Annotated in this window: 102 protein-coding genes, 1 other RNA gene and 4 pseudogenes (1 of these 107 running past the window's edge); 42 read left to right on the top strand and 65 right to left on the bottom strand. The window is 50.7% G+C overall.

Annotated features, from left to right (window positions below; translation table 11 throughout):
- From nuoG to truC, 11 genes are all read right to left on the bottom strand, one after another.
- Positions 1-1,688, bottom strand: the 5' portion of a protein-coding gene (gene nuoG / locus ACTHSX_RS02780; protein ID WP_440376749.1) for an NADH-quinone oxidoreductase subunit NuoG. The gene continues 574 nt to the left of window position 1, outside the view; only the first 1,688 of its 2,262 coding nucleotides appear in the window; it begins with the start codon at positions 1,686-1,688; its stop codon lies off the left edge, out of view.
- 58 nt (positions 1,689-1,746) lie between these two features.
- Positions 1,747-3,042 (bottom strand): NADH-quinone oxidoreductase subunit NuoF, encoded by a 1,296-nt coding sequence (nuoF, locus tag ACTHSX_RS02775; protein WP_440376748.1) that lies wholly within the window; start codon positions 3,040-3,042, stop codon positions 1,747-1,749.
- A gap of 178 nt (positions 3,043-3,220) precedes the next feature.
- Positions 3,221-3,805 carry an excalibur calcium-binding domain-containing protein gene (locus ACTHSX_RS02770; RefSeq protein ID WP_254321324.1) on the bottom strand — a complete coding sequence of 195 codons (585 nt, stop codon included), beginning with the start codon at positions 3,803-3,805 and terminating at the stop codon, positions 3,221-3,223.
- Between the two features lie 94 nt (positions 3,806-3,899).
- Positions 3,900-4,373: an NADH-quinone oxidoreductase subunit NuoE gene (gene nuoE, locus ACTHSX_RS02765; RefSeq protein ID WP_004467713.1), complete on the bottom strand. Its 474-nt coding sequence runs from the start codon at positions 4,371-4,373 to the stop codon at positions 3,900-3,902.
- Positions 4,373-5,629: an NADH dehydrogenase (quinone) subunit D gene (nuoD, locus tag ACTHSX_RS02760; RefSeq protein WP_003686526.1), complete on the bottom strand. Its 1,257-nt coding sequence runs from the start codon at positions 5,627-5,629 to the stop codon at positions 4,373-4,375. The genes nuoE and nuoD overlap by 1 nt, the downstream gene beginning before the upstream one ends.
- Positions 5,619-6,212 (bottom strand): NADH-quinone oxidoreductase subunit C, encoded by a 594-nt coding sequence (locus ACTHSX_RS02755; protein WP_440376747.1) that lies wholly within the window; start codon positions 6,210-6,212, stop codon positions 5,619-5,621. The genes nuoD and ACTHSX_RS02755 overlap by 11 nt, the downstream gene beginning before the upstream one ends.
- A gap of 12 nt (positions 6,213-6,224) precedes the next feature.
- Complete coding sequence (locus ACTHSX_RS02750; RefSeq protein WP_002215610.1) at positions 6,225-6,707, bottom strand: NuoB/complex I 20 kDa subunit family protein; 483 nt, start codon at positions 6,705-6,707, stop codon at positions 6,225-6,227.
- Positions 6,698-7,054, bottom strand: a complete 357-nt coding sequence (locus ACTHSX_RS02745; protein WP_070606431.1) for an NADH-quinone oxidoreductase subunit A — start codon at positions 7,052-7,054, stop codon at positions 6,698-6,700. Before ACTHSX_RS02745 ends, ACTHSX_RS02750 begins: the two co-directional genes overlap by 10 nt.
- 334 nt (positions 7,055-7,388) lie before the next feature.
- The gene (locus tag ACTHSX_RS02740) at positions 7,389-8,846 is read right to left on the bottom strand and encodes an oligopeptide:H+ symporter (protein WP_440376746.1); all 1,458 of its coding nucleotides are present in this window, start codon (positions 8,844-8,846) and stop codon (positions 7,389-7,391) included.
- 449 nt (positions 8,847-9,295) lie between these two features.
- Positions 9,296-10,399 carry a peptide chain release factor 2 gene (prfB, locus tag ACTHSX_RS02735; RefSeq protein WP_440376745.1) on the bottom strand — a complete coding sequence of 368 codons (1,104 nt, stop codon included), beginning with the start codon at positions 10,397-10,399 and terminating at the stop codon, positions 9,296-9,298.
- Between the two features lie 96 nt (positions 10,400-10,495).
- Complete coding sequence (gene truC / locus ACTHSX_RS02730) at positions 10,496-11,212, bottom strand: tRNA pseudouridine(65) synthase TruC (protein ID WP_440376744.1); 717 nt, start codon at positions 11,210-11,212, stop codon at positions 10,496-10,498.
- A gap of 140 nt (positions 11,213-11,352) precedes the next feature.
- On the opposite strand from truC, the gene ACTHSX_RS02725 reads away from it, so the two are divergent.
- Positions 11,353-12,081 carry a TIGR00730 family Rossman fold protein gene (locus ACTHSX_RS02725; protein ID WP_070590039.1) on the top strand — a complete coding sequence of 243 codons (729 nt, stop codon included), beginning with the start codon at positions 11,353-11,355 and terminating at the stop codon, positions 12,079-12,081.
- Positions 12,082-12,191: 110 nt separating this feature from the next.
- On the opposite strand, the gene ACTHSX_RS02720 is transcribed toward ACTHSX_RS02725, so the two are convergent.
- The 3 genes from ACTHSX_RS02720 to ACTHSX_RS02710 all read right to left on the bottom strand — a co-directional run bounded on the left by ACTHSX_RS02720 (position 12,192) and on the right by ACTHSX_RS02710 (position 16,405).
- On the bottom strand, positions 12,192-14,048 hold the full coding sequence (locus ACTHSX_RS02720) for an ABC transporter ATP-binding protein (RefSeq protein ID WP_295847124.1): 1,857 nt from the start codon (positions 14,046-14,048) through the stop codon (positions 12,192-12,194).
- Positions 14,049-14,274: 226 nt separating this feature from the next.
- Positions 14,275-15,498, bottom strand: coding sequence for a serine/threonine transporter SstT (gene sstT, locus ACTHSX_RS02715; protein WP_222570666.1), 1,224 nt, complete (start codon positions 15,496-15,498; stop codon positions 14,275-14,277).
- A gap of 328 nt (positions 15,499-15,826) precedes the next feature.
- On the bottom strand, positions 15,827-16,405 hold the full coding sequence (locus ACTHSX_RS02710) for an NAD(P)H-dependent oxidoreductase (RefSeq protein ID WP_440376743.1): 579 nt from the start codon (positions 16,403-16,405) through the stop codon (positions 15,827-15,829).
- Positions 16,406-16,920: 515 nt separating this feature from the next.
- Here ACTHSX_RS02710 and ACTHSX_RS02705 point away from each other — a divergent pair.
- Positions 16,921-18,762, top strand: a complete 1,842-nt coding sequence (locus tag ACTHSX_RS02705) for an autotransporter assembly complex protein TamA (protein WP_440376742.1) — start codon at positions 16,921-16,923, stop codon at positions 18,760-18,762.
- An 80-nt stretch (positions 18,763-18,842) separates the two neighbouring features.
- On the top strand, positions 18,843-22,991 hold the full coding sequence (locus tag ACTHSX_RS02700; protein ID WP_440376741.1) for a translocation/assembly module TamB domain-containing protein: 4,149 nt from the start codon (positions 18,843-18,845) through the stop codon (positions 22,989-22,991).
- 425 nt (positions 22,992-23,416) lie between these two features.
- Here ACTHSX_RS02700 and ACTHSX_RS02695 read toward each other — a convergent pair whose 3' ends face one another.
- The 9 genes and pseudogenes from ACTHSX_RS02695 to gltX form a co-directional block, all read right to left on the bottom strand.
- Positions 23,417-23,995: a sigma-70 family RNA polymerase sigma factor gene (locus ACTHSX_RS02695; protein ID WP_440376740.1), complete on the bottom strand. Its 579-nt coding sequence runs from the start codon at positions 23,993-23,995 to the stop codon at positions 23,417-23,419.
- Between the two features lie 142 nt (positions 23,996-24,137).
- Positions 24,138-24,824, bottom strand: coding sequence for an HvfC family RiPP maturation protein (locus ACTHSX_RS02690; protein WP_440376739.1), 687 nt, complete (start codon positions 24,822-24,824; stop codon positions 24,138-24,140).
- A complete protein-coding gene (locus tag ACTHSX_RS02685; RefSeq protein WP_440376738.1) occupies positions 24,814-25,656 on the bottom strand; it encodes an HvfB family MNIO-type RiPP peptide maturase in 843 nt (280 codons plus the stop codon). The genes ACTHSX_RS02690 and ACTHSX_RS02685 overlap by 11 nt, the downstream gene beginning before the upstream one ends.
- 86 nt (positions 25,657-25,742) lie before the next feature.
- Positions 25,743-26,021, bottom strand: coding sequence for a hypothetical protein (locus ACTHSX_RS02680; protein ID WP_311458465.1), 279 nt, complete (start codon positions 26,019-26,021; stop codon positions 25,743-25,745).
- Positions 26,022-26,104: 83 nt separating this feature from the next.
- Positions 26,105-26,554: an HvfX family Cu-binding RiPP maturation protein gene (locus ACTHSX_RS02675; RefSeq protein ID WP_070590022.1), complete on the bottom strand. Its 450-nt coding sequence runs from the start codon at positions 26,552-26,554 to the stop codon at positions 26,105-26,107.
- Positions 26,555-26,778: 224 nt separating this feature from the next.
- Positions 26,779-29,088, bottom strand: a pseudogene (gene recQ, locus ACTHSX_RS02670) (DNA helicase RecQ).
- Positions 29,089-29,304: 216 nt separating this feature from the next.
- The gene (locus ACTHSX_RS02665) at positions 29,305-29,640 is read right to left on the bottom strand and encodes a zinc ribbon domain-containing protein YjdM (protein WP_107868354.1); all 336 of its coding nucleotides are present in this window, start codon (positions 29,638-29,640) and stop codon (positions 29,305-29,307) included.
- Positions 29,641-29,699: 59 nt separating this feature from the next.
- The gene (locus tag ACTHSX_RS02660; RefSeq protein WP_296184962.1) at positions 29,700-30,038 is read right to left on the bottom strand and encodes a hypothetical protein; all 339 of its coding nucleotides are present in this window, start codon (positions 30,036-30,038) and stop codon (positions 29,700-29,702) included.
- A gap of 289 nt (positions 30,039-30,327) precedes the next feature.
- On the bottom strand, positions 30,328-31,722 hold the full coding sequence (gene gltX, locus ACTHSX_RS02655; protein ID WP_440370512.1) for a glutamate--tRNA ligase: 1,395 nt from the start codon (positions 31,720-31,722) through the stop codon (positions 30,328-30,330).
- Positions 31,723-31,881: 159 nt separating this feature from the next.
- Between gltX and ACTHSX_RS02650 the strand changes: the two genes are divergently transcribed.
- On the top strand, positions 31,882-32,976 hold the full coding sequence (locus ACTHSX_RS02650; RefSeq protein WP_296186147.1) for an ABC transporter substrate-binding protein: 1,095 nt from the start codon (positions 31,882-31,884) through the stop codon (positions 32,974-32,976).
- Positions 32,977-33,083: 107 nt separating this feature from the next.
- Positions 33,084-33,341 (top strand): hypothetical protein, encoded by a 258-nt coding sequence (locus ACTHSX_RS02645; RefSeq protein WP_049349229.1) that lies wholly within the window; start codon positions 33,084-33,086, stop codon positions 33,339-33,341.
- Positions 33,342-33,411: 70 nt separating this feature from the next.
- Here ACTHSX_RS02645 and ACTHSX_RS02640 read toward each other — a convergent pair whose 3' ends face one another.
- Together ACTHSX_RS02640 and arsC are read right to left on the bottom strand one after the other, a co-directional pair.
- A complete protein-coding gene (locus ACTHSX_RS02640) occupies positions 33,412-34,068 on the bottom strand; it encodes a YdcF family protein (protein WP_296186144.1) in 657 nt (218 codons plus the stop codon).
- 25 nt (positions 34,069-34,093) lie between these two features.
- Positions 34,094-34,453, bottom strand: coding sequence for an arsenate reductase (glutaredoxin) (arsC, locus tag ACTHSX_RS02635; RefSeq protein WP_070584450.1), 360 nt, complete (start codon positions 34,451-34,453; stop codon positions 34,094-34,096).
- Positions 34,454-34,622: 169 nt separating this feature from the next.
- Between arsC and ACTHSX_RS02630 the strand changes: the two genes are divergently transcribed.
- A complete protein-coding gene (locus ACTHSX_RS02630) occupies positions 34,623-35,105 on the top strand; it encodes a TlpA disulfide reductase family protein (RefSeq protein ID WP_063076503.1) in 483 nt (160 codons plus the stop codon).
- A gap of 75 nt (positions 35,106-35,180) precedes the next feature.
- On the opposite strand, the gene ACTHSX_RS02625 is transcribed toward ACTHSX_RS02630, so the two are convergent.
- The 4 genes and pseudogenes from ACTHSX_RS02625 to ACTHSX_RS02610 form a co-directional block, all read right to left on the bottom strand.
- Positions 35,181-38,201, bottom strand: coding sequence for a type I restriction endonuclease subunit R (locus tag ACTHSX_RS02625; protein WP_440376737.1), 3,021 nt, complete (start codon positions 38,199-38,201; stop codon positions 35,181-35,183).
- Positions 38,202-38,295: 94 nt separating this feature from the next.
- Positions 38,296-39,582 (bottom strand): restriction endonuclease subunit S, encoded by a 1,287-nt coding sequence (locus ACTHSX_RS02620; RefSeq protein ID WP_440376736.1) that lies wholly within the window; start codon positions 39,580-39,582, stop codon positions 38,296-38,298.
- Positions 39,583-39,716: 134 nt separating this feature from the next.
- Positions 39,717-39,935: pseudogene (locus tag ACTHSX_RS02615) on the bottom strand (hydroxyacid dehydrogenase); the annotation flags it as partial.
- Complete coding sequence (locus tag ACTHSX_RS02610; protein WP_440376735.1) at positions 39,928-42,309, bottom strand: type I restriction-modification system subunit M; 2,382 nt, start codon at positions 42,307-42,309, stop codon at positions 39,928-39,930. The pseudogene ACTHSX_RS02615 and the gene ACTHSX_RS02610, both read right to left, overlap by 8 nt.
- 339 nt (positions 42,310-42,648) lie before the next feature.
- Between ACTHSX_RS02610 and ftsE the strand changes: the two genes are divergently transcribed.
- From ftsE to ACTHSX_RS02585, 5 genes are all read left to right on the top strand, one after another.
- Positions 42,649-43,299, top strand: a complete 651-nt coding sequence (ftsE, locus tag ACTHSX_RS02605; RefSeq protein ID WP_003681151.1) for a cell division ATP-binding protein FtsE — start codon at positions 42,649-42,651, stop codon at positions 43,297-43,299.
- Positions 43,296-44,213 carry a permease-like cell division protein FtsX gene (gene ftsX / locus ACTHSX_RS02600; protein WP_440376734.1) on the top strand — a complete coding sequence of 306 codons (918 nt, stop codon included), beginning with the start codon at positions 43,296-43,298 and terminating at the stop codon, positions 44,211-44,213. The genes ftsE and ftsX overlap by 4 nt, the downstream gene beginning before the upstream one ends.
- A gap of 196 nt (positions 44,214-44,409) precedes the next feature.
- On the top strand, positions 44,410-45,663 hold the full coding sequence (gene murA / locus ACTHSX_RS02595) for a UDP-N-acetylglucosamine 1-carboxyvinyltransferase (protein ID WP_036492379.1): 1,254 nt from the start codon (positions 44,410-44,412) through the stop codon (positions 45,661-45,663).
- A 127-nt stretch (positions 45,664-45,790) separates the two neighbouring features.
- Positions 45,791-47,848 carry a methionine--tRNA ligase gene (metG, locus tag ACTHSX_RS02590; RefSeq protein ID WP_440376733.1) on the top strand — a complete coding sequence of 686 codons (2,058 nt, stop codon included), beginning with the start codon at positions 45,791-45,793 and terminating at the stop codon, positions 47,846-47,848.
- A 23-nt stretch (positions 47,849-47,871) separates the two neighbouring features.
- Entirely contained in the window at positions 47,872-48,066 is a 195-nt protein-coding gene (locus tag ACTHSX_RS02585) for a hypothetical protein (RefSeq protein ID WP_063076351.1), read from the top strand.
- A gap of 108 nt (positions 48,067-48,174) precedes the next feature.
- On the opposite strand, the gene rsgA is transcribed toward ACTHSX_RS02585, so the two are convergent.
- Complete coding sequence (gene rsgA, locus ACTHSX_RS02580; RefSeq protein WP_440376732.1) at positions 48,175-49,041, bottom strand: ribosome small subunit-dependent GTPase A; 867 nt, start codon at positions 49,039-49,041, stop codon at positions 48,175-48,177.
- Positions 49,042-49,192: 151 nt separating this feature from the next.
- Between rsgA and ACTHSX_RS02575 the strand changes: the two genes are divergently transcribed.
- The 5 genes from ACTHSX_RS02575 to ACTHSX_RS02555 all read left to right on the top strand — a co-directional run bounded on the left by ACTHSX_RS02575 (position 49,193) and on the right by ACTHSX_RS02555 (position 54,038).
- Positions 49,193-49,810 carry a tellurite resistance TerB family protein gene (locus ACTHSX_RS02575; protein ID WP_440376731.1) on the top strand — a complete coding sequence of 206 codons (618 nt, stop codon included), beginning with the start codon at positions 49,193-49,195 and terminating at the stop codon, positions 49,808-49,810.
- A 99-nt stretch (positions 49,811-49,909) separates the two neighbouring features.
- Positions 49,910-50,830, top strand: a complete 921-nt coding sequence (locus tag ACTHSX_RS02570) for a patatin-like phospholipase family protein (RefSeq protein WP_440376730.1) — start codon at positions 49,910-49,912, stop codon at positions 50,828-50,830.
- A 108-nt stretch (positions 50,831-50,938) separates the two neighbouring features.
- Positions 50,939-52,795: a ribonuclease catalytic domain-containing protein gene (locus tag ACTHSX_RS02565; protein ID WP_440376729.1), complete on the top strand. Its 1,857-nt coding sequence runs from the start codon at positions 50,939-50,941 to the stop codon at positions 52,793-52,795.
- Positions 52,796-52,930: 135 nt separating this feature from the next.
- Positions 52,931-53,158 carry an exodeoxyribonuclease VII small subunit gene (locus ACTHSX_RS02560; protein ID WP_003681131.1) on the top strand — a complete coding sequence of 76 codons (228 nt, stop codon included), beginning with the start codon at positions 52,931-52,933 and terminating at the stop codon, positions 53,156-53,158.
- Positions 53,142-54,038 carry a polyprenyl synthetase family protein gene (locus tag ACTHSX_RS02555; protein WP_049349206.1) on the top strand — a complete coding sequence of 299 codons (897 nt, stop codon included), beginning with the start codon at positions 53,142-53,144 and terminating at the stop codon, positions 54,036-54,038. The genes ACTHSX_RS02560 and ACTHSX_RS02555 overlap by 17 nt, the downstream gene beginning before the upstream one ends.
- A 157-nt stretch (positions 54,039-54,195) precedes the next feature.
- On the opposite strand, the gene ftsY is transcribed toward ACTHSX_RS02555, so the two are convergent.
- On the bottom strand, positions 54,196-55,728 hold the full coding sequence (gene ftsY / locus ACTHSX_RS02550) for a signal recognition particle-docking protein FtsY (protein WP_440376728.1): 1,533 nt from the start codon (positions 55,726-55,728) through the stop codon (positions 54,196-54,198).
- Between the two features lie 145 nt (positions 55,729-55,873).
- Here ftsY and msrAB point away from each other — a divergent pair, with 145 nt between their 5' ends.
- Entirely contained in the window at positions 55,874-57,442 is a 1,569-nt protein-coding gene (msrAB, locus tag ACTHSX_RS02545) for a bifunctional peptide-methionine (S)-S-oxide reductase MsrA/peptide-methionine (R)-S-oxide reductase MsrB (RefSeq protein ID WP_440376727.1), read from the top strand.
- A gap of 130 nt (positions 57,443-57,572) precedes the next feature.
- On the opposite strand, the gene purB is transcribed toward msrAB, so the two are convergent.
- The gene (gene purB / locus ACTHSX_RS02540; RefSeq protein WP_440376726.1) at positions 57,573-58,943 is read right to left on the bottom strand and encodes an adenylosuccinate lyase; all 1,371 of its coding nucleotides are present in this window, start codon (positions 58,941-58,943) and stop codon (positions 57,573-57,575) included.
- Between the two features lie 210 nt (positions 58,944-59,153).
- On the opposite strand from purB, the gene ACTHSX_RS02535 reads away from it, so the two are divergent.
- Complete coding sequence (locus ACTHSX_RS02535) at positions 59,154-59,594, top strand: surface-adhesin E family protein (RefSeq protein WP_285070879.1); 441 nt, start codon at positions 59,154-59,156, stop codon at positions 59,592-59,594.
- A gap of 384 nt (positions 59,595-59,978) precedes the next feature.
- On the opposite strand, the gene ACTHSX_RS02530 is transcribed toward ACTHSX_RS02535, so the two are convergent.
- Complete coding sequence (locus ACTHSX_RS02530; protein ID WP_440376921.1) at positions 59,979-60,548, bottom strand: L-threonylcarbamoyladenylate synthase; 570 nt, start codon at positions 60,546-60,548, stop codon at positions 59,979-59,981.
- Between the two features lie 72 nt (positions 60,549-60,620).
- Positions 60,621-61,892, bottom strand: a complete 1,272-nt coding sequence (gene purD, locus ACTHSX_RS02525) for a phosphoribosylamine--glycine ligase (RefSeq protein WP_440376725.1) — start codon at positions 61,890-61,892, stop codon at positions 60,621-60,623.
- A 140-nt stretch (positions 61,893-62,032) separates the two neighbouring features.
- Here purD and ACTHSX_RS02520 point away from each other — a divergent pair, with 140 nt between their 5' ends.
- On the top strand, positions 62,033-62,344 hold the full coding sequence (locus ACTHSX_RS02520; protein ID WP_440376724.1) for a DUF4298 domain-containing protein: 312 nt from the start codon (positions 62,033-62,035) through the stop codon (positions 62,342-62,344).
- Between the two features lie 54 nt (positions 62,345-62,398).
- Here ACTHSX_RS02520 and ACTHSX_RS02515 read toward each other — a convergent pair whose 3' ends face one another.
- The 5 genes from ACTHSX_RS02515 to ACTHSX_RS02495 form a co-directional block, all read right to left on the bottom strand.
- Positions 62,399-63,010, bottom strand: a complete 612-nt coding sequence (locus ACTHSX_RS02515) for an IMPACT family protein (RefSeq protein WP_440376723.1) — start codon at positions 63,008-63,010, stop codon at positions 62,399-62,401.
- Between the two features lie 61 nt (positions 63,011-63,071).
- The gene (locus ACTHSX_RS02510; RefSeq protein WP_440376722.1) at positions 63,072-64,004 is read right to left on the bottom strand and encodes an electron transfer flavoprotein subunit alpha/FixB family protein; all 933 of its coding nucleotides are present in this window, start codon (positions 64,002-64,004) and stop codon (positions 63,072-63,074) included.
- A 10-nt stretch (positions 64,005-64,014) separates the two neighbouring features.
- Entirely contained in the window at positions 64,015-64,764 is a 750-nt protein-coding gene (locus ACTHSX_RS02505; protein ID WP_063076338.1) for an electron transfer flavoprotein subunit beta/FixA family protein, read from the bottom strand.
- A 183-nt stretch (positions 64,765-64,947) separates the two neighbouring features.
- The gene (gene waaC, locus ACTHSX_RS02500; RefSeq protein WP_440376721.1) at positions 64,948-65,916 is read right to left on the bottom strand and encodes a lipopolysaccharide heptosyltransferase I; all 969 of its coding nucleotides are present in this window, start codon (positions 65,914-65,916) and stop codon (positions 64,948-64,950) included.
- A 46-nt stretch (positions 65,917-65,962) separates the two neighbouring features.
- The gene (locus ACTHSX_RS02495; protein ID WP_440376720.1) at positions 65,963-66,598 is read right to left on the bottom strand and encodes a nicotinamidase; all 636 of its coding nucleotides are present in this window, start codon (positions 66,596-66,598) and stop codon (positions 65,963-65,965) included.
- Positions 66,599-66,768: 170 nt separating this feature from the next.
- On the opposite strand from ACTHSX_RS02495, the gene tsaA reads away from it, so the two are divergent.
- On the top strand, positions 66,769-67,443 hold the full coding sequence (tsaA, locus tag ACTHSX_RS02490; RefSeq protein ID WP_440376719.1) for a tRNA (N6-threonylcarbamoyladenosine(37)-N6)-methyltransferase TrmO: 675 nt from the start codon (positions 66,769-66,771) through the stop codon (positions 67,441-67,443).
- 95 nt (positions 67,444-67,538) lie between these two features.
- Here tsaA and gap read toward each other — a convergent pair whose 3' ends face one another.
- Positions 67,539-68,543 carry a type I glyceraldehyde-3-phosphate dehydrogenase gene (gene gap, locus ACTHSX_RS02485; protein ID WP_440376718.1) on the bottom strand — a complete coding sequence of 335 codons (1,005 nt, stop codon included), beginning with the start codon at positions 68,541-68,543 and terminating at the stop codon, positions 67,539-67,541.
- A 651-nt stretch (positions 68,544-69,194) separates the two neighbouring features.
- Between gap and lpxC the strand changes: the two genes are divergently transcribed.
- The gene (lpxC, locus tag ACTHSX_RS02480; RefSeq protein WP_440376717.1) at positions 69,195-70,109 is read left to right on the top strand and encodes a UDP-3-O-acyl-N-acetylglucosamine deacetylase; all 915 of its coding nucleotides are present in this window, start codon (positions 69,195-69,197) and stop codon (positions 70,107-70,109) included.
- A gap of 236 nt (positions 70,110-70,345) precedes the next feature.
- On the opposite strand, the gene ggt is transcribed toward lpxC, so the two are convergent.
- Entirely contained in the window at positions 70,346-72,115 is a 1,770-nt protein-coding gene (gene ggt, locus ACTHSX_RS02475; protein ID WP_440376716.1) for a gamma-glutamyltransferase, read from the bottom strand.
- A gap of 482 nt (positions 72,116-72,597) precedes the next feature.
- On the opposite strand from ggt, the gene gnd reads away from it, so the two are divergent.
- Positions 72,598-74,046, top strand: coding sequence for a decarboxylating NADP(+)-dependent phosphogluconate dehydrogenase (gene gnd, locus ACTHSX_RS02470; RefSeq protein WP_440376715.1), 1,449 nt, complete (start codon positions 72,598-72,600; stop codon positions 74,044-74,046).
- Positions 74,047-74,241: 195 nt separating this feature from the next.
- Here gnd and ACTHSX_RS02465 read toward each other — a convergent pair whose 3' ends face one another.
- A complete protein-coding gene (locus ACTHSX_RS02465; RefSeq protein WP_440376714.1) occupies positions 74,242-75,192 on the bottom strand; it encodes a D-2-hydroxyacid dehydrogenase in 951 nt (316 codons plus the stop codon).
- A gap of 128 nt (positions 75,193-75,320) precedes the next feature.
- On the opposite strand from ACTHSX_RS02465, the gene ACTHSX_RS02460 reads away from it, so the two are divergent.
- On the top strand, positions 75,321-75,539 hold the full coding sequence (locus ACTHSX_RS02460) for a DUF2061 domain-containing protein (protein WP_070826381.1): 219 nt from the start codon (positions 75,321-75,323) through the stop codon (positions 75,537-75,539).
- 164 nt (positions 75,540-75,703) lie between these two features.
- Complete coding sequence (gene dinG, locus ACTHSX_RS02455; RefSeq protein ID WP_440376713.1) at positions 75,704-77,854, top strand: ATP-dependent DNA helicase DinG; 2,151 nt, start codon at positions 75,704-75,706, stop codon at positions 77,852-77,854.
- A 69-nt stretch (positions 77,855-77,923) separates the two neighbouring features.
- Here the strand turns inward: dinG and ACTHSX_RS02450 are convergent, their stop codons facing one another.
- Positions 77,924-78,379 carry a GNAT family N-acetyltransferase gene (locus tag ACTHSX_RS02450; RefSeq protein ID WP_440376712.1) on the bottom strand — a complete coding sequence of 152 codons (456 nt, stop codon included), beginning with the start codon at positions 78,377-78,379 and terminating at the stop codon, positions 77,924-77,926.
- A 167-nt stretch (positions 78,380-78,546) separates the two neighbouring features.
- On the opposite strand from ACTHSX_RS02450, the gene ACTHSX_RS02445 reads away from it, so the two are divergent.
- Complete coding sequence (locus ACTHSX_RS02445) at positions 78,547-78,813, top strand: DUF3079 domain-containing protein (protein WP_003686685.1); 267 nt, start codon at positions 78,547-78,549, stop codon at positions 78,811-78,813.
- An 81-nt stretch (positions 78,814-78,894) separates the two neighbouring features.
- Here the strand turns inward: ACTHSX_RS02445 and ACTHSX_RS02440 are convergent, their stop codons facing one another.
- On the bottom strand, positions 78,895-79,377 hold the full coding sequence (locus ACTHSX_RS02440; protein WP_440376711.1) for a dihydrofolate reductase: 483 nt from the start codon (positions 79,375-79,377) through the stop codon (positions 78,895-78,897).
- 197 nt (positions 79,378-79,574) lie between these two features.
- Here ACTHSX_RS02440 and ACTHSX_RS02435 point away from each other — a divergent pair, with 197 nt between their 5' ends.
- Complete coding sequence (locus tag ACTHSX_RS02435; protein ID WP_440376920.1) at positions 79,575-80,372, top strand: factor H-binding protein; 798 nt, start codon at positions 79,575-79,577, stop codon at positions 80,370-80,372.
- A gap of 88 nt (positions 80,373-80,460) precedes the next feature.
- Here ACTHSX_RS02435 and asd read toward each other — a convergent pair whose 3' ends face one another.
- Entirely contained in the window at positions 80,461-81,576 is a 1,116-nt protein-coding gene (gene asd / locus ACTHSX_RS02430; protein ID WP_295847217.1) for an aspartate-semialdehyde dehydrogenase, read from the bottom strand.
- A gap of 242 nt (positions 81,577-81,818) precedes the next feature.
- Here asd and ACTHSX_RS02425 point away from each other — a divergent pair, with 242 nt between their 5' ends.
- Both ACTHSX_RS02425 and mltA read left to right on the top strand, forming a co-directional pair.
- Positions 81,819-82,391, top strand: coding sequence for an RDD family protein (locus ACTHSX_RS02425; RefSeq protein ID WP_440376710.1), 573 nt, complete (start codon positions 81,819-81,821; stop codon positions 82,389-82,391).
- An 89-nt stretch (positions 82,392-82,480) separates the two neighbouring features.
- Entirely contained in the window at positions 82,481-83,803 is a 1,323-nt protein-coding gene (gene mltA / locus ACTHSX_RS02420; protein ID WP_440376919.1) for a murein transglycosylase A, read from the top strand.
- Between the two features lie 107 nt (positions 83,804-83,910).
- Here mltA and rnpB read toward each other — a convergent pair.
- The 7 genes from rnpB to ACTHSX_RS02385 all read right to left on the bottom strand — a co-directional run bounded on the left by rnpB (position 83,911) and on the right by ACTHSX_RS02385 (position 88,034).
- Positions 83,911-84,272: RNase P RNA component class A (gene rnpB, locus ACTHSX_RS02415), an RNA gene on the bottom strand.
- A gap of 53 nt (positions 84,273-84,325) precedes the next feature.
- A complete protein-coding gene (locus ACTHSX_RS02410; protein ID WP_440376709.1) occupies positions 84,326-85,036 on the bottom strand; it encodes a hypothetical protein in 711 nt (236 codons plus the stop codon).
- A 54-nt stretch (positions 85,037-85,090) separates the two neighbouring features.
- Complete coding sequence (locus ACTHSX_RS02405) at positions 85,091-85,324, bottom strand: methionine-binding protein (RefSeq protein ID WP_440376708.1); 234 nt, start codon at positions 85,322-85,324, stop codon at positions 85,091-85,093.
- A 13-nt stretch (positions 85,325-85,337) separates the two neighbouring features.
- Positions 85,338-85,922: a Holliday junction branch migration protein RuvA gene (gene ruvA / locus ACTHSX_RS02400; RefSeq protein WP_440376707.1), complete on the bottom strand. Its 585-nt coding sequence runs from the start codon at positions 85,920-85,922 to the stop codon at positions 85,338-85,340.
- A gap of 98 nt (positions 85,923-86,020) precedes the next feature.
- The gene (locus tag ACTHSX_RS02395; RefSeq protein ID WP_440376706.1) at positions 86,021-86,740 is read right to left on the bottom strand and encodes a septal ring lytic transglycosylase RlpA family protein; all 720 of its coding nucleotides are present in this window, start codon (positions 86,738-86,740) and stop codon (positions 86,021-86,023) included.
- 48 nt (positions 86,741-86,788) lie between these two features.
- Positions 86,789-87,253: a tRNA (uridine(34)/cytosine(34)/5-carboxymethylaminomethyluridine(34)-2'-O)-methyltransferase TrmL gene (gene trmL / locus ACTHSX_RS02390; protein ID WP_440376705.1), complete on the bottom strand. Its 465-nt coding sequence runs from the start codon at positions 87,251-87,253 to the stop codon at positions 86,789-86,791.
- 64 nt (positions 87,254-87,317) lie between these two features.
- Positions 87,318-88,034 (bottom strand): ComF family protein, encoded by a 717-nt coding sequence (locus ACTHSX_RS02385; protein WP_440376704.1) that lies wholly within the window; start codon positions 88,032-88,034, stop codon positions 87,318-87,320.
- On the opposite strand from ACTHSX_RS02385, the gene bioH reads away from it, so the two are divergent.
- Together bioH and ACTHSX_RS02375 are read left to right on the top strand one after the other, a co-directional pair.
- A complete protein-coding gene (gene bioH, locus ACTHSX_RS02380) occupies positions 88,033-88,779 on the top strand; it encodes a pimeloyl-ACP methyl ester esterase BioH (protein WP_308882017.1) in 747 nt (248 codons plus the stop codon). The two genes, ACTHSX_RS02385 and bioH, sit on opposite strands and share 2 nt — an antisense overlap.
- A gap of 55 nt (positions 88,780-88,834) precedes the next feature.
- Positions 88,835-89,641 (top strand): methyltransferase, encoded by an 807-nt coding sequence (locus tag ACTHSX_RS02375; protein WP_440376703.1) that lies wholly within the window; start codon positions 88,835-88,837, stop codon positions 89,639-89,641.
- Positions 89,642-89,706: 65 nt separating this feature from the next.
- Here the strand turns inward: ACTHSX_RS02375 and ACTHSX_RS02370 are convergent, their stop codons facing one another.
- The 3 genes and pseudogenes from ACTHSX_RS02370 to ACTHSX_RS02360 all read right to left on the bottom strand — a co-directional run bounded on the left by ACTHSX_RS02370 (position 89,707) and on the right by ACTHSX_RS02360 (position 91,725).
- Positions 89,707-89,955, bottom strand: coding sequence for a BolA family protein (locus ACTHSX_RS02370; protein ID WP_003686612.1), 249 nt, complete (start codon positions 89,953-89,955; stop codon positions 89,707-89,709).
- Positions 89,956-90,080: 125 nt separating this feature from the next.
- A complete protein-coding gene (locus tag ACTHSX_RS02365; protein WP_440376918.1) occupies positions 90,081-90,410 on the bottom strand; it encodes an FKBP-type peptidyl-prolyl cis-trans isomerase in 330 nt (109 codons plus the stop codon).
- Positions 90,411-90,549: 139 nt separating this feature from the next.
- Positions 90,550-91,725 (bottom strand): annotated as a pseudogene (locus ACTHSX_RS02360) (cytochrome-c peroxidase).
- A 382-nt stretch (positions 91,726-92,107) separates the two neighbouring features.
- Between ACTHSX_RS02360 and efeU the strand changes: the two are divergent.
- From efeU to efeB, 3 genes are all read left to right on the top strand, one after another.
- Positions 92,108-92,932, top strand: a complete 825-nt coding sequence (gene efeU / locus ACTHSX_RS02355; RefSeq protein ID WP_049322979.1) for an iron uptake transporter permease EfeU — start codon at positions 92,108-92,110, stop codon at positions 92,930-92,932.
- A 12-nt stretch (positions 92,933-92,944) separates the two neighbouring features.
- Positions 92,945-94,111, top strand: a complete 1,167-nt coding sequence (efeO, locus tag ACTHSX_RS02350; RefSeq protein ID WP_049322978.1) for an iron uptake system protein EfeO — start codon at positions 92,945-92,947, stop codon at positions 94,109-94,111.
- Between the two features lie 135 nt (positions 94,112-94,246).
- Positions 94,247-95,512, top strand: a complete 1,266-nt coding sequence (gene efeB / locus ACTHSX_RS02345; RefSeq protein ID WP_063068633.1) for an iron uptake transporter deferrochelatase/peroxidase subunit — start codon at positions 94,247-94,249, stop codon at positions 95,510-95,512.
- Positions 95,513-95,590: 78 nt separating this feature from the next.
- On the opposite strand, the gene ACTHSX_RS02340 is transcribed toward efeB, so the two are convergent.
- The 3 genes from ACTHSX_RS02340 to ACTHSX_RS02330 all read right to left on the bottom strand — a co-directional run bounded on the left by ACTHSX_RS02340 (position 95,591) and on the right by ACTHSX_RS02330 (position 98,095).
- The gene (locus ACTHSX_RS02340; protein ID WP_440376702.1) at positions 95,591-96,058 is read right to left on the bottom strand and encodes a CinA family protein; all 468 of its coding nucleotides are present in this window, start codon (positions 96,056-96,058) and stop codon (positions 95,591-95,593) included.
- Between the two features lie 76 nt (positions 96,059-96,134).
- Positions 96,135-96,980: a mechanosensitive ion channel family protein gene (locus tag ACTHSX_RS02335; protein ID WP_188208997.1), complete on the bottom strand. Its 846-nt coding sequence runs from the start codon at positions 96,978-96,980 to the stop codon at positions 96,135-96,137.
- A gap of 113 nt (positions 96,981-97,093) precedes the next feature.
- Positions 97,094-98,095 carry a thiamine ABC transporter substrate-binding protein gene (locus ACTHSX_RS02330; RefSeq protein WP_440376701.1) on the bottom strand — a complete coding sequence of 334 codons (1,002 nt, stop codon included), beginning with the start codon at positions 98,093-98,095 and terminating at the stop codon, positions 97,094-97,096.
- 64 nt (positions 98,096-98,159) lie between these two features.
- Between ACTHSX_RS02330 and ACTHSX_RS02325 the strand changes: the two genes are divergently transcribed.
- The 4 genes from ACTHSX_RS02325 (at position 98,160) to glmS (ending at position 102,625) form a co-directional block, all read left to right on the top strand.
- Positions 98,160-98,807 carry a pyrimidine 5'-nucleotidase gene (locus ACTHSX_RS02325; RefSeq protein ID WP_440376700.1) on the top strand — a complete coding sequence of 216 codons (648 nt, stop codon included), beginning with the start codon at positions 98,160-98,162 and terminating at the stop codon, positions 98,805-98,807.
- Positions 98,808-98,868: 61 nt separating this feature from the next.
- Positions 98,869-99,153 carry a membrane lipoprotein lipid attachment site-containing protein gene (locus tag ACTHSX_RS02320; protein ID WP_003686634.1) on the top strand — a complete coding sequence of 95 codons (285 nt, stop codon included), beginning with the start codon at positions 98,869-98,871 and terminating at the stop codon, positions 99,151-99,153.
- 98 nt (positions 99,154-99,251) lie between these two features.
- Positions 99,252-100,625, top strand: a complete 1,374-nt coding sequence (glmU, locus tag ACTHSX_RS02315) for a bifunctional UDP-N-acetylglucosamine diphosphorylase/glucosamine-1-phosphate N-acetyltransferase GlmU (protein ID WP_440376699.1) — start codon at positions 99,252-99,254, stop codon at positions 100,623-100,625.
- A gap of 161 nt (positions 100,626-100,786) precedes the next feature.
- Positions 100,787-102,625, top strand: a complete 1,839-nt coding sequence (glmS, locus tag ACTHSX_RS02310) for a glutamine--fructose-6-phosphate transaminase (isomerizing) (RefSeq protein ID WP_440376698.1) — start codon at positions 100,787-100,789, stop codon at positions 102,623-102,625.
- A gap of 77 nt (positions 102,626-102,702) precedes the next feature.
- Here glmS and ACTHSX_RS02305 read toward each other — a convergent pair whose 3' ends face one another.
- From ACTHSX_RS02305 to ACTHSX_RS02295, 3 genes are all read right to left on the bottom strand, one after another.
- Positions 102,703-103,062, bottom strand: a complete 360-nt coding sequence (locus ACTHSX_RS02305; RefSeq protein WP_314590543.1) for a DUF2628 domain-containing protein — start codon at positions 103,060-103,062, stop codon at positions 102,703-102,705.
- A gap of 131 nt (positions 103,063-103,193) precedes the next feature.
- Positions 103,194-104,492 carry a M16 family metallopeptidase gene (locus ACTHSX_RS02300; protein ID WP_440376697.1) on the bottom strand — a complete coding sequence of 433 codons (1,299 nt, stop codon included), beginning with the start codon at positions 104,490-104,492 and terminating at the stop codon, positions 103,194-103,196.
- 58 nt (positions 104,493-104,550) lie between these two features.
- Positions 104,551-105,900 carry a M16 family metallopeptidase gene (locus ACTHSX_RS02295; RefSeq protein WP_440376696.1) on the bottom strand — a complete coding sequence of 450 codons (1,350 nt, stop codon included), beginning with the start codon at positions 105,898-105,900 and terminating at the stop codon, positions 104,551-104,553.
- Positions 105,901-106,093: 193 nt separating this feature from the next.
- On the opposite strand from ACTHSX_RS02295, the gene ACTHSX_RS02290 reads away from it, so the two are divergent.
- Positions 106,094-107,272, top strand: a complete 1,179-nt coding sequence (locus ACTHSX_RS02290) for a phosphoglycerate kinase (RefSeq protein WP_004519232.1) — start codon at positions 106,094-106,096, stop codon at positions 107,270-107,272.
- Positions 107,273-107,405: 133 nt separating this feature from the next.
- Here ACTHSX_RS02290 and yccS read toward each other — a convergent pair whose 3' ends face one another.
- From yccS to ACTHSX_RS02275, 3 genes are all read right to left on the bottom strand, one after another.
- Positions 107,406-109,571, bottom strand: a complete 2,166-nt coding sequence (yccS, locus tag ACTHSX_RS02285; protein ID WP_440376695.1) for a YccS family putative transporter — start codon at positions 109,569-109,571, stop codon at positions 107,406-107,408.
- A 165-nt stretch (positions 109,572-109,736) separates the two neighbouring features.
- On the bottom strand, positions 109,737-110,966 hold the full coding sequence (locus ACTHSX_RS02280; protein WP_039861910.1) for a PilT/PilU family type 4a pilus ATPase: 1,230 nt from the start codon (positions 110,964-110,966) through the stop codon (positions 109,737-109,739).
- Positions 110,967-111,052: 86 nt separating this feature from the next.
- Complete coding sequence (locus ACTHSX_RS02275; RefSeq protein WP_070606632.1) at positions 111,053-112,099, bottom strand: type IV pilus twitching motility protein PilT; 1,047 nt, start codon at positions 112,097-112,099, stop codon at positions 111,053-111,055.
- Between the two features lie 117 nt (positions 112,100-112,216).
- Between ACTHSX_RS02275 and ACTHSX_RS02270 the strand changes: the two genes are divergently transcribed.
- The 4 genes from ACTHSX_RS02270 to dksA all read left to right on the top strand — a co-directional run bounded on the left by ACTHSX_RS02270 (position 112,217) and on the right by dksA (position 114,997).
- Positions 112,217-112,912 carry a YggS family pyridoxal phosphate-dependent enzyme gene (locus tag ACTHSX_RS02270; protein WP_440376694.1) on the top strand — a complete coding sequence of 232 codons (696 nt, stop codon included), beginning with the start codon at positions 112,217-112,219 and terminating at the stop codon, positions 112,910-112,912.
- A gap of 76 nt (positions 112,913-112,988) precedes the next feature.
- A complete protein-coding gene (gene proC / locus ACTHSX_RS02265; RefSeq protein WP_440376693.1) occupies positions 112,989-113,786 on the top strand; it encodes a pyrroline-5-carboxylate reductase in 798 nt (265 codons plus the stop codon).
- A 2-nt stretch (positions 113,787-113,788) separates the two neighbouring features.
- A complete protein-coding gene (locus ACTHSX_RS02260) occupies positions 113,789-114,346 on the top strand; it encodes a YggT family protein (RefSeq protein ID WP_440376692.1) in 558 nt (185 codons plus the stop codon).
- Between the two features lie 234 nt (positions 114,347-114,580).
- Complete coding sequence (dksA, locus tag ACTHSX_RS02255) at positions 114,581-114,997, top strand: RNA polymerase-binding protein DksA (protein ID WP_049350731.1); 417 nt, start codon at positions 114,581-114,583, stop codon at positions 114,995-114,997.
- Positions 114,998-115,241: 244 nt separating this feature from the next.
- Here dksA and ACTHSX_RS02250 read toward each other — a convergent pair.
- A pseudogene (locus tag ACTHSX_RS02250) lies at positions 115,242-115,343 on the bottom strand (IS5/IS1182 family transposase); the annotation flags it as partial.

The raw sequence follows: 115,343 nt of genomic DNA, 5'->3' as shown, positions 1-115,343 counted from the left end.
ACGTCGCACACGTCCAGCAGCGTTTCGCTGACAAACGGCGTAAACGCCATCACGCTTTTCGCCTGTTTCAACGCGGCTACGGCTTTTGCACCGTCCGCCGTATCGATTTCAGGCTCGACATTGAGCAGCAAGACTGCCTGTTTCGGCGCGTTTGCCATTTCGGCAACGCTCTCGCCGGAGTTCACGCCCAATACGTCCGCACCAACGCTGTTGGCGGCTTGCGGCAAAATACCCAGCACTGCGCCGGTCGCATCTGCCAGCTCTTGCGCGGCGGCATAAATGGCGGCGTAATCAGGATGGTTTTGCACTTCCGCGCCCAAAATCACCGCTGCTTTTTCAGCGTTTTTCAGGCTGGCGGTAACTGCGTGTTCCGCATTGACAGACAGGTTTTTCAGACGGCCTGCCCACTCGTCGGGATGTGCGGCTTCTTGAGAGAGAAGCGGCATAAACAATTCTTCTTTACTGCTGGCCAATACGCTCAACGCCATACGGTCTTTGGCGGCGCGGCGCAGGCGGGCGGTCAGGAGCGGCTGTTCTTTGCGCAAGTTCGCGCCGACTACCAATACGGCATCGTTGTCAGCCAAAGATTCAATGCTTTGTCCCAACCATTGCGCACCTTTAAGGCCGTCTGAAAGACGTTTGTCTTGTTGGCGCAAACGGGTGGCAAAGTTTTTAACACCCAAGCCGTCGGCGAGTTTTTTGGCCAGATACAGCTCTTCAACCGTATTCATCGGATTGGCCCAAACGCCGACTTGGTTTTGGTTGCCGTCTTTGGCGATACATTCAATCGCGCTGCGGACATATTCCAGCGCGGTTTTCCAATCCACGTCCATCCACTCGCCGCCCTGTTTGATTTTCGGGTTTTTCAGACGGCTTTCATGATACAGGCCTTCGTAGGCGAAACGGTCGCGGTCGGACAACCAGCATTCGTTAATCGCTTCGTTTTCTAGTGGTAGCACGCGGCGGACGGTATGGTCTTTGGTTTGTACAATCAGGTTGCTGCCCAAAGCATCATGGGCGGAAACGGATTTGCGGCGATTCAATTCCCAAGTACGCGCGTTGAAGCGGAACGGTTTGCTGGTCAATGCGCCGACAGGACACAAATCGATAACGTTGCCCGACAATTCGGTTTCCACTGCTTTGCCGATAAAAGGCATGATTTCGGAGTGTTCGCCGCGGTTGGCCATGGCGATTTCTTGTACGCCGGCGATTTCTTCAGTGAAACGAACGCAACGGGTACAGTGGATACAACGGCTCATTTCCTCGGCGGAAACCAAAGGGCCCATGTCCTTGCCGACGACAGAACGTTTTTCTTCGGTATAACGGCTGGTGGTTTTACCATAGCCCATCGCCAAATCCTGCAACTGACATTCGCCGCCTTGGTCGCAAGTCGGACAGTCAAGCGGATGGTTGATGAGCAGGAACTCCATCACGCCTTCTTGCGCCTCCCGGGCTTTTGCCGAATGCGTACGCACAATCATGCCGTCTGTAACCGGCGTGGCACAGGCGGGCAGGGGTTTGGGGGCTTTTTCCACGTCTACCAAACACATACGGCAGTTGGCGGCGATGGAAAGTTTTTTGTGGTAACAGAAATGCGGGATATAAGTACCGAGCTTGTGCGCGGCTTCAATCACCGTCGCGCCCTGCTCCACAGATACCTGTTTGCCGTCGATTTCGATTTGTAACATGGTTCGTTCCTAGTTACGGGTATTTAATAAATAATTCTTTTAGAGGCCGTCTGAAAACTTAGCACCACTTATTCGGTTTCATCGGTTCGCCGTGTTCGATGTAATGCACAAACTCATCACGGAAATGCTTGGTAAAGCTGCGGACGGGGAAGACGGCGGCATCGGCAAGGGCGCAGATGGTGCGGCCTGCCATTTGGTTACCGATAGAATCCAGCAGATCCAAGTCTTCCATGCGGCCTTTGCCTTCTACGATGCGGTGGACGATGCGGTAAAGCCAGCCTGTACCTTCTCGGCAAGGCGTACATTGGCCGCAAGACTCGTCATAGTAGAAGTAGCTCAGACGCTCAAGGGCTTTCACCATGCACACGTCTTCGTCCATGACGATAATCGCGCCGGAACCCAACATCGAACCTGCTTTGGAAATCGAGTCATAGTCCATATTGGTCTGCATCATAATATCGGCAGGCAATACAGGCGCGGACGAACCGCCGGGAATAACGGCTTTGAGTTTTTTACCGCCGCGCATACCGCCCGCCATTTTCAAGACTTCGGCAAACGGCGTACCCAATGGCACTTCATAGTTGCCCGGACGCTCGACATGGCCGGAAATACAGAACAATTTGGTACCGCCTGCATTCGGAATACCTTTATCGGCAAATGCCTGTCCGCCGTCACGGATAATGAAGGGGACGGAGGAGAACGTTTCGGTATTGTTGATGGTGGTCGGTTTGCCGTACAGGCCGAACGAAGCAGGGAATGGTGGTTTAAAGCGCGGCTGACCTTTTTTGCCTTCCAACGATTCGAGCAATGCGGTTTCTTCGCCGCAAATATATGCACCGTAGCCGTGGTGGGCAAAGAGTTCAAATTCAAAATCCGAGCCTAAAATATTTTTACCCAAAAAGCCTGCGGCGCGCGCCTGCTCCAAAGCGGCTTCAAAGCGTTGGTAGCCTTCAAAAATTTCGCCGTGGATATAGTTGTAGCCGGCTTTCGCACCCATCGCGTAACCGGCAATAATCATGCCTTCAATCAGGGCATGAGGATTGAACATGATGATGTCTCGGTCTTTAAATGTACCCGGCTCGCCTTCGTCGGTGTTGCAAACCACATATTTTTCGCCCGGGAAGGAACGGGGCATAAAGCTCCATTTCAAACCGGTCGGGAAGCCCGCACCGCCACGACCACGCAAGCCAGAGGTTTTGACTTCGTCAATCACATCGGTTTGCGAGATGTTTTCGGACAGGATTTTACGCAGGGCGGTATAGCCGCCACGTTTGACGTATTCGTCCAATGTCCAGCAATCGGGATTGGCGGTATCCACTTGGTCAAAAATCACGCCTGATTGGTAAATAGCCATTTTTGGTGTGCCTGTTTGTTTTCGTATCGGTTGCAGCCGTTGTTTTCAGACGGCCTAATATATCTTTGTATATCGACTCTATGCCGTCTAAAATATGTTGATTCACTAAAGTTGATATTTCAGACGACCTTGTATTTCGTTTTCATGGTTATAGACCTAGTCTACTTTGCTGAAGTTATCACCATCCACCGCATTTATCTTCACATGGAATCCCATCACCATCACCATCCATTTTGGTATCAGAACAATTCTGTAAAAACCATTTGGCCTCTTCGCATGACACCATCTGAGAACAATATTGCCTGCCATCACAACGATATTTATTACTATTGCTTTTTTTAGCTTGTATCGTAGCTGGATCATTAAGCTCTACTGGTGCATTAGTTTGTTTAGGGACTAATTTTGCTGCAGCGAATTGATATATCTGATAACCAATTAACCCGAAAAGTACCAACCCTACCAATTTCGTCAATATGGAAGACGACGTATCTAAGGCAAAAAATGATTTTTTCTTTGCCCTCGAATGATGGTTATGATTCCGCTTAAAATCTCTTGCCTCACGATTTAAGTAACGAATCTGTTTAGCAACATTTTTTCCTTTTCCGTTAGAAGATACTTCAAAGCCAACTGCCTCATTAATTTCAGGACGAGGGCTTCTTTGGGAAAAGTCAGAAATATGGCAGAAAATTTCTTGTTTACTACCATCTATCCGTATAAAACCATAACCTTTTTCATCATCCCACTTAACAATTATCCCTTTCATTAACCGCTTCCCTTTTTATTGTTACTTTTAAATCACAATTTAAAATTTTGGAATAACTAGTAAGTTTGATTACAAACTAATGTGTTCAGACGATCTATTCTAATTCTGCTAATTTTTTCTCAATCGCCTCTTCAGTCATAAAGCTGCACATGCTGTGGTTGTTGACCAGCATGACCGGAGCGTCGCCGCATGCGCCCATGCATTCGCCTTCGACAAGGGTAAATTTGCCGTCGGGCGTGGTTTCGCCGTAGCCGATACCGAGTTTTTGTTTGAGGTATTCGCCGGTAGCCATACCGCCGCGCAGGGCGCAGGGTAGGTTGGTACAAACGGTCAGTTTGTATTTGCCGACAGGCTCAAGGTCGTACATATTGTAGAAAGTAGCGACTTCGTAGGCTTGTGCAGGCGAAATGCCGATATAGTCTGCGACAAAGGCGATGGTCTCAGGAGCAAGCCAGCCTTTTTCGGTTTGGGCAATACGCAATGCGCCCATAATGGCGGAGCGACGTTGGTCGGCAGGATATTTTGCCAACTCGATGTCGATTTGTTTTAAAGATTCTGCGGATAACATTATCGGTCAACCTCCCCGAATACGATGTCCTGCGTACCGATGATGGCAACGACGTCGGCCAGCATGTGGCCTTTTGCCATTTCGTCCATACCTTGCAGATGGGCGAAGCCGGGTGCGCGGATTTTCAGGCGGTAGGGTTTGTTTGCGCCGTCTGAAATGATGTAAACGCCGAACTCGCCTTTCGGATGTTCGACAGCGGTATAGGTCTCGCCCTCAGGAACGTGCATACCCTCGGTAAAGAGTTTGAAATGGTGAATCAGGTCTTCCATACCTGTTTTCATTTCGGTACGTTTGGGCGGAGCAAATTTGTGGTTGGTGGTAATGACCGGACCGGGATTGACACGCAACCACTCGGAGCATTGTTTGATGATGCGTACGGATTGACGCATTTCTTCCATACGGCAGAGGTAACGGTCGTAGCAGTCGCCGTTGACGCCAACGGGGATGTCAAAATCCATTTTGTCGTACACTTCGTAAGGCTGTGTCTTACGCACGTCCCATTCCACGCCCGAACCGCGCAGCATCACGCCGGTAAAGCCTTTTTGCATGGCGCGCTCAGGAGTGACAACGCCGATGCCGACGGTACGCTGTTTCCAAATACGATTGTCGGTCAGGAGGGTTTCGAGTGTGTCGATGTTTTTCGGGAAGCGTTCGCAGAAGGCATCGATAAAGTCGAGCATGGTGCCTTCGCGGGATTCGTTGAGCTGCTTCAATACTTTGGCGTTGCGGAATTTGCTGCTCTCGTATTTAGGCATGAAGTCGGGCAGGTCGCGGTAAACGCCGCCGGGACGGAAATAGGCTGCGTGCATACGCGCGCCGGACACAGCTTCGTACAAGTCCATCAGCTCTTCGCGGTCGCGGAAGGCGTAAAGGATGGCGGTCATCGCACCAATGTCGAAGGCGTGCGAACCGATGCCCATCAAGTGGTTGAGGATGCGCGTTACTTCGGCAAACATCACGCGGATGTATTGGGCGCGGATAGGCACATCAATACCGGCAAGTTTTTCTACTGCCAAACAATACGCCTGCTCGTTGACCATCATGGAAACGTAGTCCAAGCGGTCCATATAGGGCAGGGCTTGCAGATAGGTTTTGGTTTCCGCCAGTTTTTCGGTGCCTCGGTGCAAGAGGCCGATATGCGGGTCGGCACGGACGATTTGTTCGCCGTCCAACTCCAAAATCATACGCAATACGCCGTGCGCCGCAGGGTGTTGCGGGCCGAAGTTGATGGTGTAGTTTCTTAATTTATTGGCCACCGTAGTTCTCCTCACGGACGATACGCGGCGTGATCTCGCGCGGCTCAATGGTAACAGGTTGGTAAATCACGCGTTTTTGCTCTTCGTCGTAACGCATTTCCACATAGCCGGAAATCGGGAAGTCTTTGCGGAACGGATGTCCGACAAAGCCGTAATCGGTCAGGATGCGGCGCAAGTCCGGGTGGTTGTTGAACATGATGCCGTACAAATCGAAGGCTTCGCGTTCGTACCAATCCGCGCTGTTGTAAATATCGACTACAGATTCGACTACGGGGAAGTCGTCGTCTGAAACCCAGACGCGTACGCGGATGCGTTGATTGTTTTTAACGGAAAGCAGCTGACTGACGACGGCAAAGCGTTTGCCCTGCCATACTTCGTTTTTGTAAGTGCTGTAATCGACACCGCACAAATCGACCAAAAGCTCGAAATGCAGTTCTTCATGATCGCGCAGCGTGGCCATCACTGAAACATAATGTTCGGGCAGACACTCGACGGTAATCTCGCCCAGAGCTGAAATGACTTTGCTTGCCTGATCGCCAAGCACGCCGACGACGGTCTCGTATAAGTTTTGAATGCTTGCCATATCGTCCTCTCCTTACTCGTCACGCGCGATGGTGGAAGTGCGCTTGATTTTTTGTTGGAGCTGAATCAGGCCGTAAATCAGGGCTTCCGCAGTCGGCGGACAACCCGGCACATAAACGTCTACCGGCACGACGCGGTCGGCACCGCGCACAACGGAATAAGAGTAATGATAATAGCCGCCGCCGTTGGCACACGAGCCCATAGACAATACCCAGCGCGGCTCGGCGAGCTGGTCGTATACGCGGCGCAGCGCAGGCGCCATTTTGTTGGTCAACGTACCTGCCACAATCATCAGGTCGGCCTGACGTGGGGACGGACGGAAAATGATACCGAAACGGTCAAGGTCATAACGCGCCATACCCGCATGCATCATTTCCACGGCGCAGCAGGCCAAGCCGAAAGTAACCGGCCACAATGAACCGGTACGCATATAGTTCAACACCGTATCCGCGCTGGTGGTGATGAAACCTTTTTTCAAAACGCCTTCTATTCCCATTCCAGCGCACCTTTTTTCCATTCGTAAATAAAGCCTACCGTCAGAACGACGATAAACACCAGCATAGACCAGAAGCCGTACGCGCCCAAATCTTTGAACACGACTGCCCACGGCAACATGAACGCGACCTCCAAATCAAACAGGATGAAGAGGATGGCGACGAGGTAATAGCGTACGTCGAACTTCATCCTTGCGTTTTCAAAGGCTTCAAAACCGCATTCGTAAGCCGCGTCTTTTTCGGCATAGTGGTGTTTCGGGCCTAAAATTGTGCCGAGTAGAATAAACAGCACACCGGCCGCAAGGCCGACGAGGATGAATACGAGGACGGGAAAGTAACTGGCCAACATGGTCGTACCTAACTGGTTGACAGACAAATCTTAAAAATAGATTACCATTTTATCGAATTTCAAAAGCCATTTAAAGGTAAATATCAGCAAATCAGTAAAAAAACACTAATAAATTCAATAAAGTTATGAGAACAATTCTTATTCTTATTTAATATTTCACAATTTTAATTTCAATTTAATCATGTATCATTTAATTCGGATTTTCTACCTGTCCGATTTAATTCAAAAATCTGGAAAACCGCCCTTTTCCAAACCTCAATAAAAACATCAGGCCGTCTGAAAACTGATTCTTTTCAGACGGCCTGTGTACATCACATTATTTTAAATAGAAAAATTAATCGACACCTTTGAGCATGCGGTTCAATACCGGGGCAAGTACCAACAGGATACCGCAGGTTACTGCACCGATGGTGGCCAGCATCCAGTAGAAATCCAATGGCGACTGAGCATTGTAGTAGTCTTTAAACAACACTCCGCCCAAGGTAAAGCCGATAGACAATGCCAAAAAATTCAACGCAACCATTTGTGTTTTAAACATGCTCGGTGCGATTTTGGTGGAAAACGACAGCGAAATCGGCGACAGCATCAACTCGCCTATCGTAATCGCCAGCAACACCAGCATAAACACGATAATCGGCATCGGGGTTCCGGATGAAATATACGGAATGAAACACAAATAAGAGACGCCGGTTACCAACATGGCCAGCGCAAACTTCAACGGCGTTTTAGGTTGGCGTTTGCCCATTTTCGTCCACACCGCCGCCATCACGCCGGAGAAGAGAACCACCCACATGGCCTGTATCGAGTCTTTCCATGAAACAGGCACGGTAAAGCCGAAGAAAGTACGGTCGACCGTTTCGTCGAAATAAACCGTTGCAACGGTGTATACCTGAAACCAAACCGCCCAGAACATGCAAATGGTCAAAAACAGCGGAATATAGGCCATGATGTAACGTTTATTGGCTGCCTCAACCTGGCTGCTTCCCAGCAGGCGTGCAAAATAAGCGATGACGGTGATAATGACCACGCCCAAAAGCCAGCGTGAAAAGTTCTCAAGATTGAGCGCGCCGGAAGCAATCACGCTGCCCAACACCAAAACCAGCAACACACCGACAGCTATTGCAGTCTGTACCTTTTCAGGGCGCAACGGATTGGGCGCCGGCGTATGCGGCAGGTTTTTACGGCCGCGCGAATACCACAACAGGCCGAATGCCATGCCGACAGCCGCCGCGCCGAAACCGTAATGGAAACCCATCCTGTCTTGCAAAATACCGGTCAACAACGGGCCTAAGAAGCCGCCGATATTGATAGAAATATAGAAAATAGAGAAACCGGCATCGCGCAATTCGCGCAGGTCTTCCCGTTCATACAAAGAACCGACCATCGAACCGGCAGACGATTTCACGCCGCCGCTGCCCAGCGCGATAAACACCAAGCCCAGCAGCAATCCCATCAAACCCGGTACGATCGCCAATAAAATATGGCCGGTCATCACGACGATGCCGGCGATAAACAGGGTACGCTCCGCGCCCCAAATGCGGTCGGCCAACCACGCACCGAGAATGGTGGACAGGTAAACGCTGCCGCCGTACGCGCCGACAATGCCGCCGGCCAAGGCTTTATCCATACCCAAACCGCCTTGACTCGCGGTGTAATACAGATAAATCAGCAGGATGCCCTGCATACCGTAGAAGGAAAAACGCTCCCACAGCTCAATATGGAATAGGGTGGATAATTGCAAAGGATGGCCGAAGAAAGTTTTCTCGGCAGAAGACAGCTTTTGGCCGGACATTATGAGTTCTCCTAATATATTAGACAGGCTCAGGCTTCAGACGGCCTGTTATACCTACCAATCATTTTTATGGAAACCATATATTACCGTCAATCTTTGCATTTGCAAAACATTAAAAAGTATATTTTTACAAAAAGAGTAATATTCTCATTTAAAAAGAAATCAATAGCTACATAACAAGCATATCGCGGCCATATCCGTCATGCCTTACATATTCAAAAACCGTTAATTTTTAGATTTTCTATATTGTATTTTTCATGTAGCCGAAAACGGATATATTTACTGCGTTCAGCATTCCATTTAGGCTGATAAGACTTTAGCTTATTCAAATAGATAGAATCTTTTACCTGCTGGAAATATAAATCATCGCAGTGGATATAGTTACTGCCATATTCAACAATAAACAGGCCGTCTGAAATCTTTCAGACGGCCTGTTTATCTCTTACAGTTTACACACCTTGTTTCAGGCTGGCTTCGATGAAGCCGTCCAAATCGCCGTCCAATACGGCTTTGGTGTTGCCGACTTCGTAGCCTGTGCGCAAGTCTTTGATGCGTGAGGAGTCCAAAACGTATGAGCGGATTTGGCTGCCCCAACCCACATCGGACTTACCTTCTTCCAAAGCCTGTTTCTCTTCGTTGCGTTTGCGCATTTCCAATTCATACAGTTTGGATTTCAACATTTCCATCGCGGCAGCTTTGTTGGCGTGTTGCGAACGGTCGTTTTGACATTGAACCACGATACCGGTCGGCTCGTGGGTAATACGCACGGCGGAGTCGGTTTTGTTAATGTGCTGACCACCGGCACCGGATGCGCGGTAAGTGTCGATACGCAAATCGGCGGGGTTGATTTCGATTTCGATGGAATCATCGATTTCGGGATAAACGAACACGGAGGCAAACGAGGTGTGGCGTTTGTTGTTTGAGTCAAACGGCGAGTAGCGCACCAGGCGGTGAACGCCGGTTTCGGTGCGCAGCAGGCCATAGGCGTATTCACCTTCCACGCGGATGGTGGCGCGGTTGATACCGGCGATTTCGCCGTCGTCTTCTTCAAGGATTTCGATTTTGAAGCCTTTGCGCTCGGCGTAGCGGCTGTACATGCGGAACAACATGCCCGCCCAGTCTTCGGCTTCGGTACCGCCCGCGCCTGCGGTGATGTCGATAAAGCAGTTGTTCGGGTCGGCAGGCTGGTTGAACATTCGTTTGAATTCGAGGTCAGCCATTTGTTTTTCCAAACCGGCCACATCTTCCTGAACAGCGGCGAAACCTTCTTCGTCGTTTTCTTCGACGGCCATTTCAATCAGCATGCGGTTGTCTTCGATACCTGTGGCGATGTTGTCGAGGGTCACCACGATGCCTTCGAGGATTTTGCGCTCTTTGCCGATTTCTTGGGCGCGTTTGGGGTCATTCCAGAGTTCCGGGTCTTCGGAGAGGCCGATGACTTCTTCAAGGCGGTCTTTTTTGCCTTGGTAGTCCATATAGACGCGGATGTCTTCGCTGCGCTTCTCCAAGTCGTTTAGGGTGTTGTTAAGCTGGTTGATTACTTCGGCTTCCATGATTCTTGTGTTCTTTCAAAATTTTAGGGCGTATTGTAAGGGATTTGCCTGTTTTTTTCCATGACCGGGTCGCCTGAAAATGTGCGGTTCGGGTTTTCAGACGGCCTCGGTTTTGAATTTTTCCAACCAAAGCTGCCAGTCATTGTCTATCGGCGCGTTTACAGTCATCCGGCTGCCGTCTTCTATGCTTTGAAAACTGAGGCTTCGCGCGTGCAACATCAGGCGTTGCGTGCCGATATGTTCGGCAACGGCATGGTTTTGGCGCAAATCGCCGTAGTTGGTGTCGCCGACGATGGGGTGGAAAATGTGTTTCATATGACGGCGGAGTTGATGTTTGCGTCCGGTGTGCGGCTTGAGTTCGGCCCACGAATAACGCGAGGTCGGATAACGCAGGGCGGACTGGAACGGCAGCTCGGTTTGTGCCAGACAGCGGTAGGCGGTTTGCGCTTCCTGCAAAGTCGCTTCGGTCTGCGCTTCAGCAATTTTATCGGGCATATATTTGAGGGCGTAATCAATCAGGCCGTCTGAAGGCAGATGACCGCGAACGATGGCCCAATAAGTTTTTTCGATGGTTTTATTTTCAAACTGCTGCGTCAATAACCGTGTAGCTTCCGTATCGAGGGCAAACAGCAAGACGCCGGAAGTCGGGCGGTCCAGGCGGTGGACGGGATAGACGTGCTGCCCGATTTGGTCGCGCAGGGTCTGCACGGCAAAACGGGTTTCGTGTTTGTCTAACCAGCTTCGGTGCACCAGCATTCCGGCAGGTTTGTTGACGGCGATAGTGCGGCTGTCGCGGTGGATAATATCGAGCATGGCGGAGCAGTTGAATAAAAGCAGATATTGTAACGGGCTTTTGAAAATGTGGCAGGCACACTTGCCGCCGAAACCCAACTTTCAGACGGCCCACCCCTTTCGGGTTACAATACTGCACATAAAAACACGAAGGAAAAGCCATGAGCCTGCTCAAAAAATTGCCCAAACCCATGCTGCCCGACGAAACCCGCCGCGATATTCAGGCGCGCGAGTCGTATCATGTATTGAAGATTATTTCCGAATTTGTCGAAGCCGGCGAAGAATTGCGCGCCATTCAGCCAGCCGTCAGCATTTACGGCAGCGCGCGTACGCCTGAAGATCATCCCGACTACGAGTTCACATTACGCTTGGCACGCAAACTGTCGGATGCCGGATTTTCCGTCATCTCCGGCGGCGGGCCGGGCATTATGGAAGCGGCCAACAAAGGCGCGTTTGCAGGCGCAAGTCCGGCGGTGGGACTGAATATCGTGTTGCCGCACGAGCAAAAAGCCAATCCGTATCAAGATTTGTCGATTAAATTCCAACACTTCTTCCCGCGCAAAGTCATGTTCGTCAAACATGCCGTGGCGTATGTCGTCATGCCCGGCGGTTTCGGCACATTGGACGAATTGTTTGAAAGCCTGACTTTGGTGCAAACCGGCAAAACGCCTGACCGCCCGATTATCTTAGTGGGCAAAGCATTTTGGGCAGGACTGCTGGACTGGATACGCGAGCAGTTGTTGGGCAGAAACCTGATTTTGGAAGAGGATTTGAACCTGATCCGCGTCATCGACGACGAAGACGAGATTATCGAAGAAATCTTCGCCCATTACGAAAACCGCTTGGAAGACTTGTCCGAACACCAAAATGCTTGGTCGCTGGGGCTGTAAAAAACTAAGGTTTCAACTAAAAAAGGGCGGTTATCCACCTGCCCTTTGCTTCATTAACAAAGGCCGTCTGAAAATGTTTTCAGACGGCCCTTTATCTTCTTTCAAAGCGTTTAATTATTTTCCCACTCGACATGCTCACTCAAGAAGCCGCCGCTTTGGTGTGCCCAAAGTTTGGCGTACAGGCCTTGTTTCTCGAGCAACTCGGTGTGGCTGCCTTCTTCGATGATGCGGCCTTTGTCCAAGACGATGAGGCGGTCCATCGCGGCGATGGTGGAGAGGCGGTGGGCGATGGCAATCACGGTTTTGCCTTCCATCATTTTGTCGAGGCTTTCTTGGATGGCGGCTTCGACTTCGGAGTCGAGCGCGCTGGTGGCTTCGTCAAGCAACAGAATCGGCGCGTCTTTAAGCATGACACGGGCAATGGCGATGCGTTGGCGCTGGCCGCCGGAAAGTTTCACGCCGCGTTCGCCGACGTGCGCATCATAGCCGCGTCGGCCTTTGGCATCGCTTAAGTTAGGAATAAAACCGGCGGCCTCGGCACGTTCGGCAGCGGAAATCATCTCGGCTTCGGTTGCATCGGGACGGCCGTAGATAATGTTGTCGCGGACGGAGCGGTGCAGCAGGGAGGTATCTTGCGTCACCAAACCGATTTGAGCGCGCAGGCTTTCTTGGGTAACGCTGTCCACGTTTTGGCCATCGATCGAAATCGTGCCGCTTTGCGGTTCGTAAAAGCGCAGGAGCAGGTTGACGATGGTGGATTTGCCCGCGCCGCTGCGGCCTATCAAGCCGACTTTTTCGCCGGGTTTGATGTTCAGATTAAAGCCGTTGAGGAGCGGTTTGCCTGCTTCGTAGGAAAAATCGACGTGATCAAACTTGATTTCGCCTCGGGTGACTTTCAGCGGCAAGGCTTGCGGTTTGTCGAGGATGGTGTGGGGTTTGGACAGGGTCGCCATGCCATCATTGACAGTACCGATGTTTTCAAACAATCGGGCAGACTCCCACATAATGTATTGCGACAAACCGTTCACACGCAATGCCATGGCCGTGGCGGTGGCTACCGCGCCTACGCCGACTTGGCCGTGATACCAAAGCCAAATGCCCAAGGCGGTTGTGCCGACGGTCAGCGAGCTGTTGACGATAAAGCTGCAGGTGTGCAGCAGCGTTGCCAAACGCATTTGGGCATGGACGGTTACCATAAACTCTTCCATCGACTGCTTGGCATAAGCGGCCTCGCGTGCGCCGTGGGAGAAGAGTTTGACGGTGGCGATATTGGAATAGGCGTCGGTAATGCGGCCGGTCATCAGCGAGCGCGCATCGGCTTGGCGTGCAGCGGTTTTGCCGAGTTTGGGAATCAGGAAGCGCATAATCATCGCGAATCCAATCATCCAGCAGATAAACGGCACGATAAGCCAGGCATCGAATGAGGACAGAATCACACCGGAAGTGATGAAGTACACCAGCACATACACAACCATATCGGCGACGGTCATCACGACATCGCGCAGCGCCAGCGCGGTCTGCATGACTTTGGCGGACACACGTCCTGCAAATTCATCCTGATAAAAGCCTAGGCTTTGTCCCAACATCAGGCGGTGGAAATTCCAGCGCAGGCGCATGGGGAACACGCCTTGCAGGGTTTGCAGGCGTACATTGGAAGCGAAAAAGGTCCAAACGGCAAAAAATGCCACCATGGCCATCATGCCGATTAATGCATGGCCTTTTTCAGCAAAAAGTGTTTGCGGTGTATACGCGCCGAGCCAGTCGACCACCTTGCCCATAAATTGGAACATCAAGGCTTCCATGATGCCGACGCCGACCGTAAACACGGCCAACACGGCGATCCATTTACGCACGCCTTCAATATTGCTCCAAATAAACCGCCACAACCCTTTTTCTGGCGTTTTCGGGGCGGCTTCGGGATAAGGGTCGATGCGTGACTCGAACCATGAGAATATTTTTTTAATCATTGTTTTTGCAAATGTGATAAAACGGTCAGGCCGTCTGAAAGAGGTGTTCAAATACATTCAAGACTGTATTTTACGGGAAAAATCCAACTGATGACAGCGTATACCGTCAGTCCGATCAAACCAATCTATCGGCTTGACCATCTAAAAATCCCTTTGCTTGGCATAAAACAAAGGCCGTCTGAAACTTTTCAGACGGCCTTTGCTGGATTTAGGTTGCCCTTAAAAATCACTCTTTACGTTGACGGCCCAAATCGGCAGCGGCAGTAAACAAAACGTCGGTGGAAGAGTTTAACGCGGTTTCTGCAGAGTCTTGAATCACGCCGATGATGAAGCCGACAGCAACCACCTGCATGGCCACATCGTTATCGATACCGAACAGGCTGCACGCCAAAGGAATCAGCAGCAACGAGCCGCCTGCCACACCGGATGCACCGCACGCGCTGACGGTAGCCACCAGGCTCAGCAGCAGGGCGGTGGCGAAGTCAACCGTAATACCTTGCGTGTGCGCCGCAGCCATCGCCAAAACAGTAATGGTGATTGCCGCACCGGCCATATTGATGGTAGCACCCAATGGAATGGAGATGGAGTAAGTGTCTTCGTGCAAACCCAGTTTTTTCGCCAATGCCATATTCACAGGGATATTGGCGGCGGAAGAACGGGTAAAGAAGGCATACACGCCGCTTTCACGCAGGCAGGTAAACACCAGCGGGAAAGGGTTGCGGCGGATTTGCGTCCACACAATAATCGGATTGACCACCAAAGCGATAAACAGCATACAGCCGAGCAATACGGCCAACAGCTGCATATAACCGGCAAGCGCTTCAAAACCGGTTTCCGCAATGGTAGAAGACACCAAGCCGAAAATACCCAGCGGCGCAAAACGGATAATCCACTTCACAACCGTCGAAACGGTATCGGCCAAGTCCGCCGCCACTTGGCGGGTCGTATCCGAACCGTGATGGCGCAAAGCCGCACCCAATACCAAAGCCCAAGCCAAAATGCCGATATAGTTGGCATTGGCCAGCGCGTTAATCGGGTTGGCCACCAAATTCATCAGCAGTGTTTTCAGCACTTCGACAATGCCGGAAGGCGGCGCAACGGATACATCGCCTGCCGTACGCAGAATCAGCGTGGTCGGGAATGCCATACTGGCAATGACTGCCACCACAGCCGCAGCAAACGTACCGAAAATATACAAAATCAAAATCGGTTTGATGTGGGCCTGATTGCCTTTTTGGTGTTGCGCAATGGCGGCGGTCACCAAAACAAATACCAAAATCGGCGCGATAGCCTTAAGCGCACCGACAAACAGGCTGCCCAGCAGTCCTGCGCTGATACCGACTTGCGGCGAAACTGCACCCACAATAATACCTAAAACCAAGCCGATGGCGATTTGCGCCACCAGGCTGACGCGATTGAGCGCGTTCAAAATCGGATTGCCACTTGCCATATCCGTTCCTTCACAATTTAAAGATATGTTAAAAAAGTCTTACATTCTAAAATAAAAATCATTTGTCGGCGAGGTTTTCATGCACACCTCACAAAAACAGCATCAAAGTTTAGCATTTAAGCAGTTTCAAATTGAGGATGTTTAGATCTTTTTATTTTAAAGTGCGGTCAAATTTTTAGGTGTTTTTGCAAATCTCCGTCAAAACTTGACCGCTTGTTTTATCTAAACTCAGTCTATTCATCTTCCTCTCCCTATCTGGGGATTTAATAAGCGTTTGAAATAAAAAAGGCGAGCAAAAATGCTCACCTTCTAAACTAATATTTTGCGATTAGCCAAATACTTTTTCCAAGTGTGCTTGGTAATCGGTTAAGTATTTTTCTACTTGTGGGTTTTTAATCACATCGTTACATAAGAATGTCGGCAGACGGCTCAAGCCGATAAACTCGTTGAGTTTGTGAAAGTGCATGTATAACGCATCCACACCTTTGCCTTCGAAGAAGTCGCCTTCGCGGGTGAAGGCTTCAATCGGCGCATTCCAAGTAAGTGAAAGCATGTGTTTTTTGCCTTGCAACAAGCCACCTGTGCCGTAGCCTTCTGTCGGATTGACACGATGACGGCCATCACTGTGGTAAAGCTTGCCGTGTCCGCTGGTTAATACTTCGTCTATGTATTTTTTCACTGTCCAAGGTTCGTGCATCCACCAACCTGGCATCTGCCAAATCACGGCATCCATCCACAAGAATTTTTCAATTTCTGCTTCAACATCATAGCCGGCATCAATCACGGTTTCTTGTACATTGTGTCCAAGTGCGGTCAAAACTTCTTTCGCTTTTTTGTGAAGCGTATGGTTCAACTCGCCATGTGAATGACCAAACTCTTTTCCACCGTCTAATAATAAAATATTCATTTTTTCTCCTTTAGCTAATAATTTACCGATTACGAAGCACTTTAGTAATGCAACAATTTAACCAATCAATAAGCTCCAACTATTAACGTACTACTCAAATTCGAGAGTTTGATAGACGTTAAAAGCGCAATAAAAAAGCATTGAAGTCATTATTTTCAAGGCTTTAAAGTCTTTCATAGGACTTGATAGGTTTATTATCACACAGTTGGCACTTTAATGCCAAAAATACGGTCAAACCCTACTTTAAAGTATGCCCATACCGTTGCTTTACTTCTCTGTATCTTGCTTTCAGACGGCCTGAAATCTACGCATAAGGCCGAATACAAAGGCAACTTCATCAGTAAAAACACAAAACATAAATATTACAATCAGATAGAAACAAACCAAAATCCGCCCTTAAGTCGCATTTTGCAACGTTATCGCGCTAAATTTCCGTTTATAACCACAGCCTGAAACCTTGCAGAAATAATGTTAAAATCCCCAAACTGAAGAATTGTCGCTGTCGAACACACATCATGACCAAACTGACCTACCCTGTTTTATTTGCATCATTGGCGCTCGCCTACGGACACGCGTTGGCAATAGATACTTCCGTTCCCAAAGCGGAAGACTACGAAGCTGTTCCCGAATCCGAAATGCCCAAGCAGCCCAAAGACGACCAAACAGGCAAACTCAAGCCCAAATTCCCCGTCAAAATCGACACCCAAGACAGCGAAGTCAAAGAAATGCTTGAAGAATACCTGCCGCTGATTACCCAGCAGCAGGAAGAAGAGCTGGACAAAGAACAGGTCGGCTTCCTCGCCGAAGAGGCACCCGACAACGTCAAAACCATGCTCCGGACCAAAGGCTACTTCAACAGCAACGTCAATATTCAAGACCACGGCGAGAGCTATACCGTCAACGTCACCCCCGGCCCGCGCACCAAAGTCGACAACGTCAGCGTGGCCATCCTCGGCGACGTATTGAATGACGACAACTTGGCCGAGTACTACCAAAATGCGATGGAAAACTGGCAGCAGCCCGTTGGCGAAAACTTCGACCAAGACGGCTGGAGTGCGAGTAAAACCTCCGTCCTCAGCGCGGTCACACGTAAAAAATATCCGTTGGCGAAACTCACCACCACCCAAGCCACCATCAATCCCAATACCCAAAAAGCCGACTTGAACGTCATCGTGGAGAGCAACCGCCCCATTTACTTTGGCGATTTCCAAATTACCGGCACACGCCGCTACCCTGAGAGCGTGGTTTCCGGCATGGCGCGTTTCTACCCAGGTTCGCCTTACGACTTGGGCAAAATCCTCGACCTGCAACAGGCGCTCGAGCAAAACGGCCACTACTCCGGCGCGTCCGTACAAGCCGACTTCGATCAACTGCAAGGCGACCGCGTTCCCGTCAAAATCAACGTGACCGAAGTCAAACGCCACAAACTGGAAACCGGTATCCGCTACGACTCCGAATACGGAATCGGCGGCCGCATCGCCTACGACTATTACAACCTCTTTAACAAAGGCTACATCGGTTCCATCGTTTGGGACATGGACAAATACGAAACCACGCTGGCCGCCGGTATCAGCCAACCGCGCAACAACCGCGGCAACTACTGGACCAGCAACGTTTCCTACAACCGCTCGACCACGCAAAACCTTGAAAAACGCGCCCTGACCAGCGGTATTTGGTATGTCCGCGACCGCAACAATATCGATGCCCGCTTCGGCCTCGAATTTATTACCGAAGACCGCAAAGTCCCCGACACCAGCTACGATTTGGGTCGAAGCCATGCCACCATGCTGACCGCCTCATGGAAACGGCAAAGCATCGAAACCGAGCTTCACCCTCAAAACGGCTACTACCTCGACGGCAAAATCGGCACGACCTTGGGCAAATTCCTCTCCTCCACCCAAATGGCACGCGCCATGGCACGCGCAGGCTATTTCTTCACGCCTGAAAATAAAAAACTCGGTACATTCATCGTACGCGGACAAGCAGGCTACGTTTATGCCCGCGAAGGCGAAGAAGTACCGTCCAGCCTGATGTTCCGTACCGGCGGCGCAACTTCCGTACGCGGTTACGAACTCGACAGCATCGGCTTGGCCGGCCCCAACGGCTCTGTCCTGCCGCAACGCGCCTTGGTGGTCGGCAGCCTCGAATATCAATTTCCGGTTACCAAAAGCTTCTCCGGTGCCATCTTCCACGATGTCGGCGATGCGGCAAGCAACTTCAAACACATGACCTTAAAACACGGTACCGGCTTGGGCGTGCGCTGGTTCAGCCCGGTTGCGCCGTTCTCCTTCGACATTGCCTACGGCCATCACGACAAGAAAATCCGCTGGCACATCAGCTTGGGCACAAGGTTTTAAAAAACATACTCATCATCCATTCTTTCAGACGGCCTCAGCCATTTCAGGCCGTCTGAACAACAGACAAACAGAAAAATATCATGACCGATACTGCAAACACTTCCACGCCGTCTGAACAACAGCCTGCCCCGCCAAAGCGCAAAAAACGCCTGTTGCGCGGCTTTGTCCTGTCCGCCTTGGGCGTATTGACCGTTTCCGCCGGCGCGATCGGCTGGCTGGTCGGTACGGAATCGGGTTTGCGTTTCGGTTTGTACAAAATCCCGTCATGGTTCGGCGTCAAAATCTCTTCGGATACACTGAAAGGCACGCTGATTGAAGGTTTTGAAGGCGACAAATGGTTGATTGAAACAGACGGTGCGGACATCAAAATCAGCAGCTTCCGTTTTGATTGGAAACCGTCCGAGCTGTTCCGTCCATCTTTGCACATTACCGAAGTCGTGGCCGGCGACATCGCCATTGTGACCAAACGCACGCCGCCCAAAGAAGAAGAGCCGTCAAAAGGCCTGCCCGACAGCATAGACCTGCCCGTTACCGCCTATCTCGACCGTTTGGAAACCGGCAAAATCAGCGTGGGCAAGCGTTTTGACAAGCAGACCGTCTATCTCGACCATCTGCACGCAGCCTATCATTACGACAAAAAAGAACACCGCCTCCACATCAAAACCGCCGATACGCCCTGGAGCAGCTCGACAGGCGCGGTGGTGCTCGGTTTGAATAAACCCTACGTCCTCAATACTGCCATCTACACCAAAGGCCAGCTTGAGGGCGAAACCATACACGGCACGGTGCGCCTGTGGGGCAGTCTGCAAGACGTGTACACCGACCTGCTGCTCGACGGCGACAACGTTCATTTGTCTGCCAAATCCACCATCCACCCATTCGCCGACAGCCTCAACGAAACCGTCGGCGAAATTCTGATTAAAGGTTCCAACATCAATCCGCAGGCCTTCCTGCCCAGCCTGCCCAAAGCGCGCCTGAATTTCGACGCCACCACCATTCCGTCCTTTACTGACGGCGTTGCGTTGGAAGGCTCGATAGACTTGGAAAACGACCAAGCCGGTTTTGCCGATGAAAACCATATCCCCGTAAAACGCATCCTCGGCGAATTCATCGTCGACGATAAAGGCACGGTCATGATTGAAGACATCGGCGTCGACCTGCTCAAAGACGGCAGCATCGACGTATCCGGCACTATCGACACCGCCCAAGACCAGCTCAAACTCGCACTGGGCATCAACAATACCGGCGCAGACGACTTCGTCCGTCAAAACATCGCAGGCCGTCTGAACGGCAGTATCGACGTCAAAGGTGAAACCTCCTCCCCCGTCGTCAACTGGAATCTCGACAGCGGATTTGCGCGTACAGACGGCATGCTGTTTTTCCAAACCGACAAACAGCTCGGCCAGCGTACACTCAAGCTCGACAAAGTCCGCCTGGTTCCGCAAAACGGCGGCGAGCTCAACGCCAAAGGCTCGCTCGAACTCTTCAAAGACCGCAAACTGCAACTGGACATCGTCAGCAAAGCCTTCAACCCTGCGCGCATCGATCCGCAGCTTCCGCAAGGCAGCGTCAACGGCAACATCAACTTAAACGGCATACTGGCACAAGAAAAATTCGCCGGCAAAATGCAGTTTGCACCGAGTACGCTTAACGGCGTTCCACTCAGCGGCAAAGCCGACGTCGCCTATGAAAACAAACACCTCTCGCGCGCCCTGACCGACCTGACCCTCGGCAGCAACATCGTCAAAACCAACGGCAGCTTCGGCAAAAAAGGCGACCGCCTCAACCTCAACATTACCGCCCCCGATTTGTCGCGTTTCGGCTTCGGCTTGGGCGGCCTGCTCAACGCGCGCGGCTACATCTCCGGCAGTTTTTCAGACGGCCTCAAAACCCTTGAGGCCGATTTGAACGGTGAAGCGCGCAACTTCAAAGTCGCCGATACCGTCAACATCCGCACCCTCGACTTCAAGCTCAAAGGTTCGCCAGATACCAACCGTCCGTTGAGTGCCGATATTAAAGGCGAACACATCGCCGTCTCCGGCGGCGCGGCCATGATTGACAACGTCAACCTGCTCATCAGCGGCACAGGCTCGCACCACCACATCCGCGGCAACAGCAGCATGGCGGTGGACAGCAAACGCTACAAGCTCGACCTCGATGCCACCGGCGGCCTCAACAAAGACCAAACCCAATGGAAAGGCACGGTCGACACGCTCGACATCAACGGCGCGTTCAACCTCAAACTGCAAAACCGCCTCAACCTCGAAGCTGGCAGCGAACGCGTTTCCCTCAGCAGCGCACGCTGGGCGGCCATGGGCGGCAGCCTCAACCTGCAAAATTTCGTTTGGGACAAGAAAGCCGGCATTACCAGTAAAGGCAGCGCGCAAAATCTGCACATTACCGAATTGCACAACTTCTACACCCCGCCCATCGAACACAACCTCGTCTTGGGCGGCGACTGGGATTTGGCGTACAGTCAAAACGCGCGCGGCTTCCTCAACATCAACCGACAAAGCGGCGACATCATCCTGCCAAGCAAAGACCCGAAAAACAAACAGCCTTTGGGACTTTCCGCGCTCGCCCTGCGCACCCGTTTCCAAAACGGCCGCATCGACAGCACGCTGGAAGGCAACACCCGCTTCGGCAAAGTTGACGGCACGCTCGGCATCGCTCAGCAGTTCGGCAACAACATCAACAACGCCCCTGTCAGCGGCAAAGTCAATATCAGCGTTCCCGATTTGGGCTCGCTCAAATCCTTTATGCCGGCGACAGCCCAAGGCATTGCAGGCCGTCTGAACGCGACCGCCACCATCGGCGGCCGACTCGGTTCGCCTACCGTCAACAGCAACCTCGACCTCCAAACCAATTACGGCCGTGCCGACGGTACCGTCAATATCGGTCAGGGTACCAGCTTCGATACCGCCCCTCTGAGCGGCAAGCTCAACCTGAACGTTGCCAACCTCGAAGTCTTCCGCAACTTCCTGCCCGTCGGCCAAACCCTCAAAGGCCGTCTGAACGCCGCTGTCAATTTGGCAGGCCGTCTGAACGATCCGCAACTGAGTGGTCTGATTAACGGCGACAACCTCTATTACCGCCATCAAACCCAAGGCCTGATTCTCGACAACGGCGTATTGCGTTCACGCCTGCAGGGTCAAAAATGGGTGATCGACAGCCTCAAATTCCACCGTGGCGGCACGATTGAGCTCAAAGGCGCGGTCAACCTTGCCAACGCCAACCCCGATGTCGACGTGAACATCGTCTTCGACAAATACCGCACCCTCTCGCGTCCAAACCGCCAACTGCAGCTCTCCGGCGCGGCCAAAGTCCTCTACAATCCGGAAAAAGGCGTATCGCTCAACGGCACGCTCAACACCGACTACGGCAGGTTTGGTTCGCAAAAATCCTCCATGCCGACCCTCGATGACGACGTGGTCGTCCTGGGCGAAACCCCAAAAGAAGCAACGGCCACCACGCCGATTAATATGAACCTTACCCTGAACATCAACGACAATGTCCGTTTTGTCGGCTACGGCGCAGACGTTACCATCGGCGGCAAACTGGCCATCACATCACGTCCGGGCGAAGCCATCCAAGGCGTCGGTACCGTGCGCGTTGTCAAAGGCCGCTACAAAGCCTACGGCCAAGACCTCGACATCACCAAAGGATCGGTTTCCTTTGTCGGCCCGCTGACCAATCCAAACCTCAACATCCGTGCCGAACGCCGCCTCTCCCCGGTCGGGGCAGGTGTCGAAGTCCTCGGCAGCCTCAACAATCCGCGCGTAACCTTGGTTGCCAAGGAAGCCATGAGTGAAAAAGACAAACTCTCCTGGCTCATCCTCAACCGTGCCAGCAGCGGCAGCGACGGTGACAACGCCACGCTCTCTGCGGCCGCCAGCGCATTGCTTGCCGGCCAAGTCAACGACCGCATCGGCCTTGTCGATGATTTGGGCTTCACCAGCAAACGCAGCCGCAACGCCCAAACCGGCGAGCTCAACCCTGCCGAACAAGTCCTGACCGTCGGCAAACAGCTCACCAACAACCTCTACGTAGGTTACGAATACGGCATCTCCAGCGCCGAACAATCCGTCAAACTCGTGTACCAACTGACCCGCGCCATCCAAGCCATTGCCCGCATCGGCACGCGCTCCTCCGGCGGCGAGTTGAAATACACCATCCGCTTTGACAACTGGTTCGGCAAAGACGAATCAGAGCCGGAAGAGCAACAATAAGAACCGTGAAAAAGGCCGTCTGAAATTTATCTTTCAGACGGCCTTTATCTTGTTCTACCTTATCAAAATCTTAAGCCATGCCTCCAAAAACAAAAGCCAATGGCGCAAGTTTGAAAACAAATACTGCTAAAAAAGTGAGCGGCAAAACATGGCTTATTCAAGGTTAGCAATAAACAAAGCAGATACAAAAAGGCCGTCTGAAACTGACAGGGGTAGGTTTCAGACGGCCTTTTTTTGAATCATCGAAACATCTTGTGCATGGCGTTGCTGATTAATTCGAGCTGTTTCTTATATTCTCGGCAACGGGGGCAGAGAGACAGGTGCACAGCGAGGGCAATGCGATTAAAAAGACCGAGGTGCACTTGGTCTTGCTGTTTGGAAATCAGATCGGTTATTTTGCGGCATTTCTTCATGGCGTTTTCCTGTCAGGCATGGGAGAACCATTTGATTTGCAGACACTGGCGCAAGGTTTCGCGCGCGCGGTGCATAATGGTGTGGTAGTTGGCATGGCTGATGCCGCATTGTTCGCGGATTTCATCGCTTGAAAAGCCGAGAATTTCTTTCATGGTAAACACGCGGGCGGTGTTTTCCGGCAGATGGTAGAGGCAGGTCTGCAAAACTTGGTAGAACTCTTTATTATTCAAACTGGCTTCGGGCGAGTCCCAACCCTGAGGCTGTCCTTCGTCCGTCCAATGCCCGTCGGTGGCAAAATGTCCTTCAAAGGCTTCATCCAAAGCTTCTTCGTCGCGCGTGACGAAAACTTGGCGTTGCCGCCCGATTTGGCGCAGGCAATCGGTAATTTTGTTTTTTAAAATGGCAAACAGCCAGCTGCTCACTTGTGCGTCGCCTTTGAAACCCTCGGCCGCACGGTAGGCGGAAAGCATGGTTTCCTGTACGAGGTCTTCCGCCAAATCGGGGCGGTCGGGCAGCTGGATATGGGCAAAGCGCAGCAGCAGTTTGCGGGATTTGGCAAGCTCGGCATCAGTCAGTTCGGGTAGGGCCATAATGTATCAGTATGAAATGAATGATCAATATGCTTCTGATTTTACGCTGATACGGAAAGAGCATGCGATTGAATCTATAAACGATTTCAGTAGTTTTTTTGTTTCGCCAAAACCGACTGTACCCGTTTCAGACGGCCTTGATTTATGCCGCAACCAAAATGCCCTGTTCCCGCCAATCCGTCCATTGCTGCCTTAATGCGTCCTGCCAAACGTTTTCAGACGGCATGAACTCTGCCAGCATGGTTTGCAGGCCGTTTAGGGAAGTGGGCGTCTCAGCCAGCGTTTCCAGCAATAATGCACCGAATCCATCAAGCGTTTGATACATCACATCGTCTTCCTTATCGCGCCACACCAAAACAGCAGTTTCCGCCTCCTGCAATTCATCGGTCACATCATACTGATAACGGCGCACAAAGGCGGCGGGAGAAAGGGTGTAGGCCAAATCGTCTGAATCAGCATGGGTTGTTTGACTGTCGGTTTGCGCGGTTTCGGCGAGCAGCTGGGTGTACTCAAAGTCCATCAATGCCAAGAGGTCGTCTGAAAGCGGCAGGCTTTGGCAATATCGGAGGAACTCGCCGGGGATTTCTTGAAAATAGGGCGTTTGGGCGCGCGCGTCGCGGACGAAACCTTCTTTCAGACGGCCCCATTCTTCGCTGTCAAAGTATTGCAGCGTTTCGGTATAACAGCGGTCGATAAAGCTGTGAATATTGTTGCGTATCAGGCGGATATAGACGTTCAACCGTTCTTGCGGCAATCCGTCTGCGGCTTTGCCTTCGCGTATGGCTTGGGCAAAGCGATGTTGGTATTGGGCGGAGGTTTCAGGCTGCACGGCGGTATTCCTTTCCGGCACGCGTTTGATAGTCAGCGATTTTGGCGACTTCGGCTTCGAGTTCGGCAAAAGGCGGAAAATTGAAATCGCGTTCCAACAGGGTGGGCGGAATCGTCGGCAGCTTGGCATAGGCCAGTTCGAGCAAGTCCCAAACGGTCGGCAAAACCGCCGCGCCATGCGTATCAATCAACAATTCCGGCGTTTCCACGTCATGTCCGGCAATATGGATATAGCACACGCGCTCTGCGTCAACGTTTTCCAAAAAGGCTTCAGGCGACAACAGGCCGTGATTGACGGCGTTGACGTAAATATTGTTCACGTCCAAATGAATGCTGCAGTCGGCTTCACGGACAACAGCGTTGAGGAACTCAACCTCATTCATTTCGGCAAGCGGAGAATGCAGGTAGTAGGACGTGTTTTCTACGGCAATGCGGCAGCCTAATCGGTCTTGAATTTCACGGATACGGCGCGCGGTATGTTGCACCATTTCTTCAGTGAAAGGCAGCGGCAACAAATCGTAAAGATGACCGCCGTCGTGGCAATAGCTCAAATGGTCGGAGAAAAACGTGCAGTCATAACGGCGCATCATTTCTTTGATGCCGTCTATCAAGTCGGTATCCAGCGGGGCTTGTCCGCCCAACGACATGGATAATCCGTGCAACGCCAACGGCAGCCGTTCCGCCACGCGGTCAAACTGTTTGCGCGCCCTGCCGCCCATTTTCAGCCAGTTTTCGGGGGCGGCTTCGATAAAGCGTATCGGGCTGTCGTCTGAAAGCGAGAGGAAGTCTTCCGCCAAGTCGCGGCGGTAGCCCAAGCCTGCATGTTGAATCATGGTGATGTCCTGTTATGGTGCCGTATGAACGACAAAGTCGCATTTTCGTTTATAAAATGCGACTTTGTTAAAGGTATGTTGCAGGATTATTTAGAACCGCATTTACCTTCGCCGCATTTGCCTTCTACTACTTTGGCAGCTTTGGCTTTAGATGCTTTGCCTTTTTTAGCGTGGGCTTTTTTCATGGCTGCACCGCATTTACCTTCGCCTGCTTTAGATGCTGCTTGTGCGCCGCAAGTACCTTCGGCAGCTTTAACAGTTTTCTCAACGGCCACGTCGCTGGCGGCTTTATCAGCGGCAACAACACCGGCAGCCAGAGACAGGGACAGTGCACCGGCCAGAGCAGCAGCTACATTTTTTTTCATTTTAACTTCCTTTTAAAAATATGGGTTTAAACAAATTAAGGGATAATATCGGGCATTTAAAGTCGGCCCGCGACCGTGAATCATTAAAGAAAATGCTTGATACGGCAACAGCGTTTCTTCAGCAGGGCATCCAAAGACAGACGGCCTGCGCCCTGCAATAGGACAGGAAATAAAACCACCAAATAAATCAGTGCCATTTTATAACCGTTGTCGCACACATTGTACCCCAAGCCGGCATGTACCGCAGACCATGCGACGGCCGTTACGACCATCAATCCCAGCGCGGACAGCCGCGTTGCCAAGCCGACGATGAGTAGCGCAGGCAAAACAAGTTCCGCCCACATGGCCAAATTCCAGTTGACCGTATCCGGCAACAAATTGAACGGAAAGGGAAATTGACTGTTGATATCTGCAAACCAGTTTTCCCCGTTCCATTTTTCCAGGCCGGACTCAAGAAATTCATACGCGGCAAAAAGCCTGAGTGCCAACAAACCGAAAGCAGCCTGCCAAGAGGGATTGGCTGAGGTGTTCATTTATTTTCCTTATCGATGTGTGTCAAATGGGCTGGGACGAAACATCAATCGGCACCATCCCATATTTCATGCCTGTTTAGACGCGGCAGCTTTGGAAAACTGACAAAACAAATAAAGATATTTTCTTATTCATTGTTTTATAAAGATTAAAAATTCAAAAAGGCCGTCTGAAACACCATGCTTAATTGGGTTTCAGACGGCCTTTGACAATAAACCGCGATCAATTAATCCGCTTGTTTACACAATTCGACAATTTCCGCACCATATTTGTCGGTTTTCTCCTCATTCATGCCGTGGATTTCCGCCAGCTCCGCCAAATCTTGCGGCTGTCGGGCGGCAATGGCGCGCAAGGTAACTTTGCTGCATATCTGATAGGCTTCGAGGCCTTCATGGCGGGCAGTATCGATGTTCCACTGAAGCAGACGGCGCATCAATCGGCGTTTGCGTTTGTCCTCTTCGCTCAGGCCGTCTGAAAACGGGCGGCAGATGTTTAAAATGCCCTCACCGTATTGTTCGATACGTTTTTCGCCGAGTTTATACACGCCTAAAAGGTCGATGGGTTCGGCAGGCGTATTGGTCAGCAAATCGTCCATGCTTTCGTTGGAGAATACCGTCCCCAGCGTTACTTGATCGGCACTTGCCTGCTGCTCGCGCCAAGTTTCCAAAGCCTGTTTTAAGGCCTATTCGCGCTCGCCCAAGCTGGGGATAACTTGTGCACTGTCTGTGGAAACCGTACCAGCTTCGGCCGTTTCGCAAACGTCGAGTATTTCCAAACCGAATTTATTGATTTTCGCCTCGCCCAAGCCGTAGATTTGATGTAAATCTTCCAAACTTCGGGGCATTTTTTCGACAATATCGCGCAGGGTTTTGTCGCCGCAAACCACATAGGCCGGCACTTCTTCTGCCCGGGCGCGTTGTTGCCGCCATTGGCGCAACGCCTGCCACAAACGCTCTTCTCGTTCTGTACGCAACCAATCGTCTTTCGGCTTTTGGGTGGCTGTTTTTTCGCGGCGCAAGGGACGCAGCATGACTTCGGTTTCACCCTTGAGGACTTTTTTTGCCGCTTCGGTCAGCTGCAAGGCTTGATGCTGCTCGACATTGACATTGAGATAGCCCAGGCTGATGCACTGGCGGATGACGCTGCGCCATTCCTTGTCAGTCTGTTCGCTACCGATGCCGAATGTGGATAACTTGTCATGGCCGTTGCGCTGTATCCAATCATCGCTTTTGCCGCGCAAAAGATTGGTGATGTAACCGGCGGCAAAACGTTGTCCGGCGCGGTACACGCAGCTGAGTAATTTTTGCACCAACACTGTGCCGTCAAACCGTACGGGCGGATGCAGGCAGTTGTCGCAATGGCCGCAAGGTTCGGATTCTTCGCCGAAATGTTTAAGCAGCAGTACGCGGCGGCAGGCGGCGGTTTCGCAGACAGAAAGCATGGCATCGAGTTTTTGCATTTCGATTTGCTTTTGCACCTCGTCGCTGTTGCCTTCGGCAATCCTCTCGCGCAACAACACCCAATCGTTCAAGCCGTAACACAGCCAGCTCACGGCAGGCAGCCCATCCCGGCCGGCGCGCCCCGATTCTTGATAAAAATGTTCGACACTCTGGGGCATATCGAGATGGGCGACAAAGCGCACGTCGGGTTTGTCTATGCCCATGCCGAACGCCACGGTTGCCACCACGATAATATTGTCTTCATGCGTAAAGCGGTGTTGGTTTTCCTCACGCACGTCCATGCTCAAACCGGCATGATACGGAATTGCCTCCAAGCCGTTTTCACACAAAAACTGCGCCACATCCTCGACTTTTTTACGGCTTAGGCAATACACAATGCCGCTTTGCCCATGCATCTGCTTGCGGATAAAATCCAGCAATTGTTTTTTACCATTATTTTTTTCGATAACCTGATAATAAATATTCGGACGGTCAAAGCTGGAGATAAATTCGGGCGCATTGTCCAAGTGCAGATAATGCTTGATGTCGGCGCGCGTGGCCGCATCGGCGGTAGCGGTCAGGGCGATGCGCGGGACGTTCGGATAACGTTCGGCAAGCATGCCGAGCTGTTGATATTCAGGGCGGAAATCGTGTCCCCATTGGCTGACGCAATGCGCCTCATCAATGGCAAACAGACTGACGGTTTGTTGGTCGAGAAAACGTAAAAAGCGGTCGGTAACCAAGCGTTCCGGCGCGACATAAAGCAGTTTCAGACGGCCTTGGGCAAGCTTGTCGGCAATCTCGCGCGCCTCATCTACCGATGTGCTGCTGTTGACTGCCGCCGCTTCAATCCCGGCCACATGCAGACTGGCCACTTGGTCGTTCATCAGCGCAATCAGCGGCGATACGACAACCGCCACGCCTTCGCGCATCAGCGCCGGAATCTGGTAACACAAAGACTTGCCCCCACCCGTCGGCATCAGCACCATCAAACTCTCGCCGCCGGCCAAAGCATTGACGATAGCCTCCTGCTTGCCACGAAATTCGGGATAACCGAATACTTCGTGCAAAATCTGTTTGGCGGTCGGCTGAGGCATAATGGTTCCGTAGAATAGGGGAAAGCGTTATTTTAACGGTTTTACACCCGCGTATGTGCGGAACATTTTTCCGCCGCTTTTTCAGGTGACCTCAAATGCAATCCTATTCAATTTATTCAATTTTAAATAAAGATTTGTTTAATTTTGAATGAAATGTATAAAGGCCGTCTGAAACCTGATATTAGGGTTTCAGACGGCCTTTCAAAAATAAAATCTTTAAGCTTTTTTGACGAACTCAGATTTCAAGTTCATCGCGCTGCCATCGATTTTGCAACCGATATTGTGGTCGCCCTCTTGCAGGCGGATGCCTTTGACTTTGGTGCCTTGCTTGATGACCATAGAGCTGCCTTTGACTTTCAGATCTTTAATCAAGACAACCGTATCGCCATCTTGCAAGACCGCGCCGTTGGCATCTTTGACTTCCAAGGCATCATCACTTGCAGCCGCAGCATCGGCCTCGTTCCACTCATGGGCGCACTCAGGGCAAACGTATTGAGCGCCGTCTTCGTAAGTGTATTCCGATTGGCATTTCGGGCAGGGAGGTAGGGACATGAGGTTTCCTTATAAATATGATAAAAGAAGCGTAAAACGCAAATAATACAATGTCTAAATTATTGATTCGCCTTGCTGCCGCCTACGCCGTAAACGGCATTCCAAGCCGCGTCCAACATCTGGCCGGCTTGTTGCAGCTTGGCATTTTGCTGCTCTTTCTGAGCCAAGGCCGTCTGAATTTCGCCTTTCAAACGGTCAATATCGGATTGTGCGGCCTGTAAACGGCGCTGCGCACTTTCCAAATCGCTTTGCAGGGAAATGATTTTGCTGTCGTTGCTGTTTTGCTCATTTAAAGCGGCACGGTAAACCGATTGGACGGACAGCAAACGGTCTTCCGCCTCACCGGCATACACGGCGGCGGCGGATAACATCATCAGGGCAAGTAAGGTTTTTTTCATGGGTTTTCCTTTAAAGTTGTTTGATTTGTAAAGTAAAGCGCAGAGCCGATTTTTCAGCCGCCAATTTTACATAATATGCTTGTTGGTCTTTGTTCTTAATGGCTTATTTTATCCAATCCGGACATTCAGGCTGCCGATAAAAGTTAATTCAATCAACTGTTGTGACAGGTAGGCGGCTATTATTTTCTCATATTCTCCGCCTTATTCCATTATTTTCTGGTTTTATTAGAAAAGGCCGTCTGAAAACTTGGCATCCCTAGTTTTCAGACGGCCTTTTATCATTCATGCCTTACGAACGAATCCGTTTCAACACTTCTTCTTTGCCGATTAATGCCAATACGGCATCGACGCTTGGGGTTTTTGCCGTACCGCAGACAGCGAGGCGTAGGGGCATACCGAGTTTGCCCATTTTGATGCCTTCTTCGTCGCAGAAAGGTTTGAAGAGGTCGTGGATGGCTTCGGCGTTCCAGTCTTCCAAACCCTCGAGGCGTTCGGCAAAGCGCAGCATACGGGCGGCGGCTTCGTCGTCCCAGTGTTTCTGCACGTCTGCTTCGGCAGGCGTTTGTTTGACGTAGAAGTAGAGGCACTCGTCGGCAAGTGTGTTCAGGTCTTGGGCGCGGTCTTTGACCAATGCCAACACGTCTTCCAAAGCAGGCTTGCTTGTTTCATGGATATCGCGCAAGGCAAGGCGCGGTTTCACCATTTCGGCCAGTTTTTCGTTGGCGGTGATTTTGATATGTTCGCCGTTAATCCAGTAGAGTTTCTTCAAGTCCATACGGCTTGGAGACGGGGAAACGTCTTTCAAATCAAACCATTCGATAAATTGTTCCATCGTAAAGAACTCGTCGTCGCCGTGCGCCCAGCCCAAGCGTGCCAGATAGTTGAGCATGGCTTCGGGCAGGATACCCATTGCGCCGAAATCGGTGATGGCAACGGTATCGCCGCTGCGTTTGGAGATTTTTTTGCCTTGTTCGTTAAGAATCATCGGCAGGTGGCCGTATTCGGGCAGGGTGGCGCCAATGGCTTTTAAAATATTGATTTGTTTTGGGGTGTTGTTCACATGGTCGTCACCACGGATAACGTGGGTAATGCCCATGTCGTAGTCATCCACGACAACGCAGAAGTTGTAGGTCGGCGTGCCGTCGGCGCGGGCGATAATCAGGTCGTCAAGTGCTTCATTGGGGATAGAGATTTCGCCTTTGACCAAGTCCGTCCATTTGGTCACGCCGTCCAGAGGCGTTTTGAAACGGACAACAGGTTGCACATCGGCAGGGATTTCGGGCAGGGTTTTGCCTTCTTCCGGACGCCAGCGGCGGTCGTAAGTCGCCGTGCCTTCTTTTTCGGCTTTCTCGCGCATGGCTTCCAACTCTTCTTTACTGCAATAGCAGTAGTAGGCATGGCCTTTTTCTAAAAGTTCGGCAATGACTTCTTTGTAGCGGTCGAAACGGCGGGTTTGGTAAACGACGTTGTCGGCGTTGTCGTAGTTCAGGCCGACCCAATTCATGCCGTCGAGGATGATGTTGACGGATTCGGCAGTAGAGCGCGCCAAGTCGGTGTCTTCGATACGCAATAAGAATTCGCCTTTATGATGGCGGGCAAACGCCCATGAGAACAGGGCGGTGCGTACGCCGCCGATGTGCAGGTAGCCGGTGGGGCTGGGGGCGAAACGGGTTTTGACGGTCATGATGGCTCCAAAATCTTTTAAAACAGTTATTTTACTTTTTCAGCGTAGTTTAAACAATGTAAGGCCGTCTGAAAATAATGTCGGCGCAGAAGGACCGTCTGGGAACTTTTCTCCTAAAAATAAGACAAATGATAATTATTTCTTTGAAAGTATCCGCTCATGAACAAACGCGCTTTATTTGCTGCCCTCGCCCTCCTGCCCCTTTTTGCCCAAGCCGAAATCAAAACTATCAAAGACGTATTGGGACGCGAAGTCAAAGTCGATGTCCCTGTTAAACGCGCGGTTTTGGCGTTTTACTATCCCGACTATATCGCGGTAACGGGTACGGACAAATTTAAAAACGTCATCGGCATTTCGCGTGAGTTTTGGGAGAAATTCAATCCCGGCAGCTGGGCGATGTTCAAACAGAAGCTGCCTACGCTGCAAAACATTGCGGACATCGGCAACATCAGCACCGGCACGTTTTCACTGGAGAAAACGCTCGCGCTCAAGCCGGACGTATTGATTCTGGCCGACTGGCAGTATAAGGCCATCGCCACCCACCTGCCGCGCATTGAAGCGGCAGGCATACCCGTCGTCGTGGTCGATTTCAACGCCGAAACCGTCGCGCGGCACACGCGCAGTGCGGAAATTTTCGGCGAACTCAACGGTACGCAGGCGCGCGCCCAAAAAATTGCCGCCGAATACGCCCGAGGCATTGCCGACATCCAAAAACGTGTCGCGCGCGCCAAGCAGTCCAAACCGAAAATCTATATCGAGTTCGGCGACAAAGGCCCGTCCGAATACAGCTACACCTTCGGCAAAGATATGTGGGGCGCGATTGCCGACACAGCAGGCGGCAACAATATCGCCGCGCCTTACGTTAAAAACTGGGGACCGATAAACCCTGAAAAATTCCTGACGGCCAAACCCGACGTCATCGTCATTTCGGGGACGGAAAACGGCCATAAAGACAAGCCTGGCATTATGGCGATGGGCATAGGCATCAGCCAGGCCGATGCGCAACGCCGCCTGGCCGGATTTGTCAAACGCAAAGGCTGGGCAGACATTCCTGCCGTCAAAAACAAACGCGTTTACGGCATCTACCACACCGCCTCCCGCTCGCTCACCGATTTGGCCAGCGCGCAATTTATCGCCAAAACCCTGTATCCGCAGCAGTTTGCCGACATAGACCCAAACAAGACCTATCTGGACTTCTACCGCAAATACCTGCCCGTCGTGCCGGACGGTACGTTTTACATCCGATTGAAATAGCGGCTGCAAAAATCATAGGCTCAGGCCGTCTGAATATGTATGCTATACTAATAAGGCTTTATTATGTATAATTATTATTCTTTTTATTTAATATAATTGGACAAGATATGATTGAACAAAACCAAATCGGCCATCAGCAGGCTCCGATTGTAAGCATCAAAGAATGGTTGATAACAAACTTGATTATGATGATTCCGCTGGTCAATATAGTTATGATGCTTGTATGGGCATTCGGCTCAAACACCAATCCAAATAAAGCCAATTATTTCAAGGCTACCTTGATTCTGTTTGCCATCGTAATGGTAATTTATCTGGTACTGGCTGTAGTCTTTTTTGGCAGTGTAGCTGCAAATCAATATCAATAAGCAAGAATACATTTAGGCCGTCTGAAACCTAAAAGGCTTCAGACGGCCTTTTACATGGATTACCGAAAGCTCAACCACCTATCCAATTCCAAACCGCATCGCTCCATTTGCCGATACGGTAGAGAAACAAAGAATAGCTCTCCTGCATCAGGAACTTGGCTTTCTTGCTGCGCTCATCAAAGCGCGTGGTCGGGGTGGCGGAGAACTGCGCATCTGACAAGCCCAAATCGGCGGCCATTTCTTCAGCGCGCGCCAAATGATACGGGTCGCTGACAACGATAATGCTGCCGATGCCGTTGGCGTGCATGATAGGGACGATATTGCGCAGGTTTTCGTAAGTGTTGCGCGACGTGTTTTCAAATAGGATATTGTGCGCCGGTATGCCCTGCTTGAGCGCGTATCGGCGCCCCACTTCGGCTTCGGTCATGAATCCTTTTTTGGGCGTACCGCCGGTGAAAATGATTTTGCCGACCCGATGGCTTTGGTAGAGCGTGATGGCATGGTTGATGCGCTCACGGAACACTGGCGACGGGCGTTTGTCCCACGCCGCCGCACCCAACACCACCGCCGCATCGGCATGAGCGTCCTTCGGCAAGGTTTGCAAACCTGTCCGGTAAATCTGCCATGTGCCGCTCAAAAAAATACCGCACACCAGCAAAACGCTCAAAGCAAGGCCGCGAAACAGGTAATATCGCAGGCCATTGCGGCTTTTAAGCAGGGAAATCATCTTCAGACGGCCTTATCCAACCCCATCAGCCGAGTAGGGCGGCAATGTTTTCCAACGGACGGCCGATGGCTGCGCGCGTAGGCGTTACCAAAACGGGACGCTCGAGCAGGGCAGGGTGTTCGGCAATTGCCTGAAGCAGGGCGGCATTGTCCAAATCGGGATTGTCCAAACCCAATTCTTTGTACAAATCGTCTTTGGTGCGCATCATGCCGCGCACCGATTCGATGCCGAGTTTGGCAAACATATCCTGCAAAGTCGCCAAATCGGGCGCGGTATCCAGATATTTGACCACGTCGGCGGCAACGCCTTTTTCTTCGAGCAAAGCCAGCGCGTCACGTGATTTGCTGCAACGCGGGTTGTGATAAAGTGTGAATTCAGACGGCATGAAAGTCTCCGTATTATTGCAAAATCATTCAATGATGGCGGTTATTATCGTCTGCAACTGATTTTTACTCAAACTTTTTACCTGATATCTTGATATGAATCGGTAGGCATACCCACCAAACCGTTTTACAATAAACCCCATTTCGATTGGCAACCTCAAGGATACAACCATGAAAGCCTTAACCGCCCTTCTCTTGTCCGCCGCCGTTTTTACCGCTGCGCCGGCCTTTGCCGCCGATGAAACAGCAGGTTGGCAGGACAACAAACCGCAAAGCCTGGACTCGCTCAAAGCCCCCGTGCGCGTGGTCAACCTTTGGGCAACCTGGTGCGGCCCCTGCCGTAAAGAAATGCCCGCCATGTCCGCATGGTACAAAGCTCAGAAAAAAGGCAGCGTCGATATGGTCGGCATTGCGCTGGATACGACCGACAACATCGGCAAGTTCCTGAAACAAACGCCAGTCAGCTATCCGATTTGGCGCTACACCGGCGCCAACAGCCGCAACTTCATGAAAGCCCACGGCAACAACGTTGGCGTACTGCCCTTTACAGTCGTCGAAGCGCCGAAATGCGGCTACAAACAAACCATCACCGGCGAAGTCAACGAAAAAAGCCTGACCGCCGCCGTGAATTTGGCCAAAACCAAATGTAAATAAAACAGCGGATAGGGCGCTTAACCTACGCTGATACCGAGGCCGTCTGAAACCCAACCGTTCAGACGGCCTTTATTTCTACCTAGCCAAAGCTCGTTGCAAACTCTGCGTCCAAGCGGTTCTAAATGCGGCATCTTTGGCAAAAAGTTTGTATAGCTCTAGTTCATCCCGATGGCGTTCGCTCATCACATCGCGCAAAATGGCTTGGAAAGCCAATTCACGGGTATGAATATCCGGGTTATTTTGATATTTCTGCTCAAAGTCTTTATGGCTACGAATACGCTCAGTAATATTGATAAATTTTACCCGTTGCTCATCCGGCGTTGCGCTCCAGCCTTGAAACCATCTTTCATTAAACACTCGAATAATTTCATCAATCGGATCTTTTTCTTTATCTTCACCATGCGTACCGCGTGGATTTGGATTTTGTGGATCAAGCTCAGTTTCTTCATCATCTAATTTAATGCTGTAATTCAGTTTAGTACGCGCCAAGCCATAAGAGCTTAAATCCACTGCATCTAAAATTTCATCAAATTCATCCATTGGATCTTGTACTTTTAATTTTGGTACTAAGAATTTGAGGAACCAATAAAGCTTCTCCCAAGCGATATTTTCAAAATTGATGATGGAGGCCATTTGCCCGTAAATTTTTAAAAACTGTTTTGCCTTGATTTTAAAATCGACTTTTTGGGTTGGCTCAAGCGCCAACTCATGATCGAAACGTTGAACCGCCACATCAATGATACTACTTAATTGCTGTGCGTCTTTATTGGCAAAATAGCCTTCAGTAAAGTCGTTGACCTCCGCTTGTTCATACACGCCGGTTTCATCCAACTGATCTTTCAAATCATGCAAGACATTGACATCGGTTGCTTGCGACAACGACGTAGAAGTATAAAACGGCTCAAATGCTTGCTGAATATCTTCAACGCTGTTAAAAAAGTCCAACACAAACAAATCTTCCGTGCGTTTACCCAACTTATTCGCACTGCGATTTAAACGAGATAAAGCTTGCACACAAAGTACGCCGGAGAGTTTCTTATCCACATACATGGCACATAATTTCGGCTGGTCAAAACCGGTCAGATATTTATTGGCCACCACCAGCAAACGATATTCATCTTGATCGAAATACTCTTTGGTTTCGCTTTCTGCAAAGCCGTTCATTTCTGCTTCGGTATATTCAACACCATCAACCACTTTACTGCCTGAAAACGCAATCGCAATTTTAAATGGATTACCTCGCTCAGCCAGCAAGCGTTTTAACGCTTGAAAATAGCGAATGGCGGTTTCAATATTTTGCGTTACCACCATTCCCTTGGCTTTGCCTTTGAGTTTTTTACGGTTAAAGATTTGCTGGATAAAATGATCCAGCATGATTTCCGCCTTGGTATCAATCGTTTGTTGCGAACGCTCTACATAAGCTTTCAGACGGCCTTGTGCCTTCTTACTGTCAAACTCCGGATTATCTTCAATTGATTTAGTGATCTCATAAAAACTTTTATAAGTGGTGTAATTCGCAATCACATCCAAAATAAAGCCTTCTTCAATCGCCTGTTTCATGGAATAAAGGTGGAACGGCTTAAATTTACCATCCGCCTGTTTCTCGCCGAATTTTTCCAAAGTGCTGTTTTTCGGTGTGGCAGTGAAAGCAAAATACGACGCATTGCCGCGCATTTTGCGGGATTGCATGGCTTGTAAAATCAAATCTTGCACATCTTCGGCATCAAGGTCTTCCGTTTTGCCGATGGCTCGGTTCATATTGTCGTGTGCCGAACCGGATTGTGAGCTGTGCGCCTCATCAATAATCACCGCAAATTGTTTATCACCCAAATCGGCAATGCCATCGACAATAAACGGGAATTTCTGAATCGTGGTAATAATGATTTTTTTGCCCTGCTCAAGCGATTGCCGCAATTCTGCCGAACTCAACGCCGGCGCAACAATGTTTTTCACTTCTGAAAAATCTTTGATATTGTCGCGCAGTTGCTTATCCAGCAGACGGCGGTCGGTTACGACAATCACCGAATCAAAAATCGGGTGGTCTGCTTCTCTACCGTTTGCCGCCTTTTCATTGCGCGGATAAGCCTCAATCAACTGATACGCCAACCAAGTAATGGAATTAGATTTGCCCGAGCCGGCAGAGTGTTGAATCAAATAGCGTTTGCCCACGCCCTGTTCACCGACATCCGCAATCAAACGGCGCACCACCTCTAATTGATGATAGCGGGGGAAAAAGAGCGAGCGTTTCTCCAACGGATCTTTTGTTGAACCATCTAAACGCATAAAATGCTGAATAATGTTGGCAAGGCTGGCTTTGCTGAACACTTCTTGCCACAAATACGACGTGCGGTGTCCGTTTGGGTTCGGCGGATTGCCCTTACCGCAGTTGTTGCCCAAATTAAACGGCAGGAAAAACGTAGCAGGCCCCGCCAATTTGGTGGTCATATAAGCTTCTTCCGTATCTAAGGCAAAATGCGCCAAACAACGCCCGAAATGAAACAGCGTTTGGCTTAAATCACGGTTGCGATATTGTTTTTGGGCATCAATGGCCGTCTGACCCGTCCAATGGTTTTTCAGCTCAAGGGTAATAATCGGCAAGCCATTGACAAACAGCACCATATCCACCGTTTCACTGCTCGAAGCAGAATAAGGCACTTGGCGCATACAACTAAACAGATTCTGTTCAAAACGCTGCTTGACCTTTTCGCCACTGCTAGCAAGCGGAATGGGGTAGAGCAAATCAAAATGGGCGCTATCAATATCCAAGCCTTTTTTCAGCAGGTGCAAGAGGCCGTTTTTCTTTATTTGGCGGTCTAACCGCTCTAGAATTTTACGTTGCCAGTCGTTTGGGTTTAGCTGTCGAAAACGAGCAAGTTCTGCCTCTTGGCTGGTTTGCAGGAATTGCCAAAACAGACGCGTATCAATCGCAAACTTCGCATCAAAATCCTGTGAAAATGCCAGCTCAAAACCATGATGGCGCGGCAGGTATTCCGCCTTCGGCTCGCCCAGCTTATTTTCCATGTTTTCACGCCAAGTGCCGGTTAAGGCTTTTTCGATGGCAATTTCTAAATCTTTTTCCTTAATTCCTGAAACCATTTTTCACCCTTTTGTGAATTTTTAAAAATTTATTCATTATGCTCAAGTTGTCGCGCCAATATTCAAAATCCATCGGATTTTTTGACCGCACTTTTCACACCGATACCCGCACCTTGCCGGTTACCGCATCGTTAATCAACACGCTTTTATATTCTTTCAGTTTTTCAATATGGGCTGTTTTTAATGTGATTGCTTGATTTATTTTTGATACTTGTGTTTCAAGATAATCAGCAATTTTTTGTTGTTCAGAAATTGGAGGAACAGTTATCCATAAATTGGATAAATCTGTTGAGTTAATTGCTGGATAGCTCATACCTTTAGAAAACACAGAGACTTGCTCCGTAAATGCATCACTTTTTGCATATAACTCAAAGAAATTATCTTCTAGGCACTCATTTGACGTTATCACAGCAAACCCTGTCGAAAATATACAATCTTGATGTTCTTCTTTTACCATTGTTATTGCTTTCAAATAAGTTCTTACAGTTGAAACAACGATATCTCCTCTATTGGCTAATCTTCTGGCTCTTGATGGAGCATTTTTAAATGAAAAATTCTCTACTTTTTCGATACCGTTCTCAAAAGATACACTTCCAATATCTACATATTTAATACTCAGGCTACCGTTTGTATTTTCGGGCAATGTGTGTTGATTTATTTTTGAAACAAATTTTAACTTTTTCACTTCCCAATGCTCCGGCACTTGCCCTATCCACTCCACACCGGAATCTTTTAACAGCACATCAGGGTTTAACCCACGGGTTACCGCATTTTGAATCAGAATCTGCTTATGCTCTTTCAACAGGGCAATCTGTTTTTCCGCCAAATCCACCGCTTGATCGATTTTGGCGGTTTTGTCGTCTAGGAATTGCGCAATTTTTTGTTGTTCGGAGAGAGGGGGAATAAAAATAGGCGTTCTTCTTAAATTTCCCCAATATAAATTTCGCTGAATTGTTCCCACGCCTTTGGAAGCAATAAGATAATGCGAAACCATAGAACCATTTCTAAATAAATAATTCGCATAATGTGGATCAAATTTATTAGATAACTCAAGTATCAAATAGGCCGGACTAACAATGCCTTCATAGTTGGAAATACCCACTGAACCCCGCCATGCCTGTTGATTATTTAAAACTAAGTTTCCTTTTCTAACAAGCTGATATTTACTTAAATCCAAACTTGTAACATTGGTCCTCTTTTCATCAACATCGCTAAATTTGACTACCCCTCTATCTAAATAAACAGAAAGTAATTCTTTATCTATATGGTTAGTAATACTTGAAATTTTAGCCTGTACAAATAATGGGAAACTTTCCCAATGACTCGGAACTTCCCCCAACCATTCCACGCCCGAATCTTTGTAACTCTCGTATCGTCTCATTTGCAAAAAATCCTTAAAATCTGACCGCTTGTATAGGGTGCATAGCTTTAACTACCGTTTATCTTTTAACTGTTTGATTTCTTTTTGCCAATTTTCTAATATTTTTAAATCTTCACTATCTGCTTGGCGTTGTTTTTGCCGTCTTGGGCAGTTATTAAATAATCCTTAATAACTGAATTTTCATCTAACTCTTTGTCTTTTAATATGTTTTTTATGTGGGTGGTTATATTTGGTACAGAGGTGTCAAAAAGTTCTGCCAACTGATTTTGTGTAAGCCACGCTTCGTTTTCCATCACTAATAATGCAACATTGGCTTTGCCGTCATCAGTGTTATAAATAATTAAATCACTCATAGATTTCCCCCAAAATTTCACTAATCAAGCCGTCAGCCTGTTTTTCTAACGCCAAAATATCTTGGGCCACTTCTGCAAGGCTGCGCAATAGTTTGTGGCGGTAAAAATATTTATTAAAGCTGATTTCATAGCCAATTTTCACGCTTTCCATATTCAGCCATGCTTCACTGATGTGCGGTTGCACTTCGGCTTTGAAATAGTCGTGGATATTTTGTTTAAGCGGTATGGATTCGCTGTCGCGCAAGTCGCTGCTGGTTTCGTATTGGAGATATTCGCCCGCTTTGCCGGTGGTGTAATAGCCAAAGTCTGCCAGCTCGTCGACTTGGCATTGGTAGCGTTGGCAAAGGGCATCCAATTCGTTTGGTTTGAGCTTGAGTGTTTTGGCAATCACTTTGGCGGCATTTTCGTTGTACCAGCTTACGGCATTGAAAATGGCCTTTTTCTCTGTGGCAGAAAGGGGGATTTTTTCGGCTTTCAGACGGCCTTCCACGGCTTGTTTGAATTGGTTGAAATCGTCAAATTGGGTTGAGCCGAAATGTTCGAGTAAGGTTGAGGCCGTCTGAAAAAGTGCGGCGGCTTTTTCCCACGTTTTGACATCCAGCAGCTTGGCTTTGTTTTTGTTGTTTAAGGCTATGCCTTGCGCCTCACACCAAGCACTGATTTCTGGCTCGGTTTTGGCTAAATATTCGGCGTTGTAAACCTGTTCGCCATGTTGCTGATAAAGATATTGCATCGGCTCGAACAGGCTCTTGTCAAAGCGTAAGGATGCAATATTTTCTGCGGTAAATTGGGCAGAACGACGATCCGGGCGTTCGATGGTAACTTTGTAATAGCCGAAATCTTGATTGTCAAAAATCTGCGAAGCCAGGCCGACCGCTTCATTTTGGCTGTCGGTTTCGCGTGCTTTAGCTGTGAAATCAAGATAATTTTGGGTAATTTCGGCGATATGCTCCGGGGCAAATTCGCAGTTTTTGTCGCCGAGGTTTTTGCGCAGCTTACGAAATAAGAGGCTGGCATCAATCAGCTGTACTTTGCCTTTGCGCGCTTCAGGTTTGTTGTTGGAGAGCAACCAAATATAGGTGGTAATGCCTGTGTTATAGAACAGGTTGTTAGGCAGCTGTACGATGGCCTCCAGCAAATCGTTCTCAATGATATGGCGACGGATATTGCTTTCCCCCGAACCTGCATCGCCGGTAAAGAGGCTTGAGCCGTTATGTACGGAGGCCACTCGACTGCCGATTTTGTTGTCATTCGGCGATTTCATTTTGTTGACCATTTCCATGAGGAATAGCAGCTGTCCGTCGCTGGAGCGTGGCGTGGCATCGAGGGTTTCTTCATTGCCCCAGTAATCAGGCAAGCTGACTTTAAAGCGGCTGTCGATAACATCATTGCCGTCTTTAATATAAGCTTGGTCGCTGCTCCAGCTTTTGCCGTAAGGCGGATTGGAAAGCATGAAGTCAAAGTAATTGCCTTGGAAGCTGTCGGTGGCAAGGGTGGATCCGACTTTGATGTTTTCAGGGTTGTCGCCTTTAATCATCATGTCGGATTTGCAGATGGCGTAGGTTTCGTCGTTGATTTCTTTACCGAATAGGAAAATTGAACGCTCGCCTTGCGATTCTGGCAGCGGATATTTTTGTTCGATAAAGTTTTGTGATTCGGTCAGCATACCGCCGCTGCCGCAAGCCGGGTCGTAAATCGTAATAATGGCCGGGATTTGGCTTTTGAGCGGGTCAAAGACCAAATGCGTCATCAGCTCAATTACTTCGCGTGGCGTAAAGTGTTCTCCCGCTTCTTCGTTGTTTTCTTCGTTAAATTTACGGATCAGTTCTTCAAATACATAGCCCATGCCCAAATTGCTCAAGGCGGGCAATTTGTTGCCATCCGGGTCTTGTTGCTCTTTAGGCGTAAGATTGATGTAAGGAGAGACAAATTTTTCCAACACACTCAGCAAAACATTTTTATGAGACATGTGGCGGATTTGTTCACGCAGCTTGAAGCAGTTGATAATTTCCTGCACGTTAGCACTAAAACCATCAAGATATTCTTCAAAATTGGCCAGCATATACTGCGGCGTATTGCTGGCGGTTTGATAGAGGGATTTTAATGTCCATTTTGAGGTGTTATAAAAAACATGGCCGGTAATTTTTTTGAGGGGAAGGTCATCCAATTCGGTAAATGCCAATTCTTCTTTTTGAAAGCGTACTTCTTCTAATACCGCTTCTTTGCTTGGCTCAAGCAAGGTATCCAAACGACGAAGCACAAACATCGGTAAAATCACATCACGATATTTACCGCGCACATACACATCGCGCAGACAATCGTCTGCAATGCTCCAGATAAAAGAAACCAGCTTGTTATGAACGGAATGATCCATATTTATTCCCACTTAATATTACGAAATTATTCTGGGTATTGTTGCCTATTTTTAATAGGGTTTCAATTTTTCTTTTAGAAACATTGCTTATCTTGTTTGTATGGGGAATTTGCCGATAAACTCAAAAGGCCGTCTGAAACCCAACCGTTCAGATGGCCTTTATTTCAAACCATATTGCTTTGTGTTGCAAACCGGCAGTGTATCCGCCGGCAGAACCGGGGTTTCACTATCAAAAAGCAGCCGAAATATTTATAATCTGTGAATATCCCCATTTTTTCAGACGGCATGTTACCCTATCGATGACGCCGGCCGTCTGAATCCCTATTTTCAGGAAAACCCATGATCCGTTTCGAACAAGTTTCCAAAACCTATCCCGGCGGTTTCGAAGCCCTGAAAAATGTCAGTTTCCAGATTAACAAAGGTGAGATGATTTTTATCGCCGGCCATTCGGGCTCGGGCAAATCCACCATTTTGAAGCTGATTTCAGGCATTACCAAGCCTACCAAAGGCAAGGTTTGGTTTAACAATCAAGACCTCGGCACCTTGAGCGACAATCAGATCGGCTTTATGCGCCAACATATCGGCATTGTCTTCCAAGACCACAAAATCCTCTACGACCGCAATGTCTTGCAAAACGTTATCCTGCCTTTGCGGATTAGCGGTTATCAGCCGCGCAAAGCGGAAGAGCGTGCGCGTATTGCGATTGAGAAAGTCGGCTTGAAAGGCCGCGAAAACGATATGCCCATCACTTTGTCCGGCGGCGAACAACAACGTTTGTGCATCGCGCGCGCAGTGGTTCACCAACCCAGCCTGCTGATTGCCGACGAACCGTCCGCCAGCCTTGACCGCGCCTATGCGCTGGATATTATGGAATTGTTTAAAACCTTCCATGAAGCAGGCACGACCGTGATTGTTGCGGCGCACGATGAAACGCTGATGGCGGATTACGGCCACCGCGTCTTGCGCCTGCAGAAAGGACGCCTCGCATGAGCATGATTCATTACATCTCGTTACACGTCGAATCGGCGCGTACCGCGCTCAAAGAGCTTCTGCGCCAACCCATCGGCACGCTGCTAACCCTGCTCATGCTTGCCGTTGCCATGACCTTGCCGCTGTTTATGTATTTGGGCATCCAAAGCGGTCAAAGCGTATTAGGCAAACTCAACGAGTCGCCGCAGATTACGGTTTATATGGACACCGATGCGGCAGGTTCTGATGCCGATACAGTGAAAAACCTGCTCCAACGCGACAGCCGTATTGATAAAGTCCGCTTTATCAGCAAGCAGGAAGGTTTGGAAGAATTGCAGACCAATCTCGACCAAAACCTCGTTTCCATGCTCGATGGCAACCCGTTGCCCGATGTCTTTATCGTTACGCCCGACCCATCCACTTCTCCGGATCAGATGCAGGCCATCTATAAAGACATTACCAAACTGCCGCGCGTCGAATCGGCAACCATGGATACCGAATGGGTACAAACCCTTTATCGTATTAACGAATTTATCCGCAAGATTTTATGGTTCCTCTCACTGACTTTGGGCATGGCCTTTGTCTTGGTGGCACACAACACCATCCGCCTGCAAATCCTCAGCCGTAAGGAAGAGTTGGAAATCACCAAGCTGTTGGGTGCGCCCGCTTCCTTCATCCGCCGCCCTTTCCTTTATCAGGCAATGTGGCAGAGTATTTTCTCAGCCGCCGTCAGTTTGGGCTTGTCGGATTGGCTGCTGGCCGAAGTACGGCCACTGGTGGACGCGATTTTCAAACCCTACGGCCTGAACATCGGCTGGCGTTTCTTCACATTTAGCGAAGTGTCGCTGGTATTCGGCTTCGTCATCGCGCTGGGCGTATTCGGCGCATGGCTGGCCACCACGCAACACCTCTTAGGCTTCAAAGCCAAAAAATAAGCCTTGGCAAACAGGCCGTCTGAACCATTCAGACGGCCTGAAATCTTATCCTTTCGCAACTTAAACAAACCTTGTGAAAATTTAATACTGCCAAATCTAACAGCAAGGGCATAATCCCTTATAATTGATGGTTTATTACCTATCTCATTTCATTTGTGCGGCATAAACCGTGCAGACAAATAACGAAAGACATCCTGTGGACAAACTCAAAATCTCTGCCAACGGCCCCCTCAACGGCGAAATCATCGTATCCGGCGCAAAAAACGCCGCCCTGCCGCTGATGTGTGCCGGCCTGCTGACTTCCGGCACTTTACGCTTGAAAAACGTACCCATGCTCGCCGATGTCAAAACTACCCAAAAACTGCTGCAAGGCATGGGCGCACGCGTTTTGACCGACAACATCTCAGAATTTGAAATCAACGGCGGCACTGTCAACAACACCTGCGCACCTTACGAGCTGGTAAAAACCATGCGCGCATCCATCTTGGTTTTGGGCCCGACCCTCGCCCGCTTCGGCGAAGCCCAAGTCAGCCTGCCCGGCGGCTGCGCCATCGGTTCGCGCCCGGTTGACCAACACCTCAAAGGCCTCGAAACCATGGGCGCGGAAATCACCATCGAACACGGTTACGTCAAAGCCAAAGGCCGTCTGAAAGGCACGCGCGTCACCATGGACGTCGTGACCGTAGGCGGCACCGAAAACCTGCTAATGGCGGCCACGCTTGCCGAAGGCACCACCATCCTCGAAAACTGCGCCATCGAGCCCGAAGTTGTCGATTTGGCCGAATGCCTCGTCAAAATGGGCGCAAAAATCAGCGGCATCGGTACAGCAACCATGACCATCGAAGGCGTAAAAGAGCTGCACGGCTGCGAACACAGCGTCGTTCCCGACCGCATTGAAGCCGGTACCTTCCTCTGCGCCGTCGCCATGACCGGCGGCAAAGTCGTCCTGCGCAATGCCGCCCCAAAAACCATGGAAGTCGTGTTAAACAAACTGACCGAAGCCGGCGCCATCATCGAAGCCGGCGACAACTGGATTTCCATCGACATGCAACAACGCCCCAAAGCCGTGGACATCCGCACCGTCGTCCACCCAGGCTTCCCAACCGACATGCAGGCGCAGTTTATGGCCATGAACGCCATTGCCGAAGGCAGCAGCCGCGTAGTGGAAACTATTTTTGAAAACCGTTTCATGCACGTTCCCGAACTCAACCGCATGGGCGCAGACATCACCACCGAAGGCAACACCGCCTACATCAAAGGCGTGGAAAAACTCTCCGGCGCCGTCGTAATGGCAACCGACCTGCGCGCCTCCGCCAGCCTCGTCATGGCCGGCTTGGTCGCAGAAGGCGAAACCATCGTCGAACGCATCTACCACCTCGACCGCGGCTATGAATACATCGAGAAAAAACTCGGCGGCGTAGGTGCAAAAATCGAACGCGTACGCGGTTAATCCCATACGCAGCCGATAAATAAAAGGCCGTCTGAAACACCGGCAATCGGGTTTCAGACGGCCTTTGCGTATTGTTTTGCGGTATAATTCCCGACATCTTTATCCATTGTTTTTCAAAGCACAAACCATGACACGCAAAATCCTTGTCACTTCCGCGCTGCCGTATGCCAACGGCAGCATCCACCTCGGCCACATGGTCGAACACATCCAAACCGACGTTTGGGTACGCTTCCAAAAACTGCGCGGCCACGAATGCTACTACTGCTGCGCCGACGACACCCACGGCACGCCCGTGATGCTTGCCGCGCAAAAACAAGGCATCGCGCCTGAAGACATGATTGCCAAAGTGCGCGAAGAACACCTCGCCGACTTCACCGGCTTTTTCATCGGCTACGACAATTATTACAGCACCCATTCCCCTGAAAACAAACAGTTTTCTGAACAGATTTATCGCGCGCTGAAAGCCAACGGCAAAATCGAAAGCCGCGTCATCGAGCAGCTTTTCGACCCCGAAAAACAAATGTTCCTGCCCGACCGCTTCGTCAAAGGCGAATGCCCCAAATGCCACGCCCACGACCAATACGGCGACAACTGCGAAGTCTGCGGCACGACCTATTCCCCGACCGAACTGATTAACCCGTATTCCGCCGTTTCCGGTGCCAAACCCGAATTGCGCGAATCCGAACACTTCTTCTTCAAACTCGGCGAATGCGCCGACTTCCTCAAAGCATGGACTTCCGGCAACAATCCGCACGACGGCAAGCCCCATCTGCAACCAGAAGCCCTCAACAAAATGAAAGAATGGCTGGGCGAAGGCGAAGAAACCACCCTGTCCGACTGGGACATCTCCCGCGACGCGCCGTATTTCGGTTTCGAAATCCCCGACGCGCCGGGCAAATACTTCTACGTCTGGCTGGACGCGCCCGTCGGCTACATGGCATCGTTTAAAAACCTGTGCGACCGCATCGGAATCGATTTTGACGAATACTTCAAAGCCGACAGCCAAACCGAGATGTACCACTTCATCGGCAAAGACATCCTCTATTTCCACGCCCTGTTCTGGCCCGCCATGCTGCATTTCTCCGGCCACCGCGCCCCGACCGGCGTGTACGCACACGGCTTTTTGACCGTGGACGGACAAAAAATGTCCAAATCACGCGGCACCTTCATCACCGCCAAATCCTATTTGGAACAAGGCCTGAACCCTGAGTGGATGCGCTACTACATCGCCGCCAAACTCAACAGCAAAATCGAAGACATCGATTTGAACCTGCAAGACTTTATCAGCCGCGTCAACAGCGACCTCGTCGGCAAATACGTCAACATCGCCGCCCGTGCTTCAGGTTTCATCGCCAAACGCTTTGAAGGCCGTCTGAAAGACGTTGCCGACAGCGCATTGCTGGCAAAACTGACTGCGCAAAGCGAAGCCATTGCCGAATGCTACGAAAGCCGCGAGTACGCCAAAGCCCTGCGCGACATCATGGCATTGGCAGACATTGTCAACGAATACGTTGATGCCAACAAACCTTGGGAGCTGGCAAAACAAGAAGGCCAAGACGCACGCCTGCACGAAGTATGCAGCGAGCTCATCAACGCCTTTACCATGTTGACCGCCTACCTCGCCCCCGTATTGCCGAAAGTGGCCGAAAACGCCGCCAAATTCCTGAATTTGGAAGCCATCACTTGGGCAAATACACGCGAAACCTTGGGTGAACACGCCATCAACAAATACGAACATTTAATGCAACGAGTGGAGCAAAAACAAGTGGATGATTTAATCGAAGCCAACAAACAAAGCATCACCGCCGCAGCCGCGCCTGCCGCCGAAGAGAGTAAATACGAAAAAGTCGCCGAACAGGCCAGCTTTGACGACTTTATGAAAATCGATATGCGCGTCGCCAAAGTATTGAACTGCGAAGCCGTCGAAGGCAGCACCAAACTTTTGAAATTCGACCTCGATTTCGGTTTTGAAAAACGCATTATCTTCTCCGGTATCGCCGCGTCTTATCCCAACCCCGCCGAATTGAACGGCCGCATGGTCATCGCCGTCGCCAACTTCGCCCCGCGCAAAATGGCAAAATTCGGCGTATCCGAAGGCATGATCCTCTCCGCCGCCACGGCAGAGGGCAAACTGAAGCTCCTCGACGTTGACGCAGGCGCACAGCCCGGGGATAAAGTGGGCTAAGTATCAAATCTTAAGGAGAAACCATGTTAAACCTTTCCGCACCGGTACTTAAAGAAATTGAGTTGCTTAATGATGCAGGCTTATCGGTTGGCGCTATTGTTGCAGTGTTGCGTCTGAAGTTTCCGGTAGAGCTCCATGATCGGGAGGACAAGAAAATTGAAGAAGCCGTTCTTCTCATGATCAATCCGCCACGAAAAGCACCTTCTCTTTCCCGCTAAGGTAGCGATACCGGTTGAAAGGTAAATTTGGTTATGCTTCAACAAAAGGCCGTCTGAATTTTTCAGACGGCCTTTTTATTTATCCAAACGCTTATTTTCGTTAAAACTTTATCTCAACAATTCATCGGTAACGCGTTGCAGAAATTCGATGCGCTCGGGTTTGGCTTCGCCTGATTCGGCAGCAGCTTTGACGGCGCAGCCGGGTTCGGCGCGGTGGGTGCAGTTATGGAAACGGCACTGGCCGATGAGGTGGCGCAGGTCGGGGAAGTATTGCAGTAAATCGGCGGCTTGGAGATGGTGCAGGCCGAATTCTTGCAGGCCGGGGGAGTCGATGAGTCGGGTTTCTGCGTTTAAATCGTATAGTTGGGCGTGGGTGGTGGTGTGCTTGCCGGAGTCGAGCGCGGTGGAAATGTCGCCGGTTCGGGCGGCTTGGTTGCCGAGTAGGGCGTTGGTCAGGGTGGACTTGCCCATGCCGCTTTGTCCGAGCAGGATGTTGGTTTGCCCTTCTAAAATGGGACGTAGGATGTCGGCGTTTTCCAATGCGTTGGTTTCGACCACGGGGTAGCCAAGGGTTCCGTAGAATTTGAGTTTCTCGCGCCATTGGGCGGTTTCGGGGAGGTCAGCTTTGTTGAGGACAATGACGGCGTTAATGCCGGCCGCTTCTGCCGCGAGGAGGGCACGTTGCAACAGGGCTTCGCTGGGTGAGGGGCTGGCGGCGGTTACGATGAGCAGTTGGGTAACGTTGGCGGCAATCAGTTTGGTTTTCCACGCGTCTTGGCGGTAGAGCAGGCTTTCGCGCGGGAGGTAGTCTTCAATCACGACTTGTTCGCCGTTGATGGGGCTGATGCGGACTTGGTCGCCGCAGGCGAAATCGACGCGTTTTTTGCGGGTGGTGGCGTCATATGTTTGGCCGTCAGGGGTGCGGACAATATAGCGGCGGCCATAGCTGGTAATGATTTGGGCGGTATCGGTCATGATGGGGCTTATTGTTTGGAATGGTGTGATTGTACCGAAAGTCGGCTATGGCCGTCTGAAAACTTGTTTGCACCTTTTAACTTTCTTTGGCTTGGTTTTTGGGTGTTTCTACTCTATATTTTCAATATATTGGTTTTCAGGAGATTTTTTTATGGATTTCAGTCAGTTGCTCAATCAGGTTTTGGGTGCGGCTCAAAAAGGCGGCAAAGCGGTAGCGGACAGCCCGCTCAATTCTTTCGGCGGCGGCGCGCTGACGGGTGCTTTGGCATCGATGCTGTTGAAAAAGAAAAACGCAAAGAAGCTGGTCAAGGCCGGCTCGGTCGCCGCTTTGGGTTTTCTGGCTTATAAAGGCTATCAAAACTGGAAGCAAAACCGCCAGCAGGAAGAATTGCCGCAAAGTGCGTTCCAACCTGCCGGTCTGATTGGTGAAAACCACAGCCGTGTGATTTTGCAAACGATGATTGCGGCGGCGGCTTCAGACGGCCTGATTGACGATGCGGAACGTGCGGCGATTGAGCGTGAAAGCGGCAGCGATGCGGAAACGGCGGCATGGTTGCAGGCGGAATATGCGCAACCGGCCTCTATCGAGCAAATTGCCGCTTCTATCGGCAGCGACGAGGCTTTGGCAGCTGAAACTTATCTGGCGGCCCGATTGGTCTGCGCGGACTTGTCGCGCAAGGAAATCGTATTCCTGAGCCGTTTGTCCCAAGCTTTGAATTTGGACGACCAACTGGTCGAAAGCTTGGAAAAACAGCTCGAATTGGCTTAAGCTTGATTTAAAAGGCCGTCTGAAACTTGATTTCAGACGGCCTTTCGACTTAATTTGAGAGTAGAATAACCCTTTCGACATATTAAAGGCTGTCTGAACATGAATAAACTTTTTTCCACATTCAAAACGTTTTTAGCCGCTTCGTCCGTCTTGGTATTGGCTGCCTGTCCGAGCGGCAACGCGCCTCAATCCAAACCTTCTACGCAGGGTCAAAATACGGTTTCACATACTGCACCCAAACCGAAAGCCACGGTTGCGCTGGCTTTGGGTGGCGGCGCGTCCAAAGGCTTTGCCCATATCGGGATTATTAAGGTTTTGAAAGAAAACAATATTCCGGTCAAAATCGTTACCGGCACATCTGCAGGCTCGATTGTCGGCAGTATGTACGCTTCGGGAATGTCGCCCGACCGCCTCGAATTGGAAGCGGAAATTTTGGGTAAAACCGATTTGGTGGATTTGACCTTGTCCACCAGCGGCTTCATTAAAGGCGAAAAACTGCAAAACTACATCAACCGCAAAGTCGGCAACCGCCCGATGCAGCAATTCCCCATCAAATTTGCCGCCGTTGCGACCGATTTTGAAAGCGGCAAACCGGTGGTGTTCAACGTAGGCAATGCCGGACAGGCCGTCCGCGCTTCTGCTTCGATTCCGAACGTATTCCAGCCTGTCGTTATCAGCAGCCGCAAATATGTGGACGGCGGCCTGTCGCAGCCCGTACCGGTCAGCGCGGCGAAAAAACTGGGCGCAAACTTCATCATTGCCGTCGATATTTCCGCCCGTCCGGCCAAAAACGTCAGCCAAGGCATGTTCTCCTATCTTGACCAAACCTTCAACGTAATGAGTCAAACTGCGTTACGCCAAGAATTGGGACAAGCCAATGTGGTCATCAAACCGCAGGTTTTAGAGCTGGGTTCGGTTGGCGGTTTCGACCAAAAACAACGCGCCATCCAATTGGGCGAACAGGCCGCACGCGCCGCCCTGCCTGAAATCAAACGCAAACTGGCGGCATATCAGTATTAATCATCCGCCGTTTGAACAGGCCGTCTGAAAGTATGTTTTTCAGACGGCCTTTCTTGTGCAAATCTGCTAAAATCACGCGTTTCCTACAAATCATAAAATCCTAAAAAAATGAATATCTTTTACGAAGAGTCCGGCCAATTCAAAGTTGCCTCCATCGTCCAAAAAAACGACGCCACCTACCAAGTCGATACCCAACACGGCAAACGCACCAAAGTTAAGGCGAACAATGTCTTTGCCGAATTTGACGGCGATATGGCGGCGTTTTTGGAGAACGCGCAGGCGCAGGCGGCGGACATCGACACCGATTTATTGTGGGAAGTATGCGGCGAAGAGGAATTTACCGCCGAAGCCATCGCCGAAGAATATTACGGCCATGCGCCGACCAAAACCGAGCTGGCGGCGACTTTGATTGCGCTTTACGCCGCGCCGATGTATTTCTACAAAAAAGCCAAAGGCGTGTTCAAAGCCGCGCCCGAAGAAACTTTGAAACAGGCGCTTGCCGCCATCGAACGCAAAAAACAGCAAGACGCGCAAATCGACGCTTGGGCGGAAGCCTTGAAACGCGGCGAGATGCCGTCTGAAATCGCAGCGGATTTGAAAACCATCCTGCACGCGCCCGACAAGCAGTCGCTGACCTACAAAGCCTTTACCAAAGCTGCCGACGCGCTGAAAACCTCCGCCTACGAATTGGCGAAAAAAACAGGCGGCATTACGTCCATTCCGCAATACCTGCAAGACGGTTTTGAAATCAAATACTTCCCCAAAGGCACAGGCTTCCCCGACCTTGCCCTTCCCGAAATGCCCGAATTACCCAAGGCCGACGTTACCGCCTTTTCCATTGACGACGAATCGACCACCGAAGTGGACGACGCTTTAAGCCTGACCGATTTGGGCAACGGCATGAAGCGCGTCGGTATCCACATCGCCGCGCCGTCGCTTGCCATTAAACCAGGCGACAAAATGGAAAAAAACATCATGGAACGCTTGAGCACGGTCTATTTCCCCGGCGGCAAAATCACCATGCTGCCTGAAAACTGGATTGCCGCGTTCAGCCTCGATGCGGGCGCGTACCGTCCTGCCGTCAGCATTTATTTTGATGTGGACAGCGAGTTCAACGTCGGCGAGCCGACCTGCAAAATCGAAGCCGTCAACATCGCCGAAAATCTGCGCATCCAAACCATCGAGCCGCATTTCAACGCCGAAACCGGCTTGGACGAAGCCAGCGAAATGATGTTCGCCCATCATCAAGACCTGATTTGGTTCCACCAATTCGCCGTTGCCCTGCAAAAAGCGCGCGGCAAATACGAACCCGACCGCGCGCCGCAATACGATTACAGCATCGAATTGGATGAGGAAGGCAACGTATCTGTCGTCCGCCGCGAACGCGGTTCGCCCATCGATACGCTGGTCAGCGAAATGATGATTCTTGCCAACAGCACTTGGGCACAAATGCTGGATGAAAACGAGCTGCCCGGCCTTTTCCGCGTCCAACCGGCAGGCAAAGTACGCATGAGCACCAAATCCGAGCCGCACATCGGCATGGGCGTGCAGCATTACGGCTGGTTTACCTCGCCGCTGCGCCGCGCCGCCGACTACATCAACCAAAAGCAGCTGATCAGCCTGATAGACGACACTGCCGAGCCGCTGTATCAAAACAGCGACGCCGAGCTTTTCGCCGCGCTGCGCGACTTCGATGCCGCCTATACCGCCTACGCCGACTTCCAACGCCAAATGGAAGCCTACTGGAGCCTCGTCTATCTGCAACAGCAAGGCACGAGCGAGCTGACGGCCACCATCCTCAAAGAAGACCTCGTCCGCATTGAAGGCCTGCCGCTGGTCACGCGCGCGACCGGTATTCCGTTTGACGCGCTGCCTAAATCGCAGGCATTGTTCAAAATCACTGAATTGGATGCCGAGAAGCAGTTTATCGCACTCAACTATCAAAAAGCCGTTTTACCGGGCTGATAACATTATTCCGTTTGAAAAAAGGCCGTCTGAACGAAGAAACAGAAATCTTTGATTTCGTTTTCATCCCTGTTCAGACGGCCTTAATCATCTAAAAATGCTACAATTCCCTTTTTCTGCCCATCATTTCAAACCATGAAAAAAAACGCCCCCCAATCCTTTGAAGAAGCCTTATCCCGCCTCGAAACCCTGACCCAGGCCATGCAAAGCAGCGAAATGCCGCTGGAAGACGCCCTGGCCGCCTATCAGGAAGGCAACGAATTGGTCCGATACTGCCAAACCAAATTGGCGGAAGTCGAGCAGAAACTGCAAGTCTTGGATGCCGGCGAACTGAAGGAGTTGAACCTTGAACCCGGAGAATGAACTCAAAACATGGCAGCAAAAAGCCCAAGCGCAAACCGAATTGCTGCTGGCGCATTTCTTGCCGTCTGAAAGCCAAGTGCCGCATACGCTGCACGAAGCCATGCGTTACGTTACCCTCGGCGGCGGCAAACGGCTGCGCCCGCTCTTGGTGCTTGCCGCGTCCGAATTGGGCGAAGCAAACCAAAATGCCGTCGAGCAGGCGATGGCGGCCATCGAAATGGTGCACGTCTATTCGCTGGTTCACGACGATATGCCGGCGATGGACAACGACAGCCTGCGCCGCGGCAAACCGACCTGCCATGTGCAATACGATGAAGCAACCGCCCTTTTGGTCGGCGATGCGCTGCAAACCCAAGCCTTTGATGTATTGAGCCGTCCGACAGGCCTGCCTGCCGAACGTCAGCTTGCCATGTTGTCCACACTGGCCCAGGCATCCGGCAGCCTCGGCATGGCGGGCGGACAAGCCATCGACCTTGCCAATGTCGGCAAAGCCATGAATCAGGCCGAACTGGAACAGATGCACAGCCTCAAAACCGGCGCACTCATCCGCGCGGCAGTCGCCTTAGGCGCACTTTCCTGCCCGGACTTAACACCGGCGCAAATCCAAACCTTAGACCGCTACGCCGCCAAATTGGGCTTGGCTTTCCAAGTGATCGACGATGTATTGGACTGCGAAGCCGATACCGCCACCTTGGGCAAAACCGCCGGCAAAGACTCGGATAACGACAAACCGACCTACGTCAAACTGATGGGCCTGCAGGCCGCGCGTACTTACGCAGAAACGCTGATTGCAGAAGCTGTTGCCCTGATCGAGCCATTCGGCGGCAAAGCCCTGCGCCTGCGCCAACTGGCCGAGTTTGTTACCGCACGGAAAAACTAAATCTGCAAATAAATAAAGGCCGTCTGGAACCTGATTTTAGGTTTCAGACGGCCTTTTTAACAGCCTGTTTGGCTTAGGTATCCCATACCGAATACAGAGCCTTCAAAGTGCATGAAACACCCTGCAAACAGCGTTCACAAAGCCTCAGCCTGCCTTGTTAATCCAATAGGGCATCTACGAACGCTTTGGCATTAAACGGACGCAAATCGTCGATGCCTTCGCCTACGCCGATATAGCGGACAGGAACAGGGCGGTCAGAGGCAAGGGCAGCGAGGATGCCGCCTTTGGCCGTACCGTCGAGTTTGGTCACGATAAGGCCAGTCAGGCCCAGCGCTTCGTCAAAGGCTTTCACTTGGTTGACGGCGTTTTGACCGATGTTGGCATCAAGCACGACGATGATTTCATGTGGCGCATCAGGCATGGCTTTTTGCAACACGCGCTTCACTTTTTTGATTTCTTCCATCAAATGAAGCTGCGTCGGCAGACGGCCGGCTGTATCGGCCAGCACAATGTCGATTCCGCGCGCTTTCGCGGCTTGGACGGCATCGAAGCAAACGGCTGCGGAATCGCCCGTAGTTTGCGAAATCACGGTCACATTGTTGCGTTCGCCCCAAGCTTGAAGCTGCTCACGCGCGGCGGCACGGAAAGTATCGCCTGCCGCCAGCAATACAGATTTGCCCTGCGCTTGGAAGTATTTGGCCAATTTGCCGATAGATGTGGTTTTGCCTGCGCCGTTGATACCGGCAAGCATAATCACGAAAGGCTCCTTGGTTTCCGGCAATACCAAAGGTTTTTCCAAAGGCTTAATCAAGTCGTACAACGCATCTTTCAGCGCACCGCGCAATTCGTTGCCGTCTTTGAGGCCTTTGAGGCTGACACGGTCGCGCACGTCTTTCATCAAGTATTCGGTGGCTTCCATGCCCATATCACTGGTAATCAGCACAGTTTCCAGCTCTTCGTACAAATCCTCGTCGATTTGTCCGCCGCCGAACACGCCGGCCAACGATTTTGCCATTTTGTCGCGCGATTTGGTCAGGCCTTGTTTCAAACGCGCCGCCCAACTGAGCTTGTGTTCTTCTGCCGGAGCAGGGGCTTCAGCCGGTGTTTCCGCAACGGCTTCTTGAACTTGCTCGACAGCCTCGCTAACTGCTTCAACAGCTTCTTCTTTTACTGCTTCGGCTTGTTCTGCTACTTCCTCGACAGCATCGGCTACTTCAGACGGCATTTCGGCAACGGTTTCCTTTACCTGATCAACAGCCTCACTGACGGTTTCAACGGCCGCTTCTTTTACCGCTTCAGCCTGTTCTGCTGCTTCCTCAGCGGCCTCGGTCGCTTCAGACGGCATCTCGGCAACGGTTTCTTGAACCTGATCAACAGCCTCGCTGATGGTTTCAACGGCCGCTTCTTTTGCCGCTTCAACGTGTTCTTCTACTTTTTCAACTGTTTCAGACGGCGTTTCGGTTAAAGCTTCCCGAACCTGTTCGACGGTTTCACTGGCAGTTTCAACAGCCGATTCGACAACTGATTCAACATGCCCTTTGACGTTTTCTGCTAAAGATTCGGCATCTTCTTTAATATTTTCAACTACTTGAGCAACTTCAGATTCTACTTTTGCTGCGGTTTCCTGAACTTGAGCCTCCTCAGAAGCCGGAGTTTCCTGTTTTTTCTTGCGACGGAAGAAGCTGAACATTAAATTTTCCTTTTAATTTTAGAAACTTGAAATAGGGAGTATTGTAGCGTATTTTACATGGCAAGGTCGTCTGAAAATCAAGGTTGTCAGGTTTTGGCATTTCCAACGTCTAACGAGACAAACCATCCACACAGGAAACATAGAGATGAATCCCCGCACATTATTTTCACTTTGCACCAAGTTCGGCTGCCTGCTTGCGCTTGGCGCCTGCTCATCCAAAATGATGGATACCGAAGCCGCAACCATACCGCAGGCATTGTCCTCGTTGAAAACCCCTGACAACCGCCCTGCCAGTGTTTTCTTGAAAAAAGACAAACCCACCCTGATTAAATTTTGGGCAAGTTGGTGTCCTTTGTGTTTATCCGAATTGGGACAAACCGAAAAATGGGCGCAGGATGCAAAATTCGGTTCTGCCAACCTGATTACCGTTGCCTCGCCCGGTTTTCTGCACGAGAAAAAAGACGGCGACTTCCAAAAATGGTATGCCGGTTTGAACTATCCTAAGCTGCCCGTCGTGACCGACAACGACGGCACCATCGCCCAAAGCCTGAATATCAGTGTTTACCCTTCGTGGGCGTTAATCGGCAAAGACGGCGACGTGCAGCGCATCGTCAAAGGCAGCATCAACGAAGCGCAGGCATTGGCTTTAATCCGCGATCCCAATGCCGATTTAGGCCGTCTGAAAAATTCGTTCTACAAACCCGACACACAGAAAAAGGATTCAGCAATCATGAACACGCGCACCATCTACCTCGCCGGCGGCTGCTTTTGGGGCTTGGAAGCCTATTTCCAACGCATAGACGGCGTGGTTGACGCCGTATCCGGCTACGCCAACGGCAAAACAAAAAATCCGAGCTACGAAGACGTGTCCTACCGCGACACGGGCTATGCCGAGACAGTCAAAGTCACCTACGATGCCGACAAACTCAGCCTCGACGACATCCTGCAATACTATTTCCGCGTCGTTGACCCGACCAGCCTCAACAAGCAAGGCAACGACACTGGCACGCAATACCGCAGCGGCGTGTACTACACCGACCCCGCCGAAAAAGCCGTCATCGTCGCCGCCCTCAAACGCGAGCAGCAAAAATACCAACAGCCCCTCGTCGTCGAAAACGAGCCGCTGAAAAACTTCTACGATGCCGAGGAATACCATCAGGACTACCTGATTAAAAACCCCAACGGCTACTGCCACATCGACATCCGCAAAGCCGACGAACCGCTGCCGGGCAAAAGCAAAGCCGCCCCGCAAGGCAAAGGCTTCAACGCAGCAACGTATAAAAAGCCTAGTGCTGCCGAACTCAAACGCCTCCTGACCGAAGAGCAATACCAAGTTACCCAAAACAGCGCGACCGAATACGCCTTCAGCCACGAATACGACCATCTGTTCAAACCCGGCATTTATGTGGACGTCGTCAGCGGCGAACCCCTGTTCAGCTCTGCCGACAAATTCGATTCCGGCTGCGGCTGGCCGAGCTTCACCCACCCGATTAATGCCGCCGCCGTTACCGAACACGACGATTTCAGCTACAACATGCGCCGCACCGAAGTGCGCAGCCATGCCGCCGATTCGCACTTGGGACACGTTTTTCCCGACGGCCCAAAAGACAAAGGCGGACTGCGCTACTGTATCAACGGCGCAAGTTTGAAATTCATTCCTTTGGAAGAAATGGACGCGGCAGGCTACGGCGCATTGAAAGACAAAGTGAAATAACGGTTTGAATCGAAAAAGGCCGTCTGAAAAAGATTTCAGACGGCCTTTTTAATTTGTCGGATGCAAAGGGTTGGTTTCTTATCTATCAAAAAATCTCAATAACTAAGAAAGTGCACCCTACAAAAACCTTTTAAATTCGTTTTGCCAACTCTTCGGCTTTGCCCACATACAACGCAGGGGTCAGCTCAAGCAATTTGGCTTTGGCTTCTGCCGGAATTTCCAACGACTCGATAAAGAGTTTCAACACTTCAGGCGTAATGCCATCTTTACCGCGTGTCAGGTCTTTCAGCTTCTCGTAAGGATTGGCCACGCCGTAACGGCGCATTACGGTTTGGATCGGCTCGGCCAGCAGCTCCCAAGTAGCGTCCAAATCGGCAGCAAGGGCGGCAGGATTCGGCTCAAGCTTGTTCAGACCGCGCAGATGGGCGGCAAAGCCCAATACGGTATAGCCCACGCCTACGCCCATATTGCGCAATACGGTGCTGTCAGTCAGGTCGCGCTGCCAACGGGAAATCGGCAGTTTTTCGGACAAAAAGCCCAATACGGCATTGGCCATACCGAGGTTGCCTTCGGAGTTTTCAAAGTCGATCGGATTGACTTTGTGCGGCATGGTGGAAGAGCCGACTTCGCCTGCTTTGACTTTTTGTTTGAAGTAACCCAAAGAAATGTAGCCCCAAACATCGCGGTTAAAGTCGATCAGAATCGTATTAACACGGCTGATGGCTTGGAAGAATTCCGCCATATAGTCATGCGGCTCGATTTGAATGGTGTAGGGGTTGAAGGTCAGGCCGAGGCTGATTTCAACGAAGTTGCGGCAATGGGTTTCCCAATCCACATCGGGATAAGCGACCATATGGGCATTGTAGTTGCCGACTGCGCCGTTGATTTTGCCGAGGAACTCTTGCGCTTGCAGGTTTCTAAACTGACGTTGCAGGCGGTACACAACATTGGCGATTTCTTTACCCAATGTGCTTGGTGTAGCAGGCTGGCCATGCGTGCGGCTCATCATAGGGACGGCAGCCAACTCATGCGCCATGCAGGTCAACTTCTCGATGATTTCGGCCAGTTTCGGCAGCAAAACAACCTCACGCGCTTCTTGCAGCATTAAAGCGTGGGACAGGTTGTTGATGTCTTCGCTGGTGCAGGCGAAGTGGATGAACTCGCTGGCAGCAGCCACTTCAGGCACGCCGGAAAAGCGTTCTTTAAGCCAATATTCGATGGCTTTGACGTCGTGATTGGTGGTCGCCTCAATGGCTTTGACGGCGGCAGCATCTTCAAGAGAGAAGTTTTCGATCACTTTGTCGATTTCGGCAAGCGTAAAATCGCTGAAAGCAGGAACTTCTACAATCTTAGGCTCGGCGGCAAGGGCTTTGAGCCAGTTTAATTCAACTTTGACACGCGCACGCATCAGGCCGTATTCGGAAAAAATCGGACGCAATGCTTCAACGGATTTGGCGTAGCGGCCATCTAACGGGGAAAGTGCAGCGATAGGGTTAATCATGTCGGATCTTCCTATGGGATGAAAACCAAATTGTTTGCAATTATACATGATTTTACACTCCAAGGCCGTCTGAAAGACAAGTTTCAGACGGCCTTTTCAGCGTATTTTTCATAAAATTCTTTTCAGAGGTTCAACTTTGCAAAATCGATTTACGATATATGCCATCTTCGCGGATAATATCGGCTGACTTTTTGTAATTAATGAGGTTTTATGAATATCAAACGTTTTTCCCTAGCTGCAACCGTATTTGCGGCTTTGATGTTGAGTGCCTGTGAAACAACCACCACATCGAGCGGCGGTAGCAGCTGGACCAATATCGGCACCATCTCTGAAGGCAATATCAAAGTGGCCATTGATAGAAGCAGCATTAAAAGAAATGGTGCACTGGTTACTTTCCGCGATAAAAAAACCGTTTCCAAACTGAAAGAAGAGCGTTTCGTCAATACTCCGGCCTATAAAACAGCCATCGGCAGCTGGGAAATTCATTGCTCAAACAAAACCTATCGTCTGGCAGCGCTGCAATTGATGGATGAACACGGCCGAGTGATTTCCAACCAAAGTTATACGCCGACCAGCATCCGCCCAATGAGCGTCATGAGCGGTACAATTACTGAAAAACAATACGAAACTGTGTGCGGACATAAGCTTTAATCCACACTTATTCACAAAATTATCCACAGTTTAAATATTTAAAAGGCCGTCTGAATGCTTTGAATATCAAGTTTCAGACGGCCTTTTTATGTTTTGATGGAAATTTATCTTCAAATTTATCCACAAAATTTGTTTATTCAAAAATGATTTATTACAGCAATTCATTTACGCTCAAAATTTGCTTCATTCTTTGCAAGAGCATTTCAAAAAATACTGCTTTATACTCTATTTACTGACTTACTATCTGCTTAATCGATCTGTACTTACAGACTGCTATACATCAAACTGGATCTGAGCTAAATGCTTTTCACAAAGGTATTCCAATCTTTTGAAAAAATTTTCTTCTCCAAATAAATACCTTTCCTTTGATAATACAGCTCTTCTTTAACGCAGCCTTGCCCCTGTTTCTCCGTCAATAATCTGGCTAGGCGTTTTCTGCTTACCTATCAATCCGCCTACAACCCAAACTTTCCTGCCAAACTGTCTTCTGACTTCCCTTTCCGTTTTGCACGCCCGTTTGCCTGCACGATTGCATGAAGTAGAGACTAAAGGCATTTTCAAAACCTGACACAAACGCCTTGCACCTGCATGCGCAGGAACCCTGACAGCCAATTTACTGCGCCCTTTCCCCCGCAATGAAGGCAATACTTTTTTGCCGACCGGCAATAAAAAAGTTTTCGGAGCCGGCCATGCTTCATGCAGCATGGTTTGGATATTTTCAGACGGCCTTTGCAGTAAAGGTTGCAACTGTTCCAAGCTATGGCCTATGACAATCATGCCTTTGTGTTGCGGTCGTTTTTTCAGATGGATCAGTTGATTGAGTGCTTTGGGCAAAGTAGGGACACAGCCCAAGCCATAGCAAGACTCGGTAGGATAGGCGACCAAACCGCCTTTTTTAAGATGCGCCTGCAGCCTGCGTTGGGCTGCAGCCGATAAAATTCTGGGGAACATCATCATAATACCAAGGCCGTCTGAAACTGAGATTGTCGGACAATCTGTGTTCAGACGGCCTGTTTCTATTCATTATTAACGGTTGATGGCTTTATCGGCAATGTCTTTACGGTATTGCATACCGTCAAAGCGGATTGTTTCCAATGCCTCATAAGCCTTGCTCTTAGCTTGGGCAACATCATCGCCCAAACCGACTACACACAATACACGGCCGCCGTTGGTTACCACTTCGCCTTTTTCATTCGCTGCAGTACCTGCATGGAATACTTTACCGATTTGATCGGCCTTATCCAAGCCAAAGATCACATTACCTTTTTTCGGAGAGTCAGGATAGTTTTGTGCGGCCAACACCACGCCTACCGCAGTCTGCGGATTCCATTCGGCGGTAACACTATCCAGTTTGCCGTCGATTGCCGCTTCAACCAAATCCACCAAATCGCTATCCAAACGGCTCATAATCGGCTGGGTTTCAGGATCGCCGAAACGGCAGTTAAATTCGATGGTATAAGGCGCACCGGTTTTATCAATCATTAAGCCCGCGTATAAAAAGCCGGTAAATTCATGACCTTCTGCTTTCATACCAGCCACAGTCGGCAAAATAATTTCATTCATCGCGCGCTCGTACACATCAGGCGTTACCACCGGAGCAGGGCTGTATGCGCCCATACCGCCGGTATTAGGGCCTTTGTCGTCATCCAGCAGACGTTTATGGTCTTGACTGGTTGCCATCGGCAAAACATGATTACCGTCCACCATAACGATAAAGCTTGCTTCCTCGCCTTGCAGGAAATCTTCAATCACAACCCGCGCGCCTGCATTACCCATTTTATTGCCCAACAACATATCGTCAATAGCGGCATGGGCTTCATCCAAAGTCATAGCAACAATCACGCCTTTGCCGGCAGCCAAACCATCCGCCTTAATAACAATCGGCGCACCTTTTTGGTTGACGTAATCATGTGCCGCATCAGCATTTTCAAAGGTTTGGTATTGCGCAGTCGGAATCTTATATTTTGCCATAAATGCTTTAGCAAAATCTTTTGAACTCTCCAGCTGGGCTGCGTATTGAGTCGGGCCAAAAATCTTCAATCCGGCAGCACGGAAGTCATTCACCATACCGGCAGCCAAAGGAGCTTCAGGGCCGACTACGGTAAAGGCAATATTTTCATTACGGCAAAAATCAATCAAATCTTGATGCGCCGTCAACGCTACATTCTGCAGTTTAGGCTCAATTGCCGTTCCGGCATTACCAGGTGCAACAAAGACAGTTTCTACTTTAGACGACTGCGCCAATTTCCAAGCCAGTGCGTGTTCACGTCCACCATTACCAATAACGAGCAATTTCATACCATCTCCTTGATGAATAGATGTTGTAAATAAAATTCAATCGATGGAATATTGTTCCATCTTGCCTAGCTGTTTCAAATTAAGAATAATATTGCACCAAGACAACCATACTCTAATTTCAAACAACGAAAGGACAAATCATGCAAAAACGTATTGACGAAATTCAAAGCAAATACCGCGAATGGTGCGAATTACTGCCGCAACTGGAAGCAGATATCGCCCGCTGGAAACATGCTGCAAGCCTCATGCAAGACATGGATGACTTCTATACCAACGAATACCAAGCATGCCATCAAGCCATTGAAGAAGGGGCAAATGTTGATTTACATACACAGGGCGAATACAGCATTATGAGCGAAGATGCCCTATGGAACGCACTGGGAGAATTTCATCAACTGGCTTGGGAACACCTGCGCTCAAGCGTAAATGCTTTAGACAGATACCAAGGCTAAAACATCAAAGGCCGTCTGAAACTTTTGATTTCTCAAATATGTTCAGACGACCTTTTATTCAAACGGCTTCTCAGTATCTACTTCAATTTGGCGCGTATTTTTCCAAGCAGCAATACAAGCTTCATAATCGGCCAATGCTATTTTCACTGTCAACTTACAATCCAGCTGCAAATCCTGTTCCACAATATCGGCCTGATATTGTTTGGCAATCCGTATAGCCTCATTCAAAACAGGATATTCACACTTCAACCAAACTGTCTTTTCGACGTTCTTTTCAACAACTTCAGCTATCGCCAATGCCTGAGCTGTTGATTCCTTATAGGCATGAATCAGACCGGGAACACCCAATAGCGTACCGCCAAAATAGCGCACAACCACAACCAACACATCCGTTACGCCGACAGAATCAATCTGCCCCAGAATAGGGCGGCCTGCGCTTCCGGACGGTTCCCCATCATCGTTTGCGCGAAACTGCATTCCATCCACACCCAATCGATAAGCATAGCACCAATGTCTTGCCTTGTGATGCTCTTCCTTTAATGGGTCGAGATACTTCTTCACATCAGACAAAGTGCGGATCGGATAGGCATATGCAATGAAGCGGCTGCCTTTATCTTTAAATTCAGCCTGTGTCGGTGTGGTGATGGTTTTATAGGTCGTAATCATGCCAAAATATTTTCAGACGGCCTTATATAACAAAGGCCGTCTGAACGTTTCACGTGAAACATTAGTTTTTCAGTGCTTCAGTCAATTGAGGCACAACTTCAAACAAATCACCAACCAAACCGTAATCTGCCACATTGAAAATCGGAGCGTCAGCATCTTTGTTGATGGCAACAATCACTTTACTGTCCTGCATACCGGCAACGTGTTGGATGGCTCCGGAAATACCGATAGCAAAGTACAGTTGCGGCGCAACCACTTTACCGGTTTGACCAACTTGAGCATCGTTTGGCGCATACTCGGCATCTACTGCTGCACGGGAAGCACCAATCGCAGCGCCCAAAACATCCGCCAATGGAGTCAACACTTCATTGAATTTTTCAGCACTGCCCAATGCACGTCCACCGGAAACAATCACTTTTGCCTGAGTCAATTCAGGGCGGTCAGACTGGGAAAGTTGACGGTTTACGAAACGACTCAGGTTTTGAGCAGGCGTTGCCTCAACATTGACCACTTCTGCATTACCGCCTTGTCCGGCAGCATCAAATGCGGTTGCACGGAAAGTCAGCACCAGTTTTTCAGAATTGGATTGAACGGTTTCAAAAGCATTACCGGCATAAATCGGACGGACAAATATCGAGTTATCCACAACTTCGGTTAAATCCGAAACTTGTGGCACATCCAATAGGGCAGCTACTCGTGGCAGAAGATTTTTACCAAACGCAGTTGCAGTCGCAGCCACATAGCGGTAATCCGCAGCCAGTTTAACAACCAAAGGCGCTAATTCTTCTGCCAAACCTTCAGCGTAATAGGGCGCATCGGCTACTAAAACTTTCGCTACGCCTGCAACTTTTTTTGCCTCTTCAACCACCGCAGCAGCATTGCTGCCGGCAACCAATAAATCTACATTACCCAATTTAGAGGCAGCCGTGACCGCATGCAAAATAGCAGGATTCAAATGTTGGTTATTATGTTCCACAATAATCAATACGCTCATTTCATACTCCTTAGATCACTTTGGCTTCGTTTTTCAGCTTTTCAACCAACTCGGCAACATCAGCCACTTTCACACCGGCTTGACGTGCTTTAGGTTCGGCAAATTTCACGGTATTTAAACGCGGAGAAATATCCACAGCCAAATCGGCAGGACTTAACTTTTCCAAAGGTTTTTTCTTTGCCGCCATGATATTAGGAAGTTTGACAAAGCGTGGTTCGTTCAAACGCAAATCTGCACTGATGACCGCAGGCAGCTTCAACGCAACAGTCTCTTCGCCGCCATCAATTTCACGGGTTACCAATGCCTCTTCGCCTTCAATTTGCACTTTTGATGCAAAAGTACCTTGAGCCGCATTCAACAAGGCCGCCAACATTTGGGCAACTTGGTTGGCGTCATCGTCAATTGCCTGTTTACCGAGCAGTAAAATTTGCGGATTTTCTTTATCCGCAACAGCTTTCAGCAATTTTGCAACGGCCAAAGGCTCCAACTTCGCATCAGTCTCAACATGAACCGCACGGTCGGCACCCATCGCCAAAGCAGTACGTAACGTCTCTTCACATTTTTTCTCGCCAAAAGAAACAGCAACAATCTCGCTTACTTTTCCGGCTTCTTTCAAACGGACAGCTTCTTCTACCGCGATTTCATCAAACGGGTTCATCGACATTTTGACATTACCGATGTCCACATCGGAACCATCGGCTTTCACACGAACTTTGACGTTGTAGTCCACTACGCGCTTTACTGCGACCAGTGCTTTCATTCAATTCTCCTAAAAAGAATGTCCATCAAATCAAGCATACTGCTTTTGATACATTCTTTATATAAAATCCAATTCGGTTTTACCAACATAATAAAACCAAATTTATATAAATCTTGGCAAATAGAGCGGAATTATATCATTTCTAAAGCATTTACTCAGAAAATAAATCCAACTCCCCAGCAATTATTTATCGTATGCTGCAACACAATCCATCAAGGTTTGATAAACCTCGTCAACATTGGGAATTTGAGCAATACCGCCTAAATTTTTTGCATAAGCCGAAACTTGAACGCCGGTTTTGGCCGGATCTGTATCTGTATAAATTCCTACAACAGGCTTTTCCAAGGCATTGGCAAGATGCAGCAATCCGGTATCTACGCCAATAATACCCTCTGCGTTTTTCAATAAAAATGCAGCCTGTAATAAATTCATTTTGTCGCAAACCGAAGCAAACGGTAAATCGCTTGAAATCTGTTCGGCACGCATTTTTTCGGTTTCATTTCCCCACGGCAGATATACACTGCATTGTTGTTCTTCATTCAACTTTTTCAATAATGCACGCCAGTGTTCTACCGGCCATAATTTACTGTCGCGACTGGTTGCATGCAAAGCAACGTAATAAGGGAATTGCAAATTTTTCAGACGGCCTGATTCAGGAACCAACAAACCAAATACCTGCGTTTCAGGCATTGTATAACCAAATACTCGGGCGAATAATTCACGGTTTCGCCAAACCGCATTTTTGCCTTTCGGTACGGCAAACGTTTTACTGTATGCAAGGGCAGCCAAACTTTCACGCGCGCTGTGTTTATCCAAGCCGTAAATAGGGGATTTCGCCATTTTGGCAAAGCATGCGCTTTTAATCAGTCCTTGGCTATCTAAAACAAAATCAAAAGATTCAGCCTGTAAATCTGTTTTCAGACGGCCTATTTCACACCACGTTTCAGCCTGAAAAAGGTGTTTGCGCCATTGCCGCCATTTCATTACATGAACTTTTTTGACAAAAGGATGCAAGCAGGCAATATCTGCAAACCCTGCCTCACACAGCCAATGCAGTTCTACCTCAGGACATTGTCGCGCCAAATCTTCAACTGCGGGCAACGTATGAATTAAATCGCCCATACTGGACAAGCGGACAAGTAAAATCTTCATATTTTGAAAAATGTTTCACGTGAAACAACGGAATTTTAAATATAATTTATTGATTGTTAATGTATTTTTTTATTTCTTCGGCATTTTCTAAAATAATAGCCCCGGCAGAACGCATTTCCTGCCATGCAGATTCAACCGTTTCCGGAGCAATGCCACGACAAGCTGCCTGATTGACGATGACTTTCCAAGCCCCGCCTTTAAGCAACTGTAAAACCGTTGTCTTCACACAATAATCCGTTGCCAAACCGCCGACAATGACTGTATCTGCATTTTGACAGCGCAACCATTCGATCAAACCTGTGCTTAGCTTTTCTTCAATATCGTGAAAACATGCGCCGTAGGGATGTAACTCAGGATCAACGCCTTTCCAAACACAATAATCATATTCTTTGGCTGAAGGCAGGCCATCCAACAATTCATAGCCATATGTTCCAACCATCGCATGCGACACCCAAGTCAAATCCGCATCGGGTAAACCCGTCGGTTTCAACATATCAACAGGGTTATCCACAAGCCATTTTGCCACTGCATGATGCGCATCTTTCGTCATCACGCGTAAATCCGCCAATGCAGCTTGGGCATTGAGTTCATCCGCAATCAGATGACCTTCGGCAACAGGCAATTCTTTCGGACACAAAGGCGTAAACGTTTTTTGTGCATCTACATCGATAGAAACAATCATGGATTAATTTAACCTATTGATTTTATTTTATATTATTCAAATTGAGCATTTATTGCCAATGTACGGACATTTGGAATAAATGCTTTGTATTATAACAAATTACTACCGCAAAATGTGGGAAAACATCTGTGATATGATGACGGTTTGCACAGAATATTTATCCACAAATTATGTCCTATTCGATTACGCCTATTGCAACCGTTCATTCCCCCTACAAACAAAAATTCGGCATTGCCCGCCAACCCGGTTTGGTTCCTGCAGCAGAAATTTGCATTGAACTCACTCCTGAATTTACCGCAGACAGCGTTCGGGGCTTAGAAGATTTCGACTATGTGTGGATAAATTTTATTTTCCACGGCGTATTGGATGAAGGTTGGGCGCAAATGGTGCGTCCGCCACGGCTTGGAGGCAAACAAAAAATGGGCGTATTTGCCACGCGCAGCCCGCACCGCCCCAATCATCTCGGTTTATCCCTACTGAAACTCGAACGCATCGAAACAAGCAAACCTGTCCGCATCTATTGCAGCGGTGCAGACCTGTTGGACAGTACTCCGGTAGTGGATATCAAACCCTACATCCCGTTTGTCGAATCCAAACCTGACGCATCATCAGGCTTTGTCAGCGGCAAACCTGAAGAATTGAGCGTAGTCTGGGCAGAAAGTACGCTTGCGGAACATTTATCCACAGAAGAAAAACACCTCATTGAGCAAAGCATCGCCCAAGATCCTCGCCCTGCCTATCAAGATATTCCCAAACGGATTTATGTAATGAATATTGCGGATTATGAAGTGCAGTTTAGGATAGAAAACAAATGTGCCACAGTGATTAAACTATCCACAATCTGATTGCAAATTAAATTTATCTACAAACAAAAGACCGTCTGAAATGTTCAGACGGCCTTTTAATTATCCACAGACTGATTAATTCAGCCTGTTATCCTTTAGATTTTGCTGGCAAAGAATTCCAAGGTACGAACCAATTGGCAAGTGTAAGACATTTCATTGTCGTACCAAGCAACAGTTTTTACCAATTGTTTGTCGCCAACTGTCATCACGCGGGTTTGAGTTGCATCGAAAAGTGAGCCGTACTCGATACCAATAACGTCGGAAGAAACGATTTGGTCTTCAGTGTAGCCTAAAGCATCGTTGGCGGCAGCTTTCATGGCTGCATTGATTTCTTCTTTGGTAACAGGGCGTTCGAGAACAGAAACCAGTTCGGTCAAAGAGCCGGTAGCAACAGGAACGCGTTGGGCAGAGCCATCAAGTTTGCCGTTCAACTCAGGAATAACCAAGCCGATAGCTTTCGCGGCACCGGTGCTGTTCGGTACGATATTCAAGGCAGCGGCACGGGCGCGGCGGAAGTCGCCTTTACGGTGTGGCGCGTCAAGGGTGTTTTGGTCGCCGGTATAAGCGTGGATGGTGGTCATCAGGCCTTCAACAATACCGAATTCTTTTTGCAATACCGCAGCCATAGGGGCCAGACAGTTAGTCGTACAAGAAGCGGCTGAAATAACGGTTTCGCTGCCGTCCAAAATATCTTGGTTTACGCCGTACACAACGGTTTTTACATCATTGCCGCCAGGAGCAGAAATCACAACTTTGCGCGCACCGGCACGGATATGGGCTTCAGCTTTGGTTTTACTGGTAAAGAAACCGGTACATTCGAGGACAACGTCCACACCCAGCTCGCCCCAAGGCAATTCTTCAGGATTAGGATTGGCAAATACTTTGATTTCTTTGCCGTTAACAACAATCACATCATCTTTCAATTCGGCAGAGCCTTCAAAGCGGCCTTGAGTACTGTCGTATTTAAAGAGGTGCAGCAGCATATCGGCAGGAGTCAAGTCGTTAACAGCAACGACTTCGATACCTTGGGCTTTTTCAATTTGACGCAATGCCAGACGACCGATACGGCCAAAACCATTAATCGCTACTTTAATACTCATTTTGCTACTCCTATTAGATGGAATGGGAAAAATTTTTCAGTAAGGCCATTGTATCCTGAAATAAAATTACTTTCTAGGATTACAGATGATTACTTTTAAGTTGTTTGATTTAAATAAAGAAAACATGAAATTCTTGCTTGTAGGAAAATATCAGGCAAATCGGATTAGTCCTAGATTTTGATATTTTATTTCATAAAAACCGTTTTTCAATCTTAAAAGTTTCATAAGTTTATGATTTTCATAAACTTAGTTCTATTTTTCCATATTTTGCCGATTTTGTGTTGATAATTCAGTGTTTTCTTCAAATCATAATATTTTAATTTTTAAAATGATGATTTTGATGAAGAACCAAACTATCTGTGGATAACGGAATAACTTTCTTTAAAACCAATTTGATAGTTACTTTTTATCTTTGAGGCCAACCTCAACTGAATGCCGGAATAAAAAAGGATAGAATCTTAGTTTTCCTATTTAGCTGTGGATAAAACCCAAATTACCCACTTCAATTTCACATACTATTGTGGATAATTAAAATTTTGAAATTCACCCCCCGCAAAACATCCATATTGGCAAATACTATTAAAAATGATAGCTTGTTTTTTCCTTTTTAACGTATCATTTGCCCATCAGACTTTTTAAAAGGAAGCAATTATGCTGCAACGGACTTTAGCCAAATCAGTAAGCGTTACCGGCGTTGGCCTGCATTCGGGCGAAAGGGTCGCTCTGACTTTGCATCCTGCCGAAGAAAACAGCGGTATTTCGTTCCGCCGTACTGATTTAAGTGGGGAAATGGGCGAAGTAATCAAATTGAATCCTTATTTGATCAATGATACCCGCCTCTCTTCAACCATCGTTACCGATAAAGGTGTGCGCATCGGCACGATTGAACACATTATGTCGGCTCTGTCTGCCTACGGCATCGATAATGCCTTGATTGAATTGAACGCGCCTGAAATTCCGATTATGGACGGCTCCAGCCTGCCGTTTATTTACCTTTTACAAGATGCAGGCGTGGTGGATCAAAAAGCCCAAAAACGTTTTTTGAGAATCCTCAAACCCGTTGAAATCAAAGAAACCGGAAAATGGGTACGCTTTACGCCTTATGACGGCTTTAAAGTGACTTTAACCATCGAATTTGATCATCCTGTATTCAACCGCAGCGCACCTACTTTCGAGATTGATTTTGCAGGAAAATCCTATATCGATGAGATTGCCCGCGCCCGTACCTTCGGCTTTATGCACGAAGTGGAAATGATGCGTGCCCACAATCTCGGACTGGGTGGCAATTTGAACAACGCCATCGTGATTGACGACATGGATGTTTTGAATCCGGAAGGTTTGCGCTATCCCGATGAATTTGTCCGCCACAAAATCCTTGATGCGATTGGCGATTTGTACATTGTCGGCCATCCGATTATCGGCGCATTTGAAGGTTACAAATCAGGCCATGCCATCAATAATGCGCTGTTGCGTGCCGTTTTGGCAGATGAAAGCGCTTACGAATGGGTGGAGTTTACCGATGACGAAGACTTGCCCACCTCTTTTCATGAGCTGCCAGCAGCCTGATAGAAAATAGATAACGCAGTCCAATGAAAAGGCCGTCTGAACCTTTCAGACGGCCTAAATCATGTCGTTTTCCACAAGTAATTATCCACATATCCATCCATTTTATCTTATTGAAAAATAAAAATATTAAAATTTAACATTATTCTTATACACATCTTATCCATATTTTTTCCCAAACTAAAAGGCCGTCTGAAACCTAGCTGTTCAGACGGCCTTTGCATGTCAAACCGATAAAATCAATCGCCCATGACTTTGCCTTCGCGGCGCGGGTCGGCACCGCCGAGCAAACCGTCTTTGCCGATCACAATGCCTTGTACGCCGGAATTCAAATCGCGGATTTGGACTTTGTAGCCCAGTTTTTCCAACGCTGCTGCTTTGTCCGCCGCTGCGGTTTTTTCCTCGATTTCATATTGGCTGCCGCGATTGAGCATATTTGGTAGGGAGATTGCCGCCTGAATGTCCATGCCCCAGTCGATATGCGCCACCAGCGTTTTGGCGACGAAACCGATGATGCGGCTGCCGCCGGGCGAACCGACCGCTAGATAAGGCTTGCCGTCTTTCATCACGATGGTCGGCGCCATCGAAGAACGCGGCCGCTTGCCGCCCGCCACGCTGTTGGCAACGGTTTTACCGTCCGCGCCGACAGGATTGAAAGCGAAATCAGTCAATTCATTATTGAGCAGATAGCCGTTTGCCATCAGCCCCGAGCCGAACGCGTTTTCAATCGAAGTCGTCATCGACACGACGTTGCCGTCTTTATCCACAACCACCAAATGGCTGGTGGACGGCAGCTCGACCGCCATACCCTGCGCGTATGCCTTGCCGAACTTGCCTGCCTGAATGGTTTCCAACGCCTTGTCAGCCTTGTAGATTTCTTCGGCACGCGGTTTCAAATAAGCCTGAGAAATCATGGCGCGGGTCGGAACGTTCACAAACGCAGGATCGCCGACATAATAATCGCGGTCGGCAAACGCAATCCGCGACGCATCGCCTATCCAGCGCCAACTGTGGATATTTTCCGCACCCAACGCCTTCATATCCTGATTCTGCAATACGCCCAAAATCTCGCCCAAAGCGATGGCACCGGAACTTGGCGCGCCCATGCCGCAAACTTCATATTCACGATACGGCGCACAAACCGGCTTACGTTCGATAACGCGGTAGTTTTTCAAATCCGCCATACTGATTTTGCCGGGATTATCCACAGCACCGATAACGGCACGGACAATATTCTGCGCCTGCATTCCCTGATAGAACGGCGCACTGCCTTTTTCCGCCAACAGGCGTACGGAACGCGCAAATTCAGGGTTTTTCAACACCGTTCCCGCAGCCAAAGGCTTGCCATCAGGCAGGAAATAGGCGGCGGTTTGCGGATAACGTTGCAAAGGTTCCAAATTTTGCTCGATGGATTTCGCCATACGCGGAGAAACGGCAAAACCTTGTTCTGCCAAAGTAATCGGTTTCTCAAACAAACTTACCCACGGCAATTTGCCGTAACGCTTATGGACATCTTCCAGCAGCTTCGGAATCCCCGGCACACCGACCGAACGGCCGCCGACCACCGCTTTCATAAAGCCCATCGGTTTGCCGTTTTCATCCAAAAAAAGCTCTGGTGTTGCTGCTTTCGGCGCCGTTTCTCGGGCATCAAACGTCGTCAGCTTTTTCGCCTTATTGTCCCAATACACCAAAAACGCGCCGCCGCCCAAACCGGAAGACTGCGGCTCAACCAATCCCAAAGTTGTCTGCATGGCAATCATCGCATCTATCGCACTGCCGCCGCGTTTCAAAATCTCGTATCCTGCCTCAGTCGCCAACGGATTGGCAGACGCCGCCATATAATGCTTGGCGCGGATTAATTTCTGTTCCGTCAGCCCTGTTCCTTGCTCCGGCGCATGGTTGTCCACAGATACGGAGGGCAGGGCAACTTGAGGCTTTTGAACCGACTGTTGCGCACAAGCGGCCAAAATCAAAACGGATAACAAATTAATACTAAAGGAAAACTTCATATGCACACCCTTATTGACATATTTTCAGACGGCCTTTTCCCTGCTTAAATAAAAGGAAATATGAAAATAGTTTGAAATAAAAAACCATTTGACTATTTCTCTAGTCAATCAGTTCCAATTGGAAAAGTATAAAACAAGCTAAGATTGTGCACAGGCAAAAAGTTACCCACAGAATGAAGCAGCAGAAAAATTTTACCCACATCTGCAAACAAGGCCGACCATACTTTATCCTCATCAAAAAATATCAGCTAAGTATTTGAAAAAGTTTTGTAATAAAACTTGTCAACAAGCTTGGGCAGCACTCAATATCATCCTCTATTTATTATTTAAAATCTAATTTATAGTTTGTTTTCCCAAAGGCAAAGGCCGTCTGAAACGTAAAGGCATCTTTTCAAAAAATTTAAAAGTTAAGGATTGTTAAAAAGTTGTAAATCAGCTAGAGTTACGCTTGATAAATTTAATCAATAACGGAGTTTCACCAAATGAAAGGCGACATTGGCGTAATCGGCCTTGCCGTGATGGGGCAAAACCTGATTCTCAACATGAACGACAACGGCTTTAAAGTTGTTGCATACAACCGGACGACTAGCAAAGTAGATGATTTTTTAAACGGCGTAGCCAAAAATACCAATATTATCGGCGCATATTCACTGCAAGATCTGGTTGATAAATTAGAGAAACCACGCAAAATCATGATGATGGTACGCGCTGGTTCTGTTGTTGACGATTTTATCGAGCAACTCGTTCCGCTTTTGGACGAAGGCGACATCATTATTGACGGCGGCAATGCCAACTATCCTGATTCCACCCGCCGTACACACGAGCTAGCGGCAAAAGGCATCCGCTTTATCGGTGCCGGCGTATCCGGTGGCGAAGAAGGCGCGCGTCACGGCCCTTCTATCATGCCTGGTGGCGACGAAGCCGCATGGCCTGCCGTTAAGCCGATTTTCCAAGCCATCTCCGCCAAAACGCCTCAAGGCGAGCCTTGCTGCGACTGGGTCGGCCGTGATGGTGCGGGCCACTTCGTCAAAATGGTGCACAACGGTATCGAATACGGCGATATGCAGCTGATTTGTGAAGCGTACCAATTCATGAAAGACGGTTTGGGCCTGTCTTATGAAGAAATGCACCAAATCTTCAACGAGTGGAACAAAACCGAACTGGATTCTTATTTGGTTGAAATTACCGCCGCGATTTTGGGTTACAGAGATGAAAACGGCGAACCTTTGGTCGAAAAAATCCTTGATACCGCAGGTCAAAAAGGCACAGGCAAATGGACCGGCATCAATGCTCTCGATTTGGGTATCCCGTTGACCCTGATTTCCGAAGCCGTATTTGCACGTTGCGTGTCTGCATTTAAAGACCAACGCGCCCAAGCAAACAGCCTATTTGGCAAAACCATTACCCCGATTGAAGGCGACAAAGCCGCATGGGTGGATGCTTTGCGCCAAGCCCTGTTGGCATCCAAAATCATTTCTTATGCACAAGGCTTTATGCTGATCCGCGAAGCCAGTGAAAATAACGATTGGGCATTGAATTACGGCAATACTGCCCTCTTGTGGCGCGAAGGCTGTATCATCCGCAGCGCGTTCTTGGGCAACATCCGCGACGCATACGAAGCCAATCCTGATTTGGTCTTCTTGGGTTCCGATCCTTATTTCAAAGGCGTGTTGGAAACCTGTCTGCCTGCATGGCGTAAAGTAGTTGCCAAAGCGATTGAGTGCGGTATTCCAATGCCTTGCATGGCTTCCGCCATTACCTTCCTTGACGGCTACACTTCCGAGCGTCTGCCGGCCAACCTGCTGCAAGCGCAACGCGACTACTTCGGCGCGCACACTTACGAGCGTACCGACAAACCGCGCGGCGAGTTCTTCCATACCAACTGGACAGGCAAGGGCGGTGATACCGCTTCAACCACATACGATATTTAATTTGCCTGGGCAAACAAAAGGCCGTCTGAGTATTTCAGACGGCCTTTTTATAGGGTTATCCACAATGAAGAATGAAACGATTGAAAGCATTTAATAGATAACTTTATGAAATAAATAAAGATTAATAAAGGCCGTCTGAATATTTCAGACGGCCTTTAAAATTGTTCACAACCTTATCAACAGGTTTTCCATAGATTAAACCAGATTTTGCGGATTGCCGGCCACGAAGCGGTTGATGTTGTCCAAAAGGATGTCAAACAGACGGTTGGCGGCCTCTTGGCTTGCCCATGCAATGTGTGGTGTGACGATGAGGTTGGGCAGTCGGGCTTTCAGCAGAGGATTGCCGTCGCGTGGCGGCTCTTGTGTCAACACGTCAAAACCTGCCCCGCCGATTTGGCCGTATTTCAACGCCGCAACCAAAGCGGCTTCATCAACCAAGCCGCCGCGCCCGCAGTTGATGAGGATGGCGCCGGGTTTCATTTGCTGCAATTCGGCTTCGCCTATCATATTGGTCGTTTGTGGCGTGAGTGGGCAATTAAGCGACACGACATCGGCGGAGCGGATGGCTTCCTCAAAGGAAATATAGCCGTCGCGGACGCTTTGGGCATTTTTATGTTCGGCGAACACGACATTCATTTTGAAAGCCTGAGCATAAGTTGCCAGCGTTTTACCGATATTGCCTTGACCGAAAATCGCCAGCGTTTTGCCGTTTAAATCGCGCATCGGTGCGCCGAGATGGCAGAAAAACGGCGAGTTTTCCCACAAGCCTGCCGCAACGTCGCGCTGGTAGGTAGGCAGGTTGCGCATCAGGGTAATCATCATCATAAACGCGTGTTCCGCCACGGATTCATTGCCGTAAGCGCGGATATTGCATACTGCCGTGCCGTTTTGTTTGGCAGCTTCAACGTCCACATTGTTGACGCCTGTCGCCGTAACGGCAATCAGCTTGAGTTGTGGATTTTCGGCAAATGCTTGGGCGGAAATCACGACTTTGTTGGTAATTACAATGTCCGCGCCGCGGATACGCTCCAGCGTTTCGTGTGCTTCGGTTGTGCCGTAGCTGCTCAATGTATGTGGAAAATCAAAGTCAAACGGGCGGTTGACGAGGGTATCGCGGTCGAGGACGACAATATGGAGCGGGTTCATAAAATTCCTATCAAAAATAAAATATCGATTTATAAAATCTAAATTAGGATAAAGGATTTAAAATATACGCGTTAGTTGATAATCATTATTATGTAACGATTAAAACATCAATGTATCAGGAAAACAGCATGATTAAAACCATTACATTTGCTATTTTGCATTTCAGCGTCGCATTTAGTGTCGCCTATATTTTGACCGGCAGTATCGGCGTTTCCAGCGCGGTCGCTTTGGTCGAACCCATCGTCAATACCGTCGTCTTTTATTTTCATGAAAAAGCGTGGAACCGCTACGAGAAAAACAAATCCGAAAAGCAAAAATTGTGGGTGCCTCTGCATCAGTGCGGCTAAAGTTTCAGACGGCCTTTTGCTTAATTAAAACCGATTATGCCTTTGCGGTTTGTCTATCGCCATAAAAATGCCAAACCCTAAAATAGAGTAAGACTTTACGAAGGCTTCATGAAGGTAAAAATGCTAAAATACGCTATTCTTGCAAACCCATTCAGACGGCCTCAATGCTCACCGATTTAGAAAAAAACGCCATCCGCGACCATTACCAAAACGTCGGCAAAAACCTGCCCGGTTTCCGTCCGCGCGCTTCGCAGCGGGAAATGATTGCGGCGATTGCCAACGCTTTTTCGCGGACGTTGACGCGTGAAGAAGGCGAAGAAGCGCCTAAACGCGAGGGCGAGAGCATTGCCGTAATTGAAGGGCCAACCGGCGTGGGTAAATCGTTGGCCTATCTTTTGGCCGGCGGCATCATGGCGCAAACGCGCGGCAAACGGTTGATCGTCAGCAGTGCGACGGTGGCTTTGCAGGAGCAGTTGGTTGACCGCGATTTGCCGTTTCTGGTCGAAAAAAGCGGTTTGGAGCTGACCTTTGCGCTTGCCAAAGGGCGCGGCCGTTATCTTTGTCCGTACAAACTCTATCAACTGACGCAAAACAACGCCCAGCAAAACCTGCTTGGTTTTGAAGCGCCGGAAGTGTTGTGGGACAGCAAACCCAAGCCGGAAGAATTGAACCTGCTGCGCGACATTGCCGATGAATTTTCCGCCCGCCGTTTTAATGGCGACCGCGACGCTTGGCCGGAAAAAATCGATGACGCGATTTGGCTCAAAGTGACCAACGACCGCCACGGCTGCCTGAAATCCGCCTGTCCCAACCGTGCGGAATGTCCGTTTTACCTGGCGCGCGATGTCTTGGAAACCGTCGATGTCGTCGTTGCCAACCACGATCTTCTGCTTGCCGACATCAGCATGGGCGGCGGCGTGATTCTGCCTGCGCCCGAAAACAGTTTCTATTGCATAGACGAAGCGCACCACCTGCCCAAAAAAGCCCTCAGCCGCTTTGCCGCCGAACATTCATGGAATATTGCCGTTTGGACGCTGGAAAAACTGCCGCAGCTGACCGGCAAAATTGCCGCGCTTACCGATAAAGCCGAACTTGCCAACCTTGCCGACGAAGCTGCCACATCTTTGCTCGACAGTTTGCACGAATGGCAGTTCCATTTGGCGGAAGAGCCGTCTTTAAGTCTGGGGTCGTCTGAAAATGACAAGCGGAAACACAACGAACCGACTTGGTTGTGGGAAGACGGCAAAATCCCCGAAGGCCTGGAAACCACAGTTTCCAATACAGCCATTGCTGCGCGCAGCCTGCTCAAGCACGTTGTCGGCTTGAACGATGCGCTTTCTGCCGCGCGCCGCGAAAAAGAACAGGACGGCGCGCTCCTCGACCGCCTGACCAGCGAGTTCGGCCTTTTTATTGCCCGTATCGAACAAATCAGCGCGGTTTGGGATTTACTCTCCATTGTTCCCATTGAAGGCGAAGAGCCGTTGGCGAAATGGATAACTCGCCGTGCCGACGACAAAAACGACTATATTTTCAACGCCAGCCCCATCAGCAGCGCATCCCACCTTGCTAACAGCTTGTGGCGGCGTGCGGCAGGCGCGGTGTTGACTTCGGCCACCCTGCAATCGCTCGGCAGCTTCAACCTGATTTTGCGCCAAACCGGCCTGCTGTGGCTGCCCGAAACCACCACGCTTGCATTGGAAAGCCCGTTTAATTTCGATACGCAAGGCGAGCTGTATATTCCGCCCGTACACGCCAGCCCCAAAGACCCTGATGCGCACACGACCGCCATTGTCGAATGGTTGCCGAAGCTGGTTTCGCCGGTTGAAGCCATCGGTACGCTGGTGTTGTTTTCCTCGCGCAAGCAAATGCAGGATGTCGCCTTACGACTGCCTGACGAATACTTGCCGCTTCTGCTTGTACAAGGCGAGTTGCCCAAGACTGTCCTGTTGCAAAGGCACCATCAAGCCATTGCCGAAGGCAAAGCCAGCATTATTTTCGGCCTCGACAGTTTTGCCGAAGGCCTCGACCTGCCCGGCACGGCCTGCGTGCAAGTCATTATTGCCAAGCTGCCGTTTGCCATGCCGGACAATCCTATCGAGAAAACCCAAAACCGTTGGATTGAACAACGTGGCGGCAATCCTTTTATCGAAATCACCGTTCCCGAAGCCAGCATCAAACTGATCCAAGCCGTCGGCCGCCTTATCCGTACCGAACAGGATTACGGCCGCGTGACCATCCTTGACAACCGCGTCAAAACGCAACGCTACGGCCAACAATTATTGGCCTGTCTGCCGCCGTTTAAACGGATAGGGTAGTTGTGGATAATTTAAAAAACAAAGGCCGTCTGAAACCAAATGTTCAGACGGCCTTTTATTTATTTCAAGCTATAAATCCAATTTCATGACGGATACGGTTTCCCCGTTGTGCCAAGTCTGCGTAATTTCTTTCCAGCCGAACTTTTCATACACGGCCTGTACATCCGGCGTATAGAGAAACAGATGCGGCAAACCCAGTTCGCATGCTTTATCCAGACAAAACGAAACCAGCTGCCTGCCTACGCCCAAACCGCGAAATTGCGGCAAAACGAACACATCGCCCAGCCAATATTCGTATTCAGGAAAACACGCCATATCAAACCGTTTCAATGCCGCCGAACCCATCAGCCGCCCTTCGTTATCCACAGCCGCAAACGCCAGCGGCAAATCATCCCCATTGAGGCACTGCGCGTAATACGCACGGATTTTGTCTAGAGACGACCACGGCGCAAAATCGTGCCATTCTTCAAACAGCGCGAGGGATAAAGGCTCGACAAATTCAGGCTTCAGACGGCATATGTTCATATCAGGTCCTCTTGTTGTACCGCGTAGGGATTATTTTTACAGTATAGGCCGTCTGAAAGGTTAACACATCTTAAAAAATCAGCGTAAAACACGATAAACCCGCCGCCAGCCCCATTCAAATCACTTATAATTCTGCCCATACCGCACACAAACAAAAGAAGAACACCATGGCCAAGAAATTTCCCATTTTCCCGAAAAATCCCGAGCGTATCTGCTGGGGTTGCGACAAATACTGCAAAGAAGACGATTTGCAATGCGGCAACGGTTGCGAGCGCATCCAACATCCCATAGAGTTGGACGGCCGCGACTGGTATAAAAAAGGCGACTGGAGCAATTTGTTGAGCGAAGAGCAGCAAATCGAACTTGGACTGAAAGAAGCGCCCAAGCCGGCCAAACCGCATATCAAGCTGCCTTTGAAAAACAAAACGGCTTAAACGGAATGCCGTAAACAAACGAAATAAAAGGCCGTCTGAAACCTGAAAAACAGGGTTTCAGACGGCCTTTGCGTTGTCGGATTATGCCTTCACATAATGTACAAACGCGTATTCGATGCCTTTGGCGGAAACATGGTTTTCCCGAGAGGCTTCTTTCCATGTTTCTGTGGAAAACTCAGGAAAAAACGCATCACCGTCCACATCCAAACCGACTTCGGTCAAACGCAAATCCGTGGCAATCGGCAAAGCTTGTGCATAAATTTGCGCGCCGCCCATGATGATGACTTCTTCAGCCCCTTGACACAAAGCCAGCGCATCTTCCAAAGAGGCCGTCGTTTGCGCGCCTTCGGCCTGATAATCTTGGCGGGTAATGACGATATTTTGACGGCCGGGCAGCGGCTTGCGCGGCAGCGACTCCCATGTTTTGCGGCCCATAATAACGGGTTTGCCGGTGGTGTAGGATTTGAAAAAGGCAAAATCCTCGGGCAAATGCCAAGGCATGGTGTTGTTGATGCCGATACAGCGGCGGGCGGCGTAGGCGGCGATAAGGGTGATTTTCGGCATGATGAAATCCGTTTGCAAAATAAAATGATTATAGCGGAAGGGAGGCTGGATGGACTGAATGCCCGATATTTTAAAAATGTTTCAATATTTATAAAATCAATATTCAAAATAATTAATTTTGACAAAAATCATTTATTGTTCATTTTTTTAGGTATATGATAAATATCATATCAAATAAAAAAGGAAAGGAAAAAATGATGAGAACCCTCCGTATTTCTGCTTTGACTGCTTCCCTGTCTTTGATGCTGGCTGCCTGCGGCGGCGCAACAAGCGGCTTGTCGAATGCCGTGACCGAGCCGCTCAATCCGCATCCGAAAGGCGTGCTGTCCGTTGAATTGAACGAATCCGTCCCTGAAAACGGTACGTTGGAGCTGACGGCCAACGGTAAAACGCAAACCTTGCAAAAAGGCGGAAAACTTGATACCGGCTTTTTGAAAACCGATAAAGTATCCTCTTACGACTACGCCCAAAAAATCAAGGTAAACGGCCAAGTCATCACTTTGGAAACGGGCGACTTCCAAGTGTATAAACAAAATTATTCCACTGTTGCCACGCGTTACGCCAAACAAAAAGCCGATGACGCAGGCAAGCTGCAAAACCTCGATACATACACATTCACCGTCGGCGAAGTCCAAGGTGATGAAACCGCTTACCGCAATTTGCCCAAACAAGGCAGCTATCAGTATTCAGGTATCGCGTTTAACGGCGACGACCGCAGCGGCCGTCTGAAATACACCGTCGATTTCGATAAAAAACAAGGTTACGGCAAAATCAGCAGCATGGCTTCCCACAATAATGTCGACCTGCTTGCCGCAGGTATTGCCAATAACAATGGCAAAGCCGCCATCAGCGGTAAAACCAGTTTGAACGGTATCGAAAACGGCCGTTACGATTTGAAACTCTTCGGCCCGCAGGCTGAAGAAATTGCCGGTAAGGCGCAAATTAAAGTTGGCGATTCCACCAAAGAAATTGGTTTGGCTGGTAAGAAAGAATAGGAAAAAGGCCGTCTGAAAGGTTCAGACGGCCTTGTTGTGACAAAAAAAGCAACGGCCCAAACCGTTGCTTTTTTCATGCCAACCTAAATTACAGGCTGCCCAAGATAATGCGCAATACGCGGCGCAACGGTTCGGCAGCGCCCCACAAGAGTTGGTCGCCGACAGTGAACGCGCTGATGTATTCGCCGCCCATGCCCAGTTTGCGGATGCGTCCGACAGGAACAGACAGCGTGCCGGTAACTTTGGCAGGAGTCAGCTCGTGGATGCTGGCTTCTTTTTCGTTAGGGATGACTTTCACCCAGTCGTTTGCACCTGCCAAGATGGCTTCGATTTCAGAAACAGGCAGGTCTTTTTTCAGCTTCAGGGTGAGGGCTTGGCTGTGGCAGCGCATAGAGCCGATGCGCACGCACAAGCCGTCGATTACGGTCGGATTGTCGCTGCGGCCGAGGATTTTATTGGTTTCTACGCCGCCCTTCCATTCTTCTTTGGACTGGCCGTTGCCCAGATCCACGTCAATCCACGGAATCAGGCTGCCGGCGAGTGGTACACCGAAGTTGGCTTTCGGATAGTCTTCGCTGCGCAGGAAATCGGACACTTTGCGGTCGATGTCGAGAATCGCGCTGGAAGGATCGGCAAGCTCGTCTGCCACTTTGGCGTGAATCGCGCCCATGCCGCTGATGAGTTCGCGCATGTTTTTCGCACCCGCGCCGGAAGCGGCTTGGTAGGTCATGCTGGTTGCCCATTCAACCAAATCGTTTTGGAACAAACCGCCCAAAGCCATCAACATCAGGGAAACGGTACAGTTGCCGCCGATGTAGTTTTTCACGCCGTTTTTGAGGCCGTTGTCGATGACGTTGCGGTTGACAGGGTCGAGGACGATAATCGCATCGTCTTTCATGCGCAGGGAAGAAGCCGCGTCAACCCAGTAGCCGTTCCAGCCGCTGTCGCGCAGGGGTTGGAAGACGGATTTGGTGTAGTCGCCACCCTGACAGGTAACGATGATGTCCATTTTTGCCAATTCGGCAACATCGTTGGCATCCAACAATGTTTTGGCTGCCTGACCGAAATCAGGGGCAGCGCCGCCGACGTTGGAAGTGGTAAAGAAAAACGCTTCGGGAATATGGGCGAAGTCGTTTTCTTCTTTCATACGCTGCATCAAAACAGAGCCGACCATACCGCGCCAGCCGACAAAACCTACTTTCATGTGCTACTCCTTGAGAAGAAAATCCGGATAAGTTTTATAGTGCATTAACAAAAATCGGAACGGCATCGCCTGCCGCTTTGTTCAGATTTTTGTTAACCCACTATAAAAAAGGGGAAAGCAAACGTTTTAACGCCGTCTGCGGAAAATGTAAAGGTTTTTATCGAAATTTTTTAGAATGATGGAAAAATAGGTTAAGATGGCAATGAAATTGCATCTCATTAAATAGCACAGAGGAAGATGAAATGAGCGAAATCAATTTGTCGGATTTGCCTAAAACGGAAATAGTAGATGTCCATATTGCTTCGCCGGGGGCGAGGGTTGCGGCATATTTGTTGAATAATCTGTTTACTTTTTTGATATGGTTGCCATTCATCATGATGGTAGTTTTCACTTTAGATGAAAGCAAAAAATTAGTTTCGGAATCTTCTCTTTTTAATACCCCTGAATATTTTGCCATAACATTTTTTATTTCTTTGGCTGTTTATTTAGTTTTTGGTATTGTCCAACTGTATTACATGAGCCGGGACGGTCAGTCTTTAGGTAAAAAAATTATGGGCATCCGGGTGTTAAAAAATGACGGGAGCAATCCGGGCTTTGAAGGAACGGTTTTAATCCGCGAAGTTGTCTGGGCGCTTGCTGTTGGTGTTGTGGTAACTATTGTATCGTTGGCAATAAGTGACACGGGTGGAAACCTGATTTCTCTGCTTATAGCCTTCATTAACTTCATCATGCTCTTCTCCGTCAAACGCGACCGCCGCACGCTCTACGATATGCTGGCCGATACGGTTGTCGTCAAATTGCCGCCGCGCCGATAAATGGCTTTTTTGTGTTAAAATCAGCACTTTCCAACATAGGCCGTCTGAAAAATAGCTTTCAGACGGCCTTTCGACACGTTATTGATTCCATGAAAAAACACCTGTACCGCATCACGCTCGTCAGCATTGCCGCAGCCATTCTTGCCGCCTGTCCGAGCAAAAGCATTAAAAATCTTCCCGAAACCGACACCAGCGTTATCAAAGGCCCTGACCGCCCCACCGGTACGCCTGATCCCATTGGTACGACAGTGAGCGGGGGAGGAGCAAACTACACCGTTGTTTCCTACAACGAACTGCCACACTGGAACACCCAACACTTCGCTAAAAGCCTGCAGTCTTTCCGCTTAGGCTGTGAAAAACTCAAAAACCGCCAAGGCTGGCAGGACGTTTGTATCCAAGCCATGCAAACGCCGGCGCACCATTTCCAAGCCAAACACTTTTTCGAGCGCTATTTCACCGCATGGCGCGTTGACAATGGTGGCAATCCTGCCGGCACCATTACCGGCTATTACGAACCGGTCCTGCACGGCGACGACAAGCCCACAAGCCAATCCCGTTTCCCTATTTACGGCATTCCGAACGATTTTGTTTCCGTTCCGCTGGCTGCAAACTTGAGAGGCAGCAAAGCCACCGTCCGCATCCGCCAAACCGGTCAAAACAGCGGCGTCATCGACAATAGCGGCACATACACGGCCGATTTGTCCAGATTCCCGATTACAGCACGCAGTACTGCGCTGAAAGGCCGTTTTGAAGGCAGCCGCTTCGTTCCTTACTACACCCGCAGCCAAATCAACGGCGGTGCGCTTAACGGCAAAGCGCCGATTTTGGGTTACGCAGATGATCCGGTCGAACTTTTCTTTATGCACATTCAAGGTTCAGGCCGTTTGAAAACGCCGTCCGGCAAATACATCCGCGTCGGATTTGCCGATAAAAACGAACATCCGTATGTTTCCATCGGCCGCTATATGGCGGACAAAGGCTATCTGCCGCTGGGTCAGACCAGCATGCAGGGCATCAAGGCCTATATGAAGCAAAACCCCAGCCGCCTTGCCGAAGTTTTGGGACAAAACCCCAGCTACGTCTTTTTCCGCGAACTGACCGGCAGCAGTGATTCCGGCCCGGTGGGCGCATTGGGTACGCCGTTGATGGGCGAATACGCTGGTGCCATCGACCGTCACTACATCACGCTTGGCGCACCATTATTTGTCGCCACTGCCCACCCGACCACCCAAAAAGCCCTCAACCGCCTGATTATGGCGCAAGATACCGGCAGCGCGATTAAAGGCGCGGTCCGTGTGGATTATTTCTGGGGCTATGGCGATGAAGCAGGCGAAGTGGCCGGCAAAATGAAAACCACCGGCTATGTATGGCAGCTTCTGCCCAACGGCATGAAACCGGAATACCGTCCATAAATAGCGGTTTAAAAAAAGGCCGTCTGAAACCAAGATTCAGGTTTCAGACGGCCTTTTTATTTTTATAAAAATGCGGCAGGTTTTTAAAACCTGCCGCGGTATGGGGACATACAGCTCGGACGGTAAGCCGGGTTCTGTCGCGGACAGTCATTCCTCTAGGCACATCATTGCTGGTGTGCTCAAGCAACCTACCCGAACGCTCGGCGAGCAGCGTCATCGCGTTCTGTTTGGTCTTGCTCCGAATGGGGTTTAGCCTGCTGCGCTTTGTTACCAAATGCACGGTGCGCTCTTACCGCACCTTTTCACCCTTACCTGTTTTGCCCGAAGGCAATCATCGGCGGTATTGCTTTCTGTTCCACTTTCCGTCGCGTTGCCGCGCCCGGCCGTTAGCCGGCATTCTGCTCTGTGGAGCCCGGACTTTCCTCCCCGTATGCCTTATGCGATACGCGGCGACTGTCTGTCCGACCTGTATGAGGTGCGGATTATAACACAGCCGCCATAGGGTTCAGACGGCCTAAATATTTATTTTTTCTTTTTAAATGCTATTTCGGTCAAACCCAATTCCTGTGCTTTTTTGCGGACTGCGGATTCGGGCATTTCGCGTGCCAGGCGGCTGGTGCAGTATTCGGTCATGGTGGTGGCGCAGGCTTTGAAGTTGCCGGTAAAGTCGCTGGCGGCACTTAAAAACGGGATGAGGCGGCCGGCCATGATTTCTTCGGCCGGTGCGTCTGTTTGGGCGGATACGCGTCCGGACTCGACCGCCGAGAAAATTTGTTCGGTAAAGCGTCGGGCGAAGTTTTCTTCTGTTTGGCAGTCTTGGAATACGGTGTTTTCGTGTTGGCAGACAAGGGTAACTTCGCCTTGAGCTTCTTGCAGCGGTTCGGCCAAATCGAGTTTGAGGGTTTGCTTGTCGGTTTGCAGCCAGGCGGTGCGACCTTGGGTTTTGATGATTTTGCCGTAAACGCCGATGGCATCGTTTTTGGGGATGTTTTTCTGTTCGGCAAGTTGCTGGGCCGAGAATAAGGGGGCTTGTTCGGCAAATGCGCCGCCGGTTTCGTGTTTGAAGTAGGCAGCGAGGTCTTGTTTGATGAGGGCTTGGGTCAGCAGTTTTTCGCCTTCGGTCAGGCGGTGTGCGAAGCCGTGTGTTTTGGGGGCGGATGCGGCATCCGTGGTGGTCTTGACATCCGGTGTGCAGGCGCTCAGGAGTAAAAGCAAGGGAAGGATGTATTTCATGGTTGGTCTCTCAACAGGCTGTCTGAACATATGGTTTCAAACGGTCAGCGTTGTTTATCGATAACGATAAACCCGGCGCGGATAGACGGGATAAGCCGGATGGTTGTGAACAGGCTGGCTGTCTTGGTAAATGACGGTCGTTCCCGGCGGGGCGTTGATGGTCACGGTTTTGTTGACGGTGGTTTGCGAGTGGACGGGCAGGTCCAAGACGGCGGTGTGACCATACGGAGTCTCGGTATAGACGCACGCGCTCAGCAAGAGGGTGATGCTCAGTGCTAATGCCTTCATGTTTCAGACGGCCTTATTTAAGCAGGTTTTTCAAGGCCAGGCGCACGCCTTCGCCGACTTCCGTACCCTTGGGAATGCCTTTGGTGGCGGCTTTGGCTTCGCGTTCGTTGTAGCCGAGGGCAAGCAGGGTGTTGATGATGTCTTGGCTTTCGTCGGCAACGGCAGCAGGGGCAAACAGGCCGTCTGAAACGGTATGGGATACAAGTTTGCCGCGCAGCTCCAACACCATGCGTTCGGCGGTTTTTTTGCCGATGCCGGGGGCGGAAGAGAGGCGTTTGACGTCTTCTTCGGCAATGGCTTGCGCCAGCTCGTCGGCATTCATGGCCGACAAAATGCCCAATGCGGTTTTGGCACCGATGCCGCTGACTTTGACCAGTTGGCGGAAGGTGGCGCGTTCCTCGACTGAGGCGAAACCAAACAGCAGATGCGCGTCTTCGCGGACGACAAGCTGGGTGTAGAGATGGACAGTTTCGCCAACGGAAGGCAGGTTGTAGAAAGTCTGCATGGAAACGTCGGCTTCATAACCGACGCCGTTGACGTCGATAACGACCTGTGGCGGATTTTTCTCAATCAATTTGCCTGTGAGCCTGCTGATCATGGTGTTCCCCTGTGATTAAAAAAGGCCGTCTGAAACCTTGCAATCGGGTTTCAGACGGCCTTGTATTGTATCAAACTTCAGCGGTAACGCGGACGAAATCAGATGGTGGATGCCAGGTTCAGATGACGGGCGCGTTCGCCTGCTTCGGCGGCACGTTCTTGGCTGCTGAACGGACCCATTTTGACCACATATTCGTAGTTGCGTTTTTCAAGCATGACTTTGCTGTCGGATGGCAGGCTTTGTGCGGCTTGGTTCAAATAAGCCTGTGCTTCGCGTTGGGTACCGAAGGATTTCAAATCAACAAAAAATTCTTTGTTGTTTGGGGAAATAATGGTTTGAGCGGCGGTTTGGCCGGGGATGATTTGCTCAACTTTGACGTTGGCCGTGCCTTGGTTGATGAAACCTAATTGTTGGGCGGCGGCTTTGGAAACATCGATGACGCGGTTGCCGTGGAAAGGGCCGCGGTCGTTGACGCGGACGATGACGCTTTTGCCGTTTTGCATATTGGTCACGCGTGCGTAGCTGGGAATAGGGAGGGTTTTGTGGGCGGCGGAGAAGGCGTTCATATTGTAACGCTCGCCGCTGGAAGTTTTACGGCCGTGGAATTGGTTGCCGTACCATGAGGCTTTGCCGGTTTGGCTGAAAGAGGAAACTTTGGTCAGCGGCGTGTAGCGTTTGCCGGCAACTTTGTAACTGCGGTTGGCAGAAGGATGCAGTTTTTCGACTCGGACCACGCTGTCGGCGACGGCGGCATTGATGGAAAGGACGCCGATGGTGGCGGCGGCTAGGGAAAGGAGGGTTTTTTTAGTAAAAGTCAAAACGGGTTCCGTTCTTGAGTTGATAACGCAGCGGTTTCAGACGGCCTGTTATACGCCGCCGGCAAAACCGTTTTGTCGCCATGCTTCAAACAGAATGACGGCGACGGTATTGGAAAGATTCATGCTCCTGCTGTCGGGCATCATCGGCAGGCGGATTTTTTGTCCGGCAGGCAGGCTGTCGAGAACTTCGGCAGGCAGGCCGCGTGTTTCGGGACCAAACAGCAACACGTCGCCTTTGCGGAAGGAAACTTCGTCGGGGCGGGTGGAGCCTTTGGTGGTCAGCGCGAAAATGCGGCGGCCTTCGAGTGCCTTGAGGCAATCATCGAAATTCTCATGTACCGTCAGTTTGGCAAACTCGTGATAATCCAAACCCGCGCGTTTCATTTTGGACGAATCCAGAGGGAAACCAAGCGGCTTGACCAAGTGCAAATCGGCACCGGTATTGGCGCACAGGCGGATAATATTGCCCGTATTGGGCGGGATTTCGGGTTGGTACAAAACTATGGTAAACATATAAATCAATCACTTATAGAGTGGCATAATGCCGAAATGTTCCATGGGTGTCAAAAACCTTAAGCTATTTTTTCATTGGCGGCCGCGCCAAACTCCAGCAAAAAATCTTACCTGCGCCTGATTTTTTCAGCGTTTTCGCCAATTCGTTTAAAGTCGAGCCGGTGGTAAAGACATCATCAATTAACAGAATATTACACGCCTTCGGCAATTCGGCTTGGATTTTAAATGCATTCTTGATATTTCGCAGACGTTCGTCGCTTTTCAGCGTACTTTGCGGCTCGCCATGCCGTCTGAAAACCGCGTGGCGCGGCAGCAGCGTCCAGCCGTAGCGTTTTGCCAAAATATCCGTCAATGCCTCGCTTTGGTTGAATCCGCGTTTGAGCCGCCGCTCTTTGCTCAAAGGCATGGGCAGGACGAAATCGAAGTGTTCCGTCGCCAACCAGTCCGGTGCGTTTTGGCTCATCAAATCCGCCAAAGGACGGCTCATGCCCAAGTCAGCCAAGTGTTTCAGCTCGCGTATCATGCTGCTGACGGGCGGTTCGTAATACAGCGAGGCCCACATTCTATCAAATGCGGGCGGCTTTTTCTGACAACTGCCGCACACTGCCCCGCCCGCGACATGGCGGAAACACAAAGGGCAGCTTTGTGCCGCGTCGATAAAATATTCCGTCAAATCGTTTGCGCAGCCTCGGCAAAGGCCGTCTGAAACGGAATCGTGGCATAATACGCAACGTCGCGCATTGAGCTGTTTCAAACTGCGCCACCAAGAAAGAACATTCATGCCACACTCCGCCAAAAAAGTTTATCTGATACACGGTTGGGCGGCGAACCGCCATGTATTTGACGATTTGATACCGCGCCTGCCTGCCGATTGGGACGTCCGCGCGCTTGATTTGCCCGGACACGGCGATGCGCCTTTTGCCGAACCGTTTGATATTGCCGCCGTTGCCGAAGCCTTCGCCGGACAAATTGACACGCCGGCACACATTCTCGGCTGGTCGCTGGGCGGATTGGTTGCCCTGTATCTGACCGCGCTTTATCCCGATAAAATCCAATCGCTCTGCCTGACGGCAAGTTTTGCCCGATTGACTGCCGACACGGATTATCCCGAAGGCTTGGCGCAACCTGCCTTGGGCAAGATGGTCGGCGCATTCCAGCAGGATTATGCCAAACATATTAAACAGTTTCTACAACTGCAACTGCTGCACACACCGCATTCAGGCGAAATCTTAAACCGGGTGTTGCCCGATTTGGCGCGCTGCGGCACGCCTTCCGCTTTACAGGCCGCGCTTGAAGCGGTCAACCATGCCGATGCGCGTCCGTTGTTGCCGCTTATTCAAACGCCGTCATTGCTGGTGTTTGGACAGAAAGACGCGATCACGCCGCCGCGCATGGGCGAATATTTGCACCGCCATTTGAGCAATAGCGAGCTGGTCCTTATCGACAAAGCCGCACACGCGCCCTTTTTAAGCCATGCCGACGAATTTGCCGAAATCTACCGCAATTTTGTCGAAAAGGCCGTCTGAAACAGACTTAAACCATAAAAACATTGTCGGGCAAAGCCCGCTGACACGACCCACCATGACCGAACAAGACAAACGCTGGCAAATTCACCGCCATCTCGCCCAAGACACCGACGAGCGCCTGCAGCTGGTCCGCAATGCACCCAAACGCATCATGCTGATTGGTGCCGATGCCGACATCAGCCGCAGCCTGCTGGCCGCGCGTTATCCCGACGCCGTGTTTGAAGAATACGATCCGAATGCCGACTTTTTGAAAACCGCCGCCGCCGCGCGCAAAGGCGGTTTCTGGCAGAAGCTGACCGGCAAAACCATTCCGCAACATTGCCAAGCCCTGACCGCGCCGCTGCCTGAAGCAGCCGCCGATATGCTGTGGGCCAACCTCAGCCTCAGCCGCGCCGACGATATTTTGCCGGTATTGAAAAACTGGGCCACTGCTTTAAAAACCGACGGATTATTGTTTTTCACGCACTTTGGCCGCGACAGCCTGACCGAGCTGACAGGCCGTCTGAACCATGAAGGCATCGAATGCGAAGCGCCCACGTTGATTGATATGCACGACTTGGGCGATATGCTCGCCGACAACGGCTTTTACGATCCGGTAACCGACACGGCCAAGCTTGAGTTGAGCTATAAAAAAGCCGGGACATTTTGGCAGGATATGGAAACCTTGGGATTGTGGAATGCGTTGAAGTTCAGCAATCCGCAAGCGGCCAAGGAATGTGTGGATAAGATTTTTGCCAACGAAGGCCGTCTGAACATCACGCTTGAAACCGTGTACGGCCATGCCGTGAAGAAATTGGTGTTGCCGCAAGGAGAGAACGTGGTGCAGTTTTTCCCGAAAAAACAGATGCAGGCCGGAAGCTGAGGCTGCTTGGGTTTGAATGCAAAAGGCCGTCTGAAGTTTCAGACGGCCTTTTGCTTGATTCCGAATTAAGCCTGTTTGGCCGCCCATTCAGCCGGCGTGGCGGCAACGGAAATCGACAGCGCGTGCAATTCGTTGCTTTCGAGTTGCGGCTTGAGGCCGTCTTTAATCAGGCGGTGGCGGGCGAGGCGGGCTTTGCCTTCAAAGGAGGAGGAAACGATTACGGCGAAGAAGTGATGGCCGTCGCCTTCGACTTCGACGTGTTCGCAAGGGGTAACGCCTTCAATCAGGGTTTTGACTTGTTCGGGTAAAAGCATGAGGGTTCCTTGGGAAATGGTTTGTTTGTAAAACAGGCATTATACCGAATCTTGATAAAAACAGGCCGTCTGAAACCTGAAAAACAGGGTTTCAGACGGCCTCGGTCTTTTGAAGCGTCAAATGCTTATTCGTACACTTTCAGCAGCTCGACTTCAAAAATCAAAGTCGCGTGCGGAGGAATCACGCCGCCGGCACCGTGTGCGCCGTAGCCCATTTCGGAAGGAATGGTCAGCTTGCGTTTGCCGCCTTCTTTCATGCCGCCGAAGCCTTCGTCCCAACCTTTAATCACTTCGCCGACGCCTAGAGTGATGGTCAGCGGTTGACGGCGGTCGAGGCTGGAGTCGAATTTGGTACCGTCTTCCAACCAGCCGGTGTAATGTACGGTGATTTCTTTGCCTTTGACGGCTTCTTTGCCGTGACCTTCTTGCAAGTCTTCAATAATCAGGCTCATGATGTTCCTTTCGGATGTATGGTGAAAATCGGATCAAGATTACCATATTGTGTGGAATCGTGAAACAAAGACGCCCATATGCCCGGCAAAACAAAGGCCGTCTGAAACGAATTTTCAGACGGCCTTTTTGTTGCGCTAAACCTTATTTGTTGTCAGGTCGGGATTTGACATCGGTGGATACAGGCAGCTCAGGCATGGTTCGGGCAGATTCAGGAACATTGCCGGAGAGGGCTTTCAAGAAGGCAACGATGTTTTCAGTTTCTTCCGGAGCCAGAGTTTTACCCAATTGAGCTTTCGCCATGATGTTGACGGCTTTATCCAATTCCCAAACGCTGCCGTTGTGGAAGTATGGATAGGTGCGCTCAACATTTCTCAAGCCGGGAACGCGGAAGAAGAATTCGTCTTCGGCTTTTTTGGTTACGTCCGCACGGCCTTTGTCGTGTTTAGGATCGTCGATGTGTTTCCAGTAAGGACCATCCACCAAACCGAATTTTTGGAACATGGTACCGCCCAAGTTAACGCCGCTGTGACAAGCAATACAGCCGTTGTCCATAAATGCGCGTACGCCTTTGCGTTCTTGTTCGCTCAGGGCAGATACGTTGCCTTTCAGGTAGTCGTCCCAACGGGTCGGGGTCAGCAGGGTACGTTCAAACGCGCCCAATGCGGTGGTGATGTTTTTGAAGGAAACCGCGCCGTCTTCAGGGAATGCGGCTTTGAATTTTTCTTGGTATTCAGGGATACCGGCAATTTTTGCGGCGGCATCGGCTTCGGTAGCGTTGGCCATTTCAACAGGGTTGAGCAATGGGCCGCCGGCTTGTTCTTCCACATCGGCTGCACGGCCGTCCCAGAATTGGCTGCCCAACAAGGCAGCATTCAGAGCAGTTGGGGAGTTACGGCCGCCGAATTGGCTTTTGTGGCCCGCGCTGGTCGGCATGTTGTCTACGCCGGCAGTTGCCAAGTTGTGGCAGGAGTTACAGCTGACAGTGTTGCCTTTGGACAGGCGGTTTTCGTACCAAAGTTGTTGGCCGAGTTTGACCTGTTCTTCGGTAAACGGACGAACTTTTTACATTTCGGCTAAGTCAGGCAAAGGTTTGAACGTAGCTTGCGCGCGTTCCAACAGGGCTTTGTCTTCGTCAGAAACATCGGCAGAATTTTGAGGGGCTGAAACGGCGGCGGTGCTTGCGGCAGCATCGGCAGCGCTTGCGGCAGAAGCAGCTTGAGGAGTTTCGGTTGTTTGAGCCGTTTTCTCGCCGCAGGCGGTCAACGCGGCAGAAACGGCCAAAGCCAGAACGATTTGGTGGAGTTTCAAACGTGGCATAGGAGGTTCCTTTTTTATGCATTTGTTATGTAATGGTTTGCTGGTTGTGACAGCAGTGTTTGAACTATATAAGATGAGTTGCTTTTAATTCTTGCTGTAAATCAATCTTTTATTTTTGATAAATTTTGAAAATATAACAGATAGAGAATTTTATGCGATGAAACTTTTTTATTGTTTTTTTACAAATAGTTAAGGTTTTTAAGGCCGTCTGAAAAAAAACAAAATTCAGACGGCCTTTTAGTTTTTATTGATTACGTTCGTTATTTTCTTTTAAAAATCTTAATAAATATAGGGTTATTAGAAAATGAAAATAATTTGCGTTATTAACGCATAAAGCGTTATAAATGCGTTAACAAATAAACGTTTCACTTTAGAGTTTTTTATGCTGATTGCTTTATTGATTATGCTGCGCGAGGGCATCGAAGCCGCCCTGATTGTCGGCATTGTTGCCAGTTTTTTGAAACAGTCGGGACACAGCGAGCTGATGCCGAAGGTTTGGCTGGGCGTGTTTTTGGCTTCGGTCATGTGTTTGGGTATTGGTTACGGCATTCATTCCGCTACTGGCGAGATTCCGCAAAAAGAACAGGAATTGGTGGTCGGCGTCATCGGCCTGGTGGCCGTGGCCATGCTGACGTACATGATTTTGTGGATGAAAAAGGCTGCACGTTCGATGAAACAACATCTTCAGGATTCTGTTCAGTCGGCCTTGAACCGCGGCAGCGGCCAGGGGTGGGCCTTAGTCGGCATGGCGTTTTTGGCTGTGGCGCGCGAAGGTTTAGAGAGCGTGTTTTTCCTGCTGGCCGTGTTCCAGCAAAGCCCGACGTGGTCTATGCCGATAGGCGCGGTATTAGGGCTGTTGGTGGCGGTTGTCATCGGTACGCTGATTTATCAGGGCGGTATGCGCCTGAACTTGGCGAAATTTTTCCGTTGGACGGGCGCGTTTTTGATTGTAGTGGCGGCCGGTCTGCTGGCCGGTTCGTTTCGCGCGCTGCATGAGGCCGGCGTATGGAATGTGATGCAGGATATTGCTTTCGACACATCGAAATATTTGCATGAAGACAGCCCTTTAGGCGTGCTGCTCGGCGGTTTCTTCGGTTATACCGACCACCCGACCGAAGGCGAAGTCCTGATTTGGCTGCTGTATCTGGTTCCCGTCATGATTTGGTTTTTGCGCGGCAGTGCGCCAGCAAAAACGTTAACTAAATAAAAAGGAATGAAAGTGAAAAAATTCAATCTGACTGCTTTGTCCGTAATGTTGGCTCTGGGTTTGACCGCGTGTCAGCCGCCTGAAGCCGAGAAAGCCGCGCCTGCCGCTTCAGGCGCATCCGCTGCCGCCAATGCCGACGGTTCGGTCAATATCGGCGTGAACGATACTGCTTGTGAACCAATGGAATTGACCGTCCCCAGTGGCCAAGTTGTGTTCAATATTAAAAACGACAGCGGCCGCAAGCTGGAATGGGAAATCCTCAAAGGCGTGATGGTGGTGGACGAGCGTGAAAACATTGCCCCGGGTTTATCCGACAAAATGACCGTTACCCTGCTGCCGGGCGAATATGAAATGACTTGCGGCCTGTTGACCAATCCGCGCGGTAAGCTGATTGTTACCGACAGCGGCTTCAAAGATACTGCCAACGAAGCCGATTTGGAAAAACTGGCGCAACCGCTCGCCGACTATAAAGCTTACGTTCAAGGCGAGGTTAAAGAGCTGGTGGCGAAAACCAAAACCTTTACCGAAGCCGTTAAAGCCGGCGACATTGAAAAGGCCAAATCCCTGTTTGCCGCCACCCGCGTCCATTACGAACGTATCGAACCGATTGCCGAGCTTTTCAGCGAACTCGACCCCGTCATCGATGCGCGTGAAGACGACTTCAAAGACGGCGCAAACGACGCGGCCTTTACCGGTTTCCACCGCATCGAACACGCTTTGTGGGTGAAAAAAGATGTATCTGGCGTGAAAGAAACCGCCGACAAACTCTTTAAAGACGTTGAATCCCTGCAAAAAGAAATCGACGCCCTTTCCTTCCCACCGGGCAAAGTGGTCGGCGGCGCGTCCGAACTGATTGAAGAAGTGGCCGGCAGTAAAATCAGCGGCGAAGAAGACCGTTACAGCCATACCGACTTGAGCGACTTCCAAGCCAATGTGGAAGGCTCCAAAAAAATCGTTGATTTGTTCCGTCCGCTGATCGAAGCCAAAGACAAAGCGTTGTTGGAAAAAACCGATGCCAACTTCAAACAGGTTGAAGACATTTTGGCGAAATACAAAACCCCGAACGGTTTCGAGCTGTATGACAAACTGAGCGAAGAAGACCGCAAAGCCCTGCAGGCGCCGATTAATGCCTTGGCAGAAGACTTGGCCAAACTGCGCGGCATTTTGGGTTTGAAATAAGATAACGCGTTTTCAGACGGCCTTTGGATATTGAAAGGCCGTCTGAATCTTATTGTTGTCCACACAAAATATGCTTGAAAACCAACCTTACTTCACACGATTGCAATCTTTCCGTTCCCTGCCAAGGAGCAGACCATGAGCCAAAACAAACAACCGGCACAACCCGAAAAACGAACCCTTTTCAAAACTGCCCTTGCCGCCGGCGCCATCGGCGTTGCCGGTTATTTTGCCGGTAAAAAACAAGGCGAAGCCGCCGCCGAGACCCAAAACAACCAACATTCCGAGCTGGCCTATCCGTGTTACGGCGAGCATCAGGCAGGCATCGTTACGCCACACCAGCTCTTCGGCATCATGTGTGCCTTTGACGTTACCGCCAAAGACGCCAAACAACTTGAAAACCTGTTCCGCGCCCTGACCGCCCGCATCGAATTCCTCACCCAAGGCGGCGAATACCAAGACGGCGACGACAAGCTCCCGCCTGCGGGCAGCGGCATCCTCGGCAAACAATTCCGCCCCGACGGACTGACAGTTACCGTCGGCGTCGGCAGCAGCCTCTTTGACGACCGCTTCGGCCTCAAAGACAAAAAGCCGAAACACCTGCAGGAAATGCGCGACTTCCCCAACGACAAACTCCAAAAATCTTGGTGCGACGGCGACCTCAGCCTGCAAATTTGCGCATTCTCCCCCGAAACCTGCCAAGCCGCCCTGCGCGACATCATCAAAAACACCGCCCAGTTTGCCGTCATCCGTTGGAGCATAGACGGTTGGCTGCCTAAAGCCGAACCCGGCGCCATTGCTGCGCGCAACCTTTTAGGTTTCCGCGACGGCTCCGGCAATCCCAAAGTCGAAGATCCCAAAGTCGCCGATCAAGTCCTGTGGACAGGCGTTGCCGCCAACAGCTTGGACGAACCGGCATGGACGAAAAACGGCAGCTATCAGGCCGTCCGCCTCATCCGCCACTTTGTCGAATTTTGGGACCGCACCCCGATGCAGGAACAAACCGATATTTTCGGTCGGCGCAAATACAGCGGCGCACCCATGGACGGTAAAAAAGAGGGCGACACCGCCGATTTTGCCAAAGACCCCGACGGCAAAATCACGCCCAAAGACAGCCATATGCGCCTTGCCAATCCGCGCGATCCTGAGTTCATGAAAAAACACCTGCTCTACCGCCGCGCCTTCAACTACTCGCGCGGCCTCGCCGCCAACGGCCAACTCGATGTCGGCTTGGTGTTCATCTGCTATCAGGCCAACCTTGCCGACGGCTTCATCTTCGTGCAAAACCTGCTCAACGGCGAGCCGCTGGAGGAATACATCAGCCCATTTGGCGGCGGCTATTTCTTCGTCTTGCCGGGTGTCGAAAAAGGCAGCTTCCTCGGCAAAGAGCTTTTGGGCGTATAAATCCGCTGATGGTTTGAATAGATAAAAAGGCCGTCTGAAACCTGATTTCCAGATTTCAGACGGCCTGTGTTTTTTCTATCAAACCAAATGTTCCGCTAAGAAAGCCAATGCGTATTCGACGGCTTGTGTCCTTACTGCTTCGCGGTTGCCTGTGAAAAGCACGGTTTGCTCAAACGAACCTTCGGGCGTGGCCAGGCCGAACCAGACTGTGCCGACCGGTTTGGCCGCGCTGCCGCCGCTAGGGCCGGCGATGCCGGAAATACTCAAGGCGTAATCTGCCTGCGCCACGGCTTTTGCGCCACGTGCCATTTCATAGACGGTCTCGCGGCTGACCGCGCCGTGGTTCAGCAAGGTGTCGGGCATGACGCCGAGGCGGTCTTGTTTGGCTTGGTTGCTGTATGTGACGAAGCTCTGATGAAACCATTGCGAGCTGCCGGAGAGGGAGGTCAGCGCACCGGCAAGCAGGCCGCCGGTGCAGGACTCGGCGCAGGTAACGGTTTGACGGCGGCTGGTCAGGTGTTCGGCGATGGTTTGCAGATGGGACATGGCGGCTCCTTATGGAAAAGGGTGGAATGGGGCGGGCGTTTGACCCGCCGGGTTTCAGACGGCCTGAAAGCTGAAATCAGTCTTTCGGCTGAATGAGGTGGACATCACATTGTGGGAATGGGATGTTGATGTTGGCTTCGCGCAGATTTTCGACGATCTGCTCGTTCAGGGCGAATCGGAATGGGCCGAGATTTTCTTCTTGCGTCCACGCCCAAAGGGTGATTTCGATGGCGCTGTCGCCAAGGTTGGTAATGTATACGACGGCAGGTCGTTCTTCGGTTTGAACACACAATGGATGGTCGGTTGCCGCTCTCAATACGGCGGCTTTGGCGGCTTTCAAGTCGCAGGCGTAATCGACGCCGACAACGACTTGGGCGCGGCACAGGGGCAGGGAGGAGCGGTTGGTGATGCTGTTGGTCATGACCACGCTGTTGGGTAGGACGACTTCTTCGTTGTCCGGCGTGCTCAAAGAGGTCTGCACCATTTTGATTTCTCGGACGATACCTTCAAAACCGTTGACGCGGATAAAGTCGCCGACTTTAAATGGGCGGAACAGGATAATCAGCACGCCGGCGGCGAAGTTGGACAGTTGGTCTTTCAAAGACAAAGCCACGGCCAAGCCTGCGCCACCGATCAAGGCGGTCACGGAAGTGGTCGGAATACCGAGTTTACCCAGTGCGGCGATGATGATGAGGATCAGCAGGCCGATGTTGGCGACGTTGCCGAGGAAGCTGACCAGCGTTTTATCGACTTTGGCGCGCGTCAGTGCGGTTTTCATCAGTGTCACCACGCGCGTGGTGACCCAGCGGCCGATAAAGAAGATGGCTAAGGCGGCCAGCAGGTTCATGCCGAAAGACATGCCGGTTTGGGCGAGTTGTTCCCAACCGGAGAAGGGGGAGAGGGATTGAAGATCGAAATTCATAATTGTGTATGCGTGTGAAGTTGTTTAAAAGGTCATTGTAAAACAAGGCCGTCTGAAAAACTAATGATTTGTTTTTTCAGACGGCCTTTAATCTTTCTTAAATCTTTTTCAGCTTAACGTAAAACGGTTTTGCTCCAACGGCTCACCCATTGTTTTTGTTTGGTGTTGATGTCGGCGCGGTTGGGGGAATCGCTGTGTTTCGGGGTTTGGGCAAACTCGAATACTTTGGGCAGCGGCGTGTTTTTGGCAGCCGGATAGACCCACATTTCGGCAGGCAGGGCTTGTTGCACTTCGCCGCTTTGCAGCCAGCTCACCAGTTTGGCCGCCAGTTCGGGTTGTTTTGCGCCTTTCAAAACGGCCGCGCCTTCAACTTGGCGGAATGTGCCGCCTTTGAGGAAGAGGTTGCCGGTGGGCGGAGTGCTGTATTTGCCTTTGGAGTAGTGGACTTCGGCCGCCGGACTGGTGGCATAGCTGACCACGAGGGGATAGGCGCCGCCGTTTTGGGTGAAGTCGGTGTAGTAGGCTTCGCTCCAGCCTTTGGCGACTTTCACGCCGTTTTGGCGCATTTGCGCCCACCATTTGAACGCGCCTTCTTCACCCATGCCGCCGATGTTGGCCAAGAGGAAGGAGAGGCCGGGCGAGGATGTGGCGGGAGACGGGGTTACCAGAAGGTTTTTATATTCCGGTTTGGTCAAATCTTGCAGGGTTTGCGGCAGGGGCAGTTTTTTCTGTTCAAACCATTTTTTGTCGTAGTTGATGGCGACATAGGCGTAATCGACAGCCAGCGCATCGGGCAGGGAGGCGGTTACGGGTGCGGATTTGGGTTGGCTGGCGGCGAGGATGCCGGCGGCTTTGGCTTTGCCGATGTTGGCGTTGTCCAAACCGTAAACTGCATCGGCAATCGGGTTGGCCTTGCTCAAAATCAGCTTGTTGAGCATTTCGTTGCCGCTGCCTGCCTTGATGACGGACACTTTGGCATCGTTGGCTTTTTCAAATTGTGCGATGACGGATGGGGGCAGGCTGAAGGATTTGTGTACGGCCAAACGCACTTCGGTTTGGGCGTACAGGTTTGCCGAAGCCAGCAACAGGGCGAGGGCGGACAATTTCAGTTTCATTCTCTTTCCTTTGTACGGGTAAAATACGAAATATCATAACAAAATCTGCATATCAAGGCACGATATGAATCATTCCCCCGTTTGGCTGTTTGACCTCGACAATACTTTGCACAATGCCGAAGCCGGCATTTTCTACATCATCAACCGCGCCATGACCGAATACATGGCAGGCCGTCTGAAGCTTTCCGAAGAGGCCGCCTCCCAACTGCGCCAAGATTATTGGCACCGATACGGCGCGACGCTTGCCGGTTTGCAAATCCACCATCCCGAAGTCGATATCGATGAATTTTTGCGTGAAAGTCACCCGCTTAAGCAAATTTTGGCAAAGGTGGAGGGTATGGATGGAACTGATGACGTTTTAGGCCGTCTGAAAGGGCGAAAAGCCGTGTTTTCCAACGGGCCTTCGTTTTATGTCCGCGCATTGGTTGAAGCGTTGGGCTTGGAAGCGCATTTTGACGGCTTGTTCGGCACGGACGACTTCGGCCTGCTCTACAAACCCAATCCGCAAGCCTATCTCAACGTCTGCCGCCTGTTGGGCGTCAAACCCGAACAGTGCATTATGGTGGACGACAGCGCCGACAATCTGCACCAAGCCAAAGCCTTGGGCATGAAGACCGTTTGGTATGGCAAAAACGCCCATCCGTTGCCATTTGCCGACGGCATAGCGAAAGATATGCAGGGTTTGCTTGAATTTTGCACAAAACTGCCGTGAAGTTTTGAAAAAACAAGTACAATACACGGTATTGCCGACATTTAAAAACAAGGACAACATCATGCGTAAACTCGCTTTAATTCTGACCGCCGCCGCCGTTTTGGCCGGTTGCTCTTGGGAAACCTACACCAACGAATCCGGCCGTACCGCCGTACGCCAAAAATATGCTACCGGCACACCTATCGTTTATCAGGACGGTACTTATTCTAAAAACATGAATTACAACCAGTTCCGTCCCGAGCGCCGCGCCGTCCAATCCAATCAAGCGGATCATGCCGAACACGGCGAACGCGGCCAGCACTGGCAAAAACCGCAATTTGCCAACCAACAGCCAGCAACCGAATAACAATATCCCCAAGGCCGTCTGAAACGGAGTGAAAAACAATCAACACTTGTTGCCACATTTTTCAGACGGCCTCAAACAACGACAACGGAAACCGTATCATGGCTCAGACAGCTTTAAATATCGTCATCCTCGCCGCCGGCAAAGGCACGCGCATGTACTCCAAAATGCCCAAAGTGCTGCACCGCATCGGCGGCCTTCCCATGGTTGAGCGTGTTATCGACACCGCCGCCTCCCTGAATCCCCAAAACATCTGCGTCGTCATCGGCCACGGCAAAGAGCAAGTCTTGGACACCGTCAAACGCGATGTTGTTTGGGTTGAACAAACCGAACAGCTCGGTACCGGCCACGCCGTCAAAACCGCCCTGCCGCACCTGTCTGCCGAAGGCCGCACGCTGGTGTTGTACGGCGACGTCCCCCTGATTGACGCAGCCACCCTCGAAACCCTGCTCGAAGCCGCAGGCGACGAAGTCGGCCTGTTGACCGACGTGCCCAATGACCCGACAGGTTTGGGCCGCATCATCCGCGACAGCAACGGCAGCGTAACTGCTATTGTCGAAGAAAAAGACGCCGATGCCGCCCAAAAAGCCGTGAAAGAAATCAATACCGGCATTTTGGTTCTGCCTAATGCCAAACTCGAAGCTTGGTTGAACAGCCTTTCCAGCAACAATGCACAAGGCGAATACTATCTGACCGACCTCATCGCCAAAGCCGTTGCCGACGACATCAAAGTTCATCCCGTCCAAGTCCGCGCCTCCCATCTGGCCGCCGGCGTGAACAACAAACTCCAACTGGCCGAACTCGAGCGTATTTTCCAAACCGAACAGGCGCAAGAATTGCTCAAAGCAGGCGTAACCCTGCGTGATCCGGCACGTTTTGATTTACGAGGCCGTCTGAAACACGGACAAGATGTCGTGATTGACGTCAATGTCGTAATCGAAGGCGAAGTCGAACTCGGCGACAACGTCGAAATCGGTGCCAACTGCGTGATCAAAAACGCCAAAATCGGTACCAACACCAAAATCGCCCCATTCTCCCATTTTGAAGGTTGCGAAGTCGGCGAAAACAACCAAATCGGCCCATACGCCCGTTTGCGTCCGCAAGCCAAACTGGCCGATGACGTACACATCGGTAACTTCGTCGAAGTCAAAAACGCCACCATCGGCAACGGCACCAAAGCCAACCACCTCACCTACATCGGTGATGCCGAGATCGGCAGCAAAACCAACTTCGGCGCCGGCACGATTATTGCCAACTACGACGGCGTGAACAAACACAAAACCGTCATCGGCGACGAAGTACGCATCGGTTCAAACTGCGTACTGGTTGCCCCTGTCACCCTCGGCAACAAAGTGACGACAGGCGCGGGCAGCGCGATTACCCGCAACTGCGAAGACGGCAAACTTGTTCTCGCCCGTTCTCGCCAAACCGTCATCGAAGGCTGGGTGCGTCCGGAAAAAGGCGATAAGAAGTAAGGCCGGTCTTTTATTTACTTTCAGACGGCCTTGAGAAACAACAGGCCGTCTGAAATCCAGATTTGCCGTTTCAATGAATATAAAACGGCGTTTTCCGACTGCCGCTTTCGGGAGCCGGAGCAGCAGTCATTTTCTCAAACTTTTGATACTAAGGAACTTATATGTGCGGTATCGTAGGTGCTATTCGCGCCAATCACAATGTAGTCGATTTTCTGACCGACGGTCTCAAACGCCTTGAATATCGAGGCTACGATTCGTCGGGTATCGCCGTCAACATGGACGGCAAAATCAAACGCGTCCGCCGTGTCGGCCGTGTGCAGCTGATGGAAGATGCGGCACGCGAAAAAGGCGTGTTCGGCCATATCGGCATTGGTCACACTCGTTGGGCAACCCACGGCGGTGTAACCGAGCCTAACGCCCACCCCCACATTTCCGGCGGCATGATCGCGGTTGTCCACAACGGCATCATCGAAAACTTTGAAGCCGAACGCGAACGCCTGCAAGCGTTGGGTTACACCTTCGAATCACAAACCGATACCGAAGTCATCGCCCACAGCGTCAACCACGAATACACGCAAAACGGCGGCAAACTGTTTGAAGCCGTCCAAGCTGCGACTGCCCGTTTCCACGGCGCATACGCCATTGCCGTTATCGCACAAGACAACCCTGAACAAATGGTTGTTGCGCGCATGGGCTGCCCGCTGTTGGTGGCCTTGGGCGACCAAGAAACCTTTATCGCTTCCGACGTATCTGCCGTGATCGCCTTTACCCGCCGCATCGCTTACTTGGAAGATGGCGACATCGCCCTGCTGAATGCAAACGGTATCGAAAAACTGCTCGACAAAACCGGTGCGCAAACCGAACGCGCGATTAAAGTGTCCGAGTTGTCTTTGGCTTCTTTAGAGTTGGGCCCATACAGCCATTTCATGCAAAAAGAAATCCACGAACAGCCCCGCGCCATTGCCGATACTGCCGAAGTCTTCTTGGACGGCGGTTTTGAACCTGAAAACTTCGGCGCGAGTGCACGCGAAGTGTTCGACGATATCCACAGCATCAAAATCCTTGCCTGCGGTACGTCCTACTATGCCGCGTTGACCGCCAAATACTGGCTCGAATCCATCGCCAAAGTGCCGACCGACGTGGAAATCGCCAGCGAATACCGCTACCGCGACGTGATTGCCGATCCGAAACAATTGGTCATCACCATTTCCCAATCCGGTGAAACCCTAGACACCATGGAAGCCCTGAAATACGCGCAATCCTTGGGACACAAACACAGCCTGTCTATCTGTAATGTTATGGAATCCGCCCTGCCGCGCGAAAGTGAATTGGTACTGTACACACGCGCCGGCGCAGAAATCGGCGTTGCCTCTACCAAAGCGTTCACGACCCAACTGGTTGTCCTGTTCGGCTTGGCCGTTACCTTGGGCAAACAACGCGGTCTGGTTTCCGACGAACAATCGCGTGAATACGTCGAAGAATTGCGCCAACTGCCGGGCAGCATCCAACACGTTCTCAACCTTGAGCCGCAAATCGCCGCTTGGGCGCAAAAATTTGCCAAGAAAACCAGCGCGCTCTTCTTGGGTCGCGGCATCCACTTCCCAATCGCCCTTGAAGGCGCATTGAAGCTGAAAGAGATTACCTATATCCACGCCGAAGCGTATCCTGCGGGTGAGTTGAAACACGGCCCGTTGGCATTGGTGGACGAGAACATGCCAGTTGTCGTGATTGCTCCGAACGACAGCCTGTTGGACAAAGTAAAAGCCAATATGCAGGAAGTCGGCGCACGCGGCGGCGAACTCTTTGTCTTCGCCGACCTCGACAGCAACTTCAACGCCACCGAAGGCGTGCACGTTATCCGCGCCCCACGCCACGTCGGCGTACTCTCGCCGATTGTGCACACCATCCCTGTGCAACTCCTGTCTTACCACGCCGCGCTTGCCCGTGGCACAGACGTGGACAAACCGCGCAACTTGGCTAAATCGGTAACGGTTGAATAAGCAATAAACCGGTTAAAAAAGGCCGTCTGAAACCTGTTTCAAGGTTTCAGACGGCCTTTTTATTTTAAGAATCCGATTTATTTTTCGTATTCAGAAATGTATTGTGCAACAGCAGCTTCAGGATTACTGGCCTGAATGACTTTAGGCGCTTCTTGATAGCCACGTTTTCTCAGATTTCCTTCACGCAGTTTGTTGCCTTGTAAGCCAAGTACAATACCTACACCGAAGCCAAGTGCGCTGATGAGGCTTCCCATGGTTTGATTTTCACCGGCGATTAAATTCAAAATTATAAATACAACAAAGATTCCGATACCCAAACCCCATATTTTTTTCACGCATGCCCAGATGCCACCAAAGAGAAATGCAGGCCAAGACCAACCTTGTTTGACAGCTTCATATTGACCTGTCGGATTTTTGAATATCTTGTAAGTTTTCATGAAATATATTCCTTTTACGATCAAAAAGTGAAGAAACAAGTAATTGTATCACGATAACATAAATGATTTGAATAATTAGGAAAACAGGCCGTCTGAAAAATCTTTCAGACGACCTATCGTTTTAAAGCGTTTTATTCTGCGCCGACAACGACGGTGTTGAGGTCTTTGAATTTGACGCGGCGTTGCCATGCGTCGCGGACTTGTTCGACGGTCAGGCTGTTGATGGCTTTGGGATAGACTTCCAAGTAGTCGTTGGGCAGGTCGTAGAGGCCGATCAGGCTCAGGTAGTTGAGCAGTTTGTCGTTGGAGTCGTAGCGCAGGGGGAAGCCGCCGACGATGTTGGCTTTGGCCTGTTTCAGCTCGGCTTCGGTCGGGCCTTCGGCGATAAACTGCTCGATGACGGCTTGGGTGTCGGCCAGTGAGGCTTTGGTGTTTTTCTTTTGGGTGGAGTAGGAAATGGTAAACGTGCCCTCTTCTGTCGCCGGGGCGAGGCTGCTGTATACGCCGTAGGTGTAGCCGTGTTGGTCGCGCAAAACTTTCATGAGGCGGCTGTCGAAACCGCCGCCGCCGAGGATGTAGTTGCCGGCAATGAGGGCGTAATAGTCGGGGTCATGGCGTTTGAAGAGGGAAGTGCCGAGCAGGACTTGTGCCTGCGTGCCGGCAAAGGGGATGTCGCGGCGTTGGGCGGCTTGTTTCGGAACGGGCGGGATGGCATGGGTTGCGGTGGCTTTGGCCGGCAGGTCTTTGAGGACGCGTTCGACCAGTTGCTCTGCCTGTTTGCGGTTGAGGTCGCCGACGATGGCGACGATGGCGTTGTCTTTGCCGTAGTGGGTGCGGTGGAAGGCGCGGATGTCGTCCAGACTAACGTTTTTGAGGCTGTCAACGGTTACGTTTGCGCCGCTGCCGTAGGGGTGGTTCGGGTAGATGAGCTTGGTCAGTTCGCGCGTGGCGGTGTAGTCGGGGGTGGTTTCCTGTTGTTGCAAGCCGGTAATGGATTGGATTTGACGGCGGCGGAAAACGGCTTCGTCAAAGCGCGGACGGGTCAGCGAGTGGTTGAGCAAGTTGGCGGCTTTGTCGCGGATGTCGGCTTTGCTGAGGCTGCGGAAGCCTGCGGATGCGCTTTCGGCATTGCTGTCGCTGCTGATGTGCGCGCCGATGTTGTCGGCTTCGGCATTGAAGGCTTCTTCGTCCAGCTCTTGGGTGCCGTCGGTCAGGAGGGCGGCGGTAAATTCGGCAACTTGGCTTTTGCCGTCCGGATTGGCGACGCTGCCTGCGCCCTTGAAGCTGACTTCAAGGTCGATGATGGGGTTTTCGTGGCGTTCGACAAGGAGGATTTGGGTGCCGTCGCGGTTGCGCCAGCGTTGGATGTCGGTGGCGGCTTGGACGCTTAAGGGCAGGAGTAGGGCAAGGGCGAGCAGGGTGGGTTTCATGTTGTGGCTTTCTGTTAAGGCCGTCTGAAAGGGTATAAGCTTTCAGACGGCCTGATGTTTATCGGCGTTTGGCAGCTTTTTTGCTTGGCGCGGCGGCAGGTTTTTGCGGCTCGATGATGACGGTACTCATGCGCTCGTCGGTCAACATCCGGGCGGCGGCCTGTACTTCTTGCGCGCTGACTGCCTGTAAGCGGCGGTGGATTTCTTGTTCGTCGGTATATTGGAAACCGCGCGCTTCGAGGCGGCCCATCATGGAGGCTTGGGAAGACATGGAGTCTTTGGCGTAGATTTCGTTGACCGCTGCTTGGGTTTTGACGCGCTGCAATTCTTCTTCGGAAACGCCGTTGTCGGCAATGTCTTTGATTTCTTGGCGCAACTGGGCAATCAGAGTATCGGTTTTCACGCCTTCGGCAGGCATGGCCATTACGCTGAACAGCGGCATTTCACGGCTGATGATGTCGTAATGCGTTCCTGCGTTCAATGCGGTTTGCTTGCCGCGCACGAGGTTTTTGTCAAAACGGCTGGACGCGTTGCCTGCCAAAATATCGGAGAGGACATCGAGGGCAAAAGGCATTGCGTCATCGAATTTTTGGAGTTTCGGTACACGGAAGTTGATGGCAATCAGCGGCTGGTGTGTGACCGGAGAAGTGGCTTTGACTGTAACAGGCTTGCGCAAATAGGGTTCGGTATGGAGTTTGTTGCGCGGCGGCTGGGCTTTGGCGGGAATATCGCCAAAGAGTTTGGCGGCCGTCTGAAGCGTTTGTTTGGCATCGACATCGCCGACAATGACCAATACGGCATTGTTGGGCGCGTAATATTGTTTGTACCACGCGCGCAGGTCGTCGGCTTTTAGGGTGTGTAAATCTTTCATGTAGCCGATGACGGAGGCGCGCATGGACGGTTGGGTAAAGGCGGCAAGATAGGCTTGTTCCCACATTTTGCCGTCGGCCGTGTCTTCCGTGCGCTGGCGGCGTTCTTCACGGATGACGTTCATCTCGTTGAGGAATTCTTTGTCGCTGAAGTTGAGGTTGTGCATGCGGTCTGCCTCGAGCTTCAGAATCTCGGGCAGGTTGGTGGCGGCGACGTTTTCGTAATACACCGTTTCATTGCGGCTGGTGTAGGCATTGTTTTGTCCGCCCAGCTCGGATACGCGGCGGTTGAATTCGCCGGAGGGAACGTCTTTCGTGCCTTTAAACATCATGTGTTCCAAAGCGTGGCTCAGGCCGCTTTTGCCCGGTTTTTCATCCACGCTGCCGATTTTGTACCAAATCTGCGAAACGGCCACAGGCGCGCGGTGGTCTTCTTTGACGATGATTTTCAGACCGTTGGGCAGGGTTTCAGAAAGCGTCTGCGCCCATGAGGCGGCAGGCAGCGCGAAGGCAAGCATTAAAGCAATTCGGCGTAACATGGTTTAATCCGTAAAATGAAAATCAATCGCCAAAGTATAGCGGAAAATCTGAAAGATTGGCCGAATGTTTCAGACGGCCTGGGCCTTATCTGCTGATTCACATCAAGCGCGGCCGTTGCCAATCTTTACCGTCGCCCCTCATTCGCGGATAATCCCAAACATTCCCGTTTCCAACCATCACAAAGGAATCATCATGGCATTTTTGAAACTGACCGAACAAAATGTTCAAGGCAAAACCGTTCTGATCCGCGCCGATATGAACGTACCGTTTAAAGACGGCAACATCAGCGACGACACCCGTATCCGCGCTTCGCTCGCATCCATCAAATACTGCTTGGACAACGGCGCATCTGTGATCGTGATGACCCACCTCGGCCGTCCGACCGAAGGCGAATTCCATCCTGAAGACGATGTGGCGCCTGTTGCCGCGCATTTGGGCAAACTGTTGGGCAAAGACGTGAAAGTATTGAACGACTGGCGTGAAAACAAACCGACTTTGAACGCCGGTGATGTTGTGATGTTGCAAAACGTGCGCATCAACAAAGGCGAGAAGAAAAACGACTTGGAGCTGGGCAAAGCCTACGCTTCTTTGTGCGACGTGTTCGTCAACGACGCATTCGGTACCGCCCACCGCGCCCAAGCTTCGACTGAAGCCGTTGCCCAAGCCGCACCGGTTGCCTGCGCCGGCGTACTGATGGCGGGCGAACTTGATGCTTTGGGCAAAGCCCTGAAACAACCGGCTCATCCGATGGTTGCCATCGTTGCCGGCAGCAAAGTGTCCACCAAACTGACCATCCTCGAATCTTTGGCCGACAAAGTCGACCAACTCATCGTCGGTGGCGGCATTGCCAATACCTTCCTGTTGGCAGAAGGCAAAGCCATCGGCAAATCTTTGGCGGAACACGATTTGGTAGAGGAATCCAAAAAAATCATGGCGAAAATGGCGGCCAAAGGCGGCTCTGTTCCGCTGCCGACCGATGTGGTTGTCGCTAAAGCCTTTGCCGCCGATGCGGAAGCGGTGGTGAAAGACATTGCCGACGTTGCCGAAGACGACATGATTTTGGACATCGGCCCGAAATCCGCCGCTGCTTTGGCCGATTTGCTCAAAGCTGCTGGTACGGTCGTATGGAACGGCCCGGTCGGCGTGTTTGAGTTTGACCAATTTGCCGGCGGTACCAAAGTATTGGCTGAAGCGATTGCCCAAAGCGATGCGTTCTCGATTGCCGGCGGCGGCGACACTTTGGCGGCGATTGCCAAATTCGGCGTAACCGATCAAATCAGCTACATCTCTACCGGCGGCGGCGCGTTCCTTGAGTTCTTGGAAGGCAAAGAGTTGCCTGCTGTTGCTGCTTTGGAAAAACGTGGCGCATAATCGGTTTTAATATCGATGGCTGAATAAAGGCCGTCTGAAATCTGGAAATCAGGTTTCAGACGGCCTTTTGTTTTGGTTTTTATTCGAGTAAGTGTTTAGCTGGATTCAATGCCGATGATGGGCAGACTTGTTGCTAAACAGGCTGGAAAGTGTCCGGCTCTTTTCCTACGGCCTCTACGTCGGCTTGTCGGTGCAATGCCTGATAGCACGGGGTAAGCTGGCGGATGATCAGGTCGAGCTGGTGTTTGAGGATGTGGTCTTGCTGCGCTTGTGTGTTTTGTTCAAGCTCGGCAAATTCCTGACGGATTTGGGTCATGGCCGTTTCAAAAGCCTCGGGGTCGGTTTGGGGCATTTGGGTCAGCAACTCGGCGATGTGATGGATCAGCTTGGCATAGGGCGCAAAGCCGTCGTTGCCGTCGATTCGGACTTGATCGCGGTATGCGCCGAGCGCGGAAATGTGGCCGGTCAGCGCATAGCTGGTTTTGAGCAGGGTAAAACCGTCTTGCAGGCGGTCTTGGTATTTTTTTGGGTTGCTGCTCATGTCGGACAGTGTGCTGCTGAGGGCGGCGATGCTTTCGTGGGCTTGGCGGCGGGTGAGGCGGTAGTCGAAATCGTCGCGGCTGCTGTTTTGCAGCTGGTCGAGGATGGCGTCGAGATAGCGGCCGTTGGCAGTGATGGTTTGGGCGGCAGTGTGGCTGAGGGTCAGGTAACGCCAATCGGGCCAGAGGTAGGTGGCGGCGGCCCATGCGATAACGGAACCGACGATGGTGTCGATGATGCGGATGGGCATGGCGTGGTACACGTCCAAACCGGCAAGCGAGAGGCTGGTCAGGGCTTGGATGGTGATGAAGAAGGTGGAGAAGCTGTATTTGTAGCTTCGGGTCATGAAAAATAGGGTGGTGCTGGCGATGACAATCCAGAGCTTGGTTTCAACAGACGGGGTGAAGTAGGGGACGAGCGAACCGACAATTACGCCGAGAATCGTACCGGCAATACGTTGGTACACGCGGCTTTTGGTAGCGGTGTAGTTGGGCTGGCAGACGAAAAGGGCGGTCAGCAGAATCCAGTAGCCGAGGTTGAGATGAAGGATTTCGACAATGATGCAGGCTGCGGCCACGACGATGGAGAGGCGGGTGGCATGGCGGAATACGCCGGAGTCGAAATTGAGCTGGCTGAGGACGGTCTCGCCAATATTGCGGAAATTGGTGTTTTCAAGGGCGGCGATGCGGGTGTCTGCGTTGTCGTTTTCGGCAAGGGACGCATCGTTTTGCAGTTGCCGCAGTTGGTAATCGACGCTGCTGAGGTTGTCGAGCAGGCGGCGGATATTGTGGAGGTTGGCATTGTCGGCATGGGTCTCGGCAAAATGGCTGAGGGATTGGCGGCAGCCTTCCATGGCGCGGCCGAGGCGTTTGCTGTATGCGTAGGGTTTGTTGTTGCGCAGGGAGGAGGCAACATTGCGGCACGCCTGGCCTTGCATTTCGAGCAGGCGGCGGATGCGGAAGATGAGGTCGGTGTTTTTGAGCTGCTCGGCCATTTCGCTGTAATCGACGTGGGCGGAGCTGATGCGTTCGTGTATGTCTTGCGCGCAGAGGTAGTAGCGCAGCATTTTGGCGGTACGCGGATGGCGGTGTTGGCCGCGCAATCGGTAGAAAAGTGCGCCGCGGCATTGGTTGAAGGCGGTAATCACGCCGGTGTTGCTCATGGCCAAGTCGATTTGGCGGTTGCCCAACCATGCGGCTTCGTCGGGATCGAAAAAGTCGGCTTTGGCATCGAAGTAGTTGCTGAGTGCGTCGTAGGCGTTGGCGACGGTTTCTTGAACGGGGCGGTGGGGCAGGATGATTTGGAAGATCAGGGTGTTGACGCTGTATAGGACAGTGCCCAACAGAATCATGACGGGGTTGGTCAGCCAGTAGGTCTCGGGGGTGTAGGTCAGCGTGGTGTAGGTGGCGACGGCGAGCGCACCGAAAGCGAAGGTGCGGTATTTGAGGCCGACGGTGCCGAGGATGGTGAAGCCGAAAGTCATCAGGGTCATGGCCAAGATGAAGGGAACGCCTGTGCCGATGGTGCTTTGGGCAAGCAATGAGGAGAGGGTGAACAGGGCAACGGTGATGACGATGTTTTTCAGACGGCCTGTGAGGCGGTTGTCCAAATCGACTAAACCGCCGGCAATAATGCCGAGTACGAAGGGCATAACCAGTTTGGGCGTGTCGAAGTGCCAAACGAGGGTGGCGGCGATGAACACGCTGGCGAAGACGGGCAGGGAGGCAATGATCAGAGGTTTGAGCGGCGGAGTTTTCATGCTGGTGTTGTTTATTATTCGTTATGAGGTGAATGATTGGATTTTAACAGGATTTTCAGTCGGTTTCAGAATGCTTGAAATAGGATAAGGCCGTCTGAACGGATACGGGGAAATACTTGATTTCGTTTCCACATCCGTTCAGACGGCCTTGTTTGGCTTGCGCCATTAGGTCATCAGGTTGAGGTCGCTGATGCGGTCGTAGAGACGCTCGGTATTGTTGCCCTCGTCGTGCATTTGAATGCGCAGGCGCAAATCGTTGGCGGATACTGCTTGGCGCAGGGCTTCGCTGAGTTCGATTTGGCCTTGTGCGTAGAGGTTGAAGAGGTTTTGGTCGAACGTCTGCATGCCGTTGCTGCCGGAGCGTGCCATCAGGTCGCGAATTTCCAGCAATTCGCCTTTGAAAATCAAGTCCTGCATGGCCGGAGTATTGAGCAGGAGGTCGGTAACGGCTGTGCGTTGGCGGTTTTTCTTGATGGTGAGGCGTTGGCCGATGATGCCGACGAGGTTTAACGCCAAATCCATCAAAACCTGTTGGCGGCGGTCTTCCGGATAGAAGTTGATGATGCGCTCGATGGTTTGGGAAGCTGTGCTGGCATGGATGGTGAAAACGCACAGATGGCCGGTTTGAGCCAGTTGGAGGGCGTATTCCATGCTTTCTTCACTGCGGACTTCGCCGATACAGACGACGTCGGGTGCTTGACGCATGGCGCTTTGAACGGCGATTTTCCAGTTGTCGGTATCGATGCCGATTTCGCGCTGGGTGAAGATGCTGCGGCAAGGTTTGTAGATAAACTCGATGGGGTCTTCGATGGTAACGATATGGCCGGGCAGCTTTTGGTTGCGGTAGTTGAGCATGGAGGCCATGGTGGTGGATTTACCCGAACCGGTCGGGCCGGCGAGGATCAGCAGGCCGCGCGGCGCAAGGGCAAGCTCTTGGAGCTTTTCGGGCAAGCCGAGGGTCTTCATCTCGGGAATGTCTTGGCTGACGCGGCGTAATACCATGCCGACGCGGCCTTGCTCGTGGTAGGCGTTGACGCGGTAGCGCGTGTTGCTGCGCGATTGGACGGAATAGTTAATTTCCCAGTCACGATTGAAGGCTTCGAGCTGGTCGGGGTTCATGGTGGATTCGGCGATGGCGGCGGTATCTGCGCCGGTCAGCGCTTTGTGGGGCATGGGCGTGAGGGTGCCTCCGACTTTGATGGCAGGGGGAAAGCCTGCGCTGATGAAGATGTCGGATGCGTTGCGTTTTTCGGCCTCTTCACACATGCGGTCGAGCAGGGGATGAAGATGCGTGCCGATTTCGGCCGGAGTGGGGATGTGCGGTGCTTGGTTTTTTTGTGAGTAGGCTTGCACCATTTCGCTTAACAGGTCGTGCAGAGGGGCGAGGTCGCTCATGATGATTCTCTTTAAAACAGGTATTCGGTCAGGCTGAAAGGCCGTCTGAAAACGGGATGATGGAGTTCAGACGGCCTGAGTATGGTTTAGAAAATAGAGAGGTTTTCGATGTTTTGCGCCTTGCTGCGTGCCAGCTCGGGGCTGATGGTGCCTTGGCGGACAAGGGTTTGCAGGGCTTGATCGAGGGTTTGCATACCGTGGGCCTGACCGGTTTGGAGGGCGGCGTTGATTTGGGCGATTTTGTTCTCGCGGATGAGGTTGCGCACGGCCGGTGTGGAAATCAGGATTTCGTGTGCAGCGACACGGCCGTTGCCGTCGCGGGTTTTCAGCAGGGTTTGGGAAATGATGGCACGCAAGGATTCGGACAACATAGAGCGCACGATTTCTTTTTCGCCTGCAGGGAATACGTCGACAATACGGTCGATGGTTTTGGCGGCGCCGGTCGTGTGCAGCGTGCCGAAAACCAAGTGGCCGGTTTCGGCGGCGGTCAGGGCGAGGGAGATGGTTTCAGGGTCGCGCATCTCACCGATCAAAATCACGTCTGGGTCTTCGCGCAGGGCGGAACGCAGGGCGTTGGTGAAGCTGTGGGTGTGTTGATGCAGCTCGCGCTGGTTGATGAGCGCCTTTTTGCTTTGGTGGACGAACTCAATCGGGTCTTCGATGGTCAGAATGTGGGCCGGTTGGGTTTCGTTGATGTAGTTGACCATCGCCGCCAGTGTGGTGGATTTACCCGAACCGGTCGGGCCGGTTACCAAGACCAAACCGCGCGGATTTTCGGCAATTTTTTGGAAAATGCGCGGCGCACGCAATTCTTCCAGCGTCAGGACGGTGCTCGGAATGGTACGGAATACGGCGGCCGGGCCGCGTTCGGTCATAAAGGCGTTGACGCGGAAACGGGCAACATTAGGCAGCTCAAATGAGAAATCGACTTCAAAATCCTGCTGATAGAGCTTGCGCTGGTGGTCGTTCATGACCGAGGTAATCATGGTACCGACTTCTTCCGAGCTCATCTCGGGCAGGTTGATGCGGCGGATGTCGCCGTGTACGCGTATCATGGGGGAAATGCCCGAACTCAAATGGAGGTCGGAGGCTTTGTTTTTCACGCCGAACGCGAGTAAGTCGGTAATCTGCATAATGTGGCCTTATTTTGGTTTAGAATAATAAAATCGCTTTATTTTAAATAGATAAATCCGTTCGACCAAGTAAAATTTTCAAAATGCCGAGTGATGAACGGGTTAAAGGAGAAAACCATGTCGGTATTGCAACAAAACTATCAGGACGTATGCCGGGCGCTTGAACAGGCGGCTGAGGCTGTCGGACGGCCTACGGGTGCGGTGAAGCTGGTAGCGGTCAGTAAGACGTTTCCGGCAGACGATATCCGCAAAGTGTATGCGGCCGGTCAGCGCGATTTCGGCGAGAACTATATTCAGGAATGGTTTGAAAAAACGGAAACGCTGGCTGATTTGCCGGATATTGTTTGGCACGTTATCGGCGATGTGCAGTCTAATAAAACCAAATTTGTGGCCGAGCGCGCACATTGGGTACATACGATAGGCCGTCTGAAAACGGCGCGGCGCTTGAGCGAACAAAGGCCGTCTGAAATGCCGCCGTTGCAGGTGTGCATTGAAGTGAACATTGCCGCGGAAGAGGCGAAACACGGTGTGGCGCCCGATGAGGCGGTTGCACTGGCCCTTGAAGTGGCCAAGTTACCGAATATTAAAGTGCGCGGATTGATGTGTGTGGCCAAGGCCGACAGCAGCGACGATGAGTTGCGCAGCCAGTTTCATACCATGCAACGGCTGTTGGCTGAGTTGAATGCGGCTGGCGTTGAAGCAGATGTTTTGTCTATGGGTATGTCCGGAGATATGCCAATCGCGGTAGAATGCGGCGCAACCCATGTCCGCATCGGCAGTGCGATTTTCGGCAAGCGGCATTATCCTCAATAAAAGTAATAGGCCGTCTGAACAGGGCAGACAGCAGTTTCAGACGGCCTGATCGATATCACAAAGGAGTGACATATATATGAATATCTATTTTCTCGGCGGTGGCAATATGGCGACTGCCATTGCAGGCGGTTTGGTCAAACAAGACGGTTATCGTGTCCACATTGTCGAACGCGGCGCCGAAAGACGAGCGCAACTGGTGCAAGAATTGGGCGTAGCCACTTCTGAAAACCTGCCCGAATTGAGTGCGGACGATGTCCTTATTCTCGCCGTCAAACCGCAAGACATGCAGGCAGCCTGTCAAAACATCCGTTTAAATGGCGCGTTGGTGTTGTCCGTAGCGGCTGGATTGTCCATCGATACCCTCAGCCAGTATTTGGGCGGCACACGCCGTATCGTACGCATCATGCCCAATACGCCGGCCAAAATCGGTTTGGGCGTATCCGGTATGTTTGCCGATGCAGGCGTTTCAGAAGCCGACCGTACAGCTGCCGACGGCATCATGTGCTCTGTGGGCACGACCGTTTGGCTGAACGAGGAAGAGCAACTCCACAATATTACCGGCATCAGCGGCAGCGGCCCCGCCTATGTTTTCTATCTGTTGGGCGCGCTCCAAAATGCGGCTTTGGCACAAGGTTTTAACGAACAAGACGCACGCGAACTGAGCCTCGCCACATTTAAAGGCGCAGTGGCTTTGGCCGAACAAACCGGCGAAGCATTCGCGCAATTACAGCAAAACGTGACTTCCAAAGGCGGCACGACACACGAAGCCATCGAAACCTTCAAAGCCCGTCACGTTGCCGAAGCTATCGAACAGGGCGTAGAAGCCTGCGTCAAACGTTCGCAAGAAATGGCGCAACAATATAAGGCCGTCTGAACATGCGCGGCGACTTGCTCTTATTATTGGCAGACGCTATTGCCATCCTGTGTATCACGCGCTTTTTGCTCCGATACGCAGGATTGGCAGCAGAACACCCCCTGCTCAAATTCAGCATACAGGCAACAGGCTGGCTGACCAAACCTTGGCAAAAAGCATTTCCATTCGGCGAGAAAACCGATTGGTACTGCCTGCCCGCAGGTTTTCTGGTGTACTACCTTGCCTGTACCGCCATTATTTTCATCTCGCCGGCGCTGTCCATCAGCAATAAGCTGATTTTGGCAAATTTTTGGTTTGCCGTACTCCATATGTTGAAAGCCGTGGCCTATACATTACTTATCGGTCTGATTATTAGAATGGTGGCCAGCATACAAGGTCGCTATTCGCCGTTGACTTATGCCATCGAACGAATCCTGCAGCCATTGCTCAAACCGTTTTCCTTCTTGCGCGTAGGACGATACGATTTTTCAGGCAGTTTGTTGGCACTCTTATTATGGTTGTGGCTGGCCCGATGGTTTCCCCAACTTATCCAGCAAACCAACCTATGGTTGCTTCAATAGGCTGTCTGAAAGCGCAGCAGGCATTAACGACCAAAAATACAACGTCCTAAAAAGCGCTTTAATACATTTAGGTGTAAGGTAGTGCAAAAAAGTGCAAATCGAAATATAAAGAACAAATGAATAGGTAAAACGTGATATGATTTCGCCCAATTTCCAAAACGGAAATTCAAGAAAACCCAATAAAAGCAAACCCGTAGCATCCAAATCATTAACAACAAACCGAAAGCAGACACCATGGCAAAGCTGACAGAACAAGATATTTTAAACTGGGATGGTCCTGAAGAGGACTACATGAACAGCGACCAATTGGCCTTCTTCCGCGAACTACTGGTTAAAATGCAAGAAGAACTGATTGAAAATGCAAACACCACTACCGGCCATCTTCAAGAGCACGAATCCGCCCCCGATCCTGCCGACCGGGCTACTCAAGAAGAAGAATACGCTTTAGAACTGCGCACTCGCGACCGAGAGCGTAAACTTCTCAATAAAGTTCAAGCGACTATCCGCAGCATCGACGAAGGTAATTACGGTTTCTGTGCCGATACCGGCGAACCCATCGGCCTCAAACGTCTGCTGGCACGTCCGACCGCGACATTATCCGTAGAAGCGCAAGAGCGACGCGAACGAATGAAAAAACAGTTCGCCGACTAAAAATATAAAGATAGAAACCTCAAAAGGCCGTCTGAAAGAGCAATTCAGACGGCCTTTGTTTTGTGTTTTTTTGTATGTATGGATAGTGTAGAAAGGTTGAGACCTTTGCAAAAAAGTCTTTCCCCCGACAGCCGAAACCTAAATAAAGATTTTCGGCTGTTTTTGTTTCAAATATCCACTGATTCTACTCAAATACCTCCTTAATCCCCCTTGGATACCTGATAATCAGGCATCCGGCCGCTTTTTAGGCGGCAACAGGCGCACTTAGCCTGTTGGCGGCTTTCAAAAGGTTCAAACACATCGCCTTTAGATGGCTTTGTGCACTCACTTTGCTCAGTCCGAAATA

The sequence above is a fragment of the Neisseria sp. P0014.S002 genome (genome assembly GCF_051958295.1).
Lineage (GTDB): Bacteria > Pseudomonadota > Gammaproteobacteria > Burkholderiales > Neisseriaceae > Neisseria > Neisseria flavescens_B.
The sequence above is the reverse complement of the archived record's forward strand: the minus strand, read 5'-3'. Positions and strand labels throughout refer to the sequence as shown.

Excerpts from the sequence above, each read along its gene's own strand:
- nuoF (WP_440376748.1), bottom strand. The coding sequence starts at position 3,042 with ATGGCTATTTACCAATCAGGCGTGATTTTTGACCAAGTGGATACCGCC.
- ACTHSX_RS02770 (WP_254321324.1), bottom strand. The coding sequence starts at position 3,805 with ATGAAAGGGATAATTGTTAAGTGGGATGATGAAAAAGGTTATGGTTTT.
- nuoE (WP_004467713.1), bottom strand. The coding sequence starts at position 4,373 with ATGTTATCCGCAGAATCTTTAAAACAAATCGACATCGAGTTGGCAAAA.
- ACTHSX_RS02755 (WP_440376747.1), bottom strand. The coding sequence starts at position 6,212 with ATGGCAAGCATTCAAAACTTATACGAGACCGTCGTCGGCGTGCTTGGC.
- ACTHSX_RS02750 (WP_002215610.1), bottom strand. The coding sequence starts at position 6,707 with ATGGGAATAGAAGGCGTTTTGAAAAAAGGTTTCATCACCACCAGCGCG.
- ACTHSX_RS02745 (WP_070606431.1), bottom strand. The coding sequence starts at position 7,054 with ATGTTGGCCAGTTACTTTCCCGTCCTCGTATTCATCCTCGTCGGCCTT.
- ACTHSX_RS02740 (WP_440376746.1), bottom strand. The coding sequence starts at position 8,846 with ATGTCCGGCCAAAAGCTGTCTTCTGCCGAGAAAACTTTCTTCGGCCAT.
- prfB (WP_440376745.1), bottom strand. The coding sequence starts at position 10,399 with ATGGAAGCCGAAGTAATCAACCAGCTTAACAACACCCTAAACGACTTG.
- truC (WP_440376744.1), bottom strand. The coding sequence starts at position 11,212 with ATGCTCGATATTATCCACCGCGACAGCCGCACTATCGCCGTCAACAAA.
- ACTHSX_RS02725 (WP_070590039.1), top strand. The coding sequence starts at position 11,353 with ATGAGCCTGCTCAAAAAATTGCCCAAACCCATGCTGCCCGACGAAACC.
- ACTHSX_RS02720 (WP_295847124.1), bottom strand. The coding sequence starts at position 14,048 with ATGATTAAAAAAATATTCTCATGGTTCGAGTCACGCATCGACCCTTAT.
- sstT (WP_222570666.1), bottom strand. The coding sequence starts at position 15,498 with ATGGCAAGTGGCAATCCGATTTTGAACGCGCTCAATCGCGTCAGCCTG.
- ACTHSX_RS02710 (WP_440376743.1), bottom strand. The coding sequence starts at position 16,405 with ATGAATATTTTATTATTAGACGGTGGAAAAGAGTTTGGTCATTCACAT.
- ACTHSX_RS02705 (WP_440376742.1), top strand. The coding sequence starts at position 16,921 with ATGACCAAACTGACCTACCCTGTTTTATTTGCATCATTGGCGCTCGCC.
- ACTHSX_RS02700 (WP_440376741.1), top strand. The coding sequence starts at position 18,843 with ATGACCGATACTGCAAACACTTCCACGCCGTCTGAACAACAGCCTGCC.
- ACTHSX_RS02695 (WP_440376740.1), bottom strand. The coding sequence starts at position 23,995 with ATGGCCCTACCCGAACTGACTGATGCCGAGCTTGCCAAATCCCGCAAA.
- ACTHSX_RS02685 (WP_440376738.1), bottom strand. The coding sequence starts at position 25,656 with ATGATTCAACATGCAGGCTTGGGCTACCGCCGCGACTTGGCGGAAGAC.
- ACTHSX_RS02680 (WP_311458465.1), bottom strand. The coding sequence starts at position 26,021 with ATGAAAAAAAATGTAGCTGCTGCTCTGGCCGGTGCACTGTCCCTGTCT.
- ACTHSX_RS02675 (WP_070590022.1), bottom strand. The coding sequence starts at position 26,554 with ATGAACACCTCAGCCAATCCCTCTTGGCAGGCTGCTTTCGGTTTGTTG.
- ACTHSX_RS02665 (WP_107868354.1), bottom strand. The coding sequence starts at position 29,640 with ATGTCCCTACCTCCCTGCCCGAAATGCCAATCGGAATACACTTACGAA.
- ACTHSX_RS02660 (WP_296184962.1), bottom strand. The coding sequence starts at position 30,038 with ATGAAAAAAACCTTACTTGCCCTGATGATGTTATCCGCCGCCGCCGTG.
- gltX (WP_440370512.1), bottom strand. The coding sequence starts at position 31,722 with ATGACCGTCAAAACCCGTTTCGCCCCCAGCCCCACCGGCTACCTGCAC.
- ACTHSX_RS02650 (WP_296186147.1), top strand. The coding sequence starts at position 31,882 with ATGAACAAACGCGCTTTATTTGCTGCCCTCGCCCTCCTGCCCCTTTTT.
- ACTHSX_RS02645 (WP_049349229.1), top strand. The coding sequence starts at position 33,084 with ATGATTGAACAAAACCAAATCGGCCATCAGCAGGCTCCGATTGTAAGC.
- ACTHSX_RS02640 (WP_296186144.1), bottom strand. The coding sequence starts at position 34,068 with ATGATTTCCCTGCTTAAAAGCCGCAATGGCCTGCGATATTACCTGTTT.
- arsC (WP_070584450.1), bottom strand. The coding sequence starts at position 34,453 with ATGCCGTCTGAATTCACACTTTATCACAACCCGCGTTGCAGCAAATCA.
- ACTHSX_RS02630 (WP_063076503.1), top strand. The coding sequence starts at position 34,623 with ATGAAAGCCTTAACCGCCCTTCTCTTGTCCGCCGCCGTTTTTACCGCT.
- ACTHSX_RS02625 (WP_440376737.1), bottom strand. The coding sequence starts at position 38,201 with ATGGTTTCAGGAATTAAGGAAAAAGATTTAGAAATTGCCATCGAAAAA.
- ACTHSX_RS02620 (WP_440376736.1), bottom strand. The coding sequence starts at position 39,582 with ATGAGACGATACGAGAGTTACAAAGATTCGGGCGTGGAATGGTTGGGG.
- ACTHSX_RS02610 (WP_440376735.1), bottom strand. The coding sequence starts at position 42,309 with ATGGATCATTCCGTTCATAACAAGCTGGTTTCTTTTATCTGGAGCATT.
- ftsE (WP_003681151.1), top strand. The coding sequence starts at position 42,649 with ATGATCCGTTTCGAACAAGTTTCCAAAACCTATCCCGGCGGTTTCGAA.
- ftsX (WP_440376734.1), top strand. The coding sequence starts at position 43,296 with ATGAGCATGATTCATTACATCTCGTTACACGTCGAATCGGCGCGTACC.
- metG (WP_440376733.1), top strand. The coding sequence starts at position 45,791 with ATGACACGCAAAATCCTTGTCACTTCCGCGCTGCCGTATGCCAACGGC.
- ACTHSX_RS02585 (WP_063076351.1), top strand. The coding sequence starts at position 47,872 with ATGTTAAACCTTTCCGCACCGGTACTTAAAGAAATTGAGTTGCTTAAT.
- rsgA (WP_440376732.1), bottom strand. The coding sequence starts at position 49,041 with ATGACCGATACCGCCCAAATCATTACCAGCTATGGCCGCCGCTATATT.
- ACTHSX_RS02575 (WP_440376731.1), top strand. The coding sequence starts at position 49,193 with ATGGATTTCAGTCAGTTGCTCAATCAGGTTTTGGGTGCGGCTCAAAAA.
- ACTHSX_RS02570 (WP_440376730.1), top strand. The coding sequence starts at position 49,910 with ATGAATAAACTTTTTTCCACATTCAAAACGTTTTTAGCCGCTTCGTCC.
- ACTHSX_RS02565 (WP_440376729.1), top strand. The coding sequence starts at position 50,939 with ATGAATATCTTTTACGAAGAGTCCGGCCAATTCAAAGTTGCCTCCATC.
- ACTHSX_RS02560 (WP_003681131.1), top strand. The coding sequence starts at position 52,931 with ATGAAAAAAAACGCCCCCCAATCCTTTGAAGAAGCCTTATCCCGCCTC.
- ftsY (WP_440376728.1), bottom strand. The coding sequence starts at position 55,728 with ATGTTCAGCTTCTTCCGTCGCAAGAAAAAACAGGAAACTCCGGCTTCT.
- msrAB (WP_440376727.1), top strand. The coding sequence starts at position 55,874 with ATGAATCCCCGCACATTATTTTCACTTTGCACCAAGTTCGGCTGCCTG.
- purB (WP_440376726.1), bottom strand. The coding sequence starts at position 58,943 with ATGATTAACCCTATCGCTGCACTTTCCCCGTTAGATGGCCGCTACGCC.
- ACTHSX_RS02535 (WP_285070879.1), top strand. The coding sequence starts at position 59,154 with ATGAATATCAAACGTTTTTCCCTAGCTGCAACCGTATTTGCGGCTTTG.
- ACTHSX_RS02530 (WP_440376921.1), bottom strand. The coding sequence starts at position 60,548 with ATGATGTTCCCCAGAATTTTATCGGCTGCAGCCCAACGCAGGCTGCAG.
- purD (WP_440376725.1), bottom strand. The coding sequence starts at position 61,892 with ATGAAATTGCTCGTTATTGGTAATGGTGGACGTGAACACGCACTGGCT.
- ACTHSX_RS02520 (WP_440376724.1), top strand. The coding sequence starts at position 62,033 with ATGCAAAAACGTATTGACGAAATTCAAAGCAAATACCGCGAATGGTGC.
- ACTHSX_RS02515 (WP_440376723.1), bottom strand. The coding sequence starts at position 63,010 with ATGATTACGACCTATAAAACCATCACCACACCGACACAGGCTGAATTT.
- ACTHSX_RS02510 (WP_440376722.1), bottom strand. The coding sequence starts at position 64,004 with ATGAGCGTATTGATTATTGTGGAACATAATAACCAACATTTGAATCCT.
- ACTHSX_RS02505 (WP_063076338.1), bottom strand. The coding sequence starts at position 64,764 with ATGAAAGCACTGGTCGCAGTAAAGCGCGTAGTGGACTACAACGTCAAA.
- waaC (WP_440376721.1), bottom strand. The coding sequence starts at position 65,916 with ATGAAGATTTTACTTGTCCGCTTGTCCAGTATGGGCGATTTAATTCAT.
- ACTHSX_RS02495 (WP_440376720.1), bottom strand. The coding sequence starts at position 66,598 with ATGATTGTTTCTATCGATGTAGATGCACAAAAAACGTTTACGCCTTTG.
- tsaA (WP_440376719.1), top strand. The coding sequence starts at position 66,769 with ATGTCCTATTCGATTACGCCTATTGCAACCGTTCATTCCCCCTACAAA.
- gap (WP_440376718.1), bottom strand. The coding sequence starts at position 68,543 with ATGAGTATTAAAGTAGCGATTAATGGTTTTGGCCGTATCGGTCGTCTG.
- lpxC (WP_440376717.1), top strand. The coding sequence starts at position 69,195 with ATGCTGCAACGGACTTTAGCCAAATCAGTAAGCGTTACCGGCGTTGGC.
- ggt (WP_440376716.1), bottom strand. The coding sequence starts at position 72,115 with ATGAAGTTTTCCTTTAGTATTAATTTGTTATCCGTTTTGATTTTGGCC.
- gnd (WP_440376715.1), top strand. The coding sequence starts at position 72,598 with ATGAAAGGCGACATTGGCGTAATCGGCCTTGCCGTGATGGGGCAAAAC.
- ACTHSX_RS02465 (WP_440376714.1), bottom strand. The coding sequence starts at position 75,192 with ATGAACCCGCTCCATATTGTCGTCCTCGACCGCGATACCCTCGTCAAC.
- ACTHSX_RS02460 (WP_070826381.1), top strand. The coding sequence starts at position 75,321 with ATGATTAAAACCATTACATTTGCTATTTTGCATTTCAGCGTCGCATTT.
- dinG (WP_440376713.1), top strand. The coding sequence starts at position 75,704 with ATGCTCACCGATTTAGAAAAAAACGCCATCCGCGACCATTACCAAAAC.
- ACTHSX_RS02450 (WP_440376712.1), bottom strand. The coding sequence starts at position 78,379 with ATGAACATATGCCGTCTGAAGCCTGAATTTGTCGAGCCTTTATCCCTC.
- ACTHSX_RS02445 (WP_003686685.1), top strand. The coding sequence starts at position 78,547 with ATGGCCAAGAAATTTCCCATTTTCCCGAAAAATCCCGAGCGTATCTGC.
- ACTHSX_RS02440 (WP_440376711.1), bottom strand. The coding sequence starts at position 79,377 with ATGCCGAAAATCACCCTTATCGCCGCCTACGCCGCCCGCCGCTGTATC.
- ACTHSX_RS02435 (WP_440376920.1), top strand. The coding sequence starts at position 79,575 with ATGAGAACCCTCCGTATTTCTGCTTTGACTGCTTCCCTGTCTTTGATG.
- asd (WP_295847217.1), bottom strand. The coding sequence starts at position 81,576 with ATGAAAGTAGGTTTTGTCGGCTGGCGCGGTATGGTCGGCTCTGTTTTG.
- ACTHSX_RS02425 (WP_440376710.1), top strand. The coding sequence starts at position 81,819 with ATGAGCGAAATCAATTTGTCGGATTTGCCTAAAACGGAAATAGTAGAT.
- mltA (WP_440376919.1), top strand. The coding sequence starts at position 82,481 with ATGAAAAAACACCTGTACCGCATCACGCTCGTCAGCATTGCCGCAGCC.
- ACTHSX_RS02410 (WP_440376709.1), bottom strand. The coding sequence starts at position 85,036 with ATGAAATACATCCTTCCCTTGCTTTTACTCCTGAGCGCCTGCACACCG.
- ACTHSX_RS02405 (WP_440376708.1), bottom strand. The coding sequence starts at position 85,324 with ATGAAGGCATTAGCACTGAGCATCACCCTCTTGCTGAGCGCGTGCGTC.
- ruvA (WP_440376707.1), bottom strand. The coding sequence starts at position 85,922 with ATGATCAGCAGGCTCACAGGCAAATTGATTGAGAAAAATCCGCCACAG.
- trmL (WP_440376705.1), bottom strand. The coding sequence starts at position 87,253 with ATGTTTACCATAGTTTTGTACCAACCCGAAATCCCGCCCAATACGGGC.
- bioH (WP_308882017.1), top strand. The coding sequence starts at position 88,033 with ATGCCACACTCCGCCAAAAAAGTTTATCTGATACACGGTTGGGCGGCG.
- ACTHSX_RS02385 (WP_440376704.1), bottom strand. The coding sequence starts at position 88,034 with ATGAATGTTCTTTCTTGGTGGCGCAGTTTGAAACAGCTCAATGCGCGA.
- ACTHSX_RS02375 (WP_440376703.1), top strand. The coding sequence starts at position 88,835 with ATGACCGAACAAGACAAACGCTGGCAAATTCACCGCCATCTCGCCCAA.
- ACTHSX_RS02370 (WP_003686612.1), bottom strand. The coding sequence starts at position 89,955 with ATGCTTTTACCCGAACAAGTCAAAACCCTGATTGAAGGCGTTACCCCT.
- efeU (WP_049322979.1), top strand. The coding sequence starts at position 92,108 with ATGCTGATTGCTTTATTGATTATGCTGCGCGAGGGCATCGAAGCCGCC.
- efeB (WP_063068633.1), top strand. The coding sequence starts at position 94,247 with ATGAGCCAAAACAAACAACCGGCACAACCCGAAAAACGAACCCTTTTC.
- ACTHSX_RS02340 (WP_440376702.1), bottom strand. The coding sequence starts at position 96,058 with ATGTCCCATCTGCAAACCATCGCCGAACACCTGACCAGCCGCCGTCAA.
- ACTHSX_RS02335 (WP_188208997.1), bottom strand. The coding sequence starts at position 96,980 with ATGAATTTCGATCTTCAATCCCTCTCCCCCTTCTCCGGTTGGGAACAA.
- ACTHSX_RS02330 (WP_440376701.1), bottom strand. The coding sequence starts at position 98,095 with ATGAAACTGAAATTGTCCGCCCTCGCCCTGTTGCTGGCTTCGGCAAAC.
- ACTHSX_RS02325 (WP_440376700.1), top strand. The coding sequence starts at position 98,160 with ATGAATCATTCCCCCGTTTGGCTGTTTGACCTCGACAATACTTTGCAC.
- ACTHSX_RS02320 (WP_003686634.1), top strand. The coding sequence starts at position 98,869 with ATGCGTAAACTCGCTTTAATTCTGACCGCCGCCGCCGTTTTGGCCGGT.
- glmU (WP_440376699.1), top strand. The coding sequence starts at position 99,252 with ATGGCTCAGACAGCTTTAAATATCGTCATCCTCGCCGCCGGCAAAGGC.
- glmS (WP_440376698.1), top strand. The coding sequence starts at position 100,787 with ATGTGCGGTATCGTAGGTGCTATTCGCGCCAATCACAATGTAGTCGAT.
- ACTHSX_RS02305 (WP_314590543.1), bottom strand. The coding sequence starts at position 103,062 with ATGAAAACTTACAAGATATTCAAAAATCCGACAGGTCAATATGAAGCT.
- ACTHSX_RS02300 (WP_440376697.1), bottom strand. The coding sequence starts at position 104,492 with ATGAAACCCACCCTGCTCGCCCTTGCCCTACTCCTGCCCTTAAGCGTC.
- ACTHSX_RS02295 (WP_440376696.1), bottom strand. The coding sequence starts at position 105,900 with ATGTTACGCCGAATTGCTTTAATGCTTGCCTTCGCGCTGCCTGCCGCC.
- ACTHSX_RS02290 (WP_004519232.1), top strand. The coding sequence starts at position 106,094 with ATGGCATTTTTGAAACTGACCGAACAAAATGTTCAAGGCAAAACCGTT.
- yccS (WP_440376695.1), bottom strand. The coding sequence starts at position 109,571 with ATGAAAACTCCGCCGCTCAAACCTCTGATCATTGCCTCCCTGCCCGTC.
- ACTHSX_RS02280 (WP_039861910.1), bottom strand. The coding sequence starts at position 110,966 with ATGAGCGACCTCGCCCCTCTGCACGACCTGTTAAGCGAAATGGTGCAA.
- ACTHSX_RS02275 (WP_070606632.1), bottom strand. The coding sequence starts at position 112,099 with ATGCAGATTACCGACTTACTCGCGTTCGGCGTGAAAAACAAAGCCTCC.
- ACTHSX_RS02270 (WP_440376694.1), top strand. The coding sequence starts at position 112,217 with ATGTCGGTATTGCAACAAAACTATCAGGACGTATGCCGGGCGCTTGAA.
- proC (WP_440376693.1), top strand. The coding sequence starts at position 112,989 with ATGAATATCTATTTTCTCGGCGGTGGCAATATGGCGACTGCCATTGCA.
- ACTHSX_RS02260 (WP_440376692.1), top strand. The coding sequence starts at position 113,789 with ATGCGCGGCGACTTGCTCTTATTATTGGCAGACGCTATTGCCATCCTG.
- dksA (WP_049350731.1), top strand. The coding sequence starts at position 114,581 with ATGGCAAAGCTGACAGAACAAGATATTTTAAACTGGGATGGTCCTGAA.